This window comes from Sphingobacterium multivorum (assembly GCF_900457465.1).
GTDB classification, from domain to species: Bacteria; Bacteroidota; Bacteroidia; order Sphingobacteriales; family Sphingobacteriaceae; genus Sphingobacterium; species Sphingobacterium multivorum.
On the sequence record NZ_UAUU01000011.1, the window covers coordinates 1,557,132 to 1,672,474 of the forward strand.

At 38.9% G+C, this 115,343-nt stretch carries 123 protein-coding genes, 6 pseudogenes and 1 riboswitch (2 of these 130 cut by a window edge); of the genes and pseudogenes, 75 read left to right on the forward strand and 54 right to left on the reverse strand.

The window, feature by feature from the left end; genetic code table 11:
• The 5 genes in view from DTA23_RS28140 to DTA23_RS27280 are tightly spaced (at most 4 nt apart) and all read left to right on the forward strand, a layout consistent with a single transcriptional unit that may run on beyond the window.
• A protein-coding gene (locus DTA23_RS28140; protein WP_218565460.1) for a response regulator crosses the window boundary here: on the forward strand, positions 1–1,127 show its end. The gene continues 1,411 nt to the left of window position 1, outside the view; only the last 1,127 of its 2,538 coding nucleotides appear in the window; the start codon falls outside the window, past its left edge; the stop codon is at positions 1,125–1,127.
• Positions 1,128–1,131: 4 nt separating this feature from the next.
• Positions 1,132–1,488, forward strand: coding sequence for a response regulator transcription factor (locus DTA23_RS24045; RefSeq protein WP_070570518.1), 357 nt, complete (start codon positions 1,132–1,134; stop codon positions 1,486–1,488).
• A gap of 4 nt (positions 1,489–1,492) precedes the next feature.
• A complete protein-coding gene (locus DTA23_RS24050) occupies positions 1,493–2,560 on the forward strand; it encodes a hypothetical protein (protein WP_112376238.1) in 1,068 nt (355 codons plus the stop codon).
• The gene (locus DTA23_RS24055) at positions 2,554–5,739 is read left to right on the forward strand and encodes a sulfatase-like hydrolase/transferase (protein ID WP_112376239.1); all 3,186 of its coding nucleotides are present in this window, start codon (positions 2,554–2,556) and stop codon (positions 5,737–5,739) included. The genes DTA23_RS24050 and DTA23_RS24055 overlap by 7 nt, the downstream gene beginning before the upstream one ends.
• A complete protein-coding gene (locus DTA23_RS27280; RefSeq protein WP_172462446.1) occupies positions 5,736–5,975 on the forward strand; it encodes a hypothetical protein in 240 nt (79 codons plus the stop codon). The genes DTA23_RS24055 and DTA23_RS27280 overlap by 4 nt, the downstream gene beginning before the upstream one ends.
• Here the strand turns inward: DTA23_RS27280 and DTA23_RS30670 are convergent.
• The 11 genes and pseudogenes from DTA23_RS30670 to thiS form a co-directional block, all read right to left on the reverse strand.
• A complete protein-coding gene (locus DTA23_RS30670; RefSeq protein ID WP_370445168.1) occupies positions 5,880–6,290 on the reverse strand; it encodes a YaiO family outer membrane beta-barrel protein in 411 nt (136 codons plus the stop codon). The two genes, DTA23_RS27280 and DTA23_RS30670, sit on opposite strands and share 96 nt — an antisense overlap.
• The gene (locus DTA23_RS24060) at positions 6,190–7,215 is read right to left on the reverse strand and encodes a YaiO family outer membrane beta-barrel protein (RefSeq protein WP_256604647.1); all 1,026 of its coding nucleotides are present in this window, start codon (positions 7,213–7,215) and stop codon (positions 6,190–6,192) included. The genes DTA23_RS30670 and DTA23_RS24060 overlap by 101 nt, the downstream gene beginning before the upstream one ends.
• 146 nt (positions 7,216–7,361) lie before the next feature.
• Positions 7,362–8,069 carry a HesA/MoeB/ThiF family protein gene (locus DTA23_RS24065; RefSeq protein WP_112376240.1) on the reverse strand — a complete coding sequence of 236 codons (708 nt, stop codon included), beginning with the start codon at positions 8,067–8,069 and terminating at the stop codon, positions 7,362–7,364.
• Entirely contained in the window at positions 8,066–8,380 is a 315-nt protein-coding gene (locus tag DTA23_RS30675; protein ID WP_370445136.1) for a ThiH family protein, read from the reverse strand. Before DTA23_RS30675 ends, DTA23_RS24065 begins: the two co-directional genes overlap by 4 nt.
• Positions 8,353–8,715 (reverse strand): ThiH family protein, encoded by a 363-nt coding sequence (locus DTA23_RS30680; protein ID WP_370445137.1) that lies wholly within the window; start codon positions 8,713–8,715, stop codon positions 8,353–8,355. The genes DTA23_RS30675 and DTA23_RS30680 overlap by 28 nt, the downstream gene beginning before the upstream one ends.
• 10 nt (positions 8,716–8,725) lie before the next feature.
• Positions 8,726–9,199 carry a ThiH family protein gene (locus DTA23_RS30685; RefSeq protein WP_370445138.1) on the reverse strand — a complete coding sequence of 158 codons (474 nt, stop codon included), beginning with the start codon at positions 9,197–9,199 and terminating at the stop codon, positions 8,726–8,728.
• A gap of 9 nt (positions 9,200–9,208) precedes the next feature.
• Positions 9,209–9,979: pseudogene (locus tag DTA23_RS24075) on the reverse strand (thiazole synthase).
• A complete protein-coding gene (locus DTA23_RS24080; RefSeq protein ID WP_239468848.1) occupies positions 9,976–10,608 on the reverse strand; it encodes a thiamine phosphate synthase in 633 nt (210 codons plus the stop codon). Before DTA23_RS24080 ends, DTA23_RS24075 begins: the two are co-directional and overlap by 4 nt.
• Entirely contained in the window at positions 10,554–11,171 is a 618-nt protein-coding gene (locus DTA23_RS24085; RefSeq protein ID WP_112376242.1) for a thiamine phosphate synthase, read from the reverse strand. The genes DTA23_RS24080 and DTA23_RS24085 overlap by 55 nt, the downstream gene beginning before the upstream one ends.
• Positions 11,168–12,982: a phosphomethylpyrimidine synthase ThiC gene (thiC, locus tag DTA23_RS24090; RefSeq protein WP_070570535.1), complete on the reverse strand. Its 1,815-nt coding sequence runs from the start codon at positions 12,980–12,982 to the stop codon at positions 11,168–11,170. Before thiC ends, DTA23_RS24085 begins: the two co-directional genes overlap by 4 nt.
• Positions 12,983–13,028: 46 nt before the next feature.
• Positions 13,029–13,235: a sulfur carrier protein ThiS gene (thiS, locus tag DTA23_RS24095; RefSeq protein ID WP_112376243.1), complete on the reverse strand. Its 207-nt coding sequence runs from the start codon at positions 13,233–13,235 to the stop codon at positions 13,029–13,031.
• Positions 13,236–13,295: 60 nt separating this feature from the next.
• A riboswitch (TPP riboswitch) is annotated at positions 13,296–13,391 on the reverse strand.
• A 159-nt stretch (positions 13,392–13,550) separates the two neighbouring features.
• Between thiS and DTA23_RS24100 the strand changes: the two genes are divergently transcribed.
• The gene (locus DTA23_RS24100) at positions 13,551–16,193 is read left to right on the forward strand and encodes an alpha-L-rhamnosidase (protein ID WP_112376244.1); all 2,643 of its coding nucleotides are present in this window, start codon (positions 13,551–13,553) and stop codon (positions 16,191–16,193) included.
• 66 nt (positions 16,194–16,259) lie between these two features.
• Here the strand turns inward: DTA23_RS24100 and DTA23_RS24105 are convergent, their stop codons facing one another.
• The gene (locus DTA23_RS24105) at positions 16,260–17,672 is read right to left on the reverse strand and encodes an aminotransferase-like domain-containing protein (protein ID WP_112376245.1); all 1,413 of its coding nucleotides are present in this window, start codon (positions 17,670–17,672) and stop codon (positions 16,260–16,262) included.
• Positions 17,673–17,783: 111 nt separating this feature from the next.
• Between DTA23_RS24105 and DTA23_RS24110 the strand changes: the two genes are divergently transcribed.
• The 7 genes from DTA23_RS24110 to DTA23_RS24140 all read left to right on the forward strand — a co-directional run bounded on the left by DTA23_RS24110 (position 17,784) and on the right by DTA23_RS24140 (position 23,193).
• Entirely contained in the window at positions 17,784–18,674 is an 891-nt protein-coding gene (locus DTA23_RS24110) for a DMT family transporter (RefSeq protein WP_112376246.1), read from the forward strand.
• 140 nt (positions 18,675–18,814) lie between these two features.
• Entirely contained in the window at positions 18,815–19,417 is a 603-nt protein-coding gene (locus DTA23_RS24115; RefSeq protein WP_112376247.1) for a GrpB family protein, read from the forward strand.
• Between the two features lie 109 nt (positions 19,418–19,526).
• Positions 19,527–19,955 (forward strand): DinB family protein, encoded by a 429-nt coding sequence (locus DTA23_RS24120; protein WP_046672965.1) that lies wholly within the window; start codon positions 19,527–19,529, stop codon positions 19,953–19,955.
• A 76-nt stretch (positions 19,956–20,031) separates the two neighbouring features.
• Positions 20,032–20,886: a GNAT family N-acetyltransferase gene (locus DTA23_RS24125; RefSeq protein ID WP_070570548.1), complete on the forward strand. Its 855-nt coding sequence runs from the start codon at positions 20,032–20,034 to the stop codon at positions 20,884–20,886.
• Between the two features lie 202 nt (positions 20,887–21,088).
• A complete protein-coding gene (locus tag DTA23_RS24130; protein WP_070570550.1) occupies positions 21,089–21,727 on the forward strand; it encodes a hypothetical protein in 639 nt (212 codons plus the stop codon).
• Positions 21,728–21,901: 174 nt separating this feature from the next.
• Positions 21,902–22,369 (forward strand): SRPBCC family protein, encoded by a 468-nt coding sequence (locus DTA23_RS24135; protein WP_070570553.1) that lies wholly within the window; start codon positions 21,902–21,904, stop codon positions 22,367–22,369.
• A 53-nt stretch (positions 22,370–22,422) separates the two neighbouring features.
• On the forward strand, positions 22,423–23,193 hold the full coding sequence (locus DTA23_RS24140; RefSeq protein ID WP_112376248.1) for a TspO-related membrane protein: 771 nt from the start codon (positions 22,423–22,425) through the stop codon (positions 23,191–23,193).
• A gap of 77 nt (positions 23,194–23,270) precedes the next feature.
• Here DTA23_RS24140 and DTA23_RS24145 read toward each other — a convergent pair whose 3' ends face one another.
• Complete coding sequence (locus DTA23_RS24145) at positions 23,271–24,380, reverse strand: serine hydrolase domain-containing protein (protein ID WP_070570557.1); 1,110 nt, start codon at positions 24,378–24,380, stop codon at positions 23,271–23,273.
• 290 nt (positions 24,381–24,670) lie between these two features.
• Here DTA23_RS24145 and DTA23_RS24150 point away from each other — a divergent pair, with 290 nt between their 5' ends.
• The 9 genes from DTA23_RS24150 (at position 24,671) to DTA23_RS24205 (ending at position 34,874) form a co-directional block, all read left to right on the forward strand.
• The gene (locus tag DTA23_RS24150; protein ID WP_070570559.1) at positions 24,671–25,234 is read left to right on the forward strand and encodes a dihydrofolate reductase family protein; all 564 of its coding nucleotides are present in this window, start codon (positions 24,671–24,673) and stop codon (positions 25,232–25,234) included.
• 102 nt (positions 25,235–25,336) lie between these two features.
• Entirely contained in the window at positions 25,337–26,635 is a 1,299-nt protein-coding gene (locus DTA23_RS24155; RefSeq protein ID WP_112376249.1) for a spondin domain-containing protein, read from the forward strand.
• 161 nt (positions 26,636–26,796) lie between these two features.
• Positions 26,797–27,498, forward strand: a complete 702-nt coding sequence (locus tag DTA23_RS24160) for a peroxiredoxin-like family protein (protein ID WP_112376250.1) — start codon at positions 26,797–26,799, stop codon at positions 27,496–27,498.
• A gap of 79 nt (positions 27,499–27,577) precedes the next feature.
• Positions 27,578–28,417: an AraC family transcriptional regulator gene (locus DTA23_RS24165; RefSeq protein WP_112376251.1), complete on the forward strand. Its 840-nt coding sequence runs from the start codon at positions 27,578–27,580 to the stop codon at positions 28,415–28,417.
• A gap of 1,121 nt (positions 28,418–29,538) precedes the next feature.
• Positions 29,539–29,916 (forward strand): DUF4348 domain-containing protein, encoded by a 378-nt coding sequence (locus DTA23_RS24180; protein ID WP_112376254.1) that lies wholly within the window; start codon positions 29,539–29,541, stop codon positions 29,914–29,916.
• 381 nt (positions 29,917–30,297) lie between these two features.
• Complete coding sequence (locus DTA23_RS24185; RefSeq protein ID WP_112376255.1) at positions 30,298–31,413, forward strand: TlpA family protein disulfide reductase; 1,116 nt, start codon at positions 30,298–30,300, stop codon at positions 31,411–31,413.
• Between the two features lie 227 nt (positions 31,414–31,640).
• Entirely contained in the window at positions 31,641–32,396 is a 756-nt protein-coding gene (locus DTA23_RS24190) for a DUF6882 domain-containing protein (RefSeq protein WP_204991087.1), read from the forward strand.
• A gap of 174 nt (positions 32,397–32,570) precedes the next feature.
• Entirely contained in the window at positions 32,571–33,143 is a 573-nt protein-coding gene (locus tag DTA23_RS24195; protein WP_146753194.1) for an SMI1/KNR4 family protein, read from the forward strand.
• A 555-nt stretch (positions 33,144–33,698) separates the two neighbouring features.
• A complete protein-coding gene (locus DTA23_RS24205) occupies positions 33,699–34,874 on the forward strand; it encodes an IS4 family transposase (protein WP_112374444.1) in 1,176 nt (391 codons plus the stop codon).
• Positions 34,875–34,946: 72 nt separating this feature from the next.
• Here DTA23_RS24205 and DTA23_RS24210 read toward each other — a convergent pair whose 3' ends face one another.
• Both DTA23_RS24210 and DTA23_RS29845 read right to left on the reverse strand, forming a co-directional pair.
• Positions 34,947–35,642, reverse strand: coding sequence for a transglutaminase-like domain-containing protein (locus DTA23_RS24210; protein WP_256604648.1), 696 nt, complete (start codon positions 35,640–35,642; stop codon positions 34,947–34,949).
• A gap of 10 nt (positions 35,643–35,652) precedes the next feature.
• A complete protein-coding gene (locus tag DTA23_RS29845) occupies positions 35,653–35,976 on the reverse strand; it encodes a hypothetical protein (protein WP_256604649.1) in 324 nt (107 codons plus the stop codon).
• Positions 35,977–36,312: 336 nt separating this feature from the next.
• Between DTA23_RS29845 and DTA23_RS29850 the strand changes: the two genes are divergently transcribed.
• On the forward strand, positions 36,313–36,723 hold the full coding sequence (locus DTA23_RS29850) for a hypothetical protein (protein WP_256604650.1): 411 nt from the start codon (positions 36,313–36,315) through the stop codon (positions 36,721–36,723).
• Positions 36,707–37,267: a transporter gene (locus DTA23_RS29855; RefSeq protein WP_256604651.1), complete on the forward strand. Its 561-nt coding sequence runs from the start codon at positions 36,707–36,709 to the stop codon at positions 37,265–37,267. Before DTA23_RS29850 ends, DTA23_RS29855 begins: the two co-directional genes overlap by 17 nt.
• A 1-nt stretch (position 37,268) precedes the next feature.
• Here the strand turns inward: DTA23_RS29855 and DTA23_RS24220 are convergent, their stop codons facing one another.
• The 5 genes from DTA23_RS24220 to DTA23_RS24230 all read right to left on the reverse strand — a co-directional run bounded on the left by DTA23_RS24220 (position 37,269) and on the right by DTA23_RS24230 (position 41,706).
• A complete protein-coding gene (locus tag DTA23_RS24220; RefSeq protein ID WP_112376257.1) occupies positions 37,269–37,559 on the reverse strand; it encodes a hypothetical protein in 291 nt (96 codons plus the stop codon).
• Positions 37,560–37,669: 110 nt separating this feature from the next.
• Positions 37,670–38,584: a response regulator gene (locus DTA23_RS28145; RefSeq protein WP_204991088.1), complete on the reverse strand. Its 915-nt coding sequence runs from the start codon at positions 38,582–38,584 to the stop codon at positions 37,670–37,672.
• Positions 38,585–38,635: 51 nt separating this feature from the next.
• Positions 38,636–39,364 (reverse strand): histidine kinase dimerization/phospho-acceptor domain-containing protein, encoded by a 729-nt coding sequence (locus DTA23_RS28150; RefSeq protein WP_218565461.1) that lies wholly within the window; start codon positions 39,362–39,364, stop codon positions 38,636–38,638.
• A gap of 2 nt (positions 39,365–39,366) precedes the next feature.
• Entirely contained in the window at positions 39,367–40,632 is a 1,266-nt protein-coding gene (locus tag DTA23_RS28155) for a CHASE3 domain-containing protein (RefSeq protein WP_218565462.1), read from the reverse strand.
• A 312-nt stretch (positions 40,633–40,944) separates the two neighbouring features.
• Positions 40,945–41,706 carry an SDR family oxidoreductase gene (locus DTA23_RS24230; RefSeq protein WP_370445140.1) on the reverse strand — a complete coding sequence of 254 codons (762 nt, stop codon included), beginning with the start codon at positions 41,704–41,706 and terminating at the stop codon, positions 40,945–40,947.
• Positions 41,707–41,835: 129 nt separating this feature from the next.
• On the opposite strand from DTA23_RS24230, the gene DTA23_RS24235 reads away from it, so the two are divergent.
• Entirely contained in the window at positions 41,836–42,195 is a 360-nt protein-coding gene (locus DTA23_RS24235) for a winged helix-turn-helix transcriptional regulator (protein ID WP_112376258.1), read from the forward strand.
• 243 nt (positions 42,196–42,438) lie between these two features.
• Here DTA23_RS24235 and DTA23_RS24240 read toward each other — a convergent pair whose 3' ends face one another.
• From DTA23_RS24240 to DTA23_RS24260, 5 genes and pseudogenes are all read right to left on the reverse strand, one after another.
• The gene (locus DTA23_RS24240; protein WP_046672983.1) at positions 42,439–42,828 is read right to left on the reverse strand and encodes a DUF5856 family protein; all 390 of its coding nucleotides are present in this window, start codon (positions 42,826–42,828) and stop codon (positions 42,439–42,441) included.
• A 192-nt stretch (positions 42,829–43,020) separates the two neighbouring features.
• Positions 43,021–43,326 (reverse strand): response regulator, encoded by a 306-nt coding sequence (locus DTA23_RS24245; RefSeq protein ID WP_112376259.1) that lies wholly within the window; start codon positions 43,324–43,326, stop codon positions 43,021–43,023.
• A gap of 48 nt (positions 43,327–43,374) precedes the next feature.
• Positions 43,375–44,049: a sensor histidine kinase gene (locus tag DTA23_RS24250; protein WP_112376260.1), complete on the reverse strand. Its 675-nt coding sequence runs from the start codon at positions 44,047–44,049 to the stop codon at positions 43,375–43,377.
• Positions 44,050–44,058: 9 nt separating this feature from the next.
• The gene (locus DTA23_RS24255; protein ID WP_256604708.1) at positions 44,059–44,445 is read right to left on the reverse strand and encodes a PAS domain S-box protein; all 387 of its coding nucleotides are present in this window, start codon (positions 44,443–44,445) and stop codon (positions 44,059–44,061) included.
• A 63-nt stretch (positions 44,446–44,508) separates the two neighbouring features.
• Positions 44,509–44,904 (reverse strand): annotated as a pseudogene (locus DTA23_RS24260) (PAS domain-containing protein); the annotation flags it as partial.
• Between the two features lie 499 nt (positions 44,905–45,403).
• Here DTA23_RS24260 and DTA23_RS28160 point away from each other — a divergent pair.
• The 9 genes from DTA23_RS28160 to DTA23_RS24300 all read left to right on the forward strand — a co-directional run bounded on the left by DTA23_RS28160 (position 45,404) and on the right by DTA23_RS24300 (position 51,547).
• Positions 45,404–45,748 (forward strand): alpha/beta hydrolase, encoded by a 345-nt coding sequence (locus DTA23_RS28160; protein ID WP_201303546.1) that lies wholly within the window; start codon positions 45,404–45,406, stop codon positions 45,746–45,748.
• Between the two features lie 131 nt (positions 45,749–45,879).
• Positions 45,880–46,179: an alpha/beta hydrolase gene (locus DTA23_RS28165; RefSeq protein WP_239468892.1), complete on the forward strand. Its 300-nt coding sequence runs from the start codon at positions 45,880–45,882 to the stop codon at positions 46,177–46,179.
• A 248-nt stretch (positions 46,180–46,427) separates the two neighbouring features.
• On the forward strand, positions 46,428–46,871 hold the full coding sequence (locus DTA23_RS24270; protein WP_070570577.1) for a hypothetical protein: 444 nt from the start codon (positions 46,428–46,430) through the stop codon (positions 46,869–46,871).
• Positions 46,872–47,599: 728 nt separating this feature from the next.
• Positions 47,600–48,463: an SDR family oxidoreductase gene (locus DTA23_RS24280; protein WP_112376594.1), complete on the forward strand. Its 864-nt coding sequence runs from the start codon at positions 47,600–47,602 to the stop codon at positions 48,461–48,463.
• A gap of 249 nt (positions 48,464–48,712) precedes the next feature.
• Entirely contained in the window at positions 48,713–48,913 is a 201-nt protein-coding gene (locus tag DTA23_RS24285) for a hypothetical protein (protein WP_070570580.1), read from the forward strand.
• Positions 48,914–48,919: 6 nt separating this feature from the next.
• The gene (locus DTA23_RS24290) at positions 48,920–49,600 is read left to right on the forward strand and encodes a DUF421 domain-containing protein (RefSeq protein ID WP_070570582.1); all 681 of its coding nucleotides are present in this window, start codon (positions 48,920–48,922) and stop codon (positions 49,598–49,600) included.
• A 452-nt stretch (positions 49,601–50,052) separates the two neighbouring features.
• Positions 50,053–50,175 carry a hypothetical protein gene (locus DTA23_RS29860; RefSeq protein WP_256604652.1) on the forward strand — a complete coding sequence of 41 codons (123 nt, stop codon included), beginning with the start codon at positions 50,053–50,055 and terminating at the stop codon, positions 50,173–50,175.
• Between the two features lie 391 nt (positions 50,176–50,566).
• A complete protein-coding gene (locus DTA23_RS24295) occupies positions 50,567–50,938 on the forward strand; it encodes a response regulator (RefSeq protein WP_070570584.1) in 372 nt (123 codons plus the stop codon).
• A gap of 195 nt (positions 50,939–51,133) precedes the next feature.
• Complete coding sequence (locus DTA23_RS24300; RefSeq protein WP_112376263.1) at positions 51,134–51,547, forward strand: hypothetical protein; 414 nt, start codon at positions 51,134–51,136, stop codon at positions 51,545–51,547.
• Positions 51,548–51,685: 138 nt separating this feature from the next.
• Here DTA23_RS24300 and DTA23_RS24305 read toward each other — a convergent pair whose 3' ends face one another.
• The 6 genes and pseudogenes from DTA23_RS24305 to DTA23_RS24325 all read right to left on the reverse strand — a co-directional run bounded on the left by DTA23_RS24305 (position 51,686) and on the right by DTA23_RS24325 (position 55,544).
• Entirely contained in the window at positions 51,686–52,180 is a 495-nt protein-coding gene (locus DTA23_RS24305) for an alpha/beta hydrolase (RefSeq protein WP_201303623.1), read from the reverse strand.
• 24 nt (positions 52,181–52,204) lie between these two features.
• Positions 52,205–52,504: a hypothetical protein gene (locus DTA23_RS24310; protein WP_070570588.1), complete on the reverse strand. Its 300-nt coding sequence runs from the start codon at positions 52,502–52,504 to the stop codon at positions 52,205–52,207.
• An 82-nt stretch (positions 52,505–52,586) separates the two neighbouring features.
• Positions 52,587–52,778, reverse strand: coding sequence for an SHOCT domain-containing protein (locus tag DTA23_RS28170; RefSeq protein WP_201639097.1), 192 nt, complete (start codon positions 52,776–52,778; stop codon positions 52,587–52,589).
• Positions 52,779–52,802: 24 nt separating this feature from the next.
• A pseudogene (locus tag DTA23_RS30690) lies at positions 52,803–52,910 on the reverse strand (TM2 domain-containing protein); the annotation flags it as partial.
• Between the two features lie 365 nt (positions 52,911–53,275).
• Positions 53,276–54,964, reverse strand: coding sequence for a dihydroxy-acid dehydratase (gene ilvD / locus DTA23_RS24320; RefSeq protein WP_070570590.1), 1,689 nt, complete (start codon positions 54,962–54,964; stop codon positions 53,276–53,278).
• A 10-nt stretch (positions 54,965–54,974) separates the two neighbouring features.
• On the reverse strand, positions 54,975–55,544 hold the full coding sequence (locus tag DTA23_RS24325) for a Crp/Fnr family transcriptional regulator (protein WP_070570592.1): 570 nt from the start codon (positions 55,542–55,544) through the stop codon (positions 54,975–54,977).
• 248 nt (positions 55,545–55,792) lie between these two features.
• On the opposite strand from DTA23_RS24325, the gene DTA23_RS24330 reads away from it, so the two are divergent.
• A complete protein-coding gene (locus tag DTA23_RS24330; RefSeq protein WP_112376264.1) occupies positions 55,793–56,044 on the forward strand; it encodes a hypothetical protein in 252 nt (83 codons plus the stop codon).
• A gap of 86 nt (positions 56,045–56,130) precedes the next feature.
• Here the strand turns inward: DTA23_RS24330 and DTA23_RS24335 are convergent, their stop codons facing one another.
• Positions 56,131–56,640 carry a dihydrofolate reductase family protein gene (locus DTA23_RS24335; protein ID WP_112376265.1) on the reverse strand — a complete coding sequence of 170 codons (510 nt, stop codon included), beginning with the start codon at positions 56,638–56,640 and terminating at the stop codon, positions 56,131–56,133.
• Positions 56,641–56,729: 89 nt separating this feature from the next.
• Here DTA23_RS24335 and DTA23_RS24340 point away from each other — a divergent pair, with 89 nt between their 5' ends.
• The 5 genes from DTA23_RS24340 to DTA23_RS24360 all read left to right on the forward strand — a co-directional run bounded on the left by DTA23_RS24340 (position 56,730) and on the right by DTA23_RS24360 (position 60,484).
• A complete protein-coding gene (locus DTA23_RS24340) occupies positions 56,730–57,071 on the forward strand; it encodes a winged helix-turn-helix transcriptional regulator (RefSeq protein ID WP_070570596.1) in 342 nt (113 codons plus the stop codon).
• Positions 57,072–57,244: 173 nt separating this feature from the next.
• On the forward strand, positions 57,245–57,979 hold the full coding sequence (locus tag DTA23_RS24345; RefSeq protein ID WP_112376266.1) for a hypothetical protein: 735 nt from the start codon (positions 57,245–57,247) through the stop codon (positions 57,977–57,979).
• A gap of 1 nt (position 57,980) precedes the next feature.
• Entirely contained in the window at positions 57,981–59,132 is a 1,152-nt protein-coding gene (locus tag DTA23_RS24350; RefSeq protein ID WP_112376596.1) for a cysteine desulfurase family protein, read from the forward strand.
• A 148-nt stretch (positions 59,133–59,280) separates the two neighbouring features.
• Positions 59,281–59,748 carry a hypothetical protein gene (locus DTA23_RS24355; RefSeq protein ID WP_112376267.1) on the forward strand — a complete coding sequence of 156 codons (468 nt, stop codon included), beginning with the start codon at positions 59,281–59,283 and terminating at the stop codon, positions 59,746–59,748.
• Between the two features lie 376 nt (positions 59,749–60,124).
• A complete protein-coding gene (locus tag DTA23_RS24360) occupies positions 60,125–60,484 on the forward strand; it encodes a barstar family protein (protein ID WP_112376268.1) in 360 nt (119 codons plus the stop codon).
• Here DTA23_RS24360 and DTA23_RS24365 read toward each other — a convergent pair.
• Entirely contained in the window at positions 60,481–61,788 is a 1,308-nt protein-coding gene (locus tag DTA23_RS24365) for a mechanosensitive ion channel family protein (RefSeq protein WP_112376269.1), read from the reverse strand. The genes DTA23_RS24360 and DTA23_RS24365 overlap by 4 nt on opposite strands.
• Before the next feature lie 179 nt (positions 61,789–61,967).
• Between DTA23_RS24365 and DTA23_RS24370 the strand changes: the two genes are divergently transcribed.
• From DTA23_RS24370 to DTA23_RS24380, 3 genes are all read left to right on the forward strand, one after another.
• Positions 61,968–62,957: an NAD(P)H-dependent glycerol-3-phosphate dehydrogenase gene (locus tag DTA23_RS24370; RefSeq protein ID WP_112376270.1), complete on the forward strand. Its 990-nt coding sequence runs from the start codon at positions 61,968–61,970 to the stop codon at positions 62,955–62,957.
• Between the two features lies 1 nt (position 62,958).
• The gene (ggpS, locus tag DTA23_RS24375) at positions 62,959–65,223 is read left to right on the forward strand and encodes a glucosylglycerol-phosphate synthase (RefSeq protein ID WP_112376271.1); all 2,265 of its coding nucleotides are present in this window, start codon (positions 62,959–62,961) and stop codon (positions 65,221–65,223) included.
• 201 nt (positions 65,224–65,424) lie between these two features.
• Positions 65,425–66,282, forward strand: a complete 858-nt coding sequence (locus tag DTA23_RS24380; protein WP_070565720.1) for a helix-turn-helix domain-containing protein — start codon at positions 65,425–65,427, stop codon at positions 66,280–66,282.
• 65 nt (positions 66,283–66,347) lie between these two features.
• Here DTA23_RS24380 and DTA23_RS24385 read toward each other — a convergent pair whose 3' ends face one another.
• From DTA23_RS24385 to DTA23_RS24410, 6 genes are all read right to left on the reverse strand, one after another.
• Positions 66,348–67,232: a hypothetical protein gene (locus tag DTA23_RS24385; RefSeq protein ID WP_146753196.1), complete on the reverse strand. Its 885-nt coding sequence runs from the start codon at positions 67,230–67,232 to the stop codon at positions 66,348–66,350.
• Positions 67,233–67,252: 20 nt separating this feature from the next.
• Positions 67,253–67,948, reverse strand: a complete 696-nt coding sequence (locus DTA23_RS24390; protein WP_070565717.1) for a hypothetical protein — start codon at positions 67,946–67,948, stop codon at positions 67,253–67,255.
• Between the two features lie 91 nt (positions 67,949–68,039).
• Positions 68,040–69,218, reverse strand: a complete 1,179-nt coding sequence (locus DTA23_RS24395) for a helix-turn-helix domain-containing protein (RefSeq protein ID WP_146753198.1) — start codon at positions 69,216–69,218, stop codon at positions 68,040–68,042.
• 258 nt (positions 69,219–69,476) lie between these two features.
• Positions 69,477–70,073 (reverse strand): hypothetical protein, encoded by a 597-nt coding sequence (locus tag DTA23_RS24400; RefSeq protein WP_070565714.1) that lies wholly within the window; start codon positions 70,071–70,073, stop codon positions 69,477–69,479.
• 173 nt (positions 70,074–70,246) lie between these two features.
• Positions 70,247–70,843 (reverse strand): Crp/Fnr family transcriptional regulator, encoded by a 597-nt coding sequence (locus DTA23_RS24405; protein ID WP_070565712.1) that lies wholly within the window; start codon positions 70,841–70,843, stop codon positions 70,247–70,249.
• Between the two features lie 749 nt (positions 70,844–71,592).
• Positions 71,593–71,886: a putative quinol monooxygenase gene (locus DTA23_RS24410; protein WP_070566204.1), complete on the reverse strand. Its 294-nt coding sequence runs from the start codon at positions 71,884–71,886 to the stop codon at positions 71,593–71,595.
• A gap of 526 nt (positions 71,887–72,412) precedes the next feature.
• On the opposite strand from DTA23_RS24410, the pseudogene DTA23_RS24415 reads away from it, so the two are divergent.
• Positions 72,413–72,625: pseudogene (locus tag DTA23_RS24415) on the forward strand (transposase); the annotation flags it as partial.
• A 779-nt stretch (positions 72,626–73,404) separates the two neighbouring features.
• On the opposite strand, the gene DTA23_RS24430 reads toward DTA23_RS24415, so the two are convergent.
• From DTA23_RS24430 to DTA23_RS24440, 3 genes are all read right to left on the reverse strand, one after another.
• Positions 73,405–73,587 carry a DUF8506 family protein gene (locus DTA23_RS24430; RefSeq protein WP_028069684.1) on the reverse strand — a complete coding sequence of 61 codons (183 nt, stop codon included), beginning with the start codon at positions 73,585–73,587 and terminating at the stop codon, positions 73,405–73,407.
• Positions 73,577–73,894, reverse strand: a complete 318-nt coding sequence (locus DTA23_RS24435; RefSeq protein ID WP_070568843.1) for a hypothetical protein — start codon at positions 73,892–73,894, stop codon at positions 73,577–73,579. The genes DTA23_RS24430 and DTA23_RS24435 overlap by 11 nt, the downstream gene beginning before the upstream one ends.
• Positions 73,895–73,969: 75 nt before the next feature.
• Entirely contained in the window at positions 73,970–74,440 is a 471-nt protein-coding gene (locus DTA23_RS24440) for a DUF1963 domain-containing protein (protein WP_070568840.1), read from the reverse strand.
• 341 nt (positions 74,441–74,781) lie between these two features.
• Here DTA23_RS24440 and DTA23_RS24445 point away from each other — a divergent pair, with 341 nt between their 5' ends.
• Positions 74,782–75,174 carry a hypothetical protein gene (locus DTA23_RS24445; RefSeq protein ID WP_146753201.1) on the forward strand — a complete coding sequence of 131 codons (393 nt, stop codon included), beginning with the start codon at positions 74,782–74,784 and terminating at the stop codon, positions 75,172–75,174.
• Positions 75,175–75,258: 84 nt separating this feature from the next.
• On the opposite strand, the gene DTA23_RS24450 is transcribed toward DTA23_RS24445, so the two are convergent.
• The 3 genes from DTA23_RS24450 to DTA23_RS24460 all read right to left on the reverse strand — a co-directional run bounded on the left by DTA23_RS24450 (position 75,259) and on the right by DTA23_RS24460 (position 78,670).
• Entirely contained in the window at positions 75,259–75,786 is a 528-nt protein-coding gene (locus DTA23_RS24450) for a hypothetical protein (RefSeq protein ID WP_112376275.1), read from the reverse strand.
• 294 nt (positions 75,787–76,080) lie between these two features.
• On the reverse strand, positions 76,081–77,760 hold the full coding sequence (locus DTA23_RS24455; protein ID WP_112376276.1) for an alpha/beta hydrolase-fold protein: 1,680 nt from the start codon (positions 77,758–77,760) through the stop codon (positions 76,081–76,083).
• Between the two features lie 97 nt (positions 77,761–77,857).
• On the reverse strand, positions 77,858–78,670 hold the full coding sequence (locus DTA23_RS24460) for a helix-turn-helix domain-containing protein (RefSeq protein WP_070565939.1): 813 nt from the start codon (positions 78,668–78,670) through the stop codon (positions 77,858–77,860).
• A 415-nt stretch (positions 78,671–79,085) separates the two neighbouring features.
• On the opposite strand from DTA23_RS24460, the gene DTA23_RS24465 reads away from it, so the two are divergent.
• A complete protein-coding gene (locus DTA23_RS24465; RefSeq protein ID WP_070565937.1) occupies positions 79,086–80,069 on the forward strand; it encodes an Rpn family recombination-promoting nuclease/putative transposase in 984 nt (327 codons plus the stop codon).
• Between the two features lie 108 nt (positions 80,070–80,177).
• On the opposite strand, the gene DTA23_RS24470 is transcribed toward DTA23_RS24465, so the two are convergent.
• Positions 80,178–80,891: a metallophosphoesterase gene (locus tag DTA23_RS24470; RefSeq protein WP_139144988.1), complete on the reverse strand. Its 714-nt coding sequence runs from the start codon at positions 80,889–80,891 to the stop codon at positions 80,178–80,180.
• A 570-nt stretch (positions 80,892–81,461) separates the two neighbouring features.
• Between DTA23_RS24470 and DTA23_RS26975 the strand changes: the two genes are divergently transcribed.
• Positions 81,462–81,686 carry a hypothetical protein gene (locus DTA23_RS26975; RefSeq protein ID WP_146753203.1) on the forward strand — a complete coding sequence of 75 codons (225 nt, stop codon included), beginning with the start codon at positions 81,462–81,464 and terminating at the stop codon, positions 81,684–81,686.
• A 698-nt stretch (positions 81,687–82,384) separates the two neighbouring features.
• Here the strand turns inward: DTA23_RS26975 and DTA23_RS24475 are convergent.
• From DTA23_RS24475 to DTA23_RS24490, 4 genes are all read right to left on the reverse strand, one after another.
• Positions 82,385–82,792, reverse strand: coding sequence for a hypothetical protein (locus DTA23_RS24475; RefSeq protein WP_070564582.1), 408 nt, complete (start codon positions 82,790–82,792; stop codon positions 82,385–82,387).
• A gap of 453 nt (positions 82,793–83,245) precedes the next feature.
• Positions 83,246–83,779 (reverse strand): hypothetical protein, encoded by a 534-nt coding sequence (locus tag DTA23_RS24480; RefSeq protein ID WP_112376277.1) that lies wholly within the window; start codon positions 83,777–83,779, stop codon positions 83,246–83,248.
• A gap of 56 nt (positions 83,780–83,835) precedes the next feature.
• Positions 83,836–84,741, reverse strand: coding sequence for a hypothetical protein (locus DTA23_RS24485; RefSeq protein WP_112376278.1), 906 nt, complete (start codon positions 84,739–84,741; stop codon positions 83,836–83,838).
• 111 nt (positions 84,742–84,852) lie between these two features.
• Complete coding sequence (locus DTA23_RS24490; RefSeq protein WP_112376279.1) at positions 84,853–85,158, reverse strand: hypothetical protein; 306 nt, start codon at positions 85,156–85,158, stop codon at positions 84,853–84,855.
• Between the two features lie 704 nt (positions 85,159–85,862).
• On the opposite strand from DTA23_RS24490, the gene DTA23_RS30970 reads away from it, so the two are divergent.
• The 10 genes and pseudogenes from DTA23_RS30970 (at position 85,863) to DTA23_RS28185 (ending at position 91,034) form a co-directional block, all read left to right on the forward strand.
• Positions 85,863–86,042 carry an Arm DNA-binding domain-containing protein gene (locus DTA23_RS30970; RefSeq protein WP_256604653.1) on the forward strand — a complete coding sequence of 60 codons (180 nt, stop codon included), beginning with the start codon at positions 85,863–85,865 and terminating at the stop codon, positions 86,040–86,042.
• The gene (locus DTA23_RS30975) at positions 86,029–86,454 is read left to right on the forward strand and encodes a phage integrase SAM-like domain-containing protein (protein ID WP_256604654.1); all 426 of its coding nucleotides are present in this window, start codon (positions 86,029–86,031) and stop codon (positions 86,452–86,454) included. Before DTA23_RS30970 ends, DTA23_RS30975 begins: the two co-directional genes overlap by 14 nt.
• Positions 86,442–87,065 (forward strand): site-specific integrase, encoded by a 624-nt coding sequence (locus DTA23_RS30980; protein ID WP_256604655.1) that lies wholly within the window; start codon positions 86,442–86,444, stop codon positions 87,063–87,065. Before DTA23_RS30975 ends, DTA23_RS30980 begins: the two co-directional genes overlap by 13 nt.
• A 697-nt stretch (positions 87,066–87,762) precedes the next feature.
• Entirely contained in the window at positions 87,763–88,155 is a 393-nt protein-coding gene (locus DTA23_RS24510) for a single-stranded DNA-binding protein (protein ID WP_112376281.1), read from the forward strand.
• A 45-nt stretch (positions 88,156–88,200) separates the two neighbouring features.
• Positions 88,201–89,275, forward strand: a pseudogene (locus DTA23_RS24515) (DUF932 domain-containing protein).
• A gap of 45 nt (positions 89,276–89,320) precedes the next feature.
• On the forward strand, positions 89,321–89,530 hold the full coding sequence (locus tag DTA23_RS24520) for a hypothetical protein (protein ID WP_112376282.1): 210 nt from the start codon (positions 89,321–89,323) through the stop codon (positions 89,528–89,530).
• Positions 89,527–90,132 carry a PRTRC system protein E gene (locus tag DTA23_RS24525; RefSeq protein WP_112376283.1) on the forward strand — a complete coding sequence of 202 codons (606 nt, stop codon included), beginning with the start codon at positions 89,527–89,529 and terminating at the stop codon, positions 90,130–90,132. The genes DTA23_RS24520 and DTA23_RS24525 overlap by 4 nt, the downstream gene beginning before the upstream one ends.
• 17 nt (positions 90,133–90,149) lie before the next feature.
• Entirely contained in the window at positions 90,150–90,368 is a 219-nt protein-coding gene (locus tag DTA23_RS24530) for a PRTRC system protein C (RefSeq protein ID WP_112376284.1), read from the forward strand.
• A gap of 17 nt (positions 90,369–90,385) precedes the next feature.
• The gene (locus DTA23_RS28180) at positions 90,386–90,682 is read left to right on the forward strand and encodes a hypothetical protein (protein WP_218565463.1); all 297 of its coding nucleotides are present in this window, start codon (positions 90,386–90,388) and stop codon (positions 90,680–90,682) included.
• A gap of 4 nt (positions 90,683–90,686) precedes the next feature.
• Positions 90,687–91,034: a hypothetical protein gene (locus tag DTA23_RS28185; protein ID WP_218565464.1), complete on the forward strand. Its 348-nt coding sequence runs from the start codon at positions 90,687–90,689 to the stop codon at positions 91,032–91,034.
• Here DTA23_RS28185 and DTA23_RS24540 read toward each other — a convergent pair.
• Complete coding sequence (locus tag DTA23_RS24540; protein ID WP_239468851.1) at positions 90,989–91,516, reverse strand: ParA family protein; 528 nt, start codon at positions 91,514–91,516, stop codon at positions 90,989–90,991. The two genes, DTA23_RS28185 and DTA23_RS24540, sit on opposite strands and share 46 nt — an antisense overlap.
• 699 nt (positions 91,517–92,215) lie before the next feature.
• Between DTA23_RS24540 and mobA the strand changes: the two genes are divergently transcribed.
• The 16 genes and pseudogenes from mobA to DTA23_RS24610 all read left to right on the forward strand — a co-directional run bounded on the left by mobA (position 92,216) and on the right by DTA23_RS24610 (position 106,149).
• Positions 92,216–92,647 (forward strand): conjugal transfer protein MobA, encoded by a 432-nt coding sequence (gene mobA / locus DTA23_RS24545; protein WP_059333813.1) that lies wholly within the window; start codon positions 92,216–92,218, stop codon positions 92,645–92,647.
• An 8-nt stretch (positions 92,648–92,655) separates the two neighbouring features.
• Complete coding sequence (mobB, locus tag DTA23_RS24550; protein WP_440591191.1) at positions 92,656–93,519, forward strand: conjugal transfer protein MobB; 864 nt, start codon at positions 92,656–92,658, stop codon at positions 93,517–93,519.
• A gap of 49 nt (positions 93,520–93,568) precedes the next feature.
• Positions 93,569–93,934, forward strand: coding sequence for a hypothetical protein (locus tag DTA23_RS30985; RefSeq protein ID WP_440591192.1), 366 nt, complete (start codon positions 93,569–93,571; stop codon positions 93,932–93,934).
• Between the two features lie 11 nt (positions 93,935–93,945).
• Positions 93,946–94,437 (forward strand): ArsR/SmtB family transcription factor, encoded by a 492-nt coding sequence (locus DTA23_RS24555; protein ID WP_256604656.1) that lies wholly within the window; start codon positions 93,946–93,948, stop codon positions 94,435–94,437.
• Between the two features lie 31 nt (positions 94,438–94,468).
• A complete protein-coding gene (gene merTP, locus DTA23_RS24560; protein ID WP_256604657.1) occupies positions 94,469–95,026 on the forward strand; it encodes a mercuric transport protein MerTP in 558 nt (185 codons plus the stop codon).
• A gap of 6 nt (positions 95,027–95,032) precedes the next feature.
• On the forward strand, positions 95,033–95,239 hold the full coding sequence (locus DTA23_RS30110; protein ID WP_078764772.1) for a GDCCVxC domain-containing (seleno)protein: 207 nt from the start codon (positions 95,033–95,035) through the stop codon (positions 95,237–95,239).
• 245 nt (positions 95,240–95,484) lie between these two features.
• Positions 95,485–96,122, forward strand: a pseudogene (locus DTA23_RS30990) (YWFCY domain-containing protein).
• Positions 96,123–96,407: 285 nt separating this feature from the next.
• Positions 96,408–97,436 carry a TraM recognition domain-containing protein gene (locus tag DTA23_RS30995; RefSeq protein WP_440591193.1) on the forward strand — a complete coding sequence of 343 codons (1,029 nt, stop codon included), beginning with the start codon at positions 96,408–96,410 and terminating at the stop codon, positions 97,434–97,436.
• A 234-nt stretch (positions 97,437–97,670) separates the two neighbouring features.
• A complete protein-coding gene (locus DTA23_RS24575; RefSeq protein WP_002978209.1) occupies positions 97,671–98,516 on the forward strand; it encodes a helix-turn-helix domain-containing protein in 846 nt (281 codons plus the stop codon).
• A gap of 149 nt (positions 98,517–98,665) precedes the next feature.
• Positions 98,666–99,310, forward strand: coding sequence for an HdeD family acid-resistance protein (locus DTA23_RS24580; protein ID WP_047094731.1), 645 nt, complete (start codon positions 98,666–98,668; stop codon positions 99,308–99,310).
• A 195-nt stretch (positions 99,311–99,505) separates the two neighbouring features.
• Positions 99,506–100,816 carry a TolC family protein gene (locus DTA23_RS24585; RefSeq protein WP_002978205.1) on the forward strand — a complete coding sequence of 437 codons (1,311 nt, stop codon included), beginning with the start codon at positions 99,506–99,508 and terminating at the stop codon, positions 100,814–100,816.
• Positions 100,817–100,843: 27 nt separating this feature from the next.
• Positions 100,844–102,004 carry an HlyD family secretion protein gene (locus DTA23_RS24590; protein ID WP_112376286.1) on the forward strand — a complete coding sequence of 387 codons (1,161 nt, stop codon included), beginning with the start codon at positions 100,844–100,846 and terminating at the stop codon, positions 102,002–102,004.
• Positions 102,005–102,011: 7 nt separating this feature from the next.
• On the forward strand, positions 102,012–103,556 hold the full coding sequence (locus DTA23_RS24595; RefSeq protein ID WP_047094732.1) for an efflux MFS transporter permease: 1,545 nt from the start codon (positions 102,012–102,014) through the stop codon (positions 103,554–103,556).
• Positions 103,557–103,611: 55 nt separating this feature from the next.
• Positions 103,612–104,472, forward strand: a complete 861-nt coding sequence (locus tag DTA23_RS24600) for a universal stress protein (RefSeq protein WP_002978199.1) — start codon at positions 103,612–103,614, stop codon at positions 104,470–104,472.
• 10 nt (positions 104,473–104,482) lie between these two features.
• On the forward strand, positions 104,483–105,313 hold the full coding sequence (locus DTA23_RS24605; protein WP_002978197.1) for a universal stress protein: 831 nt from the start codon (positions 104,483–104,485) through the stop codon (positions 105,311–105,313).
• Positions 105,314–105,321: 8 nt separating this feature from the next.
• Positions 105,322–106,149, forward strand: a complete 828-nt coding sequence (locus DTA23_RS24610; RefSeq protein ID WP_440591194.1) for an RteC domain-containing protein — start codon at positions 105,322–105,324, stop codon at positions 106,147–106,149.
• Between the two features lie 2 nt (positions 106,150–106,151).
• Here DTA23_RS24610 and DTA23_RS24615 read toward each other — a convergent pair whose 3' ends face one another.
• Both DTA23_RS24615 and DTA23_RS24620 read right to left on the reverse strand, forming a co-directional pair.
• A complete protein-coding gene (locus DTA23_RS24615; protein ID WP_112376287.1) occupies positions 106,152–111,578 on the reverse strand; it encodes a helicase-like domain-containing protein in 5,427 nt (1,808 codons plus the stop codon).
• Positions 111,565–112,002 (reverse strand): DUF1896 domain-containing protein, encoded by a 438-nt coding sequence (locus DTA23_RS24620; protein WP_078764774.1) that lies wholly within the window; start codon positions 112,000–112,002, stop codon positions 111,565–111,567. The genes DTA23_RS24615 and DTA23_RS24620 overlap by 14 nt, the downstream gene beginning before the upstream one ends.
• A gap of 182 nt (positions 112,003–112,184) precedes the next feature.
• Between DTA23_RS24620 and DTA23_RS24625 the strand changes: the two genes are divergently transcribed.
• Together DTA23_RS24625 and DTA23_RS24630 are read left to right on the forward strand one after the other, a co-directional pair.
• Positions 112,185–114,317 (forward strand): DUF262 domain-containing protein, encoded by a 2,133-nt coding sequence (locus DTA23_RS24625; protein ID WP_112376288.1) that lies wholly within the window; start codon positions 112,185–112,187, stop codon positions 114,315–114,317.
• Positions 114,318–114,338: 21 nt separating this feature from the next.
• Positions 114,339–115,097, forward strand: coding sequence for a hypothetical protein (locus tag DTA23_RS24630; RefSeq protein ID WP_112376289.1), 759 nt, complete (start codon positions 114,339–114,341; stop codon positions 115,095–115,097).
• Positions 115,098–115,140: 43 nt separating this feature from the next.
• On the opposite strand, the gene DTA23_RS24635 is transcribed toward DTA23_RS24630, so the two are convergent.
• A protein-coding gene (locus tag DTA23_RS24635) for an ORF6N domain-containing protein (protein WP_112376290.1) crosses the window boundary here: on the reverse strand, positions 115,141–115,343 show its 3' end. Its footprint extends 679 nt past the window's final position; 203 of the gene's 882 nt are visible here — the last part of the coding sequence; its start codon lies off the right edge, out of view — the gene reads right to left on this strand; its stop codon occupies positions 115,141–115,143.

Sequence of the window (115,343 nt, forward strand, 5' to 3'; positions counted from 1 at the left end):
TGGCCTATAAAAATGTTGAGTCTGTCCTCGCAGAAAACGGTATGGAAGCCTTACAGTTGCTGATGAAAGGTGAACGATTCGATGTGATTTTAATGGACTATCATATGCCTATCTTATCGGGTCTGGAAACGATAGAAAAGATTAAGGAACTCTTTAGAAAACAAGAAGAAGGCATTCCATTGATTGTATTACATACTTCCTCGGAAGAGCATGAGGTGATTTCTGCATTTAGACAGGAGGAGCGGTCATTTTGTCTACTTAAGCCAATTAAATCTGAAGAACTGTATTCGACTTTAAGAAGGGCGATACAACAAAATAGGGAAGATGCTGTGCAAGTAAAGGCGAATGCAAACTTATCGTTATCATCAGATTCGTACGGTCAAGACGTTCAGGTGCTCCTGGCAGACGACAATGCCGTTAATATGGCGCTTAATTTACGCATGATGGCTAGTATCATGCCTGGCGCCCAGTTAACCGAAGTTTCTGACGGAGCCCAAGCCATTCGTGCTTGCAAAGAGAAACAATTTGATTTTATTTTGATGGATGTTCAGATGCCCGAGGTCGATGGTATTGAAGCAACCAAACAGATCCGGCAAATGTCATCCTATGCTGAGACACCTATTATCGGTGTTACTGCCGGTAATATTTCAGGCGAAAAGGAACGCTGTCTGGAAGCGGGAATGTCAGACTTTCTAGCTAAACCTATTCGTCAACAGGATTTATTCAAGGCCTTGGAAAAAGCCATGTTATCGGTTAAACCCAGTGCTGCCGAAGCCTCGGATCTGGAAGATTTGGACGAGCATCTGGATATGCGACGGCTGGAAGAACAGGCTGGCGATGATCCCGCATTTTTAACCTTTTTTCTGGATTTGGTCGTCCGGGAAATAAAGGGGTCTAGAAAGCAGTTAAAGGAGGCCATTGATACAAACGATATTGTACGCATCAAAGAACTCCTTCATAAGTTGCGGGGAACTTCATCGACAGCCGGACTTATTAAATTGGCTCAAATGACCAAGGACCTTGAGATCAGCCCAACGATTGAAACAGACCTTGCGATCGCTTTTGTGGCAATCGAACAAGAAATGGATATCGGATTGGAATTAATTGCAAAAATCTTAAATAAATAATGATATGTTGATTTTAATAGCGGAAGACGACGAATTGATACTACGTACTGTTGAACACAAATTAGTGAAAGAAGGACACGAAGTGGTGCTGACCAGAAATGGCCGTGAAGCTATCGAGAAAATTAATGAACTGAATTTGGATTTAGTTGTAACGGATATTATGATGCCCTTTGCTTCTGGTATTGAAATTCTTTCGGCAATAAAGAGTATCGGAAAGAAAATCCCGGTTATTGTATTATCGAGTATGGGCCAAGAGGAGGTCGTGGTGGATGCATTTGATTTAGGCGCATCTGATTTTATGGTTAAGCCATTTAGTCCAAACGAACTGATTCTTAGGATAAAACGCCTGATAAATAAATAAAATTATGCACCACCATATCGAGCTACATGAGCTTATTCTGGCGATTGTTATCGTATTGATTTTAGTACTATTATTGATTATCACAGTACTGGGATACAGCTTTTATAGCTATAGAATCCTTCATAATAGGCAATCTTGGCGACAGATCATCGAGTACAAAATTATGGAAACTATAGTAGGTGGCGATGAGAATGGCGATCGAGACCTGGAGTTTGCGAAATACCTGAAGGAACCTTCTTTTCGGGCTCTTTTTTTGGATGTATTAGTTGACTCGGATCGAAAATTTTCTGGTAGAGCGAAACAATCGATCAATAGGTTGTTTCATGATTTTAAATTGGAGGATGAGGCTTGGCGAAAGCTTCGGCATAGAAAAGCTTATCTGGTTGCGGGTGGGGTTCAAGAGCTTGCCGCGATGAATGTTGAACCGGCAATCCCTGAGATAACAGACAAGCTTAATGATCCCCGTACTGCGGTATATCAAGAAGCACAATATGCGATCGTAAGTTTTAAGGGATATGAGGGACTTGGTTTTTTGGACCATTTCGATCGTCCCTTATCTGACTGGCAACAATTGCGTTTATTGTTTTCTATTCATGAAATACCCGGGCTTTCGGAGTTACATGTGGATACCTGGCTTAAGAGTTCAAATGATTCTGTCGTCGTATTTACATTGCGTTTGATCCGAAAATTTAGATTGATGACTTTTTATACCGAAGTTTTTAGCCTATTGGATCATCCATCTACGAAGGTTCGTGTACAAGCCATACGAACGTTGCAGGCTATTGAGAACAGTGGGACAATTCAGCAATTTATGCAAAATTTTGATCTGCAACCAATAGAAGTTCAGATCGAAATCCTTAAAGCAATGAAGATTGCCAAAAGTAGAGAAAGTGAGTATTTTCTAAAGGATCAACTGTGGAATCATAACCAAGTGTCAATTAAAATTTCTGCAGCAGAAGTACTCGTTGTACTGGGCGAAGAACAGTATTTGCGCGAGATTTCACAACGTGAAGATACATACGACGAACTTACACAAATTATTAAACACGCTTTGCAAGAGAAAAAATGTTAGAGTTTTCCCATATCGTATACGAAATTATAGTTTGGTTATTTTTGCTTTATTCGGCAGCAGTATTCATTATCTATACTTGGATAGGGCTATACGCTTATGGAGCGGTGTTTCGTTACAAACACAATAATACATTTACGGATTATAGTATTATTGCCACCAACCCCAACGCGCCAACATTCAGTCTGATTGCGCCAGCATACAACGAAGGGATGACCATCGTTGAAAACGTACGTTCATTATTGTCGCTGTATTATCATAATCTGGAAATTATTATCGTTAATGATGGTAGTAAAGACGACTCAATTTTGAAATTGATAGCTTCTTATGAACTTGAACCAACGTCCTTTTTTGTTCAGGGAACTATTGAGACCAAGGATATAAGGGGGATCTATAAGAGCAAAAATCCAGCTTTTAAGAAGCTGATTGTTGTTGACAAGGAAAACGGCGGTAAGGCTGATGCGCTCAATGTCGGCGTTAATATTTCTTCGGGAGATTATATCGTCTGTATTGATGTGGACTGCATTTTGGAACAGGATGCTATTCTAAAATTAGCAAAGCCATTTTTGGAGCAGACCGACAAACGGGTTATAGCCTGTGGCGGCGTTATACGTTTGGCTAATAACTGTAATGTCGTGAACGGTTCGGTGGTCGACGTTAATCTACCAAAATCATGGTTGGGACGTACGCAGGCTTTGGAGTATATCCGCGCTTTTATTTTAGGCCGTATGGCTTGGTCCAGGGCTTCTGGATTAATTCTTATTTCCGGAGCATTTGGCGCTTTTGACCGGGAGATTGTATTAGCGTGCGGGGGCTATGACCGAAATACGGTGGGAGAAGACATGGAACTCGTTGTTCGTATGCGCCGCTATATGGAGGAGCAAAAGCAAGCCTACGAGGTGGTCAACATTCCTGATCCATTGTGCTGGACGGAAGTACCCGAGTCAAAAGAAGTATTGCGTAAGCAGCGCAATCGTTGGATGCGGGGCACGATGGAAACCTTATGGAAACATCGTAAACTTATGTTCAACCCCAAATATGGCCGTTTTGGTATGCTCAGTATGCCTTATTGGTTTTTCTTTGAATTCTTGGGACCCATTGTCGAATTTACGGGCTATATTGTTTTTCTAATCTTTTTTATTCTAGGAATAATCAATTGGCCATTTTTCGTTGCACTATTTGCACTGGTGATTGCTTCCGGAATTTTGTATTCGATCTATGCCATCTTGGTTGATCTTGTTAGCCATCAGGTCTATTCGAAGAAACGAGATCTTTCCACCCTGATAACTACCGCGATACTAGAACCTTTATACTTTCATCCCATTGTTGTTAAAGCTGGGGTACAGGGGGTTGTTGATTACTTTCGTAAGCAGCATGGCTGGGGAGAAATGACACGGCAAGGCTTTCAACAAAAAGATGCCAATGAGTCGGTTTGGAAATACCTTGGTCAGCGATTAACTCTGTCGTTACAGAGCTTAGGACCTGTTATGTTGGTTGTCTTTGCCTTGTATATGTTATCTGTTGGTGTCGAGTGGTGGTGGTACGGTCGTCGATTTTCTCAGCTTTCGGAGTCACATGCCGGGAAATACCTGTTTTTGGATAACATCTTGTTTATCTTTCAATCCTTGGCCTGTTTGGGAATCGGCTATTTATTGCTTCAGTTCATCAGCAGTTTTTGGGCAAGACTTCTTATGGTCATATCGTTCTCGTTTATTGTCGTTATGCAATTCATCTTGTTTTTGTATTTTGGCGAATCGAGAAATTTGCTTGGGGCTGATATGTTCTATTATAGTTCGGAAGAGATGAAGCAAATTTTGGAGGCCAGTGGTATGTTGAGTTTTACCAATATTGCTTTACTTTTATTATTGATCGTAATTTCTTGGGTTCCCCTTTGGGTAGCCAATAAACAGACATTCAAAAAGGCTTATGCGAGTATTGCACTGTTATCTTTGGGGATCATATCGTTTTTTGTCTCCTCGGCTTCGCTTTTGGGGGGGAGCTCCGAAAAAGATGAATTCGTCGCCAATGCAAGCCGGAGTAAGTGGCGTTATTTTTTCGATTCCAATTTCACTAATTACGTGGATGAGCACCCTGGGATGCTCGCTATGTTCAATAAAGACGACGATGATGCAAAAGTGGTAGATACTAAATTTCCCTTTTTGAAAAAAGAGGATACTAAAGATTTCCTAGGGGCATACATGCAGAAAACGGCGAAAGTACCCAATTTGGTCATTCTTGTTATCGAGGGTTTAGGACATGCCTATAGTACTGAAAATGGCTATATTGGCAACTTTACACCTTTTATAGGTACATTGAAGCAACAGTCTTTGTATTGGGATAATAATATGAGTTCCTCGGGTCGGACATTTTCCGTTTTGCCGACCATAACAGGTTCGTTGCCTTTTGCAACACATGGATTCCTGGAACAAGACACCTTGCCTGACAACTTTAATCTATTTAATATTCTGAAGAGTAATGGATTCAATACTGGGTTTTTCTATGGCGGTCATTCTAATTTTGATTTCATGAAAAAGTTCATGGATTATAATAAAATAGATATGCTCATGGACCAAGCCGCATTCGGACCTCCTTATAAAAAATTACCCGAAAAGGGTGGGGAGAGCTGGGGATATGAAGATCAAGCTGTCTTTAGCAAACTTCTTGAAGTACAGAAGGTACAGGAACACCCTTATTTCCATGTTCTTTTGACACTATCAACCCATAATCCGTTTTTGATTAATAATGCGGCTCATTATGAGCAACTATTTGATCAACGTATCGCAACATTGAACTTTACACCCGAACAAAAAAAGTGGGCTTTGGAAAACCGTACCCAGCTTGTTTCGGTGCTGAATCTAGATGATGCGATGGAGCAGTTCTTTAATGAATATAAAAAGAGACCAGATTTTGCAAATACTATTTTTGTCATAACTGGGGACCACGCGATGCCTGAGATACCCTTGCAAAGCAAAATCGATCGTTATCATGTTCCACTGTTGATTTATTCACCACTTTTGAAAGGGCCAAAGACTTTTCATAATTTTGTTAGCCATTTTGATGTCGCGCCTTCCATATTGGCCTACTATCGCGAGAATTTTGGTATGAAAACTCCTACACAAGTTACCTGGATCGTCAGGGCCTTGACAAGGGCACTTCAGCTCAGGGAGATGGCATTGCCATGATGCAGAGTAAAAATCAATTGATTGATTTTGTAAAAGGCAGTTACCATCTTTCCGATGGACAACTGTATAAACTGGATGGAATACTCAATGAAGATGCCACCGCGGATAATGCGAAAGAAGAATTGTCCAAGCGCTTTGAATTATTTAAGCGCAAGAACAAACTCTTTTATACCCAGAAGCGACTTCTTCCAGACAGTGTGTATACAAATTACTTTAATAGAACAAAGAAGAACTAGGAATTTTCGAATATAACCAAGGATGATGTCCAATTGATTTCCTTTCTCTTTTGGCCTGAATTCTTGGTTATAATAGGTGCCTGAAATTGAAAATAGGTTACTTTGTTTCACCGAGAAGTTATACTCGGCACCTACTTTGAATGTCTTTAATTTATAGGAAGCGTTGTCCAATAGATTATTTCGGTTTTCTTCGGGGCTCAGACCCGTTCCGGCACTAAATCCGAAGTAATCGTTTGCTCCTTTTGTATAATAGCGGACTGTTCCCGTATAGGACTGGGAAATATTCTTTTCGCCCGGTGTAAGGTAAGTCCTCAGATTGAACCAAAAGTTTTTGGTAATATTTTCCTACTGAAGCCGTGTACATCCAGATGTTGTCGCTAAAGTAAAGCTGACGATATCCGATCTCTCCCTCAAAGCTGTTCGGAAGATTGGCATAGAGAGACACACCAGTTCTATATTTCGCAAAAATCCCCACATTATTGGAGTATCCAGCACCCACGTAGAGGTAAAATATCTTTGAAAGACGCGGATAAGCCTCCATCTCGAATTGTACGCCGTTTTCTGCAAATTTATTTGCATAGTTGGTCCTGAAAATAACTGATCCTATGGGGGTTGCCCGCTTATAACTTAAGCCGACAATGTGCCAATTATGATCAAACTGTTTGTCAAAATAGACGAAGTTGTAGGTCAGACCGATTGCGTTTTTAGCCGTATATTCTTCAATACTTTTTGCCAGTGCTCGAGCTTCTGTGTTTTTAGGATTAATTGCCAATAAACGATGAATTGCCTTTTCGGCAGCTTCATAATGATCGTTGCCATAACTAATTTTACCTTTTAACAGAAGTAGATCCTGCGACTGCGGATGTAGGCTAAGCCCTTTGTCTGTAATTGCAATAGCTTTGTCAGTCTGATCATTCCAATATTCCAATGAGGCATAGGCTAAAAAGAAATCTTCATCAGTTGTGTTCTTTTTGTCCAGTTCTGTGAAGATGGTTCTTGCCGAATCAATTTTGTCCGACCAGGTATAAAGCCGTCCGAGAAAGATACTGATATCCGAATAATCCGGTGCTTGAAGTAGCGCCTGTTTGGATAATTGAATGGCTTGCGGATAATCTTTTGAATCAAAGGCTACCTTTCGCGCTTTTACAAAGAGATCATCAGCAGTGAGTTTAGTCTCTTGCGCAATTGAAAATAAGGGTAATAAAGAGAGGGAGAGTAATGGATAAATTACTTTTTTCATTCCAGATCGTAAAGTTGACATTTAAGCTTGCTAATATATAAACTAAAATTAGCAAATTTTGTTTGTCTGCTTTTGTTTTAAAATAAATTTTTGAGCTCTTTTAAAGTGTTCTATCTCTTTTTGCGGAACGCCTTCCGAAATAATCCTTAGAAGGAGAGTTTCGAAAAACGCCAATGGAATGTGTCAACAACCGTTAACTGGTTGCTGTCTACGGGTAATCCGGTTACTATTTTAAGCACCTGCATGGCCATCATACTGCCGATAATACCGGGTAAAGGACCCAGCACCCCATTTTTATCGCAATTTGGAACCTGTTCCGGATCGGGGGGCGTTGGAAAGATATCCAATAGGTTTTTACTACCCTGATAGTTAAAGACAGCCAGCTGTCCTTCAAAACCATAGATGCTACCGTACACCAAAGGTTTATCGAGTTGTAGGCACGTATGATTAAGCAGGTAGCGTGTCGGAAAGTTATCACAGCAATCGACAATGATATGATAGGGAGCGAGCAATGCTAGCGCGTTGTCTGCATCTATTTTTACCTGAAAGGGCTCAAAATCAATTGTACTATTGTGTTGCCGTATATAGGCTGTGGCACTTTCTGTTTTTGCCTGGTGTATATTATCTTCGGAATGAATGATCTGTCTATTTAGATTGTGGATTTCAACCCTGTCAAAATCAACCAGGCCAAGTTTGCCTATACCAGCTGCGGCTAAATATTGAACGACAGGGCTCCCGAGTCCCCCCGCACCGACGACCAATACCTTGGCATCCATAATCTTCCGTTGTCCGGCAACGCCGATCTCTTCAATAAAAATCTGTCTGCTATAGCGATCAAAAATGTTATTTTTCATGTATTTAACGTACTATACCGGCATAATTGCTCTCCCAGTCTTTCATCACTGGAGAATAGCCCCATCTTTCTGATTTGATTTTTTATTGTTTCCATATCTCTTTCATCACTTACTTCAAATTGTTCCAAAGCTTGCGGATCAACAACATAGCCTCCCGGATTGGTCTTTGAAGCGGCACTCATGGTCGTTACGCCAATAGGTATGATATGATCCCTGAAGGTTTCGTTCTCTCGGGTGGAAATGGAGATTTCTAAATTTTCATTCCACAGGCGGTATGCACAGATCAACTGTAGTAGATCGCGGTCTGCCAAATGAAAATTTGGCTCAACAGAACCTTCGGCTGGTCGCAGGCGTGGAAAGGAAATCGAATAGCGTGTTTGCCAATATCGTTTTTGTAAATAGGCGATTGTGCCGCGGTGAAAAAGCTGTCCACCCGCCAGTCCTCCAGCCCAAGTAATACGCCCAATCCGATTTTATGGATTCCCGCCCGGCCTATACGGTCAGGCGTATCCAAACGATAGTCAAAATTGGACTTTTTTCCTTTCGGATGATATTGTTTGTAAACTTCGCGATGGTAGGTTTCCTGATAGACCAATATTGCATAGACTCCGGCTGCCTGCAGTAATCGGTACTCGGATTCTTCCAATGGCTGTACTTCAATGGATATCTGTGAAAAATGAGGTTTTAAAAGCCGAATAGCATTTAGGAAATAAGTGATCTCGACAGTTTTGTTGGCTTCTCCGCTGACCCAGTAAGATATGATTGATTCCCATGGCTTTAAGTGCCATTGCTTCCAGTAATAGTTCGGTGTTGCTCAGCGTTTTGCGTTTGATTTTATTGTCCATGCTAAAACCGCAATATGTACAGATGTTTTGGCACTCATTGCTCAGGTAAAGCGGGGCATAGAGCTGTATGGTTTTACCGAAACGACGTTGTGTGATTTGTTGGGTTTTTTGTGCCATTTGCTCCAGATATGGTGCTGCAGCCGGTGAGATGAGCGCTCTAAAGTCAGAGAGCGTTAAATGGTCTTTTTCTAACGCATGTTGTACATCCTGATCAGTAGCGTCATAAATCTGTGCATGGACCTTATCCCAGGAGTATTCATCGCGTATCATTTTGAAATCTGTCATAGTGAATTATCAATCAAATAAAAATGAAGTTAGGGGGCTCGAAGCGATTGCGTGGGAGCCTATCTTTCCCAATCCGGCCTCATAAGCTTTCCGTCCAGCGATAACGGCCTCTCTGAAAGCTTCGGCCTACGTATCGGATTATTAGAGACTGCAATTGCCGTATTGACAAGCACCGCATCAGCTCCGATTTCCATGGCTTTAGCGGCATCGGAAGGCGCTCCGATTCCAGCGTCTACGACCACTGGGACATTACTTTCCCTCAATAATAATTTCGAGAAAGTCCAAGGTACGCAGCCCTTTATTGCTTCCAATAGGGGCACCTAAAGGCATAACGACAGCTGTGCCTGCATTTTCTAAACGTTTACAAAGTACCGGGTCTGCGTGAATATAGGGCATGACGACGAAACCCAATTTAGCAAGTGATTCGGTTGCGCGTAAGGTTTCAATAGGATCGGGCAGCAGATAACGCGGGTCGGGATGAATTTCCAATTTCACCCAGTTTGTTTCCAGTGCTTCGCGAGCAAGTTCAGCCGCAAGTACTGCTTCTTCAGCTGTTCGTGCTCCCGAAGTATTGGGAAGCAAATGGATTGCCGCCAGATCGAGCGCGCTGATGAGGCTGTCGTCTGAGCCGGTCTGGTCGATTCGTTTGAGGGCGACGGTGACCAATTGGGAAGCCGAAGCCACAATGGCAGCGCTCATTTCCGTGAGATTACCGAATTTGCCCGTACCGAGAAATAATCTGGATTCAAATACGCGATCGGCTATATGTAGGTTGCTCATAGTAAAATTTTATTGATGGATGAAACAATGTTTGGAGTCTTGGTTACGATTCCCGAGAGTGCTACACCGTAGACGCCAATTTCTAATAGATGTTGGATATCTTCAAGTTGGCTTATACCGCCAATTGCGAATATTGGAATAGGGGTTAGGCCTTCTCGGCGGACTTGTTGGATGATGTTTTCATATCCTGCAATCCCCAGTAGTGGACTTAGTTTTTGTTTTGTCGTGGTATAGTTGAATGGCCCGAGCCCGATATAGTCACAATGTTCACTTATTCTTTGCTTTACATTGGCAAAGCTATTGGCTGTACCGCCGATTATTTTTCCTGCACCCAATAGGTGCCGGGCAGCTGCTACACTGCAGTCGTCCAGTCCCAAGTGCACCCCATCAGCGTCTACAGCCGCTGCAAGCAAAGGATGGTCATTGATGATACAGCTGGCACCAAATTCGGAACAAGCCTGCCTGATCTCTTCGGCGAGCGCATAAAGATCTTTTTCCTCGGCTTCCTTCCATCGGATCTGTATCCATTTGGCCCCAGCATCCAGCGCTTTCAGCATGTTGTTTTTTTGTTCCCTTATAGTTTTACCTTGTGAGATATATTGGAGTCTTTCCATAGTTTTTGTTTGCATGCAATAAAATTTTGAATAGGATCCCGATGTTTCCATAAAGTGCCATATAAGGCAATCCCATCTGCACCTTGCTGCATCGGAATAAGACAGTTGTCTTGGTTTATCCCTCCAAGACCGATGAGACGAACAGCAAAGTTGGCGCGTGACGGGAGTTGACCTAGTCTTGCATTATGCGTTCCATACCCCACTTTTGAGATGCTCGGAAATAATGGACTGAAAAAAGCATAGGCCCAACGTTCATCAAGGCTATTGAATTGATCAATATCATGCACAGATGTTGAACAGATTGTTGTAGGCCCCAGTTGATTTGCAGATTCATGCAGTCTACTTTTATCGTTCAGGTGGATTCGTGCAATCCCAAGCTCAGCCGATAGATGCGCATGTGAGTGTAGAACCAATCTGTCGCGGTATATAGGAGCTATAGTTTCTATATATCGCGACATTTGTAAGTCTGTAAAATGATACTTACGCAAATGCAGAATATCAAGACCTTCTTTAAACAACGCTGCTATAATCGCCTGTTCAGAACGGATTGTTTCTGCTGCTGTCAATGCAATAATCATGAATAGATCTCTTTTCCTTGTGCGATGAATTCCTGTGATTTTTCCAGCATCCCCTGGGCGGCACTATCCCTGATTTCCTGCGTTATTTTCATCGAGCAAAATTTGGGACCGCACATGGAGCAGAAGTGCGCAACTTTAGCCGCATCTGCCGGCAATGTTTCGTCATGATATTCCCGTGCGGTATCTGGATCAAGGGAAAGGTTGAATTGATCTTCCCATCTGAATTCGAATCTGGCTTTACTCAAGGCGTTATCACGATATTGTGCACCAGGGTGTCCTTTGGCTAAATCGGCCGCATGGGCAGCTAGTTTATAGGTGATTACACCATCTTTGACATCTTTTTTATTTGGTAGACCCAGGTGTTCTTTGGGGGTAACATAGCAAAGCATTGCACAGCCATACCAACCGATCATAGCCGCTCCAATGGCGGATGTGATATGGTCATAGCCTGGAGCAATATCTGTTGTTAAGGGACCTAAGGTATAAAATGGCGCTTCGTCACAACAGGCCAATTGCTTGTCCATATTCTCTTTGATCAATTGCATAGGAACATGTCCTGGCCCTTCGATCATCACCTGAACATCATGTTTCCAGGCGATTTTGGTGAGTTCGCCCAGGGTTTCGAGCTCCGCAAATTGAGCTGCATCGTTTGCATCTGCAATAGCTCCGGGGCGAAGACCGTCGCCAAGTGAAAAAGCCACATCATATTGTTTCATAATTTCGCATATTTCCTCAAAATGGGTATAGAGAAAATTTTCTTTGTGATGAAAAAGACACCATTTGGCCATGATAGAGCCGCCTCTGGAGACAATTCCAGTAACTCGGGATGCCGTGAGATGGATATAACGAAGCAATACGCCGGCGTGTATGGTAAAGTACGAAACACCCTGTTCGGCCTGTTCAATCAAGGTATCTTTGAATATTTCCCAGGTAAGATCCTCGGCCACCCCCTTTACTTTTTCGAGCGCCTGATAGATCGGTACTGTACCGATTGGGACTGGCGAGTTACGGATAATCCATTCGCGGGTTTCGTGAATATTTTTGCCAGTGGATAGATCCATGATGGTATCAGCCCCCCAACGACAGGCCCATACCGCTTTCTCAACTTCTTCCTCTATACTTGAACTTACGGCACTATTGCCAATATTGGCATTGATTTTAACAAGAAAGTTGCGTCCGATAATCATGGGTTCACTTTCAGGGTGATTAATATTATTGGGTATGATCGCTCTTCCGGCGGCGATTTCTTCACGGACAAATTCTGGTGTAATAGCTTTATCATGTGTTCTCGCACCAAAGTTTTGCCCCCGATGCTGATGATCCATTCCAGGGGTACTAGCTTCCAACTGCTCAATACGTTGGTTTTCCCGGATAGCAACATACTCCATTTCCGGGGTAATGATGCCTTGCTTTGCATAATGTAATTGGGTGACATTCTTGCCGGCGGAGGCTACTTTCGGTTTGTGGCTATAGGCAAATCGGAGTTCGTCCAACGTTGGATCAGAAAGTCGTTTTTGTCCATATTCAGAGCTGATGCCAGCCAACTGTATGACATCCTGACGATCCAAGATCCACTGCTCGCGAAGGCGAGGGAGTCCTTTGCGGATATCGATATGGATGGTGTCATCTGTATAAGGCCCAGAAGTATCATAGATTGTTACCGGCGGATTAATTTCGATCTGTCCATTCGTTAATTTGGTTGGGCTCAAGGAGATTTGACGCATAGCGACTTGAATAGGAAATAGTTTTCCGGCTACAAAAATTTTCTTTGCATTTGGAAAGGGGGATTGCGTAATTGTTTCAGCTGTCATTTTTTCTGTATTGTGGTGAATTACTCGGTTGATTTTTTTTGAAAGGCTAGCCGCCTTGAGATGCAGTGATTAAGATAATCTGATCATAAGGTTTAAGTGTTGTCGTACCCCAGTCCTTTTTGGGGATGACTTGGTTGTTGATGGCTACAGCCACGCCCTGGGTTTTGCCAGATAATTCCAAAAGTAACAAGCCTTCTAGTGAAGTAAGTGCGGGATCGAAAAATCGAATTTGATGGTTTATTGTAAGTTCCATTCCTTAATTTTTTTTGGTAAAACTTTAGGAATGGCTACACAAAGGCGCAGCAATGCACCTTGTAGACAGCTCACTTTTCCCTACGCCAGTATGATCCGGATCAGGTTCTAAGGGTAAAATCTCAGCCTGCATGAGCAGACACCCCTAAAGTTGCGACTAATATAAGGTTATTTTTATGAAAGTTGCAAGAATTTATTTTGCTGCCTGAGGTATATCGTGCAGGAAAGTACAGGTCACCATGTGGAAAATATTTGATATATTAGATTTTTAAATCAGCTAAAACAATTTAACAACCACCAAGAATAGTATCTTTTCATGCGTAGGATTTTATTGACAATACTGTTGTGTATAACGAACAGCACTTATGCCCAACCTAAAAGCAACTGCATCGCGGTACAGTTGACATGCGAACATCTGGTCAATCCATTGGGTATCGATGCAACCCAGCCGAGACTTAGCTGGCGACTTGAGGACCAACGTAATGGTGCGGTACAACAGGCTTATCAGATCCTTTTAGGGCAAGATTCGCTGACACTACTGAAGGAGACGAAAAATAGCTGGGATAGTGGCAAACAGCTCAGCTCGTCCATGTTAGTGCCCTATAACGGCGCACAGTTAAAGCCACAGACCACGTATTTCTGGAAGGTTAAAGTATGGGATAAGGATGGTATATCAACGAGCTCTAAAATAGCATCGTTCGAAACTGGAATGATGGGAATGGACCTTTGGAAGGGAAAATGGATTAGCGACAATAAGGATATTCATGCGCGAGAAACGCCTTATTTTAGAACAGAATTTAAGATAAATAAGCCGATAAAGTCTGCACGCGCGTATATTGCCACAGCAGGGCTATATGAACTTTCCATGAATGGTCAACGCGTAGGAGACCATCGCCTGGATCCAATGTATACTCGATTCGACCGGCGTACATTATATGTCGTGACGGACGTAACCCAGCAGCTCCAACAAGGACAGAACGCTATTGGCGTTGTTTTGGGGAATGGCTGGTATAATCACCAACCACTGGCGGTTTGGAACTTTGATAAAGCACCGTGGCGGGCCCGACCAACATTCTGTTTAGAGCTGAAAATCGTCTATACAGATGGTACAGTAGAAACTATTGTTTCAGATAAGCAGTGGAAAACAGCTTCGGGACCAATTACTTATAATAATATTTACACTGGTGAGCATTATGATGCAAGACTGGAAATACCCAACTGGGACAAACCTAAATATGATGATTCAACTTGGCAGGCTGTTCAGTATAGAAATGCGCCATCTGCACATATCGTTTCCCAACAGATGGTACCGATTCGGCTCGTGAAGTCCTATAAGCCCAAATCAGTGACAAAGATAGACCAACGTACTTATGTTTTCGATATGGGTCAGAATATGGCTGGGATTACAAAAGTTAAAGTCAAAGGAGCTGCAGGGACTATGCTACGTATCAAGCACGGTGAACGATTGTCGGCAGATGGGCGTCTTGACCTGTCCAATATTGATGTTTATTATCGGGGCGATAAGGAAAAGGAGCCCTTTCAAACGGACATTCTGACCTTAAGCGGTCGTAATGATGAGTTTATGGCAAAGTTCGGTTACAAAGGATTTCGTTACGTCGAAATTAGTAGTAGTGCGGCAATTGCATTGGATAGTTCGGCTGTGACCGCTTATTTTATGCATAGTGATGTGCCCGCTATTGGACAGCTCAAGACGTCATCAGCGTTGGTCAACAAACTATGGGAAGCGACCAACAATGCCTACTTGTCCAATTTGATGGGCTATCCGACAGACTGTCCGCAGCGCGAAAAGAACGGTTGGACAGGGGATGGGCACCTTGCGATTGAAACAGCTTTGTACAATTTTGACGGGATAACAGTTTATGAAAAATGGATGGCGGATCATCGTGATGAGCAACAGGAGAACGGTGTCTTACCCGATATTATTCCAACTGGGGGATGGGGTTATGGTACAGCGAATGGTTTGGATTGGACAAGTACCATTGCCATCATTCCCTGGCAGATCTATCAGTTTTATGGAGACCCACGTGCATTAGAAGAATGCTATCTTAATATCAAACGCTATGTGGATTATGTCGACGGAATCAGCCCATCTGGGTTGACAACTTTTGGGCGTGGAGACTGGGTGCCAGTGAAGTCACAGTCGAATCTGGAGTTGACCTCCTCGGTTTATTTTTATGTGGATGCGACCATCTTGGCTGCTACGGCTAAATTGTTTGGATACACAGCAGATCAACAAAAATATGAACTGCTGAGCAGAAAAATTAAGACGGCCATCAACGCTAAATTTTTAGATGCTTCCAAGGGTATTTATAGCAATGGAACACAGACTGAACTGAGTGTTCCACTCTATTGGGGTGTGGTACCTGACGAAATGAAAGCCCGGGTTGCAGCCAACCTGAATAAGAAAGTGGAAGAGACCAACTTTCACTTAGATGTAGGAGTATTGGGTGCAAAAGCATTATTGAATGCGTTAAAAGATAACGGTTATGCAACGACAGCCTATAAGGTTGCGGTACAAGATACTTATCCGTCTTGGGGATGGTGGATTGTAAATGGCGCAACAACATTGTTGGAGAACTGGGATTTAAAAGCAACCCGTGATATTTCAGACAACCACATGATGTTTGGCGAAATCGGTGGTTGGTTTTTTAAATCTATCGGCGGGATTCTGCCAGATCCTAAACAACCTGGATTTAAACATGTGCTCTTAAAACCCATCTTTCCCCAGGAACTGAAAGAATCTTCTATTTCTTATGATTCACCCTACGGTAAAATTGTTTCCGAATGGAAGTTAAAGGATAAAAAGATTGTTTATGATATCCAAATACCCGCAAATGCCACGGCGACATTTTATCCGCCGGATAATGTTAGCATTAGCAGTAGGGATGTCGTCCAATTGGAGGCTGGTAAACATAGGCTGGAGCTGGAACTCAAGTAATCATAGGCTCCGATCTGTTGTTTTATTGCTCCGACCGTTGGTATTATGCTCTTATCATGTTATGTATTAGAGTGCTTTTGTAAGTTTACCAAGCTGTTTTAATTTTAAAGCGAGTTCATTGCTCCAGGGTAAACCAATACAGAGACGCATGCAATGGTGAAATTGATCCTGTAAGGTGAAAATCCGCCCCGGTGAAATGCTGATCTGTAGTTTAAGCGCATAGTTATATAGCTTGCCTGTATCGATGTGTTTTGGAAACTCGACCCATAGGGCAAGTCCACCCTGTGGACGGCTAATTTTAGTGCCTTCCGGAAAATGGGCCGAAATGATGGCAGCGTAGCGCTGGTAGTTTTCCGTTAATGATCTACGAAGTTTACGCAGGTGGTTTTCATACTTTCCGGTTAATAGAAAATTTCCAACCGCCTCATTGATGATCGCCGTAGATGACAGGGAATGGATCAGTTTTAGTTTGATAATCTGTTCTTTGTATTTTCCAGGAGCAACCCATCCGACACGGAAGCCTGGAGCCAACGTCTTTGAAACGGATCCACACCAGAGGACATTGCCATCCCGGTCAAAAGATTTGCAACATTTGGGGCGTTGCGTGCCAAAATGGAGGTCGCTGTAGGTGTCATCTTCGATTAGCGGAATTTGGTGTTTTGACAGCAATGCCACAATTTCCCGCTTATGCTCATCCGGCATGCAATAACCCAAAGGGGTGTTAAAATTGGGGACCAGTAAACAGACTTTAATTTGGGGCAACAGATTTTTGAGGGCTTCAATGTCTATTCCTATGATGGGGTCCGTAGCTATTTCCAGCACCTTAAGCCCTAGACTGACGGCAAGTTGGAGGATACCCGGATAGCAGGGGCTTTCCAGAGCCAGTGTATCTCCAGGTTTGGTTAAGGCCATCAGACACAAAACTAAAGCATTCATACAGCCGTTGGTGGTAACGACATCATCTTCATTTAGATTTCCACCCCAGGCCAATGAACGTACGGCCACCATACGACGTAATTTTATATTGCCTTGCAAGGGTTCATATGCTGTGCCACCATCGCTGAGCTCCCGTGTAGCGAGGACGATTTCTTTTTTTAATTTTGCGGTAGGTAGGAGACTTCCGGAAGGAACACCGATTGAAAATAAGGTTAAGTCGCGACGTCCCATGGTTGAATACACCTTATTCATCAATTGATCCGGTTCTCTGTTGTTGGCGATTGGAATAGGTTGACTGGCTGCCGCCAACGGAAGTTGCAAATAGTTTGGAGGACTAACGAAGTAGCCGGATTGGGGCTTGGACTGTATAAGAGAACGTTCTTCCAACGCTAGAAATGCCCTTTTTGCGGTATTTATACTGATACCGTGTTCAGCGCTTAGCTTCCTCACCGAAGGTAGTTTTTCGCCAGCTTTTAAGACGCCTGATTTAATCTTATTGGCAATATTGTCTGCTATTTCATTATACAAATAATCTTTTTTCATCAAATTAGGATTAGTGTTCGTCTTTAAAGGTAACTGTGTCCATTGAATTATCAAAAACTGTGACTGTGCTTAATTCTTGTAATGGACGAACTTTGTGTAAAAGATTGATACATGGCGCAATTAAGTATAAGTAAATTACAGGAAAATACAACAAGCGGTTGGTTAAATGGTTTTATTGGTGTGGTATTATTTAGTGGTTCGTTGCCGGCAACACGCATGGCGGTTTTAGCTTTTGACCCTGTATTTGTTACATTAGCAAGGGCTTCCATTGCAGGCATATTGGCACTGATAACATTGATGGCTTTTAAGGAAAAACGTCCAGAAAGAAAGCAATTGGGGTCGCTATGCATCGTGGCAATAGGATGTGTCGTTGGATTTCCCTTACTGAGCGCTTTGGCTCTGCAGCACATCACGTCCGCGCATTCCATCGTTTTTATCGGTATTTTGCCCGTATCGACAGCCGTATTTGGTATTATACGCGGTGGCGAGCGTCCGAAGCCAATTTTTTGGCTGTTCTCTGCTCTAGGGAGTCTACTGGTGATCGGCTATGCGCTGGCACAAGGACTAACAGCCTCACCTTTAGGCGATGTTTTAATGATTTTATCGGTCATTCTCTGTGGTTTGGGCTATGCTGAAGGTGCAAAATTGACCAAGACGCTAGGGGGCTGGCAGGTCATTTCCTGGGCCTTGGTTTTGTCGCTGCCGTTGATCTTGCCACTTACCTTTGTCTACCTTCCATCGTCTTTTGACACTGTGCCTATCGGGGCCTGGGCCAGTTTAGCCTATGTGTCGATGTTCAGTATGTTTATTGGCTTTGTTTTTTGGTATAAAGGACTCGCCCAAGGTGGCACGGCGACCATCGGACAATTACAGTTACTCCAGCCTTTTTTCGGTCTGGCTTTAGCCGCCGGGCTTCTTCATGAACAAGTCGGTGTTGGCATGCTGGCCGTAACAGTTGCTGTTATTCTTGGTGTCGTTGGAACGAAGAGATTTGCCCGATAAATGCATTAGAAAAAAGAGAACTGGATTATAGGCTCTCTCGGAAAACGATAAATTTATTAACTTTAACTTTTAGGGTGTCATTCGAGGCGTATTTGATCGAATGATGTGTATTTATCTTGTATTGGCAAAGAAAACAGCGTATGATTTTACCGTTTGAACCTTATAATCCGATATGGAAAGCGAATTTTGACAGTATTCAACATGAACTTTTTACGTTGTTGAAACCAATAAGGTCGAGGGTTGATCACATAGGCAGTACGGCCGTTGAGGGATTGTCTGCCAAACCAATCATTGATATATTGATCGGTTTAGAGGAAGAAAACGATCTTGATCGTACTCCGCTCCTGTTGCGGGACAAGTGCTATGTATATTATGAAAAATACAATGAGGATATGCCTTACAGACGTTTTTTTATCGCCCTGATTGATCGTCCTGAAGTATTAGGATTACCAGAGCAAATCGCACCTGGCGATGAAATTCCAGCACGATTGCATGACCATTCGTTACGAGTAGCACATATCCATAGCATACCCTTGCAATCAAAACACTGGTTGCGCCATATAGCCTTTCGCGATTACCTGCGTGCGCACGACAATGTAAGAGATCGCTATCAGGCACTCAAAGAAAAATTGGTACTGCAGCAATGGAAAGATGGTAACGATTATAATGATGCGAAAGATGAATTTTTGAAAGAGCATGAAGCAAAAGCTGTGGAATGGTACAATAGTGGAATGGTACAATAAAGGTTGCGGAACAATAGAATCGTATTACAATGAGAACCTTGGACAAAGCAGCGTGGATGGATCGGATTAAATTGGTAAGAAATTAAGGTTATACTAGCTAAATTTAGGTATGAATACATTATTGGAAGAATTTGAGCATATTATTCAGAAGTTTTCTTCGCAAATTTTGGAAATAAATGATGACGATTTTAATCGCAAATTAGAACCAGATAAATGGAGCAAAAAAGAGATTCTGGGTCATCTAGTCGATAGCGCTTTTGTTAATTACCAACGGTTTATAAGAGCTCAATTTGAAGAAAATCCAAAAATATACTATGATCAGGTAGCCTATTGTGCATCTGCAGGTTACCAACATGCTGAGACCGAGAAATTATGCAATCTATGGCGATCGGTAAACGAACAATTGTTGTTTTTGTTTAAGCAGGTAATTGCGAACAAATTGATTCAAAGGACTTGTAATGACCATAGCCTCGAATTTTTAATGCTTGACTATGTGGTGCATTTGAAGCATCACAGAAATCAGATTTTGTCCGAATAAAAAAATTTAGGAAAGGATAGCATGAGAGCTCTTTGTTCAGGCATCAGTAAATTTAATAGTCCATAAAAAATAAGGGATGGAGATACGGAAATTGAAAGCGGGAGATAGTGCTGACTTATTAAAGGCAATTAATGGAGCTTTTGCCGACTATATTGTACCATTTCAGTTAGACGCATTGCAATTGGAGTCGAAGATCAGAGGCGAGGATATTTTAATGGACTTGTCAGTTGGTGTTTTTGACGGAATACAACTGGTAGCTTTTATTATGCATGGCATGCGAGAAATTGAGGGTAGTAAAGTTATCTACAATGCTGGTACAGGTGTTTTGCCCGCCTATCGGAACAGCGGATTAGTCGGTGAAATGTACAGATTTATGCAGCCATCCTTCAGAGAGTATCGCGTGAAAAAATTACTATTGGAAGTGATAGAAAGTAATCGACGTGCTATTCGGGTATATGAAAAAAATGGTTTTGTTAAAGGCCGTAGATTACTGTGCTTTGGAGGAGAACTTCATGTAAAGATGGGTGCTTTATCTGGCAGAACACAGCCTATCCGTATACAGTCTATCCATGACTTTTCTTGGGATATTTTGCAGTCTTTTTGGGATGTTGAACCCAGCTGGCAAAATAGAAGTGAGCGTAGTGAATTAATTCAGCTTAAAGGGTTGGGGGCATTTATTGGCTCCGATTTGGTGGGATATATCTTGTTCAATTCGTCCAATAGACGGATCTACCAAATTGCGGTAGCACAGCAGCATAGGCGGAAAGGTATTGCAACACAGCTTTTATCCGAGCTGAAAGTGTTTGTGTCCAGCGCAAAGGTACAAATTACTAACGTTGATGAAAAAGCCAAAAACTTACAACTATTTCTACAAAGACAAGGCCTGGTCAACACAATCAACCAGATTGAAATGGTCAAGATGATTTTCTGATAATATCAATTAAAAATTAAAGTATTTCATTTACGATCAATAATTGTGAAAACAAATGTTGTTGTAAAAGTGTTGTTTAACAAAAGGTTAGATAGGATGTGCTATTAAACTGTCCATTATAATTCTATTTACTGGTGTAATTTTACCATCCCTCGGAAAAGACGCTCTTCAACAATTTAAACGACACTAATTTTTAAAACATATGAAATCGAAGTCATTTTTAATCGCAATTGTCTCAAGCTTATTGTTGTTGGCTTGTAGCACTTCAACAAGGATAACAGATATCTATAAAAATAGAGACCTTACTCCCAAACAATATCAAACAATATTCATTATTGCAATGACAAACCACGCTAAAGCAAAGGAGGTCATTGAATCCAATTTGGCAGAAGCAGCTTCCATGCATGGCTACAAGGCTATTAAAAGCAGCGACGTTTTTAAACGGACGTTTACCAAAGATGAAAGTCAAAACAAAGATTTAGTGATGAAAGCAGTACACAGTTTGAATGCAGATGCCATTTTCACTGTTACCCTGATCGACAAAGCCAGCGAGACCCGATATGTACCGGGAAATGGGCCTTATATGCCTTATCCGAGATTTGGTTGGTATGGTAATTTTTGGAGCTATTACTCCCATTGGTACCCAATTGCATACGATCCTGGTTATTACACGACGGATAAAATGTACTATCTGGAAAGCAATCTATATGATGTTAGCTCCGAACAACTGCTTTGGAGTGTACAGTCTGAAACGATCAACCCTTCCAGCTTAGCAGATTTTTCTAAAAGTTATACAAAGGCGCTCGTAAAAGCATTGGAAAAGGATATTGCTGCTAAATAGCCATTGATAAAAAGTATGCTTTAAAAGCTAGCTTCAATTTAAATAATGTATTTGTGTAAAAATATTCTTTATAACACCGATTCAGTACCTCGTAAAGGCGTTTTATGGTGTAATAATAAACTAAATTGCATTAATATTGTTATATTGGCAAGCAATAAAGTTAGCTCAAATCAGATGAGGTACAAATTATATAGAGAACAGCAATTGACCTGCGATATGGATACCGCATGGGCATTTTTTTCGTCACCCATGAATCTTTCAGAAATTACTCCAAAAGATATGGGTTTTGTAGTCACCTCAGACTGTGATCAACAAGAAATTTTTGAAGGAATGATCATCGATTATTTGGTATCTCCGATTCTTCGGTTTCCGCTGAAGTGGAAGACCAAAATAACGCAGGTGGAAAAGAATAAAAGTTTTACTGATTTCCAACTAAAGGGACCTTATGCCTATTGGAATCATTTTCATGAATTTATTCCAAACGAAAATGGGGTACTCATGAAAGACAGGGTTGACTATGAATTGCCTTTGGGGATTCTAGGCACAATTGCGCATGGAATTTTTGTTAAAAGGAAGTTGGAGCGAATCTTCGATTACCGTCATCAGGTTTTAGAAAAATTATTTAATCAAACTCAGAATTAGTGGTAACGAATCTATTGCAGTTCACGTGACCGAAAAGAAAGAAGTAGTCTACAATGAAGAAATTTTATCAAATAAGCAATGGAGTTGCTTTGGTCATCACTGTGATCATTAATTACCTATCCAATACGGGGATTTTTAATGGGGAGACCATGGCAACAATTTCTGCTAAATATCAAAATCTATTTACACCTGCGGGATATGCCTTTTCCATATGGGGTCTCATTTATTTGGGGTTGTTTGGATTTGTAATTTATTTTGGTCCTTTTGTCAGACAGACAAATGAAAAAGATAAAGTAGTTTTAAAAGTCGGATGGTGGTTCTTGATTTCTTGTCTAGCAAATAGTTTATGGGTCATTACCTGGTTGTATGACTATACCTTTTTAACTATTTTATTGATGGTCTTACTTTTTGTGTCGCTATTAAAGATAATTTACTATACACAAACTATTGCGTTTCATGCTGCACGCAGCAAGCGTATATTTCTTAAGATCCCTTTTCAACTTTATGCAGGGTGGATTTCTGTCGCTTTGATTGCCAATATTGCAGCCTATCTGACGAAGATAGGCTGGGGAGGTTTTGGATTATCAGCTACCATGTGGGCTATTATCATGTTTTCAATTGCATTAATTCTTCACTTATTGATGATCTGGCAACGTCATTTGCCGGTATTTGGACTTGTCGCCGTATGGGCTTTAATAGCCATTGCAGCTGCTAATAAATTAGTTAATAGCACTGTATATGCAGCGGCTATAATGGCAGCCATTATTGTTTTGCTAAATGTAATTGTGTACTTTATTCAATATCGTAAGCGACAGCCTTTCTAGTCCTTGCCTAATAAAGTGCATGATTCTGTTGGCAATCGAATTTTAAGCTTTCCATAGTAATGCAGCGAAACCAACTATTATTTTATTGCTGATTTTGCAATCAATAGCTTTTGAAATTCTTTTCCGATAAATGGATTGATGACGTGCTGAAATCCTTTTTGCAATGTAAAGACAGTGATAGTCGCATCAGACTCCGGCGAATAGATCACATCTGTTCCCCACCAACCCCCATGATAGTAGGCGTTGAATCCCATGTCAAAATGATAAATTCCCAAACAATATTTAGATTTATCCGACGAAAGAACATAGGTATGCATCGCTTCTAGAAGCTTTTTATCCTGAATGATTTTCCCGTTAAATAGATATTGGAAAAACAGGGAAGTCTCTTTGGCTGTTGCTGCAATTCCGCCGCCTCCGTACAGATCCCAGGAAGGATCAATAGCATAAGAGTCCCAGTTGTATTTGTTAGCGTATTGATGGGCGAGTGGCAAGGTGCTTTCAGGATAATGCTCTAAGTTTATAAACCATGTCTTTGTAAGATTTAATTCTTTGTATTTCAGTAAATTTCGAATAGCTGTATAAAATGGCAGATGCGTTTTTTGCTCAATAATCTCGGTGAGGAGCAAATAATTAATATCAGCGTAACTAAACTTTTCCCCGACAGGCTGTGGGCTCCCGATATCGATGGATCTTCTGATCTGCTCGTCTTTTTTCCATTTATATTTAGGATGCTGATTGACGAATTCAAAATAAGCTTCATCTACATAATCTTGAATTCCCGAAGTATGTGACAGCAAGTTCTTTATAGTGATTCCCGCTAGATTATAGCCATCGCTTTCAAATAGGTGACGTGTTTTTTTTGATAATAAATTGGCAATCGGTTGATCAATAGAAAATTCACCTTTTTCTACCAATCTTAGCATTGCTGCAGCAACATAAGGTTTTGTGTTGCTAGCAATCAAAACAGGCTGTTGGTCTTCCAGCGCTTGGTTCGTGCTGGTATCTGCTACTCCTCTTGCATAACTCCAGGAAATATTGTATTTCGGCGCTTCTACATGAACAATAATCCCGATTGCATCTTTATTTTTATCATAAATAGAATCTACTTTATGCTTAAAAACTGGCTGTAATTGAGCCCATCCGATTAATGGAATAAACATGGTATTTAACAACACGATTTTTTTCATATATTCTTTTCTAAACGTGTATCTCAGATCCAGAAACTGTCTGAGCATTGCTAAGTATATTTCTTTACTACTTCACTAACAGACGCCACTGCACCTGCAAAAGCATTGATCCTACAGCAGGGGTAACGGATTTTGCTTCCTGTTGCGCTTGTGAAAATAAGAATTAAAATAATAATCTTGATGGTGAAAAATGTAAAATAGCACATCAGTTTTATTTCTTGTCGTATGCAAAGTCTTTTCAATATATAAAATGTTAGATTTATGGTGTAAAAGAAGCTTATCGTAAGGATATGAGAAAAGTAATTGCAGCATTCAATATGACCCTTGACGGGTTTTGTGATCATACAGCAGGCATTCCCGATGAGGAAATACATCTTCATTATACGCATCTATTAAATAACGCTGATGTCATTTTGTATGGTAGGATTGCTTATCAGCTTATGGAATATTGGCGGCCTTTTGTGAAAAGTCCCTCAGGTGAAAAATCAATGGATGACTTTGCATTGGCTATCGATAAAATTCCAAAAGTTGTTTTTTCAAATAGCCTGAAAAATATAGACTGGGCAAGTGCAAAATTGGCCGATGGTATACTTAAAGATGAATTATTGAAATTGAAACAGCAATCCGGTAGGGATATTTTGGTTGGGAGTCGAAGTTTAATTGTACAGTTGTTGAATCTCAATTTGATCGACGAATTTCAACTGTGCATTTATCCTGTTGTTGTAGGACAGGGGCTTTCACTTTTTGAAAATATAATCGATAGAAAAGTTTTTAAATTATTAAAAACAAAGCCTTTTTCTGGCGGATCAGTCCTCTTGTACTATCAATACAGTCCAACACCTACTTCCCTATAAACTATTCCATCGGGAAATATCGGCAACACAGCGGGAAATCCAGATACCTGCAGCTCCTCTGATGAAATTTACATTTGTAATGTAATTTAAAAAGAATTCATTATGAAATATAAACATTCAATTTTGTGGGCTATAGCAGCACTCCCCTCGCTAATTACCGCTTGCAAAAGAAATGATGCTATGCCATCGATGTCGGAGACGACCATCACGATAGAAAATGTATTGGATTCGAAACCATTGGTCGAGTCTGGTCGTTTTAAAAACAATGGTGCTTCGCCAGTGATTATGCCTGGTGAAGCAATTTCAATTAAGTTTTCTGCAGCCGAGGGACAAGCGCTTAGCTTTGCAACGATGTATGGTTGGTCGAATGATTTGTTTTTTGCTCCAGAAAATCCTGGCATAAAGCTGTATCAGGACAATGGAACTCCGGTTGAGGGCGATGTTTCGGTACAGATCAAATTATGGGATAATGGTACTCGTATCAATCAGAAACCAGGCGCAGCTGTAATGCACCCGGGAACCACAGAAACTGCTCCAAAAGCTATTAGCGAAGTAAATGGAACCGATGCACAGGGCAATACTTATGCTGCAGCTTCTACTTTAATGAAGGCAACACTTCATTATGAAGGGAATTCCAATTTTACACTTATAATCACGAATACCTCTGGCGATACGAGCAATCCGACTCCCTTCAGTCCCGGAGTTTGGGCGATTTCATATATCGCAGGAGGCAAGCTGATAAATTCTAATCCATTATTTGAGGCAGGAAAACCAAGTGCAAATGGCATGACAAATATTGCGGAAATGGGAGACAATAGCGTTTTAGGAAATTATGTCAATACACAAACAGGTATTTTTACACCATTATCTCCGGTTTTGGTAGTGTTGTATAAAGGCATCGAAAACCCGATATATAAAACCGGTGAAAATGACCGTGGAAAAGGACTGAAAGATTTAGCGCAAAAAGGTGATGCATCAGGCCTGGCGACTTATCTTAAAACACTCGCAGGTGTAAAAGCTGTTTATATCCTTCCGGCGGCTAGCTCAACTGTATTACTTCCTAAAATCGGAGCGCAGGCGGGAAGTAGCGTTTCGCAGCAGTTAAGTGTAGCAAGTGGAGACCGAATTGCCATTGCAAGCATGTATGGGCTTTCCAACGATTGGTTCTTCGCCACAAAAGATAATGGAATTGATGCAACAGTAAAAGGAGATGTATCCTATTCAATCGGATTGTTTGACAATGGGACAGCGATTAATCAGTTTCCCGGAGCCGGCAATGAGCAAGCAGGATTAGGCGGCACTCCTGCGACAGAACGTAAACCTGTTATAGAAGTGCCTAATCCAAATGGGTTCACCACACTGCCATCAATTTCCAGCATGATAAAAGTAACAATCAACTAATTTTTGAGTCCGGTTATACGTACGAAAATCTCATGGATATTATTGTCCTTACTGGAGACAGGACAATCAGCAACCTATTACATGCGGGGCTAAAGTATCGATTGAGTTTCCATGGGGAAAAAGTATAGATTCAGTTTAATAAGTAGTAAATGTGTTGTAAAATGAAAAATTATATAAAAACAAAATTAGCTGCGTTTATTGCGTTGCTGTTATTCACGACGTGCATCGCAGGCATAGCCAATGCGCAAGAGCCTTCTCGCATGAGTAAAGCTGACGGCGTGATACATAAAATCGAAATGAAGCAATCCCCTTATCATATTCCGCAAAATCCGGAAGACATCAGCCCACTATTGTGTGGAGAAAAAATACCGATGGCCGTATTGTTTGACGTTTCCGGTAAACGATTTGATCTCAATAGGGCGATTTCCCAAAAACCGACCATTTTGGTTTTCTACCGCGGTGGCTGGTGTCCTTATTGTATCAGACAACTTTCGGGCTTACAAGAGGCCTTTTCAGGATTGGAAGAAATGGGGTATCAGTTGATTGCCATAAGCACAGACGAATCTGAAGGACTAATGGAAGCTGCAGCAAAAGAAAAATTAAGCTATACACTTTTATCGGATTCAGATCTTGCGCTGTCGAAACAAATGGGGATTGCATATAAAGCTCCAAAAGACTATTGGGAGATGCTTCCGAAAACAACTGGAGGTAAGGACAGCGAGTTATTGCTCCCAGTGCCATCAGTTTTTATAGTCGATCAAACGGGAACCATACACTTTGAATTTATCAATCCCGATTTCAAACAGAGATTGTCCTCCAATCTGCTGCTTGCAGCTGCAAGCAGCATTAAAGAAGACCTTTAAATTTCTAGTTTTTGGGTCGTAGACTCTTAAGAAAATGATTAAATTTAAGCGAATTGAAATGCTGTAAGTAAACGACAACATGATTAGGGAGTATAATGATAACGTGACCGCAGCACGGTTTGTGATGCATAGTGACAACAACCAGTTTTCAGGTAGGGGACTTCGTAATGCGGGTTCTCTGCCTATCAACACATTTATCTACAACAAGGGCGGCGAACAGAAAGTGACGATCGATGAGATTAGCTATACGATGCCAGCAAGGTGTATACTTCCTTTGGTTTCCAATCAGCATTTTGTATTTGAGCAGCCCGATGCGCTGACTGCCTGGCAGTTTAATAGGGAGTTCTATTGTATCGTTGACCACGATGCTGAGGTCGGTTGTGTTGGTTTTCTGTTCTATGGTATTCGACATCCAATGTTCATTGTATTAAATGATACTGCTGTCGAAGAAATGTCTCATCTGGAGAATGTGTTTTCCAATGAGATGATGGTAAAAGATAATTTTCAGGGTGAAATGCTGCGCACCCTTCTTAAGAGAGTTATTATCAATACCACAAGAATTGCAAAGCTCCAAAGTGAAAGCTATCAGCTATTTCCAGACGAAAAAATGGATATTGTGAGAAAGTTTGCATTGCTACTGGAATGTAACTTTAAAGAGGAACATGAAGTCAGGTTCTATGCCGCTGCACTCAACAAATCACCAAAAACACTGAGCAATGTATTTGGTCTGTTGAAACAGTCAGCGCCATCTGTTCTTATCCGTAACCGAATAATTCTTGAGGCTAAAAGGTACCTCCATTATACCGAGAAGTCAGCGAAGGAAATAGCCTACGAACTTGGTTTTGAAAGTCCTGCCCATTTTAGCCGGTTTTTCAAAAAGTATTCTGGAACAAATGTTTCAGCTTTTAAGAACCTTTGATCATAATTCAAGGCGCGGGTTGCCGTTTAGAGAAAGACTATATTGTGTGGGAATTTGATTTTATACCTTTCAATGAATATGCGATTAAGGTTTCCTTATGAAAAATAAGTGAATTTGCTCTTAAAATAAAACGTATGCCATTGGTAAGCTGGCGCTAGAAAATTGAAGCCCAATATAACAAATTATTAATAGTCTGTAAATGAAGTTATTAAAACGATATTTTGTGTTGATAGGGATGATCATTGCATTGATTTTTATGTACATTGCAATTTCGATTTATCCGGGTGGGACGTACCAGAATGAATCATCGATTGGATTTGATTGGTCAAAGAATTTTTTTAGTAACTTATTTGGAGAAAAAGCATTAAATGGAGCCGAAAACACGCTAAATACTGGGCATTTATAGGTATGTTTTTCTATTCCATAAGCTGTGCTGTATTTTTTGTTCGTATGTCAAAAAAAATTCCAAATACAACAGCGTCAAATTTCATAAAGTATGTTGGAGTACTTACCATGCCCTTTACATTTTTTATAATTACACGCTTTCATGATTTGATGTTGGCTATTTCAACTAATCTGTTTTATTCATGCGTGGTATGTATTACCGTATACGTGCTTAAATCTAAACTCACTTTTTTTAAATATTATTGCGTGTTATGTTTATTCATCTTTTATTATGCAACCTATTTGTATGTTACAGGACAGTGGGATTTGCTTTCATTGATACAGAAAATAAATAATGGCAGCACCATTGTATTGATTATAGGGCTTGAGTATTTTACGGATCAAACCGATTTTTCAAAAAGTATAGGATGACCTATATTTTTCAAGAATTGTTTAAGCATTTCATGTCCTGCAACCAGACTACAAATTTCGCCCGATAATTTTCTTTGTTTTCAACAATTTGGGTGCTAACTTATGACCTATAAAAGCATTAAAAATGCAAATCGATTCAATGGTAAAAAACTTCATTTGTTTAAACTTTTTATTGACAATATCAGGATTGGATTGGTTTAATATGATGACTTTGTTTTAGCTAGTGATCCTCAAAGTTTATTAATCATTGGAGCTAAAATAGGAGAATCCAAATAATCAACAAACAGAAACGGAGCACAAAGAAAATGAAAAAAAGAATCTATAATCTAATAGTCGCTGCCCTAATTTTTGGATTTTTCACGGATTGTCACCAAAAAGAAAATAAAAATTCAAATTTTAATAAAGAAAACAGGTTAACATTTACTGAAAAAGAGAGTACAGTGTATGTTGAGAAGTTTGATGATTTTCTTGTTCATTTCTTTTGTGACTCAATATTTCAAATAAGCAGAATAGATTTTCCACTCAGAGGCATGTCAACTGAGTTTGTTTTTAATGAAGAAAAAGCAAGAGATTCAGTAGGAAACTTCTTTTTCATTAAGGACAGGAAATTTTATTGGACTAAAATGAATTGGACCTTCATCCAGTCCGCTATTCTTAATAATGTTGAAGATTATTCCTTTTAAAAGAAGAAAGGAGATAATTATTATGAGATAACCTATCGGTCAAAGTTGGACGACATTGTTTTATTTTTTAGATTTCAATCTGTGTCAGGACATTGGTATCTAACATATTATAGTTTTGAATGGAACTAGATAAATGATCATTTGGGGAAGAGCAAATTAATAGAGCTTCTTTTGACCATCATCAAGGGAGACTTTTTCTCAATATTTATGATAGGATAGATTTCGTTCAATGAGGCTATGTGATTAGATGGGAACTGACAACCTATCTTTTCTTGATACTACAATGGTAATTTTCTAACCAAAGGATTAGTTTTTTGCAGATGAATTGCATTTGTGATCTATAACTAGTAATTTGATTAGTATAAACCTAATTTAATAGTTATGGGAAAACGGTCAACTGCATTATTGGCTATCGTTTCATTCTTGTTATCGATGCCTTTGATAATCTTAGGGCAGAGAAATAACGGCTTTATTATTCAAGGAAAGATCGACACTGTTCCGAATGCGAAATATAGAATTATGTATAGAAATAATGAAAAGAAAATAGATGATTCGTTACAATTATCTGCGGATCGAACGTTTACTTTTCATGGTAGTATTGGTGAGCCGACGCGGGTTAATTTTATTATTGATAATGATTTCAATCCACGACGTGTAAAAGATCAAATTGTTTACTCATTTTGGGTTTCGCCGGGGGATACGGTAGACTTTCATGGTCTAACAGGTTGGCTTGTGGGCCCTAAAAGCAATTTGAGAATAGATGATAGCAAATATGTATTGAAAGGTTCCACATTGGATAAGATAGCAATTACCTATGGCGAAAACCGAAGAGCCATCTATTTATCAAATAAAGACCAAGAAAAAGCGACCGGACTAGAGGACAGCATAATAAGCAAATTTATCCAAAGTAACCCTAACAGTTTCTATAGCTTGTACCTTTTGAACAAATCTTTTTCGTCCTTGAGTAGACACCCCGATTTGCTAAATACTTTGTATAACGCATTGTCAACCGAGCAAAAAAATAGCTTCACAGGCATACTTTTGAACAAAAAGGTAAAGGCTCAGCCTCAGCTTGAAATCGGCAAAAGTCTTCCCATATTTGAGCTTGCAAACGATAACGGCAATCTCGTTAGTCTTGAAGACTTCAGAGGTAAATATGTTTTGGTGGAGTTTTGGGCAAGTTGGTGCGGGCCATGCCGCAAGGAATTTCCCCTTTTGCAATCTTTGTATAGCGAATACAAATCAAAAAACTTTGAGATCCTGGCCGTATCGATCGATGAATCACGTATGGACTGGCTTACAGCGATAAATAATGAAAAGCTTTTATGGACTAATGTAAGGGACAAAGGGGGCTTTAGTGGTGAACTTTATCAGATTTTTGGTTTAAAAGGAGTTCCTGACAACTTTCTTTTAGACAAAGAAGGAAAGATTGTAGCACGAAACCTTCGGAGTAGTGAATTAAAAAAAGTATTGTATAAATTGATTTCGGACAATTAGTTATAGGAAGAAGCAAACGTTTATTATTCTAAAATGACATAGATGAGACTGCATTACATTGATTCAGGTTTATTCCATTGCGGGATACAGAAGAAAATTTTATTTTGATCAATAGATGCCATATCATTATATTGTCACTCTGATAGAAGCTGAAAGGCCAGATAGTCATTCAGTTTTAAGTAGTTAGAAATGTTGTAAAGACTGCCAAAAATAAAACATATACAAAGTTGGGAATAAATTACGGACAGTTTGCTGGTAAAAAGTGTCGTGAACTTATGCAAATCCAGGAAATATTTAGAGAACAATTGGGCATGGACGGCTATCAACATTGGTTTTACGATGCTGAACTTGCACTCTTGCGGTTATACAATGACGATAAAGATCAATTGTATTTCAAATATATTCCTATTGGTACTTTTTCACTTATATCAGAAACGTGGATGTGGAGTTGGTGCAATGACCATTGTATCGAGCCTAATAAGGACAGCACATTTGCAGTTAGAGAATTTGGAATCAAAAACGATTACCGAAAATTGACAGATGGAACTTTCCCGGCCGATGAGTTCGATTGTTGGGAATTTGCGGCGATATCTTTTGATCTTTTGGGCGGCATCGGTGTGTATAGGGTTTCCACCGAAAAGCTCCAAAACTATTTTCTCATTATTGCCGTTTTGGAGGAAGATTCTCGGGAAGTTATCCATTTTAACCAAGCAAAAGTTGAATGCAAAATCCATGGACGATCGAGACCCGCATTCGTTTGTAAGCATCTAAACTTAGAGGATCCCAAAGGTTTTGAAGAGGCTTTTGAAACATATAGAGGGATGGAACTTGGTGACGAAGACGATTTTCAAGCTTGGTGTGATAAATGTGAAAAGGTCAGGCTCAGAAATAATGGTTGGAACGAAGATGCTGAGAAATTCGCAAATATCAAACTTATATGTGAAGACTGTTACTTTGAACTGAAAAGCTTTAATTGTCATTGAAATTGATGATTATCACCTCAAGTATAGATGCTTTAAAACCAGCCTTACAAAATTATTAGGTATGTTAGAAAAATTATGGTGGAAAATCTAGAAGAAATAAAGATAGATCTTTTTCAGTTTATAAGGATAAGTCTAGAATGGATGGTGAACCTATGTGTACCAAAACAATCGTATATGAAATTTAGCAAAGAAAATTGGAGGCCTCATGAATATGAAGAATGGCTCGAATTAAACCTTGATCTGATTGGTAATTTAATTTCTGACAACAAAGTAGTAAAAGCTTTAAACGACGGTGTTCCAGAATCATTTGCTCCGTTTTCAAGTTTTAATAGGAAAGAGAGCTTTATATACTTTCAAACACTAAATGATTATTTCGATAAGAATTTTGAAAATGGTTTAGAATATATTGTATTTGGATCAGACGGAGCTGGGAATCCTTTTTGTATTAATAAATTAAACAACAGCGAAATTGTCCTTTTAGATTTTGAACTGGAGAAGATTGTCTCAACAAACAGAAACATAGATGAGTTTTTGGATTCAATATTGGCCTACAGAATGTTTATTAACGTTGTACAATCAAAATATGGTGCGGAAGCTTTATTTGATAACTTGTACAGGCAAGAGGATATTGAGACACTCAAACAAAAATTCTCAAAAATAAACGCTAATTTGCTATCAAGTTCGGAATTTTGGAAGCAGGAAATTGAAGAATTGATTGTAAATAAAAATGATAGTCCGACAAGTTGAATTTAAGCGTATGAAAATCTGCGATCAACAAATTGTGTTTATAAATACGCGGTAATGAAGGGCATTCACGTAAAGTCAAAGCCTTCGAGTCCGAGTGAGAAATTAAAATTCTATTTCGAAACGTTGCCAAATTATGATGAGCAATAATATGATAAAAAATGAACCACAAAAATCTCCTAGCACTAATTTTCATTGTAGTAAGCCAATTAGCGAATGCACAATTTGCAAAAATCGTTAATAAAGACGGGTATGTTGTTATTTATTGCGGAGATCTCCAAAAGTAGGCGGGATCAAACGTAATCACCTTGTTTTTTAAATATTTGTTATTGCTTTTGTCAAACCCACTTGGAACTAAAGAAAGGTACTGCAGATTGGGGTCGGCAGGCCTATATCTACTTTCTGTGTTAAACTGGCTTTTATTCGTGCATTGAATCCAGTATAAATTTTTTGCCATATAATAATCCAGATCACTTGCGTCCTAAACGTTTAAAAAGTGGCGGTGTTTAGATATAGCAAAGTTGCTATATTTAAATCGCAAAATTATAACACACCGCCATGATAAATTTAAACGTTTTTAGTCAGATTTTATCTCTTATCGACCGCGAATTATTCAAAGATTTGGTTTCAAAGCACAAAAGTGACAAACATCAGAAAGGGATCAACAGCTGGACGCATCTAGTCAGTATGCTTTTCTGTCATTTTTCCTCGGCAGATTCGGTTCGTGATATTAGTAACGGTTTACGCAGTACCACTGGTAATCTGAACCACTTAGGTGTAGTAAGAGCTCCAAGTAAGTCTAATATATCCTATATCAACACACACCGTACCCATGAACTTTTCAAAGATCTTTACTATTCTGTTTTGGATAGGCTTTGGCAAAAGGACACCCATTTTCGCAAAGATCTTGGTCAGCTAAAGCGTAAAGTATATCTGATGGATGCCAGCATCATCCCCTTATGTCTATCTGTATTTGACTGGGCTAAATTCAGGAGCACCAAAGGTGCGGTAAAACTGCACACCGTTCTGGATTATGATGGCTGCCTGCCTGTTTTTATGCAGATTACCGATGGAAAAGTACATGAGAGCCAGCGGGCCGGTAGTTACAGTTTTTCTAAGGGAAGCGTGGTGGTAGTGGACCGTGGCTACGTGGATTACAGCTGGCTTGGGGATTTGGACAGCAGGGGCTGTTATTTCGTTACCAGGAGTAAAACCAACATGAATTACAAGGTTATCAAATCATATCAGAGTGAAGCACTCTTGGAAAAGGGAATCATTAAAGATGAGATCATTGAGCTTTCCGGTGCTGCCTGCAATAAATACAATTCCAAACCGTTACGCCTGGTCCACTTTTGGGACAGCACCACTGGTAATGAGTACCACTTTTTGACCAATAATACTAAATGGAAGGCTTCTTTGGTGGCAAACATCTATAAACAACGCTGGCATATCGAAGTCTTCTTCAAGCATCTAAAGCAGCGCTTAAAAGTATCGACATTCATAGGGACTTCTGAAAATGCAGTGATGATACAGATCTGGACTTCACTGATCGGCATATTACTGTTAAAGTACCTCCAAAAGAAGGCCAAATATGATTGGAATCTTTCCAATCTTGTGGCATTTATCAGAATGAATATCTTCGTGAAAATAAACATCTGGAAATGGATAGATGATCCATTTGTCAGGCCTCCGGTCAAAGGAAAAAATGGACAGCTGAACATCTTCACGGAATGAAAAGTAGGGGTCAAAATTCAAATGAGCAAAAAATCAATGGTTGTAACACAGAAAACGACTCCTAAAATTTATTTAGGACACATGTGAATCCAGATACCAAAGTTTGCTTACTTTGGTCTCTGCGTTTAGCTTGAGCGATTGATTATTTTTTAAATGCTCCCTAACTTCTTCAATGCTCAGTAAATTGTTGTTGTCGTCCATCACAAATGTACCATGGGAAGGATCCATCCACAGCCATTTTTTTAGAGTTTCAGCATATACGCTATTGATCACATGGCAATCAGTATCTTTGTCGTCTTTTGGCATGCATGTAACATAGCGTGACTTAAATCCCATAGCGAGGTACATTTCATTTAACGTCATCGCTTTGTGCCGACAGTTGATACCCTTTCCCGTTGCCTTGTGGTAGTTGTAAAAATCAATTGCGTCAAATTCACATAGCGCCCAATTGCTGCCGTCATATTTAATGCTATTTGCCACGAAAAACATGATATTACGGATTTTGGAAATTTCGTCGCCATTACCAGCTATCGAGTCCAGGTTGAAAAAATTTTTTACTGCTAATAAATTACGATCGCTCGCTACCTCGTAGGTAAATATCGGCAAAGAGTCACTATTTGCTGAAACGTATCCTCCTGATTGCTGCAACAGGGTTAATTTATCGTATTGCTTCAGTTGGACCAATGCTTTTACAAATTTGCTTTCCTTTCGAATATTATCTAGATCCTGATCATTTAAAGCATTACGATAGTCGGTATATCCCCACAAAATTGCCTTTTCAAAACTTGAAACAGCTTGTTTTTTTTTGATTGAGTAATGATTGTAAACAAGCAAGGTTGAAGTTTATATTCGCATTGATTTCACTTATCGTAGTTTGATATTCCTGCTTTTCTTTTTCAGATAGCTGTAAGCTGTCCATTTTGGCCGATATGGCATTTAATACTGTGGCTGCTTTTTGATAATCCTTTGCCGGGTAATAATTATTATATTCCTGTTCTAACTTCTTAAAGTCTGAGAGGAATTTATGCCATGTCGTAGAAGCTGTCTGCGCGGATACACAGGTGGTCAATAGCATGAAAAGAAGAAGGTTAAATAGTTTCATTGGAGATTTTTAGTTAAAGTAAATAGTTTTATTATATCAATGTCAACTGTAATTTTTGTGCTTGAAAAGCGTTGTCCTATGATTTTATAAAATAGGATTTGCTTTAAGACAGTTATACCATGTGAATTATTACATCTGGCTCGTATAATATTATCCAAATACTTTTTAAATAATTATCGCTTAATTCGCTGTGATCGAATATCGTCTTTAATCCATTTAAGCGCTGCGCGATTAGGAGAATGAATATTAAGCGGAAATTATCTGGAAAATGCAACAAAACACGTGTAGAGTTGTTTGCATTTTGAATGATATTATAAGGGATTAATGATTCGTCATATGAAAAAGATATTTTATGTCTTTCTATTTATCCTTTCCATGATGAAAGTTTATGGTCAGGGGCATTACAACGGTTCATCGTTTAATCCCAACGATTATTTTGCTCCGCATGAAGGGTTGATTATACCAGTATGGTATGGTTATGCCAATATGAATTATTTCAATGGGCAGGGTAAAAAGACAGATCAATTGATTAATCCGGTTCCTGGAAATCCTACTGCTTTACAAATTGAACAAAAGGTGATCACGCATTCTTTTATCCTGATGGCAATTTACGGAGGAAAGGGAAAGATTTTGGGCGCCAATTGGGGACTGATGGTTATCCCGACAGTAAACAGTCCTACCGCCAATATTGCGTTGGACTACTATTCGCAGCAGACAGGTCCTGGAAGATATGTTTTTTACCAATAAAAGTTTAGGATTTGGCGACATGTATGTACAGCCAATCTGGTTATCATGGAAGCAGGGAAAGTTTCAATATGCATTAAATTATGGCCTATGGGCGCCGACTGGGAAATACGAGCATGGTAGTTTAGATAATGGGGGGCATGGATATTGGTCACATAATATACGTGGTGCTCTTAAATATAAACCAACTTCCAAGATCAATTTAAGTATTGCTCCTACATTAGAAATCAATCAGTGGCAAAAAAACACTGACTTTAAAGAAGGGAGTCATCTTACGTTTGATTTAGGTGGTTCGTATTTATTGAATTCCCGGGGAGATGAAGTGGGGTTATTTGGCAACTATTCCAAACAAGTATCCGACGACAAGGGAACAGAGGGAAGTTTTCTTTCTGACCAGAACGCGGGAATAGGTGCATTCGGATCGTATTGGGTGGTACCTCATAAAATCGGTATAATGGCCCGGGTAACGCAGAATTTTGCGACCGAAAATAGATTTGGTGGGATTGCTTTTCAAACAGGTGTAAATTTCCTAATACCGGCAAAATAACTCAGAGGATGCTATAAAACGCAGCTTTTGTGTTTGCTTCGAGCTCCTGTAGGCGAAATTGATTAACTACCGGTTCTCCCAAAAGAATCGTAAAAGATTCCCCTTGTTTATTTGAAATGCCTTCAAAAATTTCAGTCCACCATAGTGGAATATCATTGATCGATGTACCGAATACTTTTTCTGAAGGTGAATGCAGCGGTATTGTAATACTGTAATTTTCCAAATTGACGGTTTTATAATTTTTGTTGTGATAACCAAAATTAAGCGTTAGTATCCAGCCTAAGCTTGACATAGCACATGTATTAACAATTATCTTATCAGCATTTTGGTGGACGATAAATTATATATGACGCGATAATATGAACTCATTTATATGCTAAGCACGCCCATTTTCTATAATTATTAAACACTAATATATTTTTTGAGTACTTCGAGAAGGTCTGCCCGCCGTATTGGTTTGGGAAGAAAGTCGTTCATTCCGGATTCAAGACATTTTTCTTTTTCTCCCAGCACATTTCCGGCGGTAACACCTATGATCGGGATGTGTTGATATCCTGACAGCATTCTAATATGTTGTGTCGCCTCAATACCACTCATTATCGGCATCTGTACATCCATAATAATAAGGGAAAACTGCTTTTTCCTGCATTCTTCCAAAGCTTGTAAACCGTTTGCAGCTTCCGTTAAATGTATGTTGGGAGCTAGAGACTTCATTATCCTATTGTTCAGGACCATATTTACTGGGTTATCATCAACCAAAAGCACATCTAATTCCCGTGCAAATGCATGCGAATCTTTTTCTGGCTGATCCTGAATAATTTCTAATACAGTACTTCTGTCTACCTTTTTTAGGGTTTTGTATAGATCATGTGATTTTATAGGCTTCAACAGCAAATGTGTATTTTCTATTTTTCTAACTGAAGTAAGTATATCCAGTTCTTCTGAAGAAGAAGAAAGTACTATAAATGGAGCGATCTCCTTTCGCTGATTTAACAAGCCTTTTATTTTCTCAATTGTTTCCAATCCAGACATGATAGGCATATGATAATCCATCAAAATCACATCAAACCGCTCACCCTTCAACATGATATCCAGTGCTTCCATGCCGTTAGAAGCCAATGTGGATTTGATATTTTTATAGGTAAGCATGTGTTCAAGGATAATCCTGTTGCTTTCATTATCATCTACCACTAATGCCGTTTTAATAGCCGTTTCATCTTCTTCCTTCCATTCAGACTTTTCGTATGGAACCGTGAGATCGAAGAAAAATACAGATCCGCTGTCTATCTCGCTGTTTAGAGATAAATGACTCCCCATATAGCCCAAGATATTGTTTGAGATCGTTAGCCCTAGTCCCGTACCGCCAAATCACTTGCTGATTGAACTGTTTTCCTGGGTAAAGGCATCAAAAATATATTTCTGTTTCTCAACAGGAATGCCGATTCCTGTATCTCTTACCGAGAAACGCAAAGCAATCGTATGATCATCCATGCGCAATTTCTCTACTTTTAGTTCGATCTCACCCTTTTCTGTGAATTTCACAGCATTCCCTAGCAGATTGATCAAGATCTGTTTTAACCTGGCTTCATCAATAAAAAGTGTTTTCGGGAGGCCCGGCTCAACGTTGAGAAGAAGTTCGATGTTTTTTTTCTGGGATTGATAAAGAATCACGTTGATGACTTGACTTAACATATCATACACGTCACTTTTTTCGATCAAAAGTTCCATTTTTCCGGATTCTATTTTAGAAAAATCCAGTATATCATTGATAATGCTGAGCAGGTTTTCTCCTGATTCGTTGATGTAATTCAGATATTGTGTTTGTGTTTCATTCAGCGGTGTACGGAGGAGGAGGTCTGAAAATCCAATAACTCCGTTCAAAGGCGTACGGATCTCATGACTCATATTGGCCAGAAATTCGGATTTTGCCCTGCTGGCTATATCCGCAGTTTCCTTAGCGCTTTTCAGTTCTTCGTTTATTTTTACGGCATTTGTAATATTCTGTATGGAAATAATTATACCTCCAACCTCATCTTTTGTAAGATACCATGGCCCGACTTTAAGGTCGTAATGCTGAATTTCTTCTTTACCTTCCACCTTTACCGCAAATCCCCATCGATGTACGTTTCTCCCAAAAGCGCACTCCTGTAAATTTTTTTTCTTTCTTCTGGAATATTAGGCGATATTGTAAATAGATTATTGCCGATAAGATCGACATTATTCATATTAAATTCATCTCGCCATCTACTACTTACAGCAACGTAGTTAAGGGCTTTGTCCAACATTGCCAATGGAATAGGAACATCGGTGGCAAAAGACTGCATCATAGCCTCCTTCTCGGCAACCTCTAGAAACATTTTTTTGAAGGCATCAATGTCCTGAATAATTCCAAAAACCCTGTGGCATATTTCATTTTCAAATTCGGGAATACCCTTTATCCTTACCCAAATCGTAACGCCGTCATTACGCATGAGTTGCAGCTCCTCATCAAAAGAAATTCCTTGTTGTACTGCTCTGTCAAATAGATATTCTATTCGCTCTCTATTTTTTCCTTCGTAAAATCCAAGGGCATTTTCAAAAGTTGGTTGGAAATTAATGTTAGTTTTATGAATTTCTCGCACACTTTGAGACCAAGTGAGTTTTCCGCTTTTCATATTGACTTCCCAGCCTCCCACTTGGGCAACCGCACTTGTTTCCTCGAGCATTTCCTTCGTATAAAACAGATCTTTTTCCAACCTGTCCCGGCGCATTATGTCAGATTTTAGTTGAATATAGACGAAAATGGTGACACCGATTGCCGCAACTGCAGAAAATATAATGAACAAAACGGTCCGTTTGGTGGAGTTATTCAGGTCTTCATTTTTTATAGCAAGCTGACTTTCTCCATGTTTTACAAATTCCTGAACAAGCATTCGACATTTATCCATGATCTGCTTGTTTTGTTCAAGCTCTTCTGGGGTCATTAATATACCCTTTTTACGATTATTAATCAGCGAGGCATATTCTTTCATCAGCAGGTCTGAGGTGTGCCGCAGTTCATGAAAGATATTAATTTGGAGTTTATCTTTAAGATTAAACCTTTCTTTGTCAGCAATAAGCAGGGGATATTCTTTCCCGCTTTTATCCAACGGTTCAAGAAATTCTTCCTTGCCGGTAAGCTGGTAACCCCGATTGCCAGTTTCAGCATTTAACAGCGTGTTTAAAATATCCTTTATTAAACTGATAGATTCCTTCGTTTTTAAGAGGCTTTGCCTACTTTCCATCTGCTTATGTATGCTAATATAAGAGGCTATAGAACCCGTAATCAGCAGTATTAAAGAGAGCATTACACCGATCTGAAGATTTCTAATAATTTTTTTTGGCATAGGATGGTTGTTTACTGTTAAGATACTAAAAAAGTAAATAATTACCCCAGATTTCCTATTGAATACTTTGAATAATAATCCAAAGGTGGACAATGCTACTATCGGCGCCAATAATATATTGCACTGTTAAGTTGTTATTTTCAGATATTTAATTCGATCATTAAACAACTGGAAATGATATCTCAAAACTTCGCATAAGCACCACTGTCAAATTTGTTTTGTGCTTTCAGGAGTTCGGAGATAATGTTTGGTAAATTCATATTTTCAAATCTTAGGAAGATTATTAAATGGTTGGTAATGTTCCGCCGTCAATTACGTATTCTGTCCCGTTAGATAGCTGGCTCTTGGTGAAACTAGAAAGCCAACAAGTTCAGCTACCTCTGCAGGCTCTGCAGGTCTCCCGAAAGGGATCCCGCCCAGTGCATCCATTACGCCCTGTTGCGCCTCTTCTATAGTACTGTTCGAATTTCTTGCAATTTCGCCTAGCCAGGCTTCAGATGCGGTGGTATTGATCCAGCCAGGCGAAACCGTCAGTATGCGGACACCTTTAGGAGTAACCTCGTTCGATAAGCTTTTGCTGTAGTTCCTCAATCCAGCCTTTGCCGCTGCGTAAGGTAATGTTGAATCATATAAGGGTAATTTGCCCTGAATAGAAGCAATGTGGATGATCACACCGTTTTTGCGTTCTATCATCTGCGGTAAAAAGCTCCTATCTAGACGGATCGGAGCCAAAAGGTTAGCTTGCAGTGTCGATTCCCAATCCTCATCACTTAACACAGCAAATCCTCCTGCGGGGGTAGAAGATCCGCCAAGGTTGTTTACCAAGATGTCTAGTCTACCATAGCTCGAAAGCACTCCGCTCACCACTTTTTGAGCCCCTTCTGCTGTACTCAGATCGGAAGCAATGAAATGCAGCTTGCTGTTTTCCAGGTCGGGGACGTTTCTTGCGGTAATCACAACTGTTGCTCCAGCTTGTAATAGTCTTTCCGCGATTGCTCTTCCAGTGCCTTTTGTACCCCCTGTTACCAAGGCAATCTTGTCTGATAATTCGTTGTTGAAATTAAATTGTTCCATTTTTACAAATTGTTTATAGGACAAAATTGAGGTATAAAACCAGCCTGTGCAAGTACGGCATTACGATTCATATAGGGATAAATTTTTCCCCTATTGTACAAATCGGAACATACCTTTAATTTTGAAAATATGTATGAGAGAAAAATAATTCCGAACCTAAATTGCGGTCTCGACTTGATAGGTGAAGTGCTTTACGGAAAATGGAAAATACGCTTGCTCTGGTTTATTGACCAGGGACATAAAAGACCGAGTGAATTGCAGCGTAAGATACCAGACGCCTCCAGACGGGTGCTGAATATACAGCTGAAAGAACTGGAAGATCATGAGGTAGTCATGAAGAAAATATATCCTGTCGTTCCTCCAAAAGTTGAATATTCGCTTACAGATTTAGGGATGAGTTTAATACCCATAATTTCCGCATTAGGACAGTGGGGTGATCAAAACGAAGATAGACTGCGGACAATAATTTTAAAAAGAATTTTAGGATAATACCCCTAATTGCTCTAGTCGGTAAAGTATTTTAGTTTATACAAAATTTCTCTTTTATTTTCTTGCAAAGAGCAAGAAAATAAAATCATTAAAAATGCAGTAATCAAGACGTTGGCTAGTAAAAATAGCGTGCTATTATTTTTGTTACTGGAGGGGAGAGCAATTGGTTACTCAATTTAATCTATAAAAAACGGCCGAATATAGGTTCGACCGTTACTCAGGAAAAGCTCCCGAACATGGGCATTACTCCAATCTTTTTAATCTGAACAATAACTGTTGGACAGCTTCTTGCGCATCATCAATAATGGATTGTGAGAAGTTTTCCTTAAAAAGTCCTTCTCGTTTGTTTTCAACTTGCTTGTAAAAATCCTCAATGTATTTGATGTAATTAGCCGGTTTTGACGTTTGGGGAATCACGATATCAAGTGTACCTTCCAATGAAAAAGTGGTTTCCACCAGTCTGTCTGTAATATCAATAAGAGACTCAATCGCTTGGTCTAAAGAAATATGAGCCTCATAGCTCCCTTTTCCTGTTATCGACCAATGGGTCAGCTTCAATGCGTTTCTGAATGAAATCATTTCACCTAAAAAGTTCGCAATTTCCTGTTTTGAGTTCTGTTGTTTTTTTGCCATGATATTTTACTTTATTTAAGTCACATTTTTGATTATTATAACAACAACCTAGTGGTCAAAGTTTCTAATTTATTAGAAAAACCGCTAGTGATCAAGAAATCAAGGATATCCGGATTTTCGACTGTATAGTTTTGTGTGCCAGTAGGGCCTACCCAACGAAGTCGGACGAAATTACGAGATTGTACTATACTTTTAACTAGCCAATACGTCGTGAATACTGGATGTAATTTCATTTAAATCAAAAGGTTTCGCAATAAATCCGTTTGCGCCAAGTCCTTCGGCAACATCGCGACCATCTACACTGGCGGATAGAACAAGGATAGGTATATTTTTGATTTCGGGTGTATTGCGTATGATTTTAATCAGCTGGTCGCCCGAAAGCACGGGCATCCAGAGATCCAATAACAAAAGATCTGGCTGATATGCTATGAGCTGTTTGGTCAGATTTGTACTGTTTTTTCGCTTAAGACCTGGTAACCCTCCAGATCCAAGAATAATTCCAGCATCTCAACAATGCCTTGGTCATCGTCACAGATCATTATTTTCTTACTTTTCATCGTTTTCTGTCCTCATTATTGGTAATGTGAAATTAAAAGTAGAACCTTCTCCGGGTTCGCTTTCTACCCAAAGGGTTCCGTTGTGATGCGTTATGATCTCGTGCGAAACATACAGTCCAATACCTAATCCCGGAAATTTCTTTTGGGTATGGCCGGCGCGAAAGAAGCGCTCAAATATTTTTTGCTTGTCGACATTTGCTATTCCCATGCCATAGTCTCGTACAGAGATCTTGACAAAATTGGCAACCCTGTGAATGGCAACGTCGATTCTATTTGAACCCGGTGAATATTTGATCGCATTGGACAACAGATTATTGATTACCTGAATAATTTGTAATTCATCGCCGCTAACTGTAGCATCTGTGGAGCCTAATAGGTTTATTTTGTAACCAGGTACACCTACCATTATATTGTCAATGGCTTCCCGAATTGTATGATCTATGGCAAATGGCTCCATGTGGAGCTCAATATGGCCAGACTGTATTTTTGAGGTGTCTAGTAATTTAGTAATCAATATATTCAGTCGATCTATATAGGCCGAAATTTTATCCAGTGTACTGACAAATTTATTGTCGGAATGGTCTATACTAAGTCGTTGCAGAATCTGTACAAGCCCCTTAATGGTCGTTAGGGGCGTCTTTAGTTCATGACTAGCGACGGACAAAAAATCGTATTAACGTAGATCCTGTTCTTTTTTCTCGGTGATGTCTTCAATGGCGATCAGGATACGGTCTTTATATTGCCCTTCAAACTCTATGCGATAGGCATTTAATAGCATCACTTTGCGGCCGATATGCGGAAATACATGTTCTACTTCGTAATCAATTACGGGATTGCTGGTTGGTAAAATATGCGTAAGAAGTTCCTTCAAGGAGGGGATATCCCATTGCTTATTGCCCAGATCAAACAATAATTTTCCTACAGTCTCTTCTGAGGAGACGTGAAATGATGTTAAAAAATGTTTATTTGCACTCAGCACAATATAATTGCCATCGAGTACTAGAAGACTTTCGCGAACCGTTTCAATCATGCTCGAGAGGAAGCTTTCCTTCTCCTGCAATTCTTTGGTTCGTTGCTGTATTTTGATCTCAACATTGTTTTTTTCCTCCCGGAGTTCGTGTTCGGCCTTTTTACGCGAGGTAATATCATTTTGAACACCAATAAAGTGCGTCACCTGGCCGGCCTCATTCTTCACAGGTGAAATGAAAAGCTCATTCCAAAAAAGTGTTCCGTCTTTGCGTTAATTGCGAATTTCGATCTTACATTCTTCACCATTTTTGATACAATCTTTGAGGATGTAGCGTTCAGGTTGAGAACGATCCTGCGCTTGCAAAAAGCGACAATTGTGACCGATAATTTCATCGTGTGAATAACCACTGATGTTTTCAAAGGCCTTATTGCAATAGATAATCGGATTATCATGCTGCAAATTATCGGTGATAATAATGCCTGAATAAGCAGAATTTAAAGCCTTAAGATATATATTTAATTCATTAATGCCTGACGCACGTTTTCCCATATAGTGTTGTATTCCAAATATCGTTGTCCAATTTAATCTATAAAACTAAAACCAATGAAAAACAGCCTGTTTTTTTTGAAAACACGTATAAATCCGCGTCAGGAGTTTAGCTAGCACGTGGTACTGTACACCAAACAACATAAACTGAGTGTTGGTAACATATGCTAATATTGCCTAAAATATTACATACAAATTTGTTAGTAACGTACATTCAGCGGTATATTGTAGTAAATGTATGACTTCTAGTTAATTTTACTTGAAATTTTGATAGCCTACCAAAAAGATTCTCGGAATACGCGTGATACCGGCAATGATTTTCTATAAAAACATAAATCATAGTAAAGAAATGAATACAACTAAATTGACTCCTGAAATAATTAAAATAATTGAAAACCTGAACAAGCTTCATGTGTTTGACGGCATAAATTCATTAGAAATAAAGCTGCAAAGGATATGAGGCAATGGCATTCGGCTCAGCGGCAAAAAAGAAGCAGTGAAAATGTTAGAAGAATTTAATATTCGTAGCAAGAATCACGAAATTCCTGTGAGAATACACCGACCCAATGAAATTATAAATGAAAAATCACCGGCCATCATTTATCTTCATGGCGGTTGGTTTATTTCTGGAAGTTTTGAGACGCACGATGCTATTGTCTGTCAATTGGCCAACGCTACGGGTTGTGCCATTGTTTTTGTGGACTTTCGACTGGCGCCAGAGTATCCTTTTCCGGCTGGTTTCGATGATGCTCAATCAGCGACTGAGTGGATCGTTAATAATTCGGACTCTTTAAACATCGATAAAACTATGATTGGAATTATTGGCGACAGTGCGGGGCAGCTTTAACCGTAGGAGTTTCGACAAGGCCTGGTGAGCATTTGAGGTTTCATGTGTGATTTATCCGGCAGCTGATAATCAATTAAGTACAGTCAAAGAAAGACTATCAAAATGGTCCGATTATTAATAAGGAGGAAGGAATAAAAGCCTGGAATTGGTATCTAACCGACCAAATGGATCAACAGAACCCCATAGCAATTCCTCTTTTGATTGAATATTTTAAGAATACGCCTCCAACGTTGATTTTATTGACTGAGCACGATCGGTTGCGGGATGAAGGAAAACAATTGGCAGAGAATATGAAAACCTCCGAAATTCCAGTCAAAATTACTCATTACAAAGAGATTGCCAATGGTTTTTTGCATATGGGAGCTGTTTTAAGAGAAACCAGAGAAGCTTTTCGGGACATCGCAGCATTCACAAAAGAAAACTTAAAATAATCTTCCGAAAAAGTTACTTCAATATCGTGTAAGGTATTTCTGAAACCGTCCTCAACAAGGGCTAGCATATGACCATACGATCGATTTGCCAGTTCTGAACAAACTTCTCCGGACTGTCCTGAAAGCTTAATACATTGTAGCAAAAATTTCTTCTGTGGATTTGATTAAACGATTTTAGGTTGTCCATTGTTCTCAGAATAACTGTACAAAAACAGTACAAAAAAGGTTGAAAACGTAAAAAGCAAAATATGAATGGATTTAATAAAAATATGTTGGGCGGATTGATCGGTGCGCTCGTACTCAATGTGGTCCATAGTGCTGCCAAGAGATTCGATCCCAAAGCTCCAGAAGTGGATAAAGTGGGCGAAGAAGCGATGCAGAAAACGGTGCGCTTTGCTGGATTTAAACCGCCAAAGGGCAATGCATTGGTGGCGGCAACTTTTGGGGCAGATGTAGCTTCCAATGCCATGTTATATACCCTCATCGGATATGGAGGTCAGAAAAATATGCTGCTCAAAGGAGCGTTGCTCGGAACGGTAGTTGGTCTGGCAACACTGACTATTCCAGAACAGGCCGGACTGGATGCCAAGCCAATAAAAAAGACTGATCGTACCAAGTTTATGACCTTGGCCTGGTATGTGATCGGAGGAGTGGCCGCTGGTCTAGCCATGAAAGCGATGAGCAAGAGTTAGGAAAGACTAGAGTTGGTAAATTTATCAGATTACATTGTTCAATGCATGCCCCTTTAAGCGCCAATCTAAAATGAAAAAACATCTTTTTTGATCTAGATCATCGTTTTAAGCCGTCGGGAAAATTGAAATTTGAATAGCTTTCAATAAGGGAAGTCTATCAGATTAAAAGTAATTAACGAAATAGGAATAGATAGTTTTATCGCTACCGGAGCATATGATGGTGGGTTGAGTTCAGCGGAAAATATAACAGCAATGAAAGCCCTATTGTCAAAGATAGCGTTTGCAGATCAGGCAGGATTGCATGTCTTCGGGCTCGGGGAGCATCATAGAAAAGAATTTTTAGATGAATCAAAGCCAGTAGGAGTAGCTCGTCATCTTTAGTATTTCCTGCAAATTCAGCTATTTGGATTGCATTGCTATAGTTCACGTAAAAGGACTTACAGGTGACCAGGGATTATTGACCACCGGGTTTTGTATTTAAGTATGAGAAGGCTTTAATTGAAAATAAGGCAAAAGCAATAGCGCAAATGTAGATAGCTCAAACCTTTTAGACTTTGGCTTTGTTCACTTTATGGATGAATCGGTTAAACTCTTTCGCAAAATGCCGATTACATCAATTTATCAATAAAGGTTATAAAAGATTACCGAAACTTTAGGACTTTGCCATTTGCACTGACCCTTACACGTTTTGGAAATCAGCTATGTCTGTCATTATTTTAAAAAATGGTATGAAAAAAGCAGCAAGTAAAAAGATTCGACCGTTGCAAAAGCAAAAGCGACCCGGATTAGAAATAAATATGACACCAGTTCCTGACACTTCGCCGTTAAAGTATCCTGCAGAAGGAAAATTGAAAAATAAGGTAGCATTAATTACTGGAGGAGATAGCGGCATTGGGAAAGCTGTAGCTTTGTTATTTGCCAAGGAGGGAGCTGATATTGTTATTGCCTATCTTAGTGAAACAAAAGATGCAAAACAAACCCAGAAAGAGGTTGAATCCTTCTCAAGAAAATGTACGCTGATTAAAGGTGATTTGGGAAAAGAAAATCACTGTAAAAAAGTAATTGAATTTACGATAAAAACGCATAAGAAAATTGATATTATCGTTAATAACGCGGGGCTACATTGGCAAACAGAATCAATTGAAGAAATTACCACTGAACAGTTACACAAGACTTTTCAGAATAATTTCTATTCCTATTTCTGGATTACGAAGTATGCCATGCCTTATCTTAAGAAGGGGGCAAGTATCATTAATACATCCTCAGTGACTGCATATCGAGGCAGTCCAAAGTTGATCGATTATTCTGCAACAAAAGGTGCAATAATTTCTTTTACACGAAGCTTGTCAGCAAATCTTATGGATAAAGGAATTAGGGTCAATGCTGTTGCGCCCGGTCCGGTATGGACTCCATTGATAGCATCTTCATTTGATCCTAAAAAAAACTCCGAATTTGGAAGCGACTCCCCAATGGGAAGGGCAGGAATGCCAAATGAAATTGCACCAAGCTTTCTATTTCTAGCTAGCAAAGATTCACATTTTATGAGCGGTCAAGTTTTACATCCCAATGGCGGAGAAGTCGTCAATGGTTAACCAATGAATAAGTCACAATCAGATCTGCAAGTCGTCAATCGACATAAGGCTTTCAGTTTTTCAAAATGTTCTCTACTATGGGGTGACTGCCCCGCCAATGAATGAATGACTCGAGCTAGCTAAATTTGTTGACAAAGTATTATTCTTTAATAAGTACAGATTTGTTGTACGAATTGTTGCTGGAATTAATATTAGTTTGAGAAACAGGCGGTTTTCTTATTCTCTTTCCGCTCGTCGGCGACCTTAACCATGATTCATATACCTGTTGTCGTATGGATACAGTCGCAAATTGAAGATATAGATCGGAATGAAATAATTTTAGCGGGATTGTTTCCATCATTGAAGATTGATACCTTATGTATGTTGTTTTTGCCAAGTGATGAACTATTGCGACCGGAGGAATGTTTAGGATTGAATGGCGGCGGCTATAGTAAGATTTTTGAATTTTAAAAGGTTATGATTGATATACAAAAAATATTTGCAGAGGGGGTGGAAAGCTCCTTTCTTATTGAAATAGGTGCGAGAACAATTATAATGTTTCTTCTAATATTGATCATTCTAAGGCTTTCGGGTAGAAGGGGAGTTCGGCAGTTAACTCTTTTTGAGGTTGCGATTATAATCAGTTTGGGCTCAGCTGCGGGAGATCCCATGTTTCAAGAAGAAATACCCATCTTTTATGCGATTGTTGTCTTTATATGTGTAATCTTTGTCTATAAGTTGGTAACCTGGATTACCTCCCGATCAGAGAATATTGCCCATTTATTGGAAGGTAAAGTTTTACCTGTAGTTAAGGATGGCGTATTTGATATAAAACATGAAAATGATAATACCTTTTCGCGTATGGAATTTTTTTCTGAACTGAGAAATTTAAATGTCGAACATTTGGGGCAGGTTAAGGAAGGCATTCTAGAAGTCGATGGAACATTAAGCGTTTTATTTTATGCTGATAGTGATGTGAGGTATGGGCTACCATTATTCCCGTCTTCTTTCAAAAAGGTTGATGTAATGAGTGCTGAAGGGCCATTCGCATGCATGTATTGCGGCCATGTCGTATTTAGTTTTAAGAACGAATCAAAGGCATGTCCAAGATGCAATAAAACACAATGGAGCAAAGCCTTGAATTCAAGAAGAGTATAGAAGAATAATACCATGTATTATTTAAACAAATTATAGGGTGAAAAAATTTGACCGTTTTTATTTGAAGCTTTTCTGTGAACACACGATCAACATCAATCAAGGCGCAGAATCCACAATAAGCTATTTAATGGCCCGGGTTAAGATGGCGGATTATATGAATGAACCTGTTCGTTAGTGTATTTAAAAAACTTGATGCCTGATTGTCAATTATTATGCGTACATTTATTACTGCGATCTGCTATTCATCTTAACCCATTCAGTAGATCCGATATGATAAATACACTTGTTTTATCTCTAAATTCTCCACGATATACCTTTCGGAAATTTTCAGTTCAACAACTAGCAGCTTGCGTACTTCAAAGAGTAAATACGATTCAGCTTAATATTATTCCTTCCGATCAATCATAGCTATTGAAAGTAAAAGGACCATCACTTTATAAAATCCATACATCATGAGTAAAGACATTAAAAAGGAAAAAAGCACCAAAGAGAAAGCACAATCTTCTTATCAAAAGGAAAAAGATGGCTCCTCTAAAGAGTTAACGGATAATGTTTTCCGTAAAAAAAAGAAATAGGCAATCGAAAAGGTAGCTTATTTTTTGCACTTGCACAAGGCAGATTATTTTGAAGCGGGTATACAGTCTGGATTATCACCAGGCTTTTGCTCGCTTTTTTAATTTGCAAAGCTGAATGATATACCCATTGTTTTGACAACAAAATGAGTTTCATCACAAAGCGATGTTTTTATACGTCTTCGTCTGAATATACACGTGAAGTATGGGTAATGACGTTTGAAGTAGAACCAAATATATTCGATGGGGGTTCAATTTTAAAAAGCTCTAGGGCGATAGACTTACTCAATGGAAAAGCTCATTAAGAGCTAATCAACAATCAAGGAAGGTGGATCTTATGCCTAAGATCCATTTTTTAATAAGTGATGAAAAAAATATTTCTTAAAAAAATAAGATGAAAAAGACAATAGTAGTGTGCGATGATGATAAAGAAATACTAAATGCATTTTCCTTGGTGTTAGAGAATCATTATACGATTGTTATATCTGTAGCAAACAGTTTAGTCCTGACGGAAGTGTTGGATACTATGAATGCTGATATACTCTTTTTGGACATTCATATGCATGCACGGAATGGTGACATGATACTGCGTGATCTCAAGAGTTCAGCTAAATATGATAAGCTGCCTGTGATTATGATGTCAGGTCATATCGACGGAAGAAGAATCTCTTTGGAATGTGGGGCCGAGGGTTTTCTAGCAAAGCCTTTTGAACTTACTGATCTGGAAAACTACATACGAAGATTTGTTTATGAAAGTGAATCGTAATGCCCAATCGTCACAATATAGCTTGCCGGCACTATAGTATTCTGAAGGCAAGAACAATGACGTCGGAGGCGTATATATTTGCTCTCCTGATCAGATGGTACTCTTATTAGACTTTGCGAAATACCACTATATATTTAGCTACAAAATTACCGAAGTATGTCGCGCCACTTCTTACTCATATTAAGCAGCCTATATATGAGGCTTCGCTTTGATACGGATGTGCCTGAGTTGTTTTATCATCATGGAAAACGCCAGGTAGTGGAAGTTCGGGCCAAGAAATACAGCCTTTGGCATATTTATCTCAATAATGCTTATGTAGGAAGTATTCAGTATGACAGTAAGCAGTTCAATTACCACCTCGTAGATAATTGCTTACTGACCGATGATCACGTGCAAAAGTATAGCCATGATACAACGTGGGGAATTAAAGTGGATAAAGGACGATATTCGATGAAAAAGGATATAAAGTTCGAATGTGACGTGTGTGGTCAAAAGCAAGTGGTTGAGGTTTCTGTTTTGCATGGCGGTGGAACCTTGCAAATTATGATTGATCGGTTTTTTTATAATGGATGTAGATTTTCGCAATGGCGAATGGGTAATGCTATGTAACAATACGAGCTGGTTGACAATCGATGAACTTGCTATTATCCTGTTAATCTAATTACACTCAGTGCTATTGATGGAATACAAAGAAATAATTGTCAATAAAATTCCACAACATGACCACGAAAACACTCCCAATTTTTGCTACGTAAAATGACAAATTAGCCTTCTCATTAAGCAGATATAATACGATTTGTTTGCTCCGGTAAATCCAGCGGATTCAAAGGTCGAGACAAATACAGACAGTTCGCTTTCTTCCATCAGAGGCTTGCCAATTGGTTCTACTGCTCTCGCGGGATTGATCATGAGCATGCCGGGATCAGGTCGAGCGGGAGGGATATCCTTGCGGAATATGTTCCGCAGGAACCGGTGTACGTTTTCATTCATTATGGCATCTGCAATTCCGATCTGCTTATTGAAATGAACAAAGTAGAAGTCTTCTCCAAATAGGATTTCCATCAGTTCAGTCCATGGTTGTTCTCCGCGCTCCTGATAAGGCAGCGCTAAGTTTATTATTTTATTTACCCGTTCAGGATACAATAGTGCGAGATTCCACACCACATTAGCACCCCAGTCATGACCGACGAAGGTAGCATCTTTGTATCCGAAATGATCAAGTAGAGCGGATAAGGTCAGCAGTCCAGTGCTTTATGTTATAATCCGTTACTTCAGTTGGGCAGGATGAGTTACCATAGCCACGTTGATTTGGGACAATGCCGTAGGTTGATTATTTTCGCTAAAGCCTATGCTGAAATTCTCATTAATTGGAACGAGATCGATTATGGGACAAATTTGATTTGTTTGGCTGACATAATTTTTGTCTTGAAATGATCCTTTAAAGTGAAACCACCGACTATAGCGATGGTCACCAAGCTCATCATTGTAATAATGCCATACTTCACATTCTTTTTTATAACCAATTCCCAAATCTTCGAATAAAAGTTTGATTTCATATTGCCTCATTTAACCGTTATAAAGGTGCCATTTGATGCCCTATTTTTCCAGGTCATAGCTAATAATGTCTCTCTTGACATTCATCAATCCTTTACAGCAGTTTACGTTTTGCATCCTCAAATTCTGCTTGTGTAATCATTCCTTTTTCCATCAATCCATGTAATCGTTCTATTTCAGTCGCAGCATCTTTTTGGGTAATGGGGGAGATAGGCACATAATTATGAACGACGGGTTGTGAAAAATATACGCGGTTGTATTTTAAATCAAAATTCTCTTTGCGCATTGTTAGAAAAGCAATAAAGTCGATCAATGCGATAAAAGCAGGTATAAGCGTCCAACAGAAAAGGAGATAAAGGAAACCTAATCCGGTCTGCCCTAGGTAAAATCTATGTGCACCAAATACTCCAAGAAAAATGCCATTAAAGCTGCGGTTGTTTTATCTTTCATATGTTATTGATTAATGCGGTTTGTATTGTCTTTTCAAACCTAAGGATTGCCTGTTAGACATTCTTACGGTTTTCCGTAACCGATCCCACTTTCAAACCAATATCTTAGCCTTACAGCTTGTAATAATCTAGATAGTTAAAATTGACCAACATATTCATTCAGAATAAATAATGTATAGTAGGCTTTGGTATTAACCTTGCCCGATTGAAAAATAGCATGCCATGATGGTAACCACCACCAGTTCTGTTCTTTTTCTGTTACCTTCCTTATTTGCCTAAATACATTAGAATTAGCCTAAGATGTCAATTTTGCTAAACTGAAACGGTTTTATTTTCAAAAATCACAATTTAATATGGCACCACTACTAGCATTGCCAACAAGCTGCCGATATTGACTCAACCATTTAGAATTTAGTTTTTTTCTGATCGGAATAAAGCCTTTTCTTCGCAATTGAATCTCATCTTCGCTAATGTCAGCTGAAAGCATATGTTGGTCGATATCAATAACGATATAGTCTCCGTTTTTTAGTAATCCAATCAATCCACCTTCAGCAGCCTCAGGTGAGACATGTCCAATAGCTATTCCGCGGGTAGCTCCGCTGAATCGGCCATCTGTTACCAACGCTACAGAACTGCCCAATCCCATCCCCATGATCAGGCTAGTAGGTGTCAACATTTCCTGCATCCCCGGGCCACCTTTGGGACCTTCGTAACGGATCACCACAACATCTCCAGCTTTGATCTCACCGGCAAGGATGCCTACTATGGCCTCTTCTTGACTATCATAGCAAACCGCAGTCCCGCTAAAATTCTTTTCGCCAGTGATTCCTGCAGATTTTACAACGGCTCCCTGCTCTGCAAGATTTCCGAATAGAATCGCCAATCCTCCAACAGGACTGTATGGATTATTTATTGTATGTATGATTGTTGCATCTTTGATCGCTGCATTGGCAATCTTTTTGAATAACATTTCGCCACTGATCGTTATATTATCCTGAAGGACATGGTTGTTGCGCTTGGTCATTTCGTTCATTACAGCGTTTACTCCTCCGGCGCGATGGACGTCTTCCATGTGGACGGTGCTTAAACTGGGCGATATTTTTGCAATGTGCGCTACTTGATCTGATATTGAGTTAATGTCCCTAAGCTGAAAATCTATTTCCGCTTCGTGAGCTATAGCAAGCATATGAAGGACAGTATTGGTACTACCGCCCATGGCCATATCCACTGCAAAAGCATTCTGGATGGCTTTTTCATTGATGATGTTTTTAAGTTTGAATTGTTTGGAAAGCTGATTGTCTTTGGCGATTTCACAGATCCTTCTGGCTGATTCCCGATATAGATTTTCACGCTCGGGTGTTAATGCCAATATGGTTCCATTACCAGGTAGTGCTATACCCATAGCTTCCATCAGGGTGTTCATGGAATTTGCTGTAAACATACCCGAGCAACTACCACCACTGGGGCATGCATTACACTCGATGTCTTTGAGCTCTTCGTCACTGATTAAGCCTGCTTCGTGTTTGCCTACAGCCTCAAAAGCTGTAGACAGGTCAATGGCAGTGCCATCTTTGATATACCCTTTTCTCATGGGGCCTCCACTGACAAAGATTGTAGGCACATCTACACGTAGCGCACCCATAATCATGCCGGGTACAATCTTATCGCAGTTAGGGATAGCTATCATAGCATCCAATTTGTGTGCATTCATGACGCTTTCAATTGAGTTGGCAATCAATTCTCGGCTGGGGAGCGAGTACAGCATTCCATCGTGTCCCATAGCAATACCATCGTCAATACCGATCGTGTTGAATTCAAAAGGAATACATCCGTTTGCCTTGATTTCGTCTTTAATGATCTCAGCAACCTTATTCAGAAAAAAATGTCCGGGTATAATTTCGATAAAGGAATTTGCCACTCCAATAAAAGGCTTATCAAAATCGTTATCATTTACGCCTGTGGCCCGAAATAGGGCTCTATGGGGAGTACGTTGGTATCCCTGCTTTACTTCGTCGCTTCTCATTTTTTATTAGTTAAATAGTAGATTTTAACCTACTTAGTGTTTCGGGTGATATCGCCAGATAAGCCGCAAGGTTAGCATTAGACAAACGCTGTATGAGTTCGGGATTATTTTTCAATAGATCGCGATAACGTTCTTTAGCAGTTTGGGTTAATAAGCTGCTGAGCTTATTATTAACAACAGTTAATCCATATTCGAGGATGTAGATATAAAAATTGTCCCAGCCGGGCATATTTGCTCTCAAAAAGATAAAATCAGTGTTGCTGATGCTTAGGACCTCCGTATCTTCTACGGCTTGGATAAATTCTGTAGCTGGCTGTCTGGAAATGAAGCTGACGATAGAGGTTAGAAAAGTATGCTCAAAAGCCATGAATCGGGTTGCCGTTGATAGTTCGTCATTGCGAAAATATAGGCGCAGACAGCCCTTTCCGACAAAGAAAAGATAGTCTGCAATGGAACCTTCGTTGAGCAGATGGTCATTTTTCTTTATCGATTGGGGTTTAAAATAAGTTAGGGCCTCCGTTAATTGCTGTTCGTTTAACAACGCTTTTTCACGTAACAATTGTAATAGTTGCTCTCTCATCGCTTATTATTTATAGGTCAAAGATGCACTTTATATTAGGATATAGTCGTTGACATTGGTCAAAAACGTCAACGATTTATTAAAGTTTTATTCTCCTTTGAGATAATGGAAATTTGGTAAGTTTAGAGCTAATACAACATTGAAATATGCACAAATTATTTATTTGTTAGGTGCAAAAGCTGTTCGTTTGACCACAGCTCACCCAAAAAAAAATCCATTTCAAACTAATTTATACCTTAGGAAATGTCGTGCGTGAAAGAACGAGGAAAATTAAGCCCGAACCGCAAAACTTTGTTTCTTTCAGAAATACCGACCTTGACATCTATGTATTAGTTAATAGATTCTTTACCGAGACTATTTGCTTTGCACTAGATAACCATGGTGATTTAGTCGTGCCGAGTGAGTCGACAGCTGGCGGTTTTCTTATTCTCTTTCCGCTCGCCGGCGCCCTTAACCATGATGTATATACTTATCGTCGTGTGGATTCAGTCGCCAATTGAAAGATATAGATCCGAAAGAAATAATTTTAGCGGGTTTGTTTCCGTCATTCAACTATTTTTGAAAGACATTTTTGGTCTGTTGTTATTCAGTCTTCTTTCGTTAGATGCAATTGAAGAAAACCGTTTTTAAGCTTCTGACCTTGGTACTTGAACGTTGAACTTAAATCCTCATTGCTTGCTAAAATTGCTCCAGCTCCAGTAATTATAGGGCTGATGTTAAAATAAATATCGGTAACCAAATTCTTATCCAAAAAAGCGTTGAAAGTACCTGCTCCGCCACCAACGGCTATTTCCCGCACTCCTTTTGCAGACATATATGCAATTGCTTCTTCAGGACTTGCAACAGTCTTGTAGCCGTCAGCCGTATAAGGTTTATCGGCCAATATGATGATTTCTATTCCATTAAAATGATCTTTTATCGGATCTGGAAAATTTAGAAAATTTTCAAATGTTTTCAATCCTATCACTACATTTCCAATCCGTTTTACAAATTGTATGTAAAATTCCATTGCTTCCGGTGGCAGTTTATGATGCGGATTATCGGATATCAAAATTCTTCCATTAGCCGAAATATTTGCGATTACTGTTACTTTCATAATGATTTTCTTTAAATTTTTGTACAACAAAACTATTGGATATTCAATATATATTTACTATTCATTACCTTTAGGAAAGTAACTATCTTATGAGCAATAAAAATATTGGTAAAGAAACTATATTGGCATTAAAAGATGGCATTGAATTGCTCAGTGGTAAATGGAAATTTTGTATCCTACACAATTTGCAGAAACACGGCCCAATGCGGTTTAAAGATCTGCAAGAGATGGCTCAGGGAATATCCCCAAAAGTTCTATCCAAGGAACTTCAGGAATTAGAAGATAATTTACTGATTAGTAGAACGGTTAATGACACCAAACCTGTAACTGTTTCTTATGCGCTTACCGCCTATGCTAAAGAAACGGAGGAAGTTGCCAATGCTTTAATTAAATTTGGTCTAAAGCATAGAGATAAAATTAAAGCAAAATGAGGTTTCTATTTTAACAGCTCATTTGGGGAAGTTTGGAGCCTTCTCTATGTAACAATCCGAATAATTATTCCTAACCTTATTAAGTATTGATAAATAATATTTATCTTTAAGCTAATGTTATTTATCCTATGCGGCTAATCTTAGGCGTGTAAGGTTAACCAAAAGCCTAATTTATGCGTATTATACAAAAGCTTAGCACTTATTTAAACGAGAAATTCGATGGATTAGTTTTAATCGGTTTGTTATTAGTTATGATTTTTTACAGTGCAGGTTTTATGCTTTTTAATCAATACATAGCTTTGTTTTACGGACTGTTTTCTGGATTAATATTAGTTCTTTTTTTTAAAAATTGGCGGACTGAATATTTCATCAACAGATCTGGGTTGGGATTATTAACTTTTGTTATAGTGCTAGAATTTGCATTTTTGCTATATGATCAAGTTCATTTGAAAGATGATTGGTACTTTTTACCGTGGGCGGTTCTGTTGGGTGGAGCTGTGATGGTAACCATTAGTATGTTAATCGGGTTAAAAAAAATCATTATTCCAAAAGCACTTTCGAAATTCTTTTATATAAGCGCTATTTTTCTCTTTTCAACTGTCTATTCCTACGGGCTGCTATCTCTTATAAACATTTTTAATGCGCGGCAAGTCGTTAAATGGGAGCGTGCTGAAGTGGGGCTACCATCCTGGGTAATTACTTTTGGAGGAAATTACAACGATGCCATATTTGAGAACAGAGAATGGGGAACTCGGTGGATGAATTTATTTTTTTTGAAATGGGAAGGTGATTTTCCGCATCCGCCAACGACTGCCGAAATAAAAGTCTTTGAGGGAAACCTAGGACAACACTATATGCTCAAAACGTATGATGAGGATGAAAAGAATGACGCAAGACAAATCGACTAACATGGACAAAATTATATATCTTGACAACAATGCATCCACTCCAATGGATCCTAGGGTCTTAGACGAAATGATGCCCTATTTGACAGACAAGTATGGTAACGCAGCAAGTCGTCATAAACTAGGCAAATATTTAGATACTGCGGTCGAGAAGAGTAGGAGACAGATTGCTGATCTTATAGATACCAATGCAGAAGATATTTTCTTTACAGCTGGTGCTACTGAAGCTATCAATATGGGATTACGTGGATTATTGAGGCCCGGGAAACAACATATTATAACTGTACAGACAGAGCATCCCACAGTTTTGGATACCTGCAGGTATCTTGAGACCAATGGTATTGCGGTTACTTACCTTTCTGTCGATAGCGACGGATTGATAGACCTTGAAGAACTAGAGCGGGCCTTTACACCTCTTACAGCTTTAGTATGTGTGATGCATGTCAACCATGATACTGGTGTGATTCAGGACATAGAGCGAATTGCGGAAATAACACATGCTCATGACGCCTTTTTTATGACCGATGGAAGCCAATCTGTCGGAAAACTCCCTGTTCGCGCACGATCATTAATAGATATCCTCACATTCTCTGCCCATAAATTTTATGGGCCAACGGGTATAGGCGGTATTTATTTTAGACCCGAAGTACCTATGAAACCGCTTATTTTTTCTGGTGGACATGAAGGCGAGGCAAGAAATGGTACACTTAATGTGCCGGGTATCGTTGGTATGGGCAAAGCCGCTGAACTCGCAGCTTTACAGATGAATGAAGACGAAGAACGCATTGGCAAACTACGTGATATCTTAGAACAACAATTATTGGCAATCGGAGGGACGAAATTAATAGGTTCTAAAACACACAGGATCTATACAACATGTACAATACGTTTTGATGGTATTAACAGCGAAAATATTGTTCAAAAACTCGATAATATATGTGTTTCCAACTGCTCAGTACTCAGTTATTTTGAAGCAGCACCTTCTCCTGTACTTCAAGCTATGGGATTGAGTAGGGATGAGGCATTTAATGCACTAAGATTTAGTTTAGGGCGTTTCACTACAGCAGAAGAAATCGGACAAACTGTGGAAGCTGTTAGCGAGATCATAAACCAATTGCACAATAATAAATCGCTACATCGACACCACTGCCTTTAGCGATATAAGAGCGAGCTATGTCGATTTCTTTGGCGGTCGCTCTACCAGCTATGAGAGGCCTCATCCATCCAAGGGCATATAAAAAATGTGAAATCCTAAATATCTTTACTGTATACAATATTACTAATATTATTAGTAATATTGTGAAATGAAACCTCTGGAAATCTTTAGCCGAAATCGGGTAATGTACGCTCAAATTACCGTGCATGATAAAAGCATGGGCATGAAAGATTATCATCTTTACAACAAAAATGGTCTTGCTTTTTATGTTTTCAGGAAATCTCAGGGAGTGTGGGAATTGGCATTCGGTGTACTGGCCGATGACATTAAGGAAGCGTGCATTGACGCCCTTATACTTCGCTTTGATACGGATGTGCCTGAGTTATTTTATCATCATGGAAAACGCCAGGTAGTGGAAGTACGGGCCAAGAAATACAGCCTTTGGCATATATACCTCAATAATGCTTATGTAGGAAGTATTCAATATGACACCTTCACTAAGCAGTTCAATTACCACCTTGACGACAATTGCTTATTGACCGATGATCACGTGCAAAAGTATATAGCCATGATACAACGTGGGGAATTAAAGTGGATAAAGGACGATGTTCGATGAAAAAAGGATATAAAAGGAATAAAAAACCTTGAGTCTGGGAGGATCTCAAGACTTCATAATTACTACCTATTTCTGAAAAGTACTATTAATACAATATTGAATCCTGTTTGGTTTTAAAAAAAATTATTTCTAGCTGTTGAGTAGGGAGATACCGGAATGCAGAAGGGGATGACGGCTTTTCTTATACTTACGAAAATACGTAGCTTAACATCAACAAAGTGAAGGGGGCAGAACGCCATTTCAAAGACAATTTAAAGGTGGAACATTTGTAGCAATTTTAAATGTGCCAAAAGGAGCCGGCGGTAATGGTCATAATACTCTGTTAGTAAGAAATCCTATTTTTTGTAATGTAGGATTAACTTGATTAATTGATAAAATGAAGAAAATTAAATTTTTAGAATATCCGATTGCCTACTTCAACGAAGTTGAGTACGTTGCATATCTGCCCAAAGTAGAAGGTGAAAATGAATTATTTAGAAAGTTGAGCAATATTCTTACTTTTCCAGATTATTTTGGGGAAAATTGGAGTGCTGTATTTGATTGTCTAAGAGATTTTAGCTGGATTAGTAAAAAAGGAATCACATTGGTATATGAAGAAATTCCTGTACTTTCGGAAGAGCAATTGAGGATATATTTTGATGTTTTGTTTTGCGCAGTTAATGATTGTAGTTACCCAGCGGCAATAAGATTGAAACCACTGGGCAAACCTAGATCGCAACAGAGAGGTCGCGATTAGGAGCGGGGCTCCATTGCACCGAGCACCCTCAGGTCATCAGATGCTGGCAGTTCAAATACCTGCAGGTGAAAGTGCTTAATGGCAGCAAGTAAATGGTCAAAAATATCGGCCATCGTATCTTCGAAATAGGCCCATTGTGTCCCCTTGGTAAACATGTAGAGTTCCAGTGGAATACCGTATTCGCTAGGGGCTAGCTGACGGACCAATAAAGTAAGTTCCTGATGGATATTGGGGTTATGTTTGGCATAGGCGAGTACATAGGCCCTGAACAGGCCGATATTGGTCATCCTGCGACCATTGACGGGCGAGGAGCTGTCTGTATGCCAGGTTTTATTGTACTCGGCAATCTCGCGCTCTCTTTTTTCGATATAGGGAGCTAGCAGCCGGATCGTTTTCAATGCCGTGACTTCCTCCTCACTGAGGTAGCGTACCGAAGACATTTTAATGTTCAATGCCCGTTTTATCCGACGGCCACCGGTCTCCTGCATCCCACGATAGTTTTTAAATGAATCGCTCAGTAGGGTATAGGTCGGAATGGTGACAATGGTCTTATCCCAATTTTGTATCTTCACATTGTTGAGGTTAATCTGCAGCACGTCGCCGTCTACACCGTATTTAGGCATTTCTATCCAGTCTCCTACGCGGACCGAGTCATTTGCCGACACCTGAATACTGGCCACAAAGCCCAGGATTGTATCCTTAAATACGAGCATGAGGATGGCGGATGCCGCCCCTAGCGAAACCAGAAAAGACCAGGGCGAATTGCCGGTCAGCAGGGAAACGACCAGTGTACCGATCACAAATATTAAAAAGATCTGTACCACTTGCAGGTAGCTGTCGATGGGTTTGTCCCTAAACACATTTGTACCACGAAAAATATCGCGGCAGGTTTTTAACAAGCTATTGGCCAGATAGTAGATGGTGAACAATACCACGATATCCAGAAACTTGACAATAGCGGCTGTAAGCACCGGAAAACCAACGAAGATCACCGGTAGCAGCTGCCGTGTAAGCAGCACGAGCAGGGTGCGGCTCACGCGTACATGCACCTTGTTTTCCAAAAGATAATCATCCCATTTGGTCGAGGTTCGCTGGGCAATCCGGTTCAATGCGGAATAAAATACTTTGCGCATGATATAATCGAGCGCATAGAGCATCACCGCAAAAGCAAAAAGTAATCCGGCGGCCGTAACAATATGTGCCTGCTGCTCGGATAAATCCAATTTGGCAAAGAAATTAAAAATGTACTGATAAATTGAACTTGGTGATTGTTCATTGAAGTTAAGCATGTTTAAATTTTTCATATGAACGAACAAATTTACGAAGAAATATAAACACGGATTTTGGCGTGGAAAATACCCCTTTAACGCTGTTTTTATGTGTAAAGTTTGCTTATTGATTAATTTTTACGTATATTAGTAAATTAATAGATAACCCGACGGCGAAATTTCTTCTGTTTCGCGTCTTTAAAACCCCCAACGATTTGAATGAGATTAGTGTGATAGGTGGTGGGAGTTGGGCCACGGCCCTGGTTAAAATTTTGACAGAAAATAGCATTCATACCAACTGGTACTTGCGGCGTTCAGAGCAGGTGCGCTCGATAAACCGGGATGCTGTTAACCCTGACTACCTATCGTTTTTAAAACTTGACAATACAAAAATTTATGCGTCCGATCAGCTGGACGAGATCGTGGCCCGATCGAAAGTAATCCTTTTCGTCGTGCCCAGTGCGCATTTGGACAAAGTTTGCGCCGCAATCCCCAAAGAGGACCTTGCCGAAAAGTTTGTGATCACCGCTATTAAAGGAACCGTCGGCCCGGACAACCTGCTTCCCAGTGCTTATCTCGCTAGGTATTTTGAATTGGAAGATTTTCAGCAGGCAATCATTGCAGGACCATGCCATGCCGAAGAAATCGCACGGAACAAGAAAACCTATATGACCCTTTGCGGTCCCAACGAATCCTTTATCCGTAAGATTTCCAAGGGCTTCGCTTCAAGCTATACGCAGGTAAATTATAGCTGCGATATGCTGGGCGTGGAGTACGCCGCTATTTACAAAAATGTCGTCGCCATCGTCTGTGGCATGGCTGAAGGACTCCACTACGGTGACAACTTTATGGCGGTGCTTGTGGCCAATGCGATTGACGAACTGGGGCTGTTGCTGCATTCCCTTGGTGCGCCCGATGTCCGGCTGGGGAGCTCCACCTATTTGGGCGACCTATTGGTGACGGGTTACTCCGCGCATAGCCGTAACCGGACTTTCGGTAAATACCTTGGCCAGGGATATTCGGTGTTCGAAGCCCGTCAACTCATGGGCATGGTCGCTGAAGGATATTTTGCAACCCGGGGGCTGATGGCGACGGTCTCGAGCCTCGGGCTCAATTTGCCCCTCTTACAGACAACATATCGTGTGCTATACAACCATATGGCCGCAATTGATGAATTTAAACTTTTAGAAAGGAATATAAAATAATATGCTATTAGCAACAGATTTAGATGGAACTTTTTTGGGCGGAAAGATGGAAGACCGCCTCAGATTATATAGATTGATAAAAACTAGCCCGAATATGCAGCTGGTCTTTGTTACCGGAAGAGGGCTGGAGTCGGTATTGCCGCTGCTGAGCGACCCGCTTATTCCGGTGCCAGATTTCATTATTGCGGATGTGGGCGCCACGGTCGTTAACGGCCATAGCCTGGAAGCGATTGAGCCGCTGCAGAGTGAGATTGAGGAAAAATGGCCGCAGACTTATGCCATCCGGGCAGCGCTGGAGGAAATACCGCAGTTGAATTATCAACATGTGCCGCAGCAGCGCCGCAGTTCATTTTATTATGAAGCAGGGGTTGACCATAGTCTGGTGCAGCAGGTGGCTGACAGGTATGACTGTGATATTATTACTTCGGCCGATAAATACCTGGACTTGCTCCCCAGAGGTGTCAATAAGGGGACAACATTAAAGAAGCTGGTTGAATTTCTGGCCGTTGACCCAGATGATGTGATGGTAGCTGGCGATACACTGAATGATCTGGCCTTGTTTGAGATCGGCTTTCGTGGTGTTGCTGTCGGAAAATCTGAGCCGGGGCTGCTGCAGGCCATTGATCAGTTGGATACAGCGTACAGTGCAGAGGCCGCTGGGGCGGGCGGTATACTGGAATATATGGGCAAATACCGCCCGTTTCAGCAGTTGATCCGCGGGGAACAAAAATCGTTGCCTCAAAAAAGAAAATCCAAAAAATCAGACCAGCTGGTGATGGTGTACCATCGGCTGCCTTTTGAAAAGGAGTCGGTCAATGGTAAGACGGTAAGGGTACCGCCCAGAAGTCCAAATGGCATTATTCCCTCGCTGCTGGGCTTATTTGAAAAGGGACGCTCCGGTCTTTGGATCGGGGAGGAAGTCATCCAGCAGGACGGAAAGCTGGTTCCAAATCAGTTGGTGGACGAAAGCCGATATCCTAATCTGGTCGCTTCCACCCTATCGCTGTCTAAAGAGGATATCGATAAGTTCTATCGTGTATTCTCCAAAGAGGCGTTCTGGCCGACGATCTTTTCCTTTGTTGACCGGGCAAAATTCAACCACGAGGACTGGGAACATTACCTGATGATCAACAAGCGCTTTGCCGAGCGGATTGCCCGCGAGGCCGACGAGGAGGCGCTGGTCTGGATCCATGAGTATAATCTGTGGATGGTGCCTTCTTTTTTAAAGACCATGCGCCCGGACCTGAAAATTGGCTTTTTTCATCATACGGCTTTTCCGGCAGCAGATATTTTCAATATTATTCCCTGGCGCAAAGAGATTATCGGCAGCCTACTGCTCTGTGATTTTATCAGTTTTCATATCCCGCGTTATGTCGAGAATTTTGTGGATGTGATCCGTAGCCATACACCATTTAAAGTGGTCAAAAAAGTTGATGTCGCCAATCAGTTCCTGACCTATAGCTGTGCGCTCGGCGTCGATCAGATGACCAAGATCATAGAGGTGGATGGCCGGCAGATTAGGCTTGGCGCGCAACCGGTGGGGGTCAACAGGGATCATATCGAACAGATTTTGACAGATGATAAGGTTAAGACCGAGATCAATGCCCTCAAAGAAAACAAAGCCGGATCGGGAATAACGCGTATCATATCCATCGAGCGCCTGGATTACGTCAAAGGCCCCTTGGAAAAAATCCAGGCTTTTGGTGAATTTCTGGCCGAATACCCAGAATTTAGGGGCAAGATCGAACTGGTCAATGTCTGTACGCCGCCATCGCAGGGGATGACGATCTATGACGAAATTCGGGATCAGGTGAATCAGGCCGTGGGTGAGATCAACGGTAAATTTGCAACGATGAACTGGACCCCGATCCAATATTTTTACAGGGCCTTACCTTTTGAGGAAGTGGTCAAACACTATGCGCTGAGTGATATTGCCTGGATCACGCCTCTACGGGACGGACTGAATCTAGTCGCAAAGGAATACATTGCGACCCATGGGTTATTGGAGACTCCTGGGATTCTTGTGCTCTCAGAATTTGCAGGTGCCTCGGTCGAATTGCCTTATGCCATATTGACCAATCCCTACGACCGTAAGAGCATGAAAGATGCACTGTTGAAAGCCTTGGTCATGGAACCCGGAGAGGCTCAGGTCAGGGCGCGCAGGCTGTACGAGCATATTGAGCACTACGATATCCATTACTGGGGGCGGGATTTTGTGAAAGAGCTCGAAAAATCGGGTAAAGCAATTGTTCCTGAAAAGAAGTAACTGCTAGTCTTAGGTGTCAAACGTGCTTTTTTAGCCATCTTAGAAAAAAAGAGTTAGAAATAACGTTGAAAACGAAGCTGCTAGATGTATCCTTTAGGAAATCCCTCTATTTTACAAACAATATTGTTTTAAAGAGGGTTTTTCTTGAGGGAATAATTCAATAAAAAAATAACGCGCAAAGTCTCGAAGAAAAAATAAAATATGATAAATACAGGTAATAATAATGAATTTCAAAATGCTTTCAGTGCAAGCTTCAGTTATTATTTTGACAATTTTAGAAATGAGGAGCAATTTTTTGATTCTGCCAAAAGATGGATTGATGATAAATATTTCTTGATTGTGTTTGGATGTTCAACTAAGGATCATCGTGGACAACATATCTTATTATTTTTCAGCAGCCAGTATTTTCCGGTTCAAGAACTAAGAGGATATTTTAAAGAAGGGGCTTATTTTGCATTCCGTTCAGATCTATTTACAGGATATAGTCTGCGAAATAAATTGAAAGAATTTGGGTTTCTAGAATACTCCATTCAGGAATCGATGATCTTATCGAATAACGATTATAGACTTATAAAAAATATCTTTGAACTGATAGACCTCGAGACTAAGATGCCCATGAGTGAAACGCAGTCTAAAATACTTATTTCTTATCTTGATTTGCTTTTACAACATATGCAAAGGTTTTATCAACAGTTAATGGAAGATAAGCTGAATGAGTTTAGCGCGTTACAAAAAGATTTCATGAGCGAGCTGCACACTCTTTTTGATAACAAAAGAAAATGCTTGTTTTTACTTCCTAGTTTAACATTATTGTCCAAGAAACTAAATTGTACAACACGATTTCTCAATGATGTTTCTTTAAAAACTTCTAAAAATACAGCACAGTATCATATTGACAATTTTATTGTTAAAATAGCAAAGGAATTACTTGCTGAAACTGATTTATCAGTAGCTGAAATCGCTAAAAAAATGCAATTTGATCAACCTCAGTCATTAACCAGACTGTTTAAAAAGAAAACAAGAATTAGTCCACTCGACTATCGTATATCAATTATATGACAAATTTATTTCTAGAGGAATCAGCATTAGACTAGCCAAATCAGGTCATTGGTCAAGCCAATGAACTATATTGAGCAAAATTGGGCATTCTGTTTTGCGGCCGGGTGGTTCATTCCTCTTTTTTCACTTTTGATGCCATGGAGTTGTGCCGAAAAAGGAGCACCATCTCCGAATACCACAATTCTCCCTTTCCCAAATTGCAGGTAAGCGCCGTTTGCAAACCTTTTGCCCGACAATCGGGGAATATTGTCTGGAATAGGTCTTTTTATCTGATTCGCATCATTGGGTAGGTAGATGTCATATTCTTCATTTAATAAAGAAATAATATGTGCCTTCGTTGGTATGATAAAGCCTGTTCCACCCCAGCACATGATACTGTCTATTTCCTTACCTGATCCAGTGGTTATTTCATTGGATAACAGTGTGCCTCTATCCTTTGAAAAGATCTCGGGACGTCCATTCTTAGGTAAGGCAAAACCGTTCACGATATGAATCCCAAATGCCGCACCAAGCGTTTGTACAGATCCGGCACAAGGCATGTGGTCGGTCACTAGAAATAGGCTTCCGCCATCAAATACCCATTGACTGAGTGTTTCTATCTCCTGATCGGTAAAGGCTGAATAGGTGGGTAATTTCCAGTTTTCTGGATTATATAAGGCATTTATGCTGATATAAATTTTCACTTCCTTTAATTGATCGTAAGAGATTTTTTCTTTGGCACTTCGGAGGCGATATCCATCAGCTTGCAGAAGATCTGAAAAAGGAGCGTAGGCTCCTCTCAAAGTAACCGGATTGTTGTGTGCCTCGTCAAATAGGAGTAGCGGTCCATCACCGATCCGCACCAGCGGATCGGTGATGGGATAATGAAACTTTTCATCCGCCACCTGTTGGGCACTTAACCCAAAGGTACCTATTAGCAGAAGGAATAAGCAGACAATAGATCTGTTCATATTATTTTTCTTGAATAGGATTATTGGTCCGTCTTTAGCCAGACATCATTTTCGAAACACTGCATTTGCTCCACCTTTCCATTGGCAACAGAAAATGTCAATGGGAAGGTACCATCATCATTTAGAAAGAAAAATTCCGATCGTGGGGTAAATGAAATTGTTTTGTTATCCCACGATTGCGTAAGCGTTAGGCCTGTTGAGGAGGGATCTATTTGAATCTTAAAGTTGTTATCATTTACCTTGAGGTAAGTTCCGGCAAGTTGTTTCAGTTGAGATGCGGTTAAACTCGCGATTTTAGTGGGGTCAAATGGCACGCGCTCACATAAAATCCTACCCAGTATCTTGGTTTGGCTAAAATCGCCGGAATCATCCTTTAAAAATTCTATGGCGTAGCCTTCATTTTTGGATTCAAAATGCGTATCATCTTTACGGACCAGCTGATATCTTTTTTTCTGATCCCACAGCTGTGTCGCATACAGGTTGTTATCTTGCTCCTCGAAAGCAATGAAAGCTACTTTATTGGGTAGCTGGTAGTAACCTTGAAATGATTTTAGCGGAACCAACTGTTGTTGCTGGGGGCTATCTTTAGAGGCGGACTGGGCAAATGTATCAATCGAAGCAAAAAGACAACATGCTCCCACCAGAAGACCATATGTTGCTTTGGAAAATTGGCGGATCGCTCTCGAGTACCCGCTTGGTTTGGTGTATTGTATCATAATTTCTTTTGTTGATTTGATACAAGAGTAGGTCTTTTTGATAGGCTAACCGTCCGAATGGATGCAATCGAACAAACTTCATTGCGTCGGGTTAGTTTGATTGTTTACTATTGACTTTCATATATTCTGTCGGCGTAATGCCTGTTGCTTTTTTGAAGCTGGCATAAAAGGTTGTTCTTGAATTGAAACCTGCCCTTATTGCGATTCCAAACATATCAAGTAGCTTGGCCTCTTCGGATAATAAAAGTATTTTCGCTTCCTCCGTTCGAAGCCCGTTGATAAACTGGTAAAAATTTTTTTCCAGCCCATTGTTTATGATGTACGACAGATCATGCGGATTGATTCCGATATGCTCCGCGAGGGATGATAGTATCAAAGCCGGGTCGAGATATAGCTTTTCAGCTGCTGTTTTCTGTACTAGTTTTTCTTTTAATGCGTCTACTTGTTTTGCTGTCAGCCGCTCTTCGGCTTTAACCTTTTTATGCTCCGCTTCGTTGATGAGGTTTTCTGTAGACTCAATTGTGTAAATTGACCGTTGTGTTAACGTTGCGTAGGCAAGTGCCACAGTGCCCATAAAATATAAAATTGGGGCGACAGCACTAAAAACTATATATACCATAGCCAGCAGGCGGGCAACAATCATCAATAAGAGCGCGATCAATAGATACTTCAACCAGGCCATGTTTATCTTTTCCGTATAGGAAGATAGTTGGCGAATGTTTTTCTGGTGTATTTTGAAGAGCCTATAACAGGCAATCCAATAAAAGATACATTGTGCAAAAAAGAAATATTTGATAGCAAAGATGATCCATTGCGGTAATTGAGGAGGATGGATGTGTTTATTAAAAAGTCCGGGTATTAAATAGATGATCGAGAAGAAAACGAAAGCGAGGAATGGAACAAAATGTAGTCCCCAATACCGAATTGTTGCTGTTGGTTTGACCATGTAGTGAACGGCCAGATAGAAGCAGGGGAGTGTTGCCCATCGCGGGAGTTCCAGCGTATGGATCAATCCATTGCTCTCGATATGAAAACCTTCCAGAAAAAGCTGGGTAAATAAGCATGCCATCAAATAATACCAAGTCCCAAGCCACCGGTCTGCGTGGGAACAACTGTGGTTGACACCCATAACGATTAAGGTGCCGAGCAACAGAAATGCACCCGCTGAAAAAGCATGAAAGGTATAGAGTATATTGATCATGGGCCGTAGCAAGTTATCATTGTAACGTGAATTTAAACATAATTGATCAAATGGTGCTACATCATCCATATAAGTACCCCGATCCAACCATTTACGGACAGCGGGGCGACGAGTAAGCTTTTTTTTACAAATTAGCAATGATCTTTACTGGTCTTGTCCGTGTCCATCCAAACGGATAAATCTGTTAGGGTTCCATGCGATACAATATCAAACTGCTGTCGAATGAGATTACTGATATAGGTTGCTTTTTCGTTTTTCGGTTTATGCTTCGATCGCTTAAGCGGAGATAGTGATTTTATCAATGACAGCACAGTTCTCGATTATAGCTTATTGTTTCCATTTCACTTTTCCCTTATCGTCCAACATTTCGATAGAAGGGTTACCCAGACTGTCCACCTTTAAAATAATTCTCGGTATCTCATTGTTATCTTTCATCACCAAAGAAGCGTTCCCATTCTCTGTTAGTAGGTTTATCCGGTTAATATTATGCCCCGGCTTACCGGATAGATCTTTATCATTAATCAATAGACCAGCCCTGAAATAATTGTCGTGTTTATTATCCTGTGCCAGGATACCAATGGCATCGGCATTCTGATAATCAAATGCAAGTGCATTCAGGTTAGTCTCTTCATTATCGGTAATTGCCAAACCACCTCTTTCGTCTCCATTTTTATCATAGAAAATCAGGCCCGCGGGAGCGTAAGCCCTTTTATATGTTTTCCCTTTGATAATAGGTTGCGGAATGTTATCTGTGTTTGCAATAACGACACGATTATTTCCAGATCTGTCCTTGATATCTATTCTTTCAGCACTTAAACTGTGCTTGTTGTTCAGAAAAAAGTAGACCACACAAGCCATCAGTACGATATTGGAAAGAATAAGTGCGGTTAGAAATATTTTTAGTGTTTTGGAAATTGTTTGCATAATTTAATTTCAATTGTTAATTATTACGGTCTCCTATTCCAAACTTCAATTAATAGTACGATGCGTTCTATTTCAAAGAGTTTAATAGTATCCTTTATTATTGTTTGATAATAAGCAAAAATAAAGTGTGATTTCGAAAACGCACTCTATATAGGTTGAGCGTAATGATTTTTTTATTTGGTTAGCCCTTTACGTATTCGGCTCAACTGTGTTGGGGTAATGCTCAGGTGCGAAGCAATATATTGTAGTGGAATTCTGCTGTCAATTCCCGGATGTGCCGCCAGCAATTTGAGATATCTTGTGGTTGCACTTTCGGTCAGTAAAGAAATTTCTCTTTCTTCATTAATGACGATCCATTTTTTCTCCAAATAGGCAATGTAAAGGTTTTTTAGTTCATCATTTTGATTGATAGCTGCTCTTGTTTGATAATAAGGCATACATACCACAGTAGTGTTTTCAATAGCTTGCAGTTTAAAATCGTTGGGCGTTTTTATGATTGCCGAAAATCTTGTGCTCGCAAAATCCCTCTCCAAATAAATCCATTTATTCCAGATAGCTCCTTTTTCATCAATAAAATAAGAGTTTAAGGCTCCTTTACAGACAAAGAAAATGTCATTGGCGACACGCCCTTCCCTAAGTAAAACTTCATTTTTCTTAAACTGCTGAATGTAGGCCGTTTCAGCCAATAAATCAAATGCCTTATCCGAAATGGGATATACGCTTGTAACAGCTGTTTTAAAGTCAGCAAGATATTTTTCTGTTTCTGTCATTTGCTTTAGCGGGGCTATATTCGAATAAATATAACGTATATTTTAAATAGCTAAAATTGATTTTTCTTCTTCTTTGGATATTTCGATATCAATGACCACTAGATATATATGATAGATTTTATCTTGGTATTATTGTGCCTGAATTTGTAGCGGCAATAATAGTCGTCTGTATTTATTGTCCTGTTTCGTTTTTGAAACCGAAGCGTTATCCCAGTAGCTGCGGTGAGAATAATCTCTACCGATTCCGTATCGAGATCCCTGGCCGACCTCAACGAATAAAATTTCCAGATAAGTCCAAATCTGAGAATAAGTTATAAGTGTCGAAATAAAGGAACTATTTTGGCCACTTCATAAGTGGCTCCTTTGTAGGGGCTTATTGTTTTTTTGTCAATTTTTACCATCAACTCTCATCCTTTGCAGCATTTTCTTCGGCAAGCTTTCCTTTAAGTTATAGGACACCAGCTATCCCGATCACCCTTTGACTTTCTGATCCTGGCATAAAATTTTTTACGATCTTTAAAGAACCAATACGTCGCTATTATGATAAATATATTATTAAAAACGGTTACAGATGCAATAGACATTAATCAAGCAGATAGGGACCTGATTTCAAAACTTTTTAGGGAAAAGAAATATTGAGACTAAGCACAGCAGATAGAACATTAACCTGTTTTGTAAACAAAGGAAGCCTGTCCAAATTCATTTACAGAACTTTGACAGACTTCCATTTTAGAATAATTATGGTATGTTTATTTAGCGGCTAAAACGTCCAATTTCTCAATAGATGGCGGATTAGCTAACAATTCTGGTGCATTTTCCATAAGCGCCTTTGCTATCTTACCACCAAGATGTGCTTGTCTGCCTTCTTCATCTGAAAATGTGTCATAAATGCCAAATGTAGAAGAGTCAATACGAAACGCATACCAAGTAATAGTGCCGACTTCTTCATTAGCAAGTGGCAACGCACTTGTAATAAACTCTTCAACGTTTTTTTCTTTTCCAGCTTTTGCTTCTAGTCGAACTAATAATCCTAATTTTTTCATATATGTTTATCTTTTTTAAATTACACATTTTTATAACAAATGTAGCTCATTTAAGTTTTTTAGGATTTTTTATTTGGTTCAAAAACTTATGAAAAAAGATCAACTACCGTTATAACGTAGCCTTTGGGGATATCAATAAAACCATCTTAACTTACTGTAATAGAATGTTAGAATCCCTGCATCAAAATGCCTAAAATAACGCTATTGTATGGACCCTTTTTAATTCACCCCAAGATTCTTTATCAAATTCTTCGCTATCTTACCATTGTTGTTGATTAAACGTTCTAACATAGGCTTGGTTTAGTATGTTAAAAATGTGGAAAAGATCTAACCTAAACTATCGTCAAGCAATACATATTTGTAACCTCTCAGACATTAAAACGGAGGTTTATTGAGATTATTCGATATCCTTAATTAGCATGATTAATTTTAAAAGATGTTGTATCAAAAACTTGTATCAATAAACAAAGTTTCATGAATTTATATCACATGAGTTTAATGTAACTAAATATGAAAATTGGGTATGCAACTGGAAAACCACTTGAACGAAAAGAAAGCTTCGGGCAATAGCAATCGTCGAAATGGCAAGACAAAAAAGACAGTCCGAGGTCTCAATACCGGAACTTTTGAGCTGGAGACAGGCCGGGATAGATCGGTAAGGTTCGAGCCTAAAGTAGTACCTAACAGACAATTAATTATCACTGAACAGCTTGAGGGACACGTGTTGAGCATGTATGCCCATCTCCTGCTAGTTGAACTGAATTATTAAAAAACTCTTCAAATCCGAATTGACCTACTCCGTCAAATGTGATTTCTTCAATTCCAAAAAATTCAAAGGCGCTAGCAAATTTTAGTAATTCTCTTATCTCTGGCGGAATTTGTCCTGTTGGCAATCTTTGGCTAATTCGTCAATTTGTTGATTTGTCAAACCTTCTTTTAATTCTACTTTATATTCGTCGCCATCTTCTTAAATATATTGTTCGGTCGAAATGGAAGTTAGTTTTTCCGTAGGTGTCATAAATGCAATTGTGTTTTCTTGATGTGTCGTGTTATGCTTGTAGGTAACTGGCGCGGCGACTTGTCGTAGCTGTATCGAAGATACGAAAGTGGAGCTGTTTTGCCAAGTCACTTGTTATAATTTAGTGGATGCGCCATTAAATGAGGAATCTGGCTATCGGAATTTTTATGGAGATACCGCTAGCCCCAAATTACGAAGCATGGTGGTGCATTGAAAACTTTATCGATTTACCACAGGGACGGAATAGCGCTTTAGATTTCGGGGTACATGCAGGCGAAGTCAAAGTCCGACTGGAATTTTTGCCAAGGAATAGATGGTCTATCTAAAAGCAGTGAAGCATGAAGCCACTCGGTATGATATATCAGATATTTATATGCAGTGGTAAGGCTATTTTAATCAAGAGACAGAAGAGAAACTCCAGATAATAAATATACGCGTTAAGGAATTAAAGATTTTTTGGCGTATAGCCGGGGGCCTAGTTAAATAGTTTACAGAAGAAACTATTTTGGTAAATTCATAAGTAGTTCCTTTGCAGGTACTTCTTGTATTTTTCCGTCAACTTTTACCACCAAACTCTCACCCTTTGCTGCACTTTCTTCGGCTAGTTTTCGTAAAGCCTTTTGCACTCCTAAACGAATTCGTTCAGCAAGATTAATATTTTCAATATTTACCTTATCGTTCATTATAGTATTTCGATTTTAGTGTTGACCAAATTTCGCTATTTGAAACGAATTCTCCAAATTTATCACCCTGAGCAATAATTCCGGGGATTAAATCCATGTTATCAAAAACCAACCAGCGATCACATATTGGAATATAAATGTTAAACAAATTTTCTAAACCACGATGATAACGTCTTTCTATCACATCAGATGGAATATTGTGTCCTCCGTTTTCTACTCTTTTCTTTACACGTTGTATGGCTAGTGCAGGGGAGTCGAGCCAAAAATAGAGTACAGTTACCAAAGAATTCGATATCTCGAATGTCAATGCTGCAAAAATAAAATATTGCGGGCTTTTATAAAGTTACTAGATTTTGCCAAATGGATGTTATCTGCTGTTTTTTTAATAAAAGGCACAGTAGAAATTCCATTCTTCTGTTTTCGCATTTTTAGCAAAATACATCGTTCCGCTATCAACTATATTCAAATTTGCTTTGTCGTCGGATGCAATTTGAAATACAAATTCAAAGTCGTTACCAAAATAAACACCCGGTTGACAAAAGCTTGGGTAACCTCCAAGTTTGTGTCCATATTGATTGTCAGCTGTATCATAATAACCTTCAATTACTCCCGAATTTTCAAGTTTTAATATTTCATCTTCCATTTCACTTGTTAAACCACCTCCATCCCACACAGGATAATCTTCTTCTATTTTTGAAGGTTTTAGGGGAAATGGTTTTAGTCCTGAATCAGGATTGTTTAATTCTTTAATTATTAATTTGTCTGATTTTTTATATTCTCGCAAAAGCCATTCATTTCCGTTGGCAGTTATATCCATTGGAAGTTCTTCTGCTATAAAAACAGTAATCACCATTGTATCAGCTAAAATATCAGGTCTAATTTCAATATCTTCTAAGCAAAGTTGGAACAGAGGAAACGTCCAAAACGATGAGATAATTCGTATAAAAAAGTGGCGGATAGTGTTTTCAGTCAGTTTCTATCCTTGATAGACCGGTATAGGAATCTGTCCAATCTTGTGAGCTTTATACGTATGAACATATTTGGCTAAGATTGCCTCCTTTGGTGGTTAACGAGAGGAGCTTTTATTGCTTAATTTGTTTGTCTCATTAAAGCTACCGAATAAATAAATTGGCTACGGATTCCCGAAATCGGGTAATGTACGCTCAAATTACCGTGCATGATAAAAGCATGGGCATGAAAGATTATCATCTTTACAACAAAAATGGTCTTGCTTTTTATGTTTTCAGGAAATCTCAGGGCGTGTGGCAATTGGCATTCGGTGTACTTGCCGATGACATCAAGGAAGCGTGCATTGACGCTCTTATACTTCGCTTTGACACGGATGTGCCTGAGTTGTTTTATCATCATGGAAAACGCCATGTAGTGGAAGTTCGGGCCAAGAAATACAGCCTTTGGCCTATTTATCTCAATAATGCTTATGTAGGAAGTATTCAGTATGACACCTTCACTAAGCAGTTCAATTACGACCTAGATGACAATTGCTTATTGACCGATGACCACGTGCAAAAGTATATAGTCCTGATCCAACGCGGGGAATTAAAGTGGATAAAGGACGATATGCGATGAAAAACGATATAAAAGGAATAAAAAAACCTCGAGTCTGGGAGGATCTTAAGGCTTCCTAAATACTGCGGAATAGTGCTGCTGTAACTATGTTTCTATCGTCGAGAATAAAAGGTGCTGTATTGATGGAGGATTTTCCCCATCTGCCTCGAAGATATCAACCTTTGTTTGTAGCAACCTATCGTCTTTAATTATCAGATGCTCGGGGAAAACATGTTGTACTTTCTTTGTCAGCTTTTCAAATACCTGAAAATCAGTATCGCATACTGGGGTAAATGATTTTTTCCGATCGGGGAGGCGCATTATCCTGATCGCAAAATAGGGTAAAATAACACTAACAAATAAAGAGTATAAGATGTCTTCATTCTGCTCAAGGGGGAAGGAAAAGTGATATGAAGGGCTTCCCCCTAAGAAGGAATAGTCCCAGATTTCAGCAGACAGGTCGGTAAGGGACTCTTTTAATTGTTCCCATTGCCCGCGGTCTGACCAGGCTGATTCAATACATTGTTTCCGGTTATTGTAAGCTTCTGAAGCGGAATAAGCCATGATATCGTCGAGGGTAACACCCTCCGGATAATACTCTTTTAACTGCTCTGTTATTTGTTCCTTTCGCATCTGAATTTATTTACAATTAGTATCCCAGTTCTTCACTCCAGTCCCAGGATTAGTTCCTACCATATTGGCTCCTCTCGCAAGATTCGCTCCAAGCTGTGCATTGATTTAGACCTGCATTTCAGGAGGCCTTTTTTTTAATTTGTTAAAACTGCCGAACGAATCGACTGTTCTTCCGCGTAACCAACTCTTCTTTCGAACCCATACCGTAGCCTTAACAATGCGTCATCATCTTGAAATTAAGAGCTGTATATATTCTTTTTAACAACCTTTTGATGAAAAGGACGCGTACATATTTTAGGATATATTAAGGTTAATACGATTTATCCAAATTTGTTCTCGGTCTTGGTTGTTTTCAAAGTTCTGCAACATATATTCACGATTGTACTTTACTTTTCCATTGAAATACAATTTACCATTTACGTAAACCTTTACTTTCTTCTTCAGATTGACCATTTCAGGCGAAATATTGATTGAAAATGATTTAATAGATGAAGTTTTAATTCTGAAAATGTTGTTTTGATATTCAGCTTTTATTTTTCCTGATTTTCTTGGAAAATCAAAAGCTTTTTTATTAACCTCCTGCACAACTAAGCTATCGTTTTTGTCGTATTTCAACCATTGGTTGATTTTGAAATTTAACTCTTTGTGCCAATTTGATTTTCGGCTTAGGGTATCTAGTTTTATATCAGAAAACCAATCAATATTTCCGTATTTTTCATCATCAAATTCCCAAGATATTTCTTTCGAAAAAGGATTTCTCTTCCGGCTTATTAGGTCGTTAAAAAGAATCTGATAAGCTGGTTCAGATTCGTCAAATTGTGGAAACCAATGCGGAAATCCATTGTAGCGATAATCTTTGTAATCGGCATTTATTCCGTTCATTAATTTTGTTAAATCATCATTTGCGTTTGGTGGATAATAATAATCCTCATCTGTTGAAAAATTGATAAATGAACGGTTTTTAATATTTTCAACGAAAGTACCACCCGTAAATATTTTTGGATAAGTGTTAAATCCGTAAAAACCTGCAAATTGTGTAGGTTGTTTCATCAGATATGAAAACGACCCCGTTCCTCCGTTAGAATGTCCCGAAATGAAAACTTTATTGTCATCAACGTTGACTGCTTTCTTGATACTTTCAAGCATTTCGGGAATCATAAAAAAGCCCTCATTTGATGTCATCCAATTGTATTGCCTGCTCCCTTTTGGAAAAACTAAAATGACATCATTTTGCTCTGCATATTTTGTGTAATATCTATTCCAACCACCTAAATTCCAATCTGCAAACTGATAATCAATCAACGCATTACTTCTTACTGCACCATGAAGAAAGAAAAGCAGGGAATACTTCTTATGAGGATTGTAATTTTTTGGTAAATGAATAAAAAACGAAGTTTTGGTTGAATCGTTTATTTTGAATGAAATAGAATAATCCTGATTCTTTTTCGCTTTGTAGGGATTAAAGTTTTTTATTTTCTCATAAAGAGATTTTTCATCCTGAAATTTATCTAGGTTAGTTGGCTCTATGCTGAAAAATTCATCTTCCTTTACTTTTAATTGGATGTAAAAACGATCTTTATTTTTAATAGCATCACTTTTCAAAATTTGCCATCTTGGGTCACCTATTAGATCTTTATATTCTTCCGAAGCATAATCTCTAATGATATAATTCCAAGCGGGATAAGTTTTCCAGTCGGTTTCCTTCTTTGCCAGCGCAGATAAATAGGTAAATGCTTTATCTTTATTATTCAATTTATAGGCTAAGATTGAAGCGTTATAGCGGCTAAATTGATCTATACTATCCGGAAAGCGCGCAAATGCATCCTCGTATAATCCTAATGCATGCAGATACGCAATTGAATCTTTTGCTTTTTTTTTGTTTTCGACCGCTTTTCGAATCAAAGTTGAATAATTTTCCTGTGCTTGGGCAAATAAACTTAACAGAACTAAAAATAAAACAATACAATATCTCATAAATCAAAATTTAATCAGGCAAATCTACAGACAAACTATTTCGGAAACTTGTAAAAATGGAACTTTACTCGAACTTGTAAAAATGGAACTTTACTCGTTAAGGATCCAGATGCCAAAAAGTATCTTCTTTTCCTAAAATAGTTCCTTTGCTAAAAAAGTTTCTAGGTGAATTATCAACCAGATTTTTATAGATTTTATTAAGATGAGATTGGTCGCTGAAATTAAACTCATAAGCAATTTCAGTGAAGCTACTTTCAGGGTTCTCAAAAAGTTTCTTGTTGACGGACTGCCTAAAAAGAACTATTTCGTAAAATTTTTTTATGGAAACTCCCAAATGAAATTGAAATAATCTGTTTAAATGTTGTCTGCTGATTCCAATGTAAGTTGAAAGTTCTGTGACAGATATTTTCTCGTCATTACTGAAAATATATTGAATTGCTTGTTCTAAAATTGGGCTCTCAAATTTTTTAAAACGATGTAATAAAGCGTTGTCTAAAAAATCTGAAATATGTTTTGTTTGAGTTGTAGAAAAGATTTCTTTTAGTTCTTCTGGACTGAAAAACTCGTAATCTGTTATATAATCTGCAAAATTTAAATTTTCGTAAAATTGCTGGATACCTAAAGGATGAAATACAATGACGATTCTGTAAACTGTTCCAGATTGTTTTACATTAAGTACTTTTTGCCGAATAGGGGTGAAAATCTGAAATGGGTTTGCGTTATCATCAAATTTTATTTCTCCATTTTCCAATCTCACATGATATCTATAAATTGAAATTGTATTATTAAAATGGGGGAAACATAGGAATTTATTGATCACATTATTTGGTTTAATGTCCAAATAGTAATAATCAACATACTTTTTGACTATAGGATTTTTTGGTTTGAACGTTTGAAATAATTCCTTCATTTTTAACTTTCCACCTCGCAAATCTGCAATAATTTCAAAAATAAGAAAAAAAGTTAATGCTAAATCAACATATATCTGATCGTCTAAATAATAATGGAGATTGGAAAAAAACCTAAACAGCTTTGCTGGAGATTAGCGCTTAGCAAAGGGCTACTTTAGTCTAATATAATTCACTATCAAACGCTAAGAAAAGTGATTAAAAGTAATTTATACATAATCGATATTATTTACTAGGTTATTGTGCTAATTTATTACATACTAAATAACTCATAAAATTTGATAAAGAATAGTCTGTCTGTAATTTTTCAGCTCATGTGATTGACTATCCATATAATTTACTTGTTTTTTTACTAAATATGTTAGCAATAATCAATTTATTGTTATATATTTGTCTGATAATCAATTAATAAATATTATGGCTAGATCAAAAAAACATTTGGGTAGGTATGTAGATCCACGTACCGATTTCGGTTGGAAATTTTACTTTGGTAGGGAGGACAACAAAATCTTACTGATTGAGTTTCTCAATAGTCTGTTTCAGGGAGAGAAGATAATTTCGGATCTAAGATATAAGCCTGTAGAACATGATGGTGATTATGAGGGAATGCGTCGTGTTGTATTTGATTTACATTGTATCGGCAGCGATGGTGAGGTTTTCATCATTGAGATGCAGCAGCTCTTTCAAGAATTTTTTAAGGACCGTGCAGTGTACTATACCTCACGTCTCATCAATAAACAATTAGCGCGAGGTAAGAAGGGTAGTGATTATTACCTACCGGAGGTTTACTTTATTGGTATTTTGGAGTTTCACATGGATAGAAATGGTAGTACCGGTATATCTCGTGTCACAGAGCGGCCTTATTTCTATGATGTTGCGCTGTGTGACAAATTGACCAAAGAAATATTCTATGATAAATTGGGATATAAAATGATTTCGCTTCCATTATTTAATAAACAGCCAGAAGAACTAAAGACAGTTATGGATCAGTGGTTGTACTTACTTAAACACTTGAGTACCATGGATAGATTGCCAACATTTTTGGATAAAAGAATATTTGGTCTTATCTTTGAGATAGGAGAGATAGGTAAACTAACGGAGGAGGAGCTAATGTCATACGAAGCAAGTTTAAAACATAAGCGTGATGCTGAGAGCGTATTTAATTCGGCCAAGAAATCCGGAGAATCTTTAGGTCACGCTAAAGGCCTAGCAGAAGGTAAAGCTAAAGGTCTAGCAGAAGGTAAAGCCAAAGGTCTAGCAGAAGGTAAAGCCAAAGGACTAGCAGAAGGAGAGCGTAAAAAAGCTCTTGAGACTGCTAAAGCATTTAAGGAAATGGGGCTACCTATAGCTGATATTGCTAAGGGCACAGGGCTTTCTGTCGAAGAGGTCGAAAAACTCTAAGTTTCTTTATTTTGGATGACTGCTCCACCAATAGATGAATGGCACGAGCCGATTAAATTGGTTGACACAGTTTATGTTACAGTCTCCCGTTATATGCTGTGCTTCCTGTTATTCTGTTGTCGGTAATAGTTTGTCCGCTAAATATTGTTTCCATTTTGTCCCGGTAAACTCGCAATTTCCGCTTTTGATTTGAGCATTAGGAAATTCTGCAAGAATTGCTGTTAAGTCGTTCCAAACATTTTTCAATTTATCGTCCTTGTTTTCAAAATTCAAACTAAATTTTCCGTTTTCTACTTTAATATGCTTGAGAAAAATACCTTCTTGTGTCGAGCTAATTCTGTCCGCAAGTTGTATATAGTAACCTTGATAGTCTGGATAAGGAACTTGCTCTGGTTGTCTTTCTTCACCTGAATAATAACGAAACAGAATGTCGTGTCCGTATTTGCTTAATTTTTCTTTCCAAAATAAAGGTCTCGGAACTTCAGAAAGGTCAGCGGTCAAATATATTTCCTTCTCACTTGTCCAAGGCTTAAATGTTGTTTTTATTAGTTCTTGTTCTTCAATTTCAAGGCTGTTTGTAACAAGTCGAAAAATCGCAGGTGTAGCGAACTCTAAGCAAATTCCATTTTCAACTTCCCATGCTTCAATATATTCAATGTAATTGTCGTCACCAACATTTGTTACATCTATGTCAAAAGTCCATTCATAAATTTTTGATGGAATAATTTTGAAAGGCAAGATGTGTCTTTCTGAATTTGCCTTATAATTTGCTTTCACATTATAACCAACAATAATTTCAAGCGGATTTTCTTTTATTGCCAAAACGTGTCCGTCTTCAAAATAGAAGTTGTCGGACAACCATTTGTCAAGGTCGTTGAATGTATGTACGGTAGTTTTTAGCATTGTATATGTAGAGCGGCGACTTTGCGAAGTAACGTAGCCGTATCGAAGATACGAAAGTGGAGCTGTTTAACCAAGTCGCTTATGGTAAGCTGTCCGCGTAGCGACGGCTTACGTCAATTCCAATCTTAATATAGACTAAGGTTTCCCATAATGCTATTATCGGGCTAGGATAGGCTTAATACATCCGATTACATATAAAAAATGGGAAACCCTAAATATCTGTACGGTATACAATGTTGCTAATAATATTAGTAATATTGTGTAATGAAACCGCTAGAAATCTTTTGCCGAAATCGGGTAATGTACGCTCAAATTACCGTGCATGATAAAAGCATGGGCATGAAAGATTATCATCTTTACAACAAAAATGGTCTTGCTTCATTATGTTTTCAGGAAATCTCAGGGAGAGTGGCAATTGGCATACGGTGTACTTGCCGATGACATCAAGGAAGCGTGCATTGACGCCCTTATACTTCGCTTGATACTGATGTGCCTGAGTTGTTTTATCATCATGGAAAACGCCAGGTAGTGGAAGTTCGGGCCAAGAAATACAGCCTTTGGCATATATACCTCAATAATGCTTATGTAGGAAGTATTCATTATGACACCTTCACTAAACAGTTCAATTATCACCTTGACGACAATTGCTTATTGACCGATGATCACGTGCAAAAATATATAGCCATGATCCAGCGTGGAGAATTAAGTGGATAAAGGACGATATTCGATGAAAAAGAATATAAAGTTCGAATGTGACGTGTGTGGTCAGAAGCAAGTGGTTGAGGTTTCTGTTTTGCATGGTGGTGGAACCTTGCAAATTATGAATTGATCGGTTTTTTATAATGAATGTAGATTTTCGCAGTGGCGATTGGGTAATGCTATGTAACAATACGAGCTGGTTGACCACCGATGAACTTGTTATTATCCTCGATGAGTTGGGCTATGACGAATAAAAAAACCTTGAGTCTGGGCGGGGCGAATCCTGTTTGGTTTTAAAAACAAAAAAAGGCCGAGTTACTCCTCATCCTCATAAATGAATAAATATTATAAAGTCTTTTCCAAAATTAGAAATCACCCAAGTTGCAGCAATGATAACGGACGGTGCGACAGGTGTGGACGATCATGGAAAAACTTTTTGATAATAGAATGCTGTCATTACCGAGACAGGGGGTTGATCTGGAGTGTTCGTGAACATGATAATAATATTTGAAGCAATAAACTAGCATTCCGGAATGAAAGTATTATCAGGAAGGAACTTTTAAACAACATATTCAAATAAATGAATAATTACTATCTGTGGGATTTACATACAATTAAACCAAAGAATGAAAGCAATTCACAACCTATGTAAGCATCCATTAATATAAACACTATTATGAGTCCAGCCGTATATATCGACCGGACTTTAAGATTTATCTTTTCAAAGCCTTTTCCTTTTCTTTAAGCATCCAGTTTCGGAGCTTTTCCTCTCTTTCAGGGCTGATACGCTTTAGAACAATTACCCCCTTTAAATTTTGAGTGCTATTCCCTGTAAATCTGTCGAATTCAACCGTTATATCATATTCAAAGCGATTCCATTTGGGAGAAGTGAGACTGTCAAACGGCACAGTTGTTATGGAATCCCCCCGTTGAACATATACCAAATTTGCCCAAGTAGCAGATGTCCTACTTGGAACACCAGACATCATTGCAACATCACGGAGATCCAAATGTATTTTTTCGACCAAAGTCTGTAGTATCGATAAGTCCTTTTCTTTTTTTTGACTGTAGGCAGATGTTAAAAAACAAATACCCAAAATTGTTAAAATGTTATTCTTCATTTGTTATCAATTAATTGGGGCTAGAGGATACGCTATGGATCGGACAGTTTTTCCCATCGCCTAAGTTTGCGTATGGTTTGATCGTTTGTGGTTGACCATCGGCGCTCGTCACGGTGATAGTTGGGTTTTTTACCCAGGTTTCATTTATTTCAACAGGTGGATTACCAAAGGTTGCATAATTATTTGCAAATGCTAAAGCTTTTGAAAAGTACTATTAATACAATATCGAATCCTATTTGGTTTTTAAAAAATATTATTTCTAGCTGTTGAGCATGGAGTACTAGCTGTCAAAAAGTTTGCTGTTACCGGATTTTTGACTGTAAATGATCTAAGCACCAAAAATATTTTACGTTGACGGATCAGGTGTGGATGGTCTTTAAAAGCTACACATTCAAAAAATAGATAACATCAACCTCCCCACTTGAAGTTAGTGAGTGGATAGATTGCAATTATTTACTGATGTTTTCGACTTGCTTTTTCAACTTCCTTTCTTAACTTTTTCTGATCTTTTCTTGGGCCCACTTCATTTATATAAGCAGGTTGCCTTGGTAATTTTATATCCAGATAGTAATCTTTAAAGTATGCATCTATTCTCACTTCATCAATTGTCAAATTCGATCCAAATTTTTCTATAATTACTTTTCCCCAAAAACCATCTGGAGAGATTTGTTTTGAAAATTCACCCTTTTCGTCTGTGGTAAGCGAAGCTATGGTGTCCCTGCCATTTTTAAGAAAAAAGACTCTCACGTAAGGCACTATTTCATTATTATAGCATAATCTTACTTTTCCATGTATTAATGGAGCTACCTCGCTTTCCGTATATCCTTTGCCCATCTGATTAAAACTACTGCAATTGTTTCGATCAATTTCAGCAAAGTCGTCAAGATTCTTTTTCGTTGCACAACTTGCCAATGTCCAAAATAAAAGAATGCTAGCAACCCATGCGAACTCCTTTTTGTGTAACTCCTTTGTCTTTTCTAGTATCATATTGTTCAGCCATTATTCTATCTGTAATTCGAGATTTATCTACATCTGAAAGGTTTTTAAAGGCATCCGTTTTCTAATAAACCCTTCCAGGCTATATCATCATATATTTGCTTATCTAGATGATAACCCTTTAATTCTCCGTAATTTTTAATGGATGAGGCTAGATCTGTAATAAAATCTCTAGCAATGGTCTCATGTTGAGCGCCATTTGAAAAAGCTTTTTTCTTTGTATACTTTTCAAATAATTGAGGATAAGTCATTGTTGCTGCCGTCGCATCATCATAAAAAAATGCAGTAAGGTAAGCATGAATAGATTCATGAAGCATTGTTGTAGCAAACGCTAAGTCGGAAACATTACCTATAACTAATGGATTGGTATTGAAAGCTATAATTATTTCTCCTGTGTTATTATTTCGATTTGTACCAGCAGCTTTCATCGGGTCGTTAAAATTTTCTGTAGCAAACTTAAGATTATATCCTGGTATTTCTCCTGAAAATTTCTTGATTATATCAGCAACAGAATTTCCATTCAGCATTTTAAGTGTATCCGACACGCCTTTCATACAGTCTGGAAGATTTGTATCATCGATTTTAGCATTGAAGTCTGCAATATCACTTCCATCAGAGCCACCTCCGCCATCGCCTGTACCAGGTGCGTCTGGGACCCAGACATTTTCACAGACATATTCATCTCGGCTATCAATAAGCGACCAGCCATATCCGGCGCAAAATGAGGGGTAAGAACAATCTCGACTATGATAGATAGTTATACCACTACCACATCCATATCCTCCTGATTGATAGATACAATCCACCGTTTGATAGTTGCAATTTTGCTCCCATGCCATTTTCGTTGATGAAGCCCTCTTTTTCTGTACATTTTCATCTCCTTCAAAATAAGGCGAACCATTCCGGTATTTTATCAAATTTGCAGCGTTACTTTTTAGATTTGTGAATAACATTTTTCCAGTAAAGGAGCGGAGATCAGTAATTTCTTCCTTCGTATCATTGAAAAAAAAGCCTTTGTAAAATTCTTTGCCATTTTTTACGAGTAAGTATGTCTTACCACCTTTTTAAAACGTAATTTTCTCCTTATCTTCCTTGAGAAATGGATGCAGTGGAACAAACATATATTCAACTGAATCGTTTGCTTTACGGACAGTTACTTCATCCCATAAAGGTTCCCATTGAATTGGTAAGTTATCTTTTGGATTGATCTTTTTAAATATTCCTTCTTTGGCATAAAATTCTTTTATATCAGCCAAAGTCGGCTTATTTTCATTATCTAATACTTGGGACGAATCTTTCTGACAACTTACTACGATAAACAGCAAGATAAGGAGCCAGATAAAGTTTCTTGTAAAAAAATGGCTTTTCATTACTTCTATTTTACTTTTCTTTTAACGATTTATAGGAATAAAGCTAAAGTTATTTATCGTAAAATTTTTGCTAGATTAAAAAAACTACACATTTGTGTGAAAGTTTGTAACTCGCTTATAATGTATAGATAATGCACAGGTAATATACAGGTAATAATAGAAAAGTAATTCGATTTTAAGAACCATTCTTCTGATTGAAATACAATAGGGAATTGAAATCAGCTTTACACGTTACTCGTGTAATATAGATAAGCTGGTTAGATAATATAAGAAATGAAAAAAGGACAAAGATTGCAGAGCGTGAGGGAGTACAAAACGCACTCTGTCAAAGGCTGGTGAAACATGCTGGTCTCTTTGTTACTTCCAAATGAACCTAACTGTTTTTAACAAAATCTGGATCAAAGATCACTAATCATTAGCAGTAAAATCTTATTACTTTAAATAAAAAAGATTAGTAAAAAGCAAAAGTAAGCAAAACGATTAAATCCGTTGCTATACAATGTTTTATAAAGAAGTAGTCTTTATTTGGAAATCGGTGTCTGATAGATTTTGGGCTTGAAATGACAAAGTTAAGTTACTAATTCGTTACCGATTAATAGAGGTTTCTTATTAGTTTAAACGGTTATATTTCAGTGTTTTGCACTTATTTTTGTATTTCCTTGTAACTCAATGTAAATTAATTTTAAACATTAAACATTTGAGTTATGATGCAGACAAAAAAATCAACGTTCAAACTGCTTTTCTACTTGAAAAAGAACGAACTGAAAAAAAATGGTAATGCTCCGATTATGGCACGTATTACCATTGACGGAACACCTAAAACTTTCGGGACAAAGTTAGAAATTGACCCAAGCAATTGGGATCTAAAATATGGAAGAGTTTGAGGGCAAAAGCGCAACAGCTTTAAATATTAATAAAAAGTTGGATAACATACGTGGGCGTATCGACAAAATTTATGAAGATATGCTGAAACACGAGGGCTTTGCTACTTCCCAAAAAGTAAAGCTCTCATTCTTGGGTGTTGGTGTAATGGATGATGCAATTCTAAAAGTCTTTAACGATAAAAATGAGGATTTTAAAAAATTGGTTGACAAGGAAGAACGTTCACAAAGCACCTACAACAAGTACATCACGGTTTATAATCATCTTACCACTTTTATCAAAGAACGCTATCATCGTGATGATATGGCCTTTCGGGAATTGACTGGAGATTTTATTAGGGAATTTGATTTTTATCTTCGGTACGATTTACAATCTACACATAATACGGTTTGGGTTACACGATGCCTGTGCTAAGTCTGGTGGAATTGGCTATTAAAAAAGGTTTGATACGTGATAATCCGTTTCAAGATTATGAAATCAATATGGAAGAAACTGACAGGGGTTATATTCTTAAAGAAGATGTAGAAAAACTGATGATGTGTGCACCGCCCCACCCACGGTATGAGCTTGTGAAAGATCTTTTTATTTTCAGTTGTTTTACCGGACTTGCTTATGCGGATATTAAAAAACTGACAAGGAACAATATTCAGTCTTTCTTCGATGGTCACCAATGGATCATCAGCAGAAGAAAAAAATCAGATATTGCTTCTAATGTTCGGTTAATGGAAATCCCAAAACGTATCATAGAAAAATACCTCGGTAGCACTCGTAATGAGTTTATCTTTCCAGTTCCAACCAATGTAACCTGCAATACTCACATTGGCAAATTAATTGAAAAAGCTGAAATTATAACAGAACAAAAAGTAACTTTTCACACCGCAAGACACACATTTGGAACGATGTTTTTGACCGAAGGCGTACCTCTTGAAAGCCTTAGCAAAATGATGGGACATAAAAACATTTCAACTACACAGATTTATGCTAAAATTACCAGCCAAAGATTAGTAAGGATATGGATTTGGTAGCTCCTAAATTTAAGGAGATTGAAGAAGCGTTTTTACAGGTTATATAGTTAATCACAATTTGAAATTAGGAGCAGAACTTAACGGTTCTGTTTTTTTTTATGCCCATATTTTATAGCCAAAGCACATTTACTTCGCTCTGCTATTCCCTTTCTGTAAAAGAGCTTTTCGGCTACTTCTGGAACAGAAGATTAAAAAATGTTGTCATCTACTCCTCCCGCACAAATACATTTTTCTAATCCTCTGTTAGTGTGGCTTTGATAGCCCCACCGCTTTAAAAAAGTGTTTTAAAAATTCAGCGAATTGGATGTGTTATTTCAATTCACTCTGAACCATTTCTCAATGCCATCTTCTTGGCTTCCACATTCATTTTTATCCAAAGACCCGTATGCTTTTTTGTCCCATTTCAAGAGCAAAGGTATTTCCGTGTTCTTAACGCATCACAAAGGTCAAGCAAGTTTGGAAAATAATCTCCACCCGTTGGGTAGTATTTTTTTCCAAAACCTTGGTGATGCTAAACACGAACCTTTTATGCTCGTGAAACGAAACATAGCATACTCCGGCTCTTTAAACGAATAAAAAAAAATGTCAGATATGAAGATTAAAAACATTGGAAATGGTAATGAAACGAAACAGCACCTCCTCTCATTGCCGAATAAATCTAAAAAAAATCAAAATCAATAACTAAAAATTAAAGAATATGAACATCACAGGAAGACTGACAAGGGATGCGGAAGTACGCACAACGTCACAGGACAAACAAGTAGTAAATTTTTCAGTAGCGACCAACGACAGCTACCGAAACAAACAAGGCGAACGCATAGAGCAAACCACCTATTTCGACTGCTCTTATTGGATAACTCCGAATGTAGCCAAGCTACTCAAAAAAGGCACTTTGGTAGAACTATCGGGACGAGTAAGCACAAGAGCGTGGACAGGTAATGACGGAGAGCCAAGAGCAGGACTGAATTTCCATACCTCACAAATCAAATTGCACGGAGGTAGTAAGAGAACCGAAAGCGTACAAGCTACTGCACAAACAGGAAACAACAGTACAGCAGGAAAAGGTACAGAAGACGACCTTCCATTTTAATCAAGAACATTCAATCCATTTTTTAATATCAAAATTTTAAGCATTATGGCACATAATATCAATTTCAACGAGAGAACAGGACGTTATTCATTTTTTAGCGTACAACAAAAAGCGTGGCACGGTTTGGGGCAAATCGTAGAGCAATATCCAACAAGTGAGGAAGCTATCAAACACGCAGGATTAGATTACGAAGTCGTAAAATCCCCACTATTTACCAAAGGTTCCGGCATTATCGAAACCACCAATGGTATAGAGATAGGCAGTAGCGAATTAAAAGTGCCTAATTATTACGCTAACATTCGCACCGATAACAATAAAGTATTGGGAGTAGTCGGCAAGGATTACCACATCGTACAAAATCGTGAAGCCTTTAATTTCTTTGATGCTATTGTAGGCGGTGATGAGGGCATTCTGTACGAAACCGCAGGAGCATTAGGCAACGGAGAACGCATTTTTTATCACAGCCAAATTGCCCGACTATATTCGTGTAGGCAATGGCGATGATGTTACGGAAAAGTACATTTTCCTTACCACTTCGCACGATGGTAGCGGAAGTATCACAGCCGCATTTACACCAATCCGTATCGTTTGCCAAAACACCTTAAACGCTTCGTTACGCAGTATGACCAATGTTGTTCGTATCAAACACACTTCGGGAGCAAAACAACGTATTGAGAATGCCCATAAGATTATGGGACTTGCCAATACATTGAGCAACCAATTAGAGGGCATTTTTAATGAGTGGGCAAAAGTAAAGGTAACAGACCAAGAGGTTAAAAAGCTAATCCAATTGGCACTTTGCCCGAATAAGGAAACCTTTGATTTGCTAAAAAAAGGTGCTATGGATGAAATTTCCACAGTGTTCAAAAATACCGTTGAGGATGCATTTGCATACGCAATGATAAGCGATACACAGCAAATGGACACAACAAAAGGCACTTTGTTCGGAGCGTATAATGCTGTTACAGGCTACTATCAGAACGTGAGAAATTACAAGAATGACGAAGCCAAATTACAAAGCATTGTATTGGGTGGTACTGCTCAACTCAAATCACAGAAAGCATTTGAATTGTGTAATGGTTTTGCTTTAGACGGTGCAGAAATCCTAAACCTTAATTAATTAACAACAGGCTACCGCCTTAAACGGTGGTAGCCTCATAAAGCTATGCAAGTAACAGATTTAAACGGTTGCCCCATTGAGATAACAAACCTTAAAGAAGCCATTAAAATGGCTAGGCAATACAAAGAATACCGCCACGAAGACAAAAGTTTTTCTGAGTTCGACAAAAGACAAAAAGCTTATTGGATAGATATGTACGAAAAACTGACAGTAATCAAAAAGCAATCTTCAACAATTAAAATTTCAGAACGATGAACACAAATTTTTTCAATCAGATACAGCAGTTGGACTTTACAGGAGTTTTACAACTGAACATTTCAAAAGGAATAGAAAGCAACCTAATTGTAACAGTATTGCTCAATAACGAACAATGCGGAGATAGTGCCAAAAACGGTATTCCCCCATTAACATTTAACGCCACGCCCCAAGAATTTGACGAGGGATTTTTTGAGCAGATAACCACACCTATACAAAAGGTATCGGGCTTAATGGTGGATATGGAAAAATTCCTAAAGCAATTGGAAGAAGTTAAAAAGCATTCCGCAATAGAAAAAGAAAAAGCCGACAGGCAGAAGAAAGAACAGGAAGCCAAAGACAAGAAGTTTAAAGATGCTATGGCAAAGGCTGACGAACTCGAAAAAGAGGGCAAGTTCCGTGAAGCGTGGATGAAAGTACCCGATATAACAGAGTTTCCCGAAAAAGCGGACGAGATACGAAAACGCAAAACATCATTATCCGACAAGTTTGTCACACCGAGCCTTTTCGGAGCAATGGAAGAAGCAACACCCGAACCGCCAGAGGAAGCAGTTACTGGCGATTATCCTATTGATGAAGCGGACGAAGAAGAACAGTATTAATAATTAAAACGAGCAATATGTTATTAGCAACGCAATTAGAACGAGTTTTTATACTCAAAGATAAAGGACAGGACATCAGACTGACCGACCCAGAGCCACGTTGGAGTGTGGAAGCGGTGATGAATTATTACGCCAATATGTACCCCATTTTGACGACTGCAAAAGCATCAGCACCGCAGATAAAAGACGATGCAATCGAGTACAAATTTGAGAGCGTAATGGGTACGAAAGGTTGAACCAAAATTTTAAAACGATGAATTATGCAACGCAACATCATATCGGGAGTTATCAGCATACCCGAACAGAAAAGACAACAGCAGCTACACCGACAGTTGGGCGAGTTCGCAAATTGGCTACAAAGACCAAAGGACGCAAGCCAAGTGCAAAAAGACAAGCAGAAATCCGTGCCGATAGCAATGCTACCAATGGTCTTTTAAAGTGTACGTTTCTGCCTAAACTGAAAACAGCACAATCCGTACAGTCTTGTCAGAAAACGGAGAGGGATTTTTTACAAGTCCCTTTCCCGACTTGCCGAGCATTACGGCATTGAGCCAATGCAAACCCAAGATTTTGAGTTTCCTTACAATGTAGTATTGTCTATGTGGGATATGGAAACCAAAGTTAAACGCACCAATATCAATTGGGATAGTTTCAAATTGGTACAGGATAGTAAGAGAACCTTTTTTGTGAGCGAAGAAAGGCATAATGTAGATACAACCTTGTATTATATTCCTATTGCACCACTCTTTAAAATGCTCAAAGACCCGAAGCGTAAAAAGACCGCACAGCTACTTATATCGGTATGCAGTTATCTGTATCATATTGCCGATGTACCGTATTACAGGCAGGAAGACAGCTATTTGTATTGTATCTCTTGTTCGGGATTGCCCTCTTCCGTTTGAGGAAGCCCGAGAAAGGCTTTGGTAAAGCCCAATGTACTTTCCACTACCAAACGGTCGGCAGTAATGGGCGAAAAGATAAAATCCATTTTTTTTAAAGTGGTCAAAACGCCTTTAGTATTGGCTGTTCCCGGCAGGTCGAAGAAGATCACATCCGGCACAACCGCCGACTGGCTTCTGTATTCCGATGCTTTCTCCAGAGCCGTTTCAGCTTTACATTTAATAATCGGGTACGCTTTTTTGTTGATTGCTTGAAACTGCTTCATTGCCGCTTTTTTATGGTAGTCGTTCTGCATTATGGTCCTCTTATCCCTTTCACGCATATTGGTCAGGCTGTGTTGTGGAAAGTCGCAGTCCATCACCAGTACATTAAAACCTAAACGGTAATGAAGCACACTTGCCAGCAAGGTGGTCATCGTGGATTTTCCCACACCGCCCTTTTGGGTGGAGAAGCTGATTTTTAAAGTTTTCTTTGTTGTTTCCATTATTTAAAAATTTATTGTTACACACTTTATCTGTTTTGTAGGATTGAATATTGGTTTATCTGATTATTACCTCGTTCATATATTCCTGCATTCCCTTTTGGGTGCTTTCCTGCACAGGTATTTGCTTTCATTTTTGCCTTGTCAGGTACATTCTTTGGCAAGTGGAAAAACTTGCAACAGGTAAATTGCTTTACCGCTTTTATGCTTTTACACTTTTATTGTTTTATGCTTTTAAAACCTTATACTTTTATTCCAAACTACCTGTTTGCAAACCTGATTTTCTTCTTTGTTTAGATACATTTTTTACTACCTGCACTAAAATTATACGGCAAATAAAGCGATTGATTTAACCGCTGATTGAGCTGTGGAAGTGTTTGGCGTTCAAAGGCAGTGTTTGGCACTGCTATGCAGTACAATGCTTTCGTAAACAGGGCTTTACTTTGTACAATGATTTTTATTAACGGATTTATGCAAAAGTCTTTTGACAAATCGGAGGGTAACGGGAACGGCATCGAGCCGTTTTTCCCTGTTACATTTAATCCGTCCCGCAGGGCGGATTTTTGTGTTCAACGGAACACGGCAAGTTGTGTTTTGAGGCACTCGAAACCGAGTTAGTGCCTCAAAACAACTTGCCCTTTGCAGGGGGCAGAAAACACCTTCCGAAGTCAGGGTTTTGTATGGATTTAAAATGGATTAGTGATGAATGAGAACAGTAACAATAAACAGAATAAGGGTGGACGGAAAGCTAAGACCGACCCAAGCATCCACCGCCACGTTTTCCGTCTTACAGATGAAGAAAACGCCAAACTCTTATCGCTTTATGAAGCATCGGGAATGCCCAATAAAGCAAAGTTTATCATTTCCCTGCTGTTCAGTAAGGAAATGAAATCGGTTAAAATTGATAAAGGAACGGTTGATTTTTATATGCGATTGACTTCGTTTCACAGCCAGTTTCGTTCCGTAGGTGTAAACTATAACCAGATTGTAAAGCTGCTGTACAAGAATTTTTCCGAGAAAAAGGCAGCAGCATTCCTGTATAAACTGGAAAAACAGACGGCAGAAATGGCGATGCTTTGTCAAAAAATCATTCAGATAAGCGAGGAATTTGAAGCCAAACACCTGAAAAAATAGCGGTAGAAATGATAGCAAAAATCGGGAGAAGCGCAAATTTATACGGGGCGTTGGCATACAATCAGCTTAAAGTAGAGAATGAAAACGGGCAAATTTTGTTCGCCAACAAGATAATTGAAACCGCAAGCGGTCATTATTCCGTTGCACAATTAGCCCAGTCTTTTGCCCCTTACCTGATTGCCAACCGCAATACAGAGAAACATACCCTGCATATTTCACTCAATCCCGACCCGAATGACAAGGTAAGTGATGATAAATTTCGGGAAATGGCAGAAGAATATATGCGGGAAATGGGCTACGGCGAACAGCCTTTTGCCGTATTTAAACATACCGATATTGACCGTAGCCATATTCATATCGTATCGGTTTGCGTGGACGAAGAGGGCAAAAAGATTTCGGACAAATTCGAAAAAATGAGGTCTATGAATATTTGCCGTGAACTAGAAAGAAAACACGGATTGATACCCGCAACTGATAAAGAGCACAATCAGAATGACAAGGTTTTCCGTCCGGTAGATTACAAAGCAGGCGATGTGAAAAGTCAGATTGCTGCGGTTGTCCGTCACCTGCCGAATTATTATAAATTTCAGACTTTGGGCGAATACAATGCCTTGCTTTCCCTGTTTAATGTTACCACCGAAAAAGTGGAGGGCGAATTGCAGGGACAGCTACGGCAGGGTTTATTGTACATTCCTTTAAATGAAAAAGGCGAAAGAGCCGGGCATCCGTTCAAGGCTTCGTTGTTTGGTAAAAATGCAGGGCTTCCGGCTTTGGAACTGCATTTTGCAAAATGCAAAGAGGATTTAAAAGACCACCCGACAAAACCTACCATTAAAGCTGCTGTTTACCATTGCCCTGCAATCAACAAATGATGAGCAGGGTTTTAAAAAGCAGTTAGGCGAACAGGGCATTAATGTAGTGGTGCGTAGAAATGATACAGGACGTATTTACGGAATAACTTTTATAGACCACAATTCTAAAACGGTTTGGAACGGTTCACGCTTAGACAAGGAACTTTCTGCCAATACCTTTAATGATTATTGGAACAATAATATCAAACTGGAGATTAAAGAACCTGCCGTACAACCACCAAAAACATCCACATCAAATGATGCAGATCTTCCTGCGGAAGAACCTCATCATTTGTTCGACTTCCTGAATACTACTGAAAAACACGAAGACGGTTTGATTGAGGCATTTGCGGTTTGTTACCCGAAGCACAGGGCGATGATTACGAGGAACAGGATTTTGCTAACAAATGAAGAAGAAAAAAAAAGAAGACTGTAAGAGGTCAGATTTTGGAATTAAAAATCTGTTTTTTAAAAAGATTTATTGAGCTGTCACTTTATAATTCTGAAGAATTTGAGTTGTATTTAAGTAATTGCTTAAATAAACAAATTGACTATCTTTGTGCTATGGACAATAATTCTTGCATACGACAACAAGCAGACATTAAACAAATAAACCGCTGTAAAGACCGAGTTTCAGAACTCAACGGTTCTTTTGACTATTTATCGAACGGACTTGAATTAGCGGGAAACAATGTAAGACTGAAAATCCTCTTTCTGCTTTATGAAGAAAAACGGCTTTGTGTTTGTGACATAAGCGACATACTTGGTATGACAATTTCAGCAGTTTCACAACACTTGCGGAAACTCAAAGACAGAAAACTTATTGAAACCGAACGAGAAGCTCAAACTATTTTTCACTCACTGACTAAAGAGTATGAAAAAATGCTGAAACCATTTTTCAAAATACTTGACGAAAACAAAATATTAGAAACAATATGAAAACTGACAAAAATTAATTGGTGCAGGACTTTTGACTACAATTGCAGCTTCTCTTTGTTGCATCACACCCGTATTAGCTCTTATTGCAGGAACAAGCGGTCTTACTTCCACTTTTTCTTGGCTTGAACCTTTTCGACCGTATTTTATTGGGTTGACAATTTTGGTTCTTGGTTTTGCTTGGTATCAAAAGTTGAAACCCAAAAAGCAAATAGATTGCAATTGTGAGACAGAAGAAAAACCAAAATTCATTCAGTCAAAAATGTTTTTAGGAATTGTAACAGCATTTGCAATCGTAATGCTTGCCTTTCCATACTACTCAAGCATTTTCTACCCAAAGACGGAAAAGCAAATTATAGTGGTGGACAAATCCAATATTCAAAAAGTAGAATTTACGATTAGCGGAATGACTTGTGCAAGTTGTGGCGAACACGTAAATCACGAAGTAAATAAATTGACAGGAATAATAAGTTCAAACGCCTCATACGAAAAAGAAAACGCAATCGTAGAATTTGACAACTCAAAAACTAACATTTTTGAAATTGAAAAAGCAATAAACTCGACAGGATATTCTGTAACCGACAAAAAATAAAATGAAATGGAAATCAAATTGCAATCAACAATAACCTGCCCCAACTGCGAACACAAGAAAGAAGAAACAATGCCGACAGATGCTTGCCAATATTTCTACGAATGTGAAAAATGCAAACAAGTTCTTAAACCAAAACAAGGCGACTGTTGTGTTTATTGTAGTTACGGAAGTGTCCCTTGTCCACCTATTCAGCAAGACAAAAAATGTTGCTAACGGACAGAAAACAAAAGAGCAATTAAAAGTATTTTTTATTTGGATGCTTCATAAATGTTACCATACAAAAGGATCATAGAAGCTACAACACTTATCACTCCGCCAAACACTGCCACGCACCGCCATTGACTGCCACATCCTTATAGCTACTATATAGAGCCTTTAAATTTAACGCCCGAACATTAAAAATTAAAATAATGCAGGGAGAAGACGATTTAAGAGGTTTAGCCAAAATAATGGCTTTTATGAGGGCAGTAAGTATTCTTTTGGTGCTGATGCACCTTTATTGGTTTTGCTATGGTTTCTTTTTAGAACGTGGCTGGACGTTGGAAATAATCAACAAGATATTAGGCAATTTCGACCGGACGGCGGGCTTGTTTTCACATACCCTTTATACAAGGCGTTCGCTTTGGTTTTGCTTGCTTTGAGTTGTTTGGGAACGAAAGGCGTAAAAAATGAGAAGATAACCTGGTCTAAAATATACGTGGCTTTGGGCGTTGGTTTTGTGCTGTTCTTTCTGAACACACCATTATTAAAACTTACTCCGGTAATAGGAACATTTCTGTATATCCTTACTATCTCGTTAGGTTATATTGCTTTGTTGATGGCAGGTGTATGGATGAGCCGATTACTCCGTACTAATCTGATGGACGATGTTTTCAATAATGAAAACGAGAGCTTTCAGCAGGAAACTAAGCTGATGGAAAACGAATATTCCATTAACCTGCCTACCAAATTTTACTACAAAGGCAAATGGAACAACGGTTGGATAAATATTGTAAATCCTTTCAGGGCATCAATCGTGTTGGGTACTCCGGGTTCGGGGAAATCGTATGCCATCGTAAACAATTACATCAAGCAGCAAATTGAGAAAAGGCTTTAGTATGTAACATCTATGATTTTAAGTTTGATGACCTTTCCACCATTGCCTACAATCATTTATTGAAGCATCGGGATAAGTACAAAGTTCAGCCAAAATTCTACGTCATCAACTTTGATGATCCACGCAAGAGCCATAGGTGCAATCCACTCAATCCCGATTTTATGACGGACATATCCGATGCTTACGAAGCGGCTTATACCATAATGCTGAACCTCAATCGAAGCTGGATACAGAAACAAGGGGATTTTTTCGTGGAAAGCCCAATCATTCTTTGGCTGCTATTATTTGGTATCTGAAATTTACGAGAATGGCAAGTATTGTACATTCCCACACGCCATTGAATTGCTTAATAAAAAGTATTCAGACGTATTCACGATTTTAACCTCCTATCCCGATTTGGAAAATTACTTATCGCCTTTTATGGATGCGTGGCAAGGCGGAGCACAAGACCAATTACAGGGACAAATCGCATCGGCTAAAATTCCATTGTCAAGAATGATTAGCCCGCAGTTGTATTGGGTTATGACAGGCGATGATTTTTCGCTGGACATCAATAACCCAAAAGAGCCGAAAATTTTGTGTGTGGGCAACAATCCCGACCGCCAAAATATCTACTCCGCAGCTTTGGGTTTATACAATTCGAGGATTGTAAAACTGATTAATAAAAAGGGACAGCTAAAGAGTTCCGTTATCATAGATGAGTTGCCTACGATTTACTTCAGGGGACTGGATAACCTTATCGCAACGGCGAGAAGTAATAAAGTGGCTGTATGCTTGGGCTTTCAGGACTTTTCGCAATTAACACGTGATTACGGCGACAAAGAGAGCAAGGTTATTCAGAATACCGTAGGTAATGTTTTCTCCGGTCAGGTTGTTGGAGAAACCGCAAAGAGCCTGTCAGAACGCTTCGGGAAAGTATTGCAGAAACGCCAAAGTATGACTATTAACCGTAACGATAAATCAACTTCTATTTCTACGCAATTAGACAGCCTTATTCCGGCTTCCAAAATTTCAACCTTAACACAGGGGATGTTTGTCGGTTCTGTATCGGATAACTTCGATGAACGTATCGAGCAAAAAATATTTCACGCAGAAATCGTGGTAGATAATGAAAGAGTTTCCGCAGAAACCAAAGCATATCAAAATATACCGCAGATTTTATCTTTTGTAGATGAGCAGGGCGAGGATAAAATGAAACAGGAGATTGAAAGCAATTACCGTCAGATAAAATCGCACATTCTGCATATCGTTGAAAATGAAATGGAGCGTATCAAGAACGACCCGAACTTACAGCATTTGGTGCAGGAGGGATAGTTTATTAATCAAACAAGACCATTCGGGATACGTTGTTTGATTAATAAGCCATCATCATAGAATATAGTTTTGTGAATACTAAATTAAAGCCTTTCGGGGCTAAATTTGTATACTTTTTTTACTTTTGTATTTTATACTCAGCGATTATTCGATTTTACCTTAAACCTTTAAAATTTATTTTTTATATTTTTACGGTAACGCTCAATATCTGATTAACTTAACAACAACCATTGGATGATAAGTGTATTTACAGAACGTGCATTATTACGGAAAGTGAAAGTAGGGGACTCTTTTAGCCCCCAAAAGACTACTATTGTTATCATTGAAAAGGGAAGCATCAGCATCAAATCCAATGAGTTGATACATCACTACAAAAAAGGAAATTTGGGTATGATAATACCCAATAATGTATATAAGGTAAATGCCTTTACAGATGATGTGAAAGCATATTTTATTTTAATAGACAGGGATGAGCTAAACAATAAAACTTCTTTTGCTTTCAATAAATATGAAATGCAGCAAGCACTTCGCAGCAGTAACAATAATATTGAGAAAGTTTCAGATAATGCTTTTGCTCATATACTCAACTTATGTGAACAGCTTTTTTATTATAATCAGGAAGAAAAAGAAATCACGTTTAGCCAGCAGATAAAGCTGTCTTTATTCACATCGCTGGTGTATATTTTGGTGGGAGACTTTTTACAGGGAAAAGGAAAGGACATAAACATTCTTGAAAATTCAAGAAAAGAAAGCATCACGATGAAGTTCCTGCAATTGGTAAGCATAAATTTCATGAAAGAAAAAGAGCTTAAATTCTATGCCGACAAATTGTTGATTTCTTCCAAATACCTTTCCAATACCGTCAGGGAAATAACCAATCAGCCACCGTCCAAATTTATTACCGAAGCATTGCTGAACAATGCAAAAATCCTGCTGCTCAATTCCGACAACTCTATTAAAGAAATATCCAACGAGCTTGATTTTTCTGACCAATACGCATTTGGCAAATTCTTTAAGAAGCACACAGGACTTAGCCCCTCTAATTTCAAGAAAACGAATAAATTAGTCGATGCCATTTAGCATCGAACACACCCTTTCCTTTAATAGTAGTATTTAGTCTGTGCAGATACTGTTTGAACCTCTTTTTAGGCATTATAAACCTTTACTGAAAGTCCTGCAAACCCGAACTTTGCATCAGTATTAAAATTTACATCTTAAAAAGACAGTCTATGGCAATATTTTTTAAAACAATCCGAAACACCATAAAGCATTGGTATGTACCTGCTATCATCGGGGCATTATTTATTGTATTGGGCGGTTATCTGTTTACAGTCCCTGAATCTGCTTATCTTTCATTGGTTATGCTTTTCAGTATATCGTTTTTGGCAAGCGGCATTATGGAAATTTTCTTTTCCGTACAAAACAAGGACGAGTTAGACGGTTGGGGCTGGTATTTGGCAAGTGGAATATTCACACTGCTGATAGGTGTCATATTGATAACCAAACCAGTCGTTGCAGCTACCACATTGCCATTTTTTATTGGGTTCAGCTTATTGTTCCGGTCATTTCAGGGGCTTGGTTTCGCTTTTGAGCTGAAAAACTATGGCGTGTTGCGTTGGGGAAATCTGGCAATTGTAAGCGTACTCGGTATCATCCTTTCATTTTTATTGATTGTCAATCCAATCTTTGCCGGAATCTCTTTAGTGGTAATGACAGCTTTGTCTTTCATATTTGCAGGTATTGCAAGTATTGTATTAGCGTTTCAACTGAAAAAACTGAAAACATTTCCTGAAAGAATCAACAAAGAACTAAAGGAGAAAATTGAACATCTAAAAGAAGAATACTATAAAAATATCCAATCCGAGGATAAATAGAAAATAGTTGCACATTTATCCTTAAATGGTATGCAAGGGCAGTCTTTTGTGGGCTGCCTTTTTTATTGGTATGTTTCGGAAAGCATTAGCAACATACCGTTTGAACCTCTTTTTGTGAATTACTAACCTTTTATGAAGACCCTTTCATTCAGAACTTTGCCAAGTAATATTTAAGTAATTAATGACAAGTTCAAAATGAAAAAAATCACTATGCTATTGTTAGGGCTTTTTGTTTTTTCGCAAACAATCTATGCCCAGCAAGGTCAAGAAAGAACGATAACCATTAAAGAGTTATTTGAGCTGACCAAAGAAAATCATCCGAATCTGAAAGTTTCCAAAACAGATATTGCCATAGCAAAGCAAGATGTAGAAGTTGCTAAAAACGCACAACTCCCTACTTTGAATGCGGCTTTGCAAGGATATTATCTTGGGGATGCCCACATTATTGATAAGGATTTTTCCAATTCCACAAGAGTAGATATGCCACATTTCGGCAATACTTTTTCGATAGATGCCAGTCAGTTGATATGGAAAGGCGGAATGGTAAAAAATGGTATCAAAGCCCAATCTTTGAAAGAAGAATTAACAGAGCTGAATTATCAGTCGAACGAACAAAGCATCAAACTTTTGGTGTTGGGCTACTATCTGGATTTGTATCAACTACTGAACCAAAAATCAGTATATCAGCAGAATATCCAATTGGCGGAACAACGCTTGCAAAACATCAATAAGTTTTATAATCAGGGAATGGTTACGAGAAATGATGTTATCCGCGGCGAACTGCAATTGTCTAATCTTAAACTTGCTTTACAGGTCGTAGAAAATAACCGTCAAATTCTCAATAAACAGCTTACCACCGCTTTGGGATTGTCCGAAAATACACAGATTGTGCCCGACGAAACCATACTTAGCAATGTTCCTAAAGCTTTATTGATGGAAGATTACAGAGCATTCGCACAAAATCATCCAACCATATTGATGACAAAAAAGGCAGTTGATATTTATGAAACCTCCGAAAAGATAACCCGTGCAGAAATGATGCCTTCGTTATCTGCATTTGCAGGAAATCAGCTGGCACGTCCGATTACTACATCAACGCCTGCTCTGGATATGTACACTAACGGATGGAGTGCCGGACTTTCACTGAATTTTAATATTGACGCACTGTACAAAACCCCTAAAAAAATCAAACAGGTGCGTTTTGAAAAAGACAAAGCCATTGCACAGGCAAACGAAGCTGAACAGATGATTGACGTTGCTGTAAATGCCGCTTACATTAAATACAATGAAGCCGTTACTCAGAACAATACACTTGAAACAAACAAAGAACTATCCGATGAAAATTATCGCATTATGAACAGTAAATACAACAACCAGTTGGCTATTTTATTAGATTTGATTGATGCAAGTAATCAGAAATTAGACGCAGAGTTACAGTTTGCTAATTCGGAAATAAGCATCGTTTATGCGTACTACAAATTATTAAAAGAAAGCGGAAATTTATAATAAATTGATAAACTTAAAGATAAAACAATGTCAGAAAATATAGAAAACAACAATCAGGAAAACACACCGCAACCGACTGGACAATCTGCGGAAAAGCAAAAGGTAAACAAGCAGAAAACCAAACAAAAAAAGACCAAAATCATCAATATTTTGATACTCATTTTGGTTTTGGGCGGACTTTATTTTGTGGTAAAATCCTATTTCAATGTCGGGAACGACAAATACACCAATGCCGCACAGGTAGAATCGTTCATCAACCCGATAAATACAAGGGTTTCGGCTTATATCACTGAAATCCGTTTTGTGGAACATCAATATGTGAAAAAAGGTGATACATTATTGATATTGGACGACCGTGAAATACAAACTCAATTAGGACAGGCCGAAGCTGCTTATATGTCGGCTTTGGCTTCTAAAAACGCAACATCCAGTTCGGTAAAAACAGCGACCAACAATGTAAATACCGTTGGAGCAAATGTGCAGGCAGCAAAAGCGAATATAGAAGCTACGAAAGCAAGACTGTGGAATGCGGAACAGAATTTTAATCGTTACAAAAACCTCTTGGCAGACGAAGCAGTAACCCGTCAGCAATTTGACCAGATAAAGACTGATTTCGAGGCACAAAAAGCCCAGTTGGAAGCCCAGATTTCGCAATATCATTCCGTGATTAATTCTAAAACTACGAGCGAATTATCAGTAAACGAAGTACAATCGCGATTGGGAATGAACGATGCTGACATCAAACGAACGCAGAGTGCTTTGGATATGGCAAAACTGAACCTTTCTTATACCGTTATCACAGCTCCCCACGATGGCATTATGGGAAGAAGAACAGTCAATGTAGGGCAGTTGTTAAACCCAAGCCAACAGGTTGGAACTATCGTGGACATCAATAACATTTGGGTAACGGCTAATTACCGTGAAAAACAAATGGGCAACGTACAGATAGGCGGTTTGGCAAAAATACAGGTAGATGCACTGGGCGGTAAAGAATTTGAGGGAAAAATAACCGCTGTATCAGGTGCAACAGGTGCGAGATATGCCGCTGTTCCGGTGGATAACTCAACAGGAAATTTTGTGAAAGTGCAACAGCGTATTCCGGTACGTATTGAATTTACAGATAAGAATAAACCCGAAGACTTGAAATTGCTTCGTGCAGGAATGAATGTAGAAGTGAACTTAAAATAACAGGAAGATGTACAATAAAGGTCCATTTGCAAGCTGGGTTCCCAAACCTTTGATGCTGTTGCTGATTTTGACGATATTATTCTCGATGATGACCGTTTCCGGAGTATATACAAGTGTCATTACGGATATTACGGGAGCAATGGCTACCTATACGGAATATATCTCGCTTGCCAATAACGCAGGTACAATTGGTATGGGCTGCGCCATAATGATACTGATGCGTGTCAAGATGCGTTTCCGTACCAAAGAAATCATTTCAGTGTCGGCTATTATCCTTGCTATATTATCATATATGTGCGGTACTACAGATAGTCCTGTTGTTCTGATAAGTTGCAGTTTTCTCATAGGTTTTTTCAAGATGTTTCCGCTGATAGAAATGGTATTACCCATTATGTTCATCATTGCTCCGACAGGAGACCGTGGAAAATTCTATGCTGTATTCTACCCCTTGTCCATTGGATTTGGGCAGCTTTCGGCTTATTATTTTTCTACAATGGTGTTCAATGGTAGCTGGCAGACACCTTATATGTTTATGTCCGCTACGATGCTTGTAATTGCGGCAGTATCGCTTATTTTTCAACATAACCAACGATTTGGTTTCAAAATGCCACTGTATCAGATAGACTGGCTGTCACTTGTTTTGATAGCAACCTCCTTTATGTCGCTTAATTACTTTTTTGTGTTTATGAAACAACAGGGGTGGTTTATTTCGCCTTACATTACGGGTTCATTGATTTTCGGAGTGGTTCTTTTTGTAGCATTGATATACAGGCAGAAATCGCTCAAACGAAAGATGATTGATTTCGGAGCATTTAAAAAGAAAAATGTTATCCACGCTACCATATTATTGTTCTTTCTCGGGCTATATCTGGCAAGCACATCGGTATATACACAATATACAGTTGGTGTATTAGGGTATAATAACCTGATTAACGCACATATCAATCTTTGGATGATACCCGGTATCGTCATTGCGGGAATATTGGCATTTTTCGGTTTTAAAAATAAATGGTACATCAAGTATTATATCGCTTTTGGATTTGTGTGTTTTGCTCTGCATACATTAAGTCTTTACCTGATTATACAACCGCAGATGGACATCCGCTACCTCGAATATGCGACGGTACTGAAAGGATTGGGAATGGGCATCCTGTTCATTGGGTTATGGTTTTACGCTACCCTCAACCTGCAAATGAATGAAATGATGGGAATAATGGTTATATTAATTGTGGTAAGGTCTTTTCTGGCTACCTCATTAGGCAGTGCAATTATCGGATGGGCAACTTATCAGTCACAGTGGCAAAGTCTGAACGACATTTCGATGTATCTCGATGCCGGGGAAATTCCGAACGGAATGGCAATATACCAAAACATCAGCCTCAATGCGTTAATGGCTTCCGGGAAAATCGTATTGGGAACATTAACCTGGCTGATTGTCCCTATACTGATATTTATTGCTACACATTCTTACGGAAGTTTCCACTACAAACGGGTGGTGCTGTTCCGCAAAGCGATACGGGGAAATTCAATCAAAGGTTATCGTTTATCTTAATACAAATTATTATGCGAAATTCCATCTGACCATTAAAAACAATAAAAATAAACAGATGAAAAAAATACTTTTTCTGACAGATTTTTCAGAAGTAGCAAAGAACGCATTTTTATATGCCCTATCGCTTGCAGATAATTTTAACTCGGAATTGCACATACTGCATATTACACCTATTATTGAACCGAAGACGGACGAGGAACGCTATCGGGTACACCCTTTGGCACAGATGTTCAACGATTCGCTGGAAAATGATGAGTGGAACGAATTTAAGACAGAAGCAAAAAAATTGGAGCAGTTGGCTCATAACAACAATAAGCTTCACGTTCCCGTAGAGTTCCATTTTGAAAATGGCTATTTCCAAGATGTAATTGAGAGCCATATCGTAGAAAAATCAATTGACCTGATTGTAATGGGTACGTCGGGGAATAACACTATAGACAAAAAACTGTTCGGCTCGCACGCAGTAAGGCTGATTGACAGTGGTTTTGATATACCGATATTGGCAGTGCCTGCAAAAGCCGTTTTTACCTCTACGGGGGCGTTTGCCGTTGCGGTAATGCTCGTTGAAAATGAATGTGTCATTATCAGGCGGATTGCCACAAAACTCTCCCCGTCAGAGACACCTTTAAAATGTGTACACATAGTCGATACAGAAGAAAAAGCTATGGCTGCACAACAAAAGAAAGCACATTGGCTTACAAATTTTGAGGGTCTTGATGTTCAGGTGGATATTGTTATTGATACGGATATAGAAGACGGCTTGACAAAGTATGTAGAAGATAACTATATCAATATCCTAAGCATCATACATAGACAATTACCCTTTATGAAAAGATTGTTCAATATAAACCATAGTAAAAGGCTGCTACGTCTTTCTGAAACGGCAATGCTGATATATAATGTAGAAGATAAATAAAACATTTGTTATGGAAATAAAACCAAAAATTCTTTTGCCTGTTGATTTTTATTCAACATCAGACAATACTTTCTTATATGCAATAGCATTTGCAGAACAGTTCAATGCAGATGTTCATATACTAACCGTGTTGGAAGATACGGCTGAACCGGAACAAAACAATCAATTCAGAAAAGGGCTGAAAGAACGTGAAATAGAACTGTTCTATCAACAGATAAAAAGCTATAAGAATACTTCGGAAGTAAACCTTTCTTTCGGACTGACAAAGGAAAGTTTCACGGACGCAATCATTAACTATTTACAGAACAACGCGATAGATTTCCTGATAATCGGATATGACACCAACGGAATAAAATCCAATTCACAAATTAGGCAGGAAATATCAGAGAAGAATTATAAAGTCAATGTGCCGATTATCATCGTTCCGGAAAAAGCTACTTTCAGTATAGAAAACAATATCGCTTTCGATGTACGACTACATAGTGAAGAATGTGAATTATTGAAAAAGCTCGCCGTTGATTTCAACAAAAAAGGCAGGTTAGTGCATTGTATACATATAGCAGACTCCCAAAAATCGTTTAACGAGGCGGTAGCTAAAAAAGATGCTTGGCTGAATAAGATTAATCAGACCAACCTAAGTTTGGATATACTCTTATCCAAAAATATAATGAACGGGCTAAAGAAGATAATTGAGAAATATAATATTCAGGTGCTCACTATGATAAACAGTTCTGCTAATGAAATCCAGACCTTGCTAAGAACACAGGTGGAAGCCCTTACTGTGCTAAGTCCCAAAGCAGTTTATGTTTATATTTCTACTAATCAAAGAATTGATTTTTAAATGGTATTATGCTGGATAAATTTTATAATGAAACACTACATAAACTGGAAACGGCTATCAACGAATTGGAGATTGAAGCAGATAATTGCTCGATACAACGAGTTGAAGCCATAATTCAACTTATTATCCAAACCCTGTCCAAATTAAAGGAGTATGTTTTAAAACGAGGGTTTAAAAATACTGATGAGGAAATCCATTTTTTCAAACATCAGAAACCTGTCATTGTTTCAAAGCTGATTTATTACAATGCTATCTATAAAATAGAAAGCAAAAAGCCTTATGGTGCAAAGCGGATAAAGAAATTTCTTAACAAAGAATTGAAAAAACTCAAAAAATTCTTTGACAACAATATTGACTTTTACAAGTATTACCGTAGTGGCAATTCTTTTCTTGATGAAAATTTCTTTATTCGTGGAAAACACGATATAAGGATGTGGTTGGATACGTTTTATTTTGAGGCAGACCACCGTTTTTGCACTTCTCACGATTATAAGGTCGCCAAAATAATTGCCAATGACCTGATACAAGTTTATCTTGAAGACCAGCTAAATAGCAATCATAAAAAGGTATCTGATAGTTCTTCACTCCATTGGACAGGAAGTAAAACGGCATTGACCGAGTTGATTTATGCACTCTACGCACAAGGCGTATTCAACAACGGAAATACCGATATAAAATTGATTGCCAAAACATTTGAAACTGCCTTTAATATTGATTTGGGCGATTTCTATCATACATTTATGGAATTGAAAGCCCGAAAAATAAACCGTACCAAATTCCTCGACAGCCTGTGTGAAGCTCTGATAAAGAAAATGGACGAGCAAAACGAGAAGTAATACTATAATACCCCTCTTGGCAAATAAGTACCTTTCGTCCGTACAATATTCTCCGAAATGTTTGGAGTTTCTTTCTGTTTTTCGATTTGTTCCACAGGTTCTTCTTTAGGTTCCGGAGTGATAGACAACTGTATCTTCCGTTCAACGGCAGCCAGTTCCGTTTTGAGTTCGCTCAATCGGCTCTCTTTAGACCACATACCGTTTACCACGTTCTGAAGAACAGGTAAATCCTTCTGTATTTCCGCAATTTTCTTTTGCTCCTGCTCGATATAGCCCGGCAATTTCTCCAGTGCATTAAGAAAGTTCATAGCCGCCAGCTTCTCATCTTTAGCAATTAAACCGTTGTTGTAGGTATATTTGATATTGCCCTCTCCCTGCACTAAAAAGCGGTTTACCCGTATATCCACGCCCTCCTTTTCGGACATTTCGGTTTTGACATACAAGGTAAATCCGTACAGGCTTCCTATTTCTTCATACTGACCTCCGGTGCGGGCTTTGTCCGCAAGCTGGTTAAGCTTTGCACCGATTTGTTTTATATCCGCATTGGGCGGTAAACCGTCCAACTGTACAGGATTTGCAATTGTACCATCCGAACGTTTTTGAATACGCCCTTGTAGATTATTCCAATCAAGGCTCATACGGTCAAAGCGGGATTGGGCTTTATCAAGTTCAGCCGTATAGTCTTCCAATTTGTACTTCGCACTATACTTTGAACGGTTGAACGCCTGTTTTTCGCTTTCTAACCCCGCAATCTGTTTTTCTAATTTAGCTTTATCCAACAGGTCGGTATTTCCTGATAGGATAGCCACATATTCCGAAAAATTCATTCCCGATTTTTCGTCCATACTGCCCTCGTCAATGGTTCGTTTGCCGAGATTGTTGTTTTTCAATTGGTCTATGAATAGTTGTTTATTGTATAGTAGGTTAAACTTATAGCTGTCCAATGATTTTTCTACGGCATAGATAATCACATCTACTTTATTACCTGCGAAGAACTTGGCAATTTCATTGCCTTTGCGAACAGCTCTGCCGTCCCTTTGGGCAAGGTCACTTGGTCGCCACGGTGTATCCAAATGGTGAACAGCAACGGCTCTTTTTTGTGCGTTAACTCCTGTGCCCAACATACTTGTAGAACCGAAAAGTATGCGGATTTTACCTTCATTCATTCCTTTGATAAGCTCTTTGCGTTGCTTGTCATTTTTTGCTTCCTGAATAAAACGTACTTCGTTCGCAGGGATACCGTGGTCTTCCACAAGCTTGCGTTTGATTTCGGAATACACATTCCATTCGCCTGGCTTGTAGGTTCCCAAATCGGAGAAAACAAACTGCGTTCCTTTTTGTGCATTATATTGGTTGTAATATTTAGCAATGTTGTCCGCACAATGCGAAGCCTTATTGTCGGGGTGGTCATCATACGCACCGCTTACCATCCGCATATCCAAAGACATCTTACGGGCATAATCAGTAGCGATGAGCATTTTTGCCTTTTCTTCAGATGGAGATAAAGGAGCTCTTCCTAATAAAGAAGCATTTCCCGATTTGGCAAATTCCATTAGTTTTTGAATAAACACTTCCTGATCGGGTGTAGGTGGTATGTTATATAATACCTCATTCTTGTTAGGGCGGTCAATGCCTATATCCTTAGCCGTTCGGTAATCCGTTATTTCTGAATAGAATTGCGCCAACTCCGGCACTTTGATAAAATAGCGGAAACGTTCTTTTGCAACAATATTATTGGCAACCGAAAATTCATAATCGGTTGTTTTCCTTGCGTAAATAGCAGCCCAGGCATCAAAAGAATGAATGCCCTGTTTTTCCATTGCTCTTGGTCTGAGGTATTTGAATAATAGGTACAGTTCGGTTAACGAATTACTGATGGTCGTTCCCGAAAGAAAGGTTGCTCCCATATCCGCATTGATACGTTCCTGAATGGTACGAATAGCAAATAGTAGGTTGATTGCCTTTTGGCTTCCGTCCACATTACCCAATCCTGCTACTCTTGAATGCCTTGTATTGAACATCAGGTTTTTGAATTGATGACTTTCATCCACAAATAAATGGTCTATACCCATCATCTTAAAATCTACCACATCATCTTTACGATTTTCAATATCGTGTTGCAGGGTTTTGAGTTTGACTTCGAGGTTTTCTTTTCGCTTGATTACACCGGCAAGCATTCCTCTGGTCACTTCCTTGCCTTGCGATTGCAGGGCATCAAGGTTACGCTCTACGCTGTCCAATTCAATTTCTAAGATTTCCTTCTGAATTTCGGGAGATTGCGGTATCATTCCAAATTGGTCGTGTGTGAGAATAACACAATCCCAATCGTTGTTTTTAATGTCGCCAAAAATACGTTGGCGTTTTTGGGGTGTAAAATCTTCTTTGCCCGGAAACAATATTTTTGCGTGTGGATAAGCGGTGCGGTAAGCTTCGGCAATTTCGTGGACATTGCTTTTTAGCCCGATAATCATAGGTTTATGAGCCAACCCTAAACGCTTCATTTCCTGTGCTGCCGTACACATTACGAGCGTCTTTCCTGCACCTACTTCGTGGTCGCAGATTGCACCGTTGTTCAGCTTTATCATCCAAACCGTGTCCTTTTGGCTGGAATACAAATCTTCAATTCCGAGTGCTTTGCGGTCTAACCCAGGAAAGTTCTGGTGAGTTCCGTCGTAATTCGGACGGACAAAGCAGTTAAACGTGTCGTTGTATTTGTCGGTAAGCCTTGTTTTAAATTCATCATTTTGGGCATGAAGCCAGTCTGTAAAAGCGGTTCGGATTTCATCAATCTTGGTATTCGCCATTTGTATGGCTTCCATATCCCGTACCTTGACTTCTTGATCGCCAACCATCACTTTTTTAGTAATATCAGGCGTAGTATTGACAAGGGCGTGTTTGAGCAGAGCAATCCCGTCAAACGTCCGGCTTTCAGCTTTTACGGCGTATTTATCCCATATATGAACATTCTTTTGTTTACAGCTTACAGAAAAATCATCAGAACTCTCCGAGTAATGAATGTTCACCTCCGTATCAAAAAGATGTGAAGCAAACCGGCCATAAATACCAGTGGGTATCCAACGCTCGCCGAGGTTAAAATCCAATTCTTCAAACTCAATTCGTCTTGGTCGGGCTTCTTCCAAAACGGTAAGGCTTGCTTTAGCCTGTGCATCATCGGGATTACTTTCGAGATACGCTTTGACTTCCTGGGCTTTTTCCACAACGTTACCTGCAATCCAGCGTTCGGATATCTCGTATTTCTTTTGTAAAGGATTGTAATAAATACGACCGTGTAAGGCTTCTTTCAAAGCGTCATCAGTCATACCGCTGATTTCGGACATATAATCCAAATCCACGTTTCCGTACTTATTGAGCGAGGCCGCTAATGCTTCTTCGGGATTGTCCGTTGTTATGGTTAAGGTAGAAAAACTTACAGGGCGACTGAATATATCGGCCTTGTGTACCACGCCACCAACCACACGTTCCAGATAAGGTATTTCCTTTCCGGAACTATCCGTTTTGATGAGCTTGATATTATCGGCACTGTTGAGGTTTCCGTGCCTTTTGACAAAGGCATCGTAAAGGCGGTTAAGCGTTTCCCTTTCTTCCTTGTATTCGGTCTGAAACTTTGCCTCTTTATTATAAAGGTCTTGGTAAACATCACGTACAGCAATGTACGCTTCGGCTCTTGCTTTCTGTAAGGTCGGTAACTGCAAAGGGTGGAAAACTGCCGTACCGTCTGATGTATCTACATCTTGCAGATGACCGACCCAACCATTATCCACAACAAGACAATCGTTACGGTGGTACGATTGCAGTTCGCCACTATAAGGAGCAGGTTCGGGAATGGTATTGGGAACGGCTGGCTTATCAGCTTGGCCATTCCCGTTTATTTGTGAAAACAGGTCGCCGATAGCTTCCTGTTTTTTACCATTAGTAGATGTATTTCCATTGGTAGCTCTATTAGTAACAGGGGGCGTATAAGGTTCCCGCATCACACTGCTGAACAGGTCAGGTTGGCGACCTATTGCACCTCTTCTTTTGTTGGTGCTTTGCCTTTTAACTTGTGTCGTTTTTTTGGGTGGAGCAGCAACCATTACAGGCTCGTCCACATTTTCAAACAAGTCGAAAATGCTTAGTTGCTTTAATTCCTGCGGACTTTCCCGATTGATTATAGAAACAGATAAAGATTGTATTTCCGGTTGAATGGTTACAGGTTCGATAACCGGAGGTGTAACCGTTGGTTCAATCGGAATTTGTATTAATGGCTCATCGTTTCGTTCGCCTTTGTATAAATTCAAATTCAGGTGCCTGCCAAAATCTTCGGAAAGCATTTGTTTGAGGTCTTTGGAAATCCCTTCAACGCCGCCTTTATGCGTATAGATTAGGGCAGGTTGCCCGTAAGGGTCGGTATCTAATTTACGGTCGGTATGCACAATTCTTGTGCTGTCCTGAAAGAGTGCATTGCCCGGTGTATTGTATTTTGTTTGGCTGCTTCGGCAAAACAGTTCTTCGGCTTCGGTCAAGTTTTGTTTTGCCGTATTCTTTTGCAGGATAATAAGGTCGCTGCCGACTTCCGTTCCTGCATATTCCGTAAACAAGTTGTTGGGTAAGCGGACAACCGAAACCAAATTATTACCCTGCATCAACGCCCTGCGTAACGGTTCGTTCTTCGGGCTGTTCAGAATGCCCTGTGAAGTAATGTAAGCCAGCAAACCGCCCTCACGGAGCATATCAGCACCTTTCAGGAAAAAGTAATTGTGTATGCTTCGGGATGCCTGTACTTTTGCACTGTCCTTGCTTCGGGAATAGGAAAGGTCGAAAACGGAAGTATCGCCAAATGGAATATTACTGGCGATTACATCAAAGCTGTTTTGTTCCTTTTCGGAGATTTCCTCAAAACCGCTTATGCGGATAGTGCTTTCGGGATACAGCTGTTTTAAAATCTTGCCTGTGAGCAAATCCTTTTCATAAGCAGTAACACTGGCTTTTTGATTTTCTGAAAAGGATTGTATGAAAGACCCGATACCAGCGGAGGGTTCGAGGAATTTATCAATGTTCAGACCGCTTTCACGCAAAGTTGCAGAAATCGCATCTATGACCTGTGGCGGTGTATAAAAAGCCGTCAGAACAGAGCTTTTCATACTATCCACATACCTGCGGTATTGCTTTTCGTCTTCGGAATTTTCTTTGAGTAGCTGGTGGAGCTCCTGCGTAATCGGGAAAAGGTCGTGTTCAGTCTTTCTCCAATTGTTGATGTCTATTTCGTTCGCTATGGGGTTCAATACGAATTTAAGACCGCCAAATCCGCTGTATTGCATCATTAGCAGTCTTTCGCCTACGGTGGCTTGCCGTTTCTCCTTTTCCAGTTTAAAAGCAATTCGCAGGGCATCAATGTTCTGTTGGAGATGTTGCTTTTTACTGAAGCCCATTTTCCTCTATCCATATTGCGATGGTTCCGGTTATTTCGGTATAGAGCAGGTCAAACTCATAACCGTATGCGAAATCATCGGTTAGTTCATAGCCGGAGAAAACAGGCTCACAAACCGGGAACATTTTCAGGGCGAACGGTCGCAGTTCCTCATCTGCCATTATGGTATCAAACTCATTGCATACCACTTGAAACACAGTGTCAAATTTGGAGAAGTGCAAGCCCTCAAACAGAATATAGTTGGCTATTTCATTACATTTTTCAATGCTATTTCCTGATTGAAAAGCACCTTCGTAAGCGTTGGTAGCCCACGAGGAACGTTGCTCAATAAATTTTTGGTCGTTTGCTTTTTCGGGGAAGCTGGTGTTTAATAATTCTTGCAGTCGTAATCTGAAATACGATAGGTCTTTTTGTTGTGTATTCATACTATAATTTTGTTTTGAATTTTACTTGAAACTCAAAATTATAGCAGTAGATAAGAGCCTTTAAAAATGTGGCAGGGTTTGGCTTTGAGAGGCGGGATTTGTCGTAAGGAAATTAATAACCGGGGATTTAATTTGTATTTTTGAGCTATCAAAGCAAACAATTAATCGACAGACTATAAATAATGAATGAATTAGAACCCCTAAAAAGTATTTTTAAAGACAGAATATTTAAAATTCCTGATTACCAGCGTGGCTATGCTTGGACGACACGACAATTAAAAGATTTTTGGGAGGATTTGGTTAATCTTCCAACTGATAGGTTTCATTATACAGGACTACTCTCTTTAAAAAAAGTAGATAAAAACATTTGGAGTAGTTGGAATGACGAACGTTGGCTAATCGAAGATAGAGGTTTTAAACCTTTTCATATTGTTGATGGGCAACAACGCCTGACAACATTTGTAATTTTTATACAAGCTATTTCGGAACAACTCAAAGCTATTCCTGAAAACAAGGATAAAAAGGACGAAGAAATTTATCTTGGTTCTTTCAGCCTAAAAGCAATTAAGGAAGAATATTTGGTAATTGAAAAACCCCCACAATTCATTATCAAAACATACAAGTTTGGATACGAGGTTGATAATCCAAGTTTCAAATTTCTACGACATAAAATTTTTTTAGAACCCAATAGCGGAACAATTCAGGAAACTTTTTATACACTCAACCTTGAAAATGCCAAACGCTTTTTCAAAGAAAATCTGCAAAATTATTTTGATAAATATGGTTTGAGTGAAATTGAAGCGTTGTTCAAAAAGGTCACACAGAATATGATGTTTAATGTCTATGAAATAAGTGATGACTTTGATGTTTTCGTTGCATTTGAAACGATGAATAATCGTGGAAAAAAGTTATCAAATTTGGAGCTTCTTAAAAATCGACTGATTTACTTAACCACTTTATATGATGAAAAAGAGTTAAAAAATGATGAACGGATTTCTTTGCGTGAGAAAATCAATGATGCGTGGAAAGAAGTCTATTACCAACTTGGAAGAAACAAAAAAAATCCACTCAACGATGATGATTTTTTAGTTGCTCATTGGATTATGTATTTTCAATACACAAGGGAAAAAGGCGACGATTACATAAGGTTTTTATTAGAACAGAAGTTTACACCACAAAATATTTATGCTAAAACTGAAGTAAGACTTAGTTCCATACAGGAATTTGAAGAAGTTAGAGAAGATGAAGATACCGACCAAGAAGAAGTTGAGGCAAATGGAGAAGAAGAAATAATAGTGATGCGTTCCCAACTTTCTCCAAAAGAAATTGAAGATTATGTAAACAGTTTAAAATCTGCTGCCGTTCACTGGTATAATACGCACAATCCGGTAAACAACTCAGACCTAACTGCACAAGAAAGCCTTTGGATAGACCGATTGAATAGAATTGGTATAATTTATTTCCGTCCGCTTGTAACCGTAGCTTTTTTAAACAAGGATATTAATTCGGATAAGCGAGTTCAATTACTTAAAGCAATTGAACGTTTTATATTTATTACGTTCAGGCTTAGTCGAGCTTTTTCGACATATAGAAATAGTGAATTTTATCGTGCAGCAAGACAGTTGCGAAACGGAGAATTGACAATCGACAGTATTATTCAACGATTGAATGATAGAATGAGTTACTGTTTTTATACACCTGAAAATTCCGAAGAAACCTATTTCGATTATACATATTTCCAAAAATTTATTGATAAGAAATTCAAAAGCGGAGGTGGGTTTTATTACTGGAATGGGCTTCGGTATTTCTTATATGAATATGAAATGGAAAAAGTAAGACAAAGAGGAAGCCAAAAGATTGATTGGAAGTTATTTGTAAAAAGTGAAAAAGACAAAGTTTCTATTGAACATATTTATCCTCAAACTCCCACACATAAAAGTTGGAAAGATAGTTTCAAAGGCTACAAAAAATCACAGATACCTTTTTTTCAAGGAAGTTTAGGAAATCTTTTGCCATTATCACAAAGTATAAATTCAAGCCTACAAAATGATTGCTTTGATGACAAGAAGAATGCAAAATATAATGACAAAAAAGAAAAAATAAGACAAGGTTATTCTGATGGTTCACATTCTGAAATCGAAGTTTCAGGATATGATTTTTGGAACTCTGATACTATCCTTGATAGAGGCACTAAATTATTGGAATTTATGGAACAGCGTTGGGACTTAAAGTTTGAAGATGAAACTGCCAAAGCAGAATTATTATTCCTTGATTTTATGCTCCAAGAAGAAGAGCCACAGAGTAGAGAAGAATAACCAATAGAAATATTAATCTAAATGAATTATACAGAAAACATTAAACGTTTAAAAATATTACTTACAGGAGCATCCACCGATGTTACTATAACAAGTGAAAATGAAGCAGAATATAAAAGTTTAAAAAATGAACTGAATAAGTCTGCTAAGTTCAAAACTAACCAACCAAAAGAATTTAAAATCTGTGTTACACTTCAGGAATTTAGGAGAGAAATGCAAGCCAAAGGTGGATATGCAGAACGAAGAAAATACATTAATCAGATATTCTATCCTCTAATTTCGGATGAAAATTCCTTATTGGATAGTATAGAGGAAATACAACAAAATGTAAACTTTGGTCATTTAAACCTTTTACCCCAAGATATACAACAGAAAGGGCGAGAAATGTCGGAAGTTTATTTGTATTTATATTGTATTGAAAATTCTTTAAGAATATTTATTGAAGAAATAATGAAAACAGAAACAGTAAATATTCCCAGAAAAGTACAAGACACAATAGATAAATTGAAGAAAAGCGAACAAGAGAGTAAATATTTACCCATACGAGGTAATAGTGATTTGTTTTATTGCGACTTTATAGAGTTAGGGAAAATAATAGTTGGAAATTGGATAATTTTTGGAAAATATTTCCCTAAACAGAATGAACATTGGTTGAATGTAATGGTTGATGAATTATACAAGATACGGTGTTTAGTTGCTCACAATAGTTACGTTGGTAATAATGAACGTGATGCACTAAAAGTTTATTATAAGAGTATTACAGCCCAATTACAATTATAGTATAGATTAGACAACAAACCCTCTGATAATTCAGAGGGTTTGTTTATTGGTTGTGTAAGTTTTGGAGCATTCTGCCAACCTCAATATCCATTCTCGAAAAGGCAAACCATTTTTTGCCCAGGTCTTTCAGTGATGCTCCGATATGGTAAAGTTCCGTGCCGTCAATTATCATAAATCGGTCGTGAGCATCCGAAAATAACTCAACTTCAATCCGAGGATATTGGCTGTTGTACCGTTGTACATCCA

Excerpts from the sequence above, each read along its gene's own strand:
- DTA23_RS24045 (WP_070570518.1), top strand. The coding sequence starts at position 1,132 with ATGTTGATTTTAATAGCGGAAGACGACGAATTGATACTACGTACTGTT.
- DTA23_RS24050 (WP_112376238.1), top strand. The coding sequence starts at position 1,493 with ATGCACCACCATATCGAGCTACATGAGCTTATTCTGGCGATTGTTATC.
- DTA23_RS24055 (WP_112376239.1), top strand. The coding sequence starts at position 2,554 with ATGTTAGAGTTTTCCCATATCGTATACGAAATTATAGTTTGGTTATTT.
- DTA23_RS27280 (WP_172462446.1), top strand. The coding sequence starts at position 5,736 with ATGATGCAGAGTAAAAATCAATTGATTGATTTTGTAAAAGGCAGTTAC.
- DTA23_RS24060 (WP_256604647.1), bottom strand. The coding sequence starts at position 7,215 with ATGAAAAAAGTAATTTATCCATTACTCTCCCTCTCTTTATTACCCTTA.
- DTA23_RS24065 (WP_112376240.1), bottom strand. The coding sequence starts at position 8,069 with ATGAAAAATAACATTTTTGATCGCTATAGCAGACAGATTTTTATTGAA.
- DTA23_RS30685 (WP_370445138.1), bottom strand. The coding sequence starts at position 9,199 with ATGACAGATTTCAAAATGATACGCGATGAATACTCCTGGGATAAGGTC.
- DTA23_RS24080 (WP_239468848.1), bottom strand. The coding sequence starts at position 10,608 with ATGCAAACAAAAACTATGGAAAGACTCCAATATATCTCACAAGGTAAA.
- DTA23_RS24085 (WP_112376242.1), bottom strand. The coding sequence starts at position 11,171 with ATGATTATTGCATTGACAGCAGCAGAAACAATCCGTTCTGAACAGGCG.
- thiC (WP_070570535.1), bottom strand. The coding sequence starts at position 12,982 with ATGACAGCTGAAACAATTACGCAATCCCCCTTTCCAAATGCAAAGAAA.
- thiS (WP_112376243.1), bottom strand. The coding sequence starts at position 13,235 with ATGGAACTTACAATAAACCATCAAATTCGATTTTTCGATCCCGCACTT.
- DTA23_RS24100 (WP_112376244.1), top strand. The coding sequence starts at position 13,551 with ATGCGTAGGATTTTATTGACAATACTGTTGTGTATAACGAACAGCACT.
- DTA23_RS24105 (WP_112376245.1), bottom strand. The coding sequence starts at position 17,672 with ATGAAAAAAGATTATTTGTATAATGAAATAGCAGACAATATTGCCAAT.
- DTA23_RS24110 (WP_112376246.1), top strand. The coding sequence starts at position 17,784 with ATGGCGCAATTAAGTATAAGTAAATTACAGGAAAATACAACAAGCGGT.
- DTA23_RS24115 (WP_112376247.1), top strand. The coding sequence starts at position 18,815 with ATGATTTTACCGTTTGAACCTTATAATCCGATATGGAAAGCGAATTTT.
- DTA23_RS24120 (WP_046672965.1), top strand. The coding sequence starts at position 19,527 with ATGAATACATTATTGGAAGAATTTGAGCATATTATTCAGAAGTTTTCT.
- DTA23_RS24125 (WP_070570548.1), top strand. The coding sequence starts at position 20,032 with ATGGAGATACGGAAATTGAAAGCGGGAGATAGTGCTGACTTATTAAAG.
- DTA23_RS24130 (WP_070570550.1), top strand. The coding sequence starts at position 21,089 with ATGAAATCGAAGTCATTTTTAATCGCAATTGTCTCAAGCTTATTGTTG.
- DTA23_RS24135 (WP_070570553.1), top strand. The coding sequence starts at position 21,902 with ATGAGGTACAAATTATATAGAGAACAGCAATTGACCTGCGATATGGAT.
- DTA23_RS24140 (WP_112376248.1), top strand. The coding sequence starts at position 22,423 with ATGAAGAAATTTTATCAAATAAGCAATGGAGTTGCTTTGGTCATCACT.
- DTA23_RS24145 (WP_070570557.1), bottom strand. The coding sequence starts at position 24,380 with ATGAAAAAAATCGTGTTGTTAAATACCATGTTTATTCCATTAATCGGA.
- DTA23_RS24150 (WP_070570559.1), top strand. The coding sequence starts at position 24,671 with ATGAGAAAAGTAATTGCAGCATTCAATATGACCCTTGACGGGTTTTGT.
- DTA23_RS24155 (WP_112376249.1), top strand. The coding sequence starts at position 25,337 with ATGAAATATAAACATTCAATTTTGTGGGCTATAGCAGCACTCCCCTCG.
- DTA23_RS24160 (WP_112376250.1), top strand. The coding sequence starts at position 26,797 with ATGAAAAATTATATAAAAACAAAATTAGCTGCGTTTATTGCGTTGCTG.
- DTA23_RS24165 (WP_112376251.1), top strand. The coding sequence starts at position 27,578 with ATGATTAGGGAGTATAATGATAACGTGACCGCAGCACGGTTTGTGATG.
- DTA23_RS24180 (WP_112376254.1), top strand. The coding sequence starts at position 29,539 with ATGAAAAAAAGAATCTATAATCTAATAGTCGCTGCCCTAATTTTTGGA.
- DTA23_RS24185 (WP_112376255.1), top strand. The coding sequence starts at position 30,298 with ATGGGAAAACGGTCAACTGCATTATTGGCTATCGTTTCATTCTTGTTA.
- DTA23_RS24195 (WP_146753194.1), top strand. The coding sequence starts at position 32,571 with ATGAAATTTAGCAAAGAAAATTGGAGGCCTCATGAATATGAAGAATGG.
- DTA23_RS24205 (WP_112374444.1), top strand. The coding sequence starts at position 33,699 with ATGATAAATTTAAACGTTTTTAGTCAGATTTTATCTCTTATCGACCGC.
- DTA23_RS29845 (WP_256604649.1), bottom strand. The coding sequence starts at position 35,976 with ATGAAACTATTTAACCTTCTTCTTTTCATGCTATTGACCACCTGTGTA.
- DTA23_RS29850 (WP_256604650.1), top strand. The coding sequence starts at position 36,313 with ATGAAAAAGATATTTTATGTCTTTCTATTTATCCTTTCCATGATGAAA.
- DTA23_RS29855 (WP_256604651.1), top strand. The coding sequence starts at position 36,707 with ATGTTTTTTACCAATAAAAGTTTAGGATTTGGCGACATGTATGTACAG.
- DTA23_RS24220 (WP_112376257.1), bottom strand. The coding sequence starts at position 37,559 with ATGTCAAGCTTAGGCTGGATACTAACGCTTAATTTTGGTTATCACAAC.
- DTA23_RS28145 (WP_204991088.1), bottom strand. The coding sequence starts at position 38,584 with ATGGGGAGTCATTTATCTCTAAACAGCGAGATAGACAGCGGATCTGTA.
- DTA23_RS28155 (WP_218565462.1), bottom strand. The coding sequence starts at position 40,632 with ATGCCAAAAAAAATTATTAGAAATCTTCAGATCGGTGTAATGCTCTCT.
- DTA23_RS24230 (WP_370445140.1), bottom strand. The coding sequence starts at position 41,706 with ATGGAACAATTTAATTTCAACAACGAATTATCAGACAAGATTGCCTTG.
- DTA23_RS24235 (WP_112376258.1), top strand. The coding sequence starts at position 41,836 with ATGTATGAGAGAAAAATAATTCCGAACCTAAATTGCGGTCTCGACTTG.
- DTA23_RS24240 (WP_046672983.1), bottom strand. The coding sequence starts at position 42,828 with ATGGCAAAAAAACAACAGAACTCAAAACAGGAAATTGCGAACTTTTTA.
- DTA23_RS28160 (WP_201303546.1), top strand. The coding sequence starts at position 45,404 with ATGTTAGAAGAATTTAATATTCGTAGCAAGAATCACGAAATTCCTGTG.
- DTA23_RS24270 (WP_070570577.1), top strand. The coding sequence starts at position 46,428 with ATGAATGGATTTAATAAAAATATGTTGGGCGGATTGATCGGTGCGCTC.
- DTA23_RS24280 (WP_112376594.1), top strand. The coding sequence starts at position 47,600 with ATGAAAAAAGCAGCAAGTAAAAAGATTCGACCGTTGCAAAAGCAAAAG.
- DTA23_RS24285 (WP_070570580.1), top strand. The coding sequence starts at position 48,713 with ATGATTCATATACCTGTTGTCGTATGGATACAGTCGCAAATTGAAGAT.
- DTA23_RS24290 (WP_070570582.1), top strand. The coding sequence starts at position 48,920 with ATGATTGATATACAAAAAATATTTGCAGAGGGGGTGGAAAGCTCCTTT.
- DTA23_RS29860 (WP_256604652.1), top strand. The coding sequence starts at position 50,053 with ATGAGTAAAGACATTAAAAAGGAAAAAAGCACCAAAGAGAAAGCACAA.
- DTA23_RS24295 (WP_070570584.1), top strand. The coding sequence starts at position 50,567 with ATGAAAAAGACAATAGTAGTGTGCGATGATGATAAAGAAATACTAAAT.
- DTA23_RS24300 (WP_112376263.1), top strand. The coding sequence starts at position 51,134 with ATGAGGCTTCGCTTTGATACGGATGTGCCTGAGTTGTTTTATCATCAT.
- DTA23_RS24310 (WP_070570588.1), bottom strand. The coding sequence starts at position 52,504 with ATGAGGCAATATGAAATCAAACTTTTATTCGAAGATTTGGGAATTGGT.
- DTA23_RS28170 (WP_201639097.1), bottom strand. The coding sequence starts at position 52,778 with ATGCGCAAAGAGAATTTTGATTTAAAATACAACCGCGTATATTTTTCA.
- ilvD (WP_070570590.1), bottom strand. The coding sequence starts at position 54,964 with ATGAGAAGCGACGAAGTAAAGCAGGGATACCAACGTACTCCCCATAGA.
- DTA23_RS24325 (WP_070570592.1), bottom strand. The coding sequence starts at position 55,544 with ATGAGAGAGCAACTATTACAATTGTTACGTGAAAAAGCGTTGTTAAAC.
- DTA23_RS24335 (WP_112376265.1), bottom strand. The coding sequence starts at position 56,640 with ATGAAAGTAACAGTAATCGCAAATATTTCGGCTAATGGAAGAATTTTG.
- DTA23_RS24340 (WP_070570596.1), top strand. The coding sequence starts at position 56,730 with ATGAGCAATAAAAATATTGGTAAAGAAACTATATTGGCATTAAAAGAT.
- DTA23_RS24345 (WP_112376266.1), top strand. The coding sequence starts at position 57,245 with ATGCGTATTATACAAAAGCTTAGCACTTATTTAAACGAGAAATTCGAT.
- DTA23_RS24350 (WP_112376596.1), top strand. The coding sequence starts at position 57,981 with ATGGACAAAATTATATATCTTGACAACAATGCATCCACTCCAATGGAT.
- DTA23_RS24355 (WP_112376267.1), top strand. The coding sequence starts at position 59,281 with ATGAAACCTCTGGAAATCTTTAGCCGAAATCGGGTAATGTACGCTCAA.
- DTA23_RS24360 (WP_112376268.1), top strand. The coding sequence starts at position 60,125 with ATGAAGAAAATTAAATTTTTAGAATATCCGATTGCCTACTTCAACGAA.
- DTA23_RS24365 (WP_112376269.1), bottom strand. The coding sequence starts at position 61,788 with ATGAAAAATTTAAACATGCTTAACTTCAATGAACAATCACCAAGTTCA.
- ggpS (WP_112376271.1), top strand. The coding sequence starts at position 62,959 with ATGCTATTAGCAACAGATTTAGATGGAACTTTTTTGGGCGGAAAGATG.
- DTA23_RS24380 (WP_070565720.1), top strand. The coding sequence starts at position 65,425 with ATGATAAATACAGGTAATAATAATGAATTTCAAAATGCTTTCAGTGCA.
- DTA23_RS24385 (WP_146753196.1), bottom strand. The coding sequence starts at position 67,232 with ATGAACAGATCTATTGTCTGCTTATTCCTTCTGCTAATAGGTACCTTT.
- DTA23_RS24390 (WP_070565717.1), bottom strand. The coding sequence starts at position 67,948 with ATGATACAATACACCAAACCAAGCGGGTACTCGAGAGCGATCCGCCAA.
- DTA23_RS24395 (WP_146753198.1), bottom strand. The coding sequence starts at position 69,218 with ATGGATGATGTAGCACCATTTGATCAATTATGTTTAAATTCACGTTAC.
- DTA23_RS24400 (WP_070565714.1), bottom strand. The coding sequence starts at position 70,073 with ATGCAAACAATTTCCAAAACACTAAAAATATTTCTAACCGCACTTATT.
- DTA23_RS24405 (WP_070565712.1), bottom strand. The coding sequence starts at position 70,843 with ATGACAGAAACAGAAAAATATCTTGCTGACTTTAAAACAGCTGTTACA.
- DTA23_RS24410 (WP_070566204.1), bottom strand. The coding sequence starts at position 71,886 with ATGAAAAAATTAGGATTATTAGTTCGACTAGAAGCAAAAGCTGGAAAA.
- DTA23_RS24430 (WP_028069684.1), bottom strand. The coding sequence starts at position 73,587 with ATGAACGATAAGGTAAATATTGAAAATATTAATCTTGCTGAACGAATT.
- DTA23_RS24440 (WP_070568840.1), bottom strand. The coding sequence starts at position 74,440 with ATGGTGATTACTGTTTTTATAGCAGAAGAACTTCCAATGGATATAACT.
- DTA23_RS24445 (WP_146753201.1), top strand. The coding sequence starts at position 74,782 with ATGAAAGATTATCATCTTTACAACAAAAATGGTCTTGCTTTTTATGTT.
- DTA23_RS24450 (WP_112376275.1), bottom strand. The coding sequence starts at position 75,786 with ATGCGAAAGGAACAAATAACAGAGCAGTTAAAAGAGTATTATCCGGAG.
- DTA23_RS24455 (WP_112376276.1), bottom strand. The coding sequence starts at position 77,760 with ATGAGATATTGTATTGTTTTATTTTTAGTTCTGTTAAGTTTATTTGCC.
- DTA23_RS24460 (WP_070565939.1), bottom strand. The coding sequence starts at position 78,670 with ATGAAGGAATTATTTCAAACGTTCAAACCAAAAAATCCTATAGTCAAA.
- DTA23_RS24465 (WP_070565937.1), top strand. The coding sequence starts at position 79,086 with ATGGCTAGATCAAAAAAACATTTGGGTAGGTATGTAGATCCACGTACC.
- DTA23_RS24475 (WP_070564582.1), bottom strand. The coding sequence starts at position 82,792 with ATGAAGAATAACATTTTAACAATTTTGGGTATTTGTTTTTTAACATCT.
- DTA23_RS24480 (WP_112376277.1), bottom strand. The coding sequence starts at position 83,779 with ATGATACTAGAAAAGACAAAGGAGTTACACAAAAAGGAGTTCGCATGG.
- DTA23_RS24485 (WP_112376278.1), bottom strand. The coding sequence starts at position 84,741 with ATGTTATTCACAAATCTAAAAAGTAACGCTGCAAATTTGATAAAATAC.
- DTA23_RS24490 (WP_112376279.1), bottom strand. The coding sequence starts at position 85,158 with ATGAAAAGCCATTTTTTTACAAGAAACTTTATCTGGCTCCTTATCTTG.
- DTA23_RS30970 (WP_256604653.1), top strand. The coding sequence starts at position 85,863 with ATGATGCAGACAAAAAAATCAACGTTCAAACTGCTTTTCTACTTGAAA.
- DTA23_RS30975 (WP_256604654.1), top strand. The coding sequence starts at position 86,029 with ATGGAAGAGTTTGAGGGCAAAAGCGCAACAGCTTTAAATATTAATAAA.
- DTA23_RS30980 (WP_256604655.1), top strand. The coding sequence starts at position 86,442 with ATGCCTGTGCTAAGTCTGGTGGAATTGGCTATTAAAAAAGGTTTGATA.
- DTA23_RS24510 (WP_112376281.1), top strand. The coding sequence starts at position 87,763 with ATGAACATCACAGGAAGACTGACAAGGGATGCGGAAGTACGCACAACG.
- DTA23_RS24520 (WP_112376282.1), top strand. The coding sequence starts at position 89,321 with ATGCAAGTAACAGATTTAAACGGTTGCCCCATTGAGATAACAAACCTT.
- DTA23_RS24525 (WP_112376283.1), top strand. The coding sequence starts at position 89,527 with ATGAACACAAATTTTTTCAATCAGATACAGCAGTTGGACTTTACAGGA.
- DTA23_RS24530 (WP_112376284.1), top strand. The coding sequence starts at position 90,150 with ATGTTATTAGCAACGCAATTAGAACGAGTTTTTATACTCAAAGATAAA.
- DTA23_RS28180 (WP_218565463.1), top strand. The coding sequence starts at position 90,386 with ATGAATTATGCAACGCAACATCATATCGGGAGTTATCAGCATACCCGA.
- DTA23_RS28185 (WP_218565464.1), top strand. The coding sequence starts at position 90,687 with ATGCAAACCCAAGATTTTGAGTTTCCTTACAATGTAGTATTGTCTATG.
- DTA23_RS24540 (WP_239468851.1), bottom strand. The coding sequence starts at position 91,516 with ATGGAAACAACAAAGAAAACTTTAAAAATCAGCTTCTCCACCCAAAAG.
- mobA (WP_059333813.1), top strand. The coding sequence starts at position 92,216 with ATGAATGAGAACAGTAACAATAAACAGAATAAGGGTGGACGGAAAGCT.
- mobB (WP_440591191.1), top strand. The coding sequence starts at position 92,656 with ATGATAGCAAAAATCGGGAGAAGCGCAAATTTATACGGGGCGTTGGCA.
- DTA23_RS30110 (WP_078764772.1), top strand. The coding sequence starts at position 95,033 with ATGGAAATCAAATTGCAATCAACAATAACCTGCCCCAACTGCGAACAC.
- DTA23_RS24575 (WP_002978209.1), top strand. The coding sequence starts at position 97,671 with ATGATAAGTGTATTTACAGAACGTGCATTATTACGGAAAGTGAAAGTA.
- DTA23_RS24580 (WP_047094731.1), top strand. The coding sequence starts at position 98,666 with ATGGCAATATTTTTTAAAACAATCCGAAACACCATAAAGCATTGGTAT.
- DTA23_RS24585 (WP_002978205.1), top strand. The coding sequence starts at position 99,506 with ATGAAAAAAATCACTATGCTATTGTTAGGGCTTTTTGTTTTTTCGCAA.
- DTA23_RS24590 (WP_112376286.1), top strand. The coding sequence starts at position 100,844 with ATGTCAGAAAATATAGAAAACAACAATCAGGAAAACACACCGCAACCG.
- DTA23_RS24595 (WP_047094732.1), top strand. The coding sequence starts at position 102,012 with ATGTACAATAAAGGTCCATTTGCAAGCTGGGTTCCCAAACCTTTGATG.
- DTA23_RS24600 (WP_002978199.1), top strand. The coding sequence starts at position 103,612 with ATGAAAAAAATACTTTTTCTGACAGATTTTTCAGAAGTAGCAAAGAAC.
- DTA23_RS24605 (WP_002978197.1), top strand. The coding sequence starts at position 104,483 with ATGGAAATAAAACCAAAAATTCTTTTGCCTGTTGATTTTTATTCAACA.
- DTA23_RS24610 (WP_440591194.1), top strand. The coding sequence starts at position 105,322 with ATGCTGGATAAATTTTATAATGAAACACTACATAAACTGGAAACGGCT.
- DTA23_RS24615 (WP_112376287.1), bottom strand. The coding sequence starts at position 111,578 with ATGGGCTTCAGTAAAAAGCAACATCTCCAACAGAACATTGATGCCCTG.
- DTA23_RS24620 (WP_078764774.1), bottom strand. The coding sequence starts at position 112,002 with ATGAATACACAACAAAAAGACCTATCGTATTTCAGATTACGACTGCAA.
- DTA23_RS24625 (WP_112376288.1), top strand. The coding sequence starts at position 112,185 with ATGAATGAATTAGAACCCCTAAAAAGTATTTTTAAAGACAGAATATTT.
- DTA23_RS24630 (WP_112376289.1), top strand. The coding sequence starts at position 114,339 with ATGAATTATACAGAAAACATTAAACGTTTAAAAATATTACTTACAGGA.